110 protein-coding genes and 1 other RNA gene (2 of these 111 running past the window's edge) are annotated in these 115,343 nt (G+C 35.8%); 54 read left to right on the plus strand and 57 right to left on the minus strand.

What is annotated here, in order from left to right; genetic code table 11:
* The 13 genes from NHE85_RS11055 to NHE85_RS11115 all read right to left on the minus strand — a co-directional run.
* On the minus strand, positions 1-712 hold the 5' portion of the coding sequence (locus tag NHE85_RS11055) for an adenylosuccinate synthase (protein ID WP_252812088.1). It extends 560 nt beyond the left edge of the window; only the first 712 of its 1,272 coding nucleotides appear in the window; the start codon lies at positions 710-712; its stop codon lies off the left edge, out of view.
* Positions 713-823: 111 nt separating this feature from the next.
* Positions 824-1,309, minus strand: a complete 486-nt coding sequence (locus NHE85_RS11060; RefSeq protein WP_252812089.1) for a Fur family transcriptional regulator — start codon at positions 1,307-1,309, stop codon at positions 824-826.
* Between the two features lie 58 nt (positions 1,310-1,367).
* On the minus strand, positions 1,368-3,590 hold the full coding sequence (locus NHE85_RS11065; protein WP_252812090.1) for a bifunctional (p)ppGpp synthetase/guanosine-3',5'-bis(diphosphate) 3'-pyrophosphohydrolase: 2,223 nt from the start codon (positions 3,588-3,590) through the stop codon (positions 1,368-1,370).
* Between the two features lie 98 nt (positions 3,591-3,688).
* On the minus strand, positions 3,689-4,237 hold the full coding sequence (locus NHE85_RS11070) for a cupin domain-containing protein (protein WP_252812091.1): 549 nt from the start codon (positions 4,235-4,237) through the stop codon (positions 3,689-3,691).
* Positions 4,238-4,747, minus strand: coding sequence for a hypothetical protein (locus NHE85_RS11075; RefSeq protein WP_252812092.1), 510 nt, complete (start codon positions 4,745-4,747; stop codon positions 4,238-4,240).
* A gap of 29 nt (positions 4,748-4,776) precedes the next feature.
* The gene (locus tag NHE85_RS11080; protein ID WP_252812093.1) at positions 4,777-6,870 is read right to left on the minus strand and encodes a M48 family metalloprotease; all 2,094 of its coding nucleotides are present in this window, start codon (positions 6,868-6,870) and stop codon (positions 4,777-4,779) included.
* A 12-nt stretch (positions 6,871-6,882) separates the two neighbouring features.
* Positions 6,883-7,671: an RNA methyltransferase gene (locus NHE85_RS11085; protein ID WP_252812094.1), complete on the minus strand. Its 789-nt coding sequence runs from the start codon at positions 7,669-7,671 to the stop codon at positions 6,883-6,885.
* 49 nt (positions 7,672-7,720) lie between these two features.
* Complete coding sequence (locus NHE85_RS11090; RefSeq protein WP_252812095.1) at positions 7,721-9,052, minus strand: DUF58 domain-containing protein; 1,332 nt, start codon at positions 9,050-9,052, stop codon at positions 7,721-7,723.
* Positions 9,052-10,140, minus strand: coding sequence for a MoxR family ATPase (locus tag NHE85_RS11095; protein WP_252812096.1), 1,089 nt, complete (start codon positions 10,138-10,140; stop codon positions 9,052-9,054). Before NHE85_RS11095 ends, NHE85_RS11090 begins: the two co-directional genes overlap by 1 nt.
* Entirely contained in the window at positions 10,137-11,330 is a 1,194-nt protein-coding gene (locus NHE85_RS11100) for a DUF4350 domain-containing protein (RefSeq protein ID WP_252812097.1), read from the minus strand. The genes NHE85_RS11095 and NHE85_RS11100 overlap by 4 nt, the downstream gene beginning before the upstream one ends.
* 1 nt (position 11,331) lies before the next feature.
* Positions 11,332-12,105, minus strand: coding sequence for a DUF4129 domain-containing protein (locus NHE85_RS11105; protein ID WP_252812098.1), 774 nt, complete (start codon positions 12,103-12,105; stop codon positions 11,332-11,334).
* A complete protein-coding gene (locus tag NHE85_RS11110; RefSeq protein ID WP_252812099.1) occupies positions 12,098-13,033 on the minus strand; it encodes a hypothetical protein in 936 nt (311 codons plus the stop codon). The genes NHE85_RS11105 and NHE85_RS11110 overlap by 8 nt, the downstream gene beginning before the upstream one ends.
* A complete protein-coding gene (locus tag NHE85_RS11115) occupies positions 13,017-13,994 on the minus strand; it encodes a stage II sporulation protein M (protein ID WP_252812100.1) in 978 nt (325 codons plus the stop codon). Before NHE85_RS11115 ends, NHE85_RS11110 begins: the two co-directional genes overlap by 17 nt.
* Positions 13,995-14,015: 21 nt before the next feature.
* Between NHE85_RS11115 and NHE85_RS11120 the strand changes: the two genes are divergently transcribed.
* Together NHE85_RS11120 and NHE85_RS11125 are read left to right on the plus strand one after the other, a co-directional pair.
* Positions 14,016-14,759 carry an RDD family protein gene (locus NHE85_RS11120; protein WP_252812101.1) on the plus strand — a complete coding sequence of 248 codons (744 nt, stop codon included), beginning with the start codon at positions 14,016-14,018 and terminating at the stop codon, positions 14,757-14,759.
* Positions 14,759-15,361, plus strand: a complete 603-nt coding sequence (locus NHE85_RS11125; protein ID WP_252812102.1) for a trimeric intracellular cation channel family protein — start codon at positions 14,759-14,761, stop codon at positions 15,359-15,361. The genes NHE85_RS11120 and NHE85_RS11125 overlap by 1 nt, the downstream gene beginning before the upstream one ends.
* Positions 15,362-15,459: 98 nt before the next feature.
* Here NHE85_RS11125 and NHE85_RS11130 read toward each other — a convergent pair whose 3' ends face one another.
* A complete protein-coding gene (locus tag NHE85_RS11130) occupies positions 15,460-16,647 on the minus strand; it encodes a hypothetical protein (protein ID WP_252812103.1) in 1,188 nt (395 codons plus the stop codon).
* Positions 16,648-16,662: 15 nt separating this feature from the next.
* On the minus strand, positions 16,663-19,731 hold the full coding sequence (locus NHE85_RS16805) for a gliding motility-associated C-terminal domain-containing protein (RefSeq protein WP_252812104.1): 3,069 nt from the start codon (positions 19,729-19,731) through the stop codon (positions 16,663-16,665).
* A gap of 151 nt (positions 19,732-19,882) precedes the next feature.
* On the opposite strand from NHE85_RS16805, the gene NHE85_RS11140 reads away from it, so the two are divergent.
* From NHE85_RS11140 to NHE85_RS11160, 5 genes are read left to right on the plus strand one after another with little or no spacing between them, the layout of a single operon-like run.
* Positions 19,883-20,083: a hypothetical protein gene (locus tag NHE85_RS11140; RefSeq protein WP_252812105.1), complete on the plus strand. Its 201-nt coding sequence runs from the start codon at positions 19,883-19,885 to the stop codon at positions 20,081-20,083.
* Positions 20,064-21,452: a methyltransferase domain-containing protein gene (locus NHE85_RS11145; protein WP_252812106.1), complete on the plus strand. Its 1,389-nt coding sequence runs from the start codon at positions 20,064-20,066 to the stop codon at positions 21,450-21,452. Before NHE85_RS11140 ends, NHE85_RS11145 begins: the two co-directional genes overlap by 20 nt.
* Positions 21,453-21,511: 59 nt before the next feature.
* Positions 21,512-22,990, plus strand: coding sequence for a sulfatase-like hydrolase/transferase (locus tag NHE85_RS11150; RefSeq protein ID WP_252812107.1), 1,479 nt, complete (start codon positions 21,512-21,514; stop codon positions 22,988-22,990).
* A complete protein-coding gene (locus NHE85_RS11155) occupies positions 22,977-23,960 on the plus strand; it encodes a GNAT family N-acetyltransferase (protein WP_252812108.1) in 984 nt (327 codons plus the stop codon). The genes NHE85_RS11150 and NHE85_RS11155 overlap by 14 nt, the downstream gene beginning before the upstream one ends.
* Before the next feature lie 4 nt (positions 23,961-23,964).
* Positions 23,965-25,239 (plus strand): O-antigen translocase, encoded by a 1,275-nt coding sequence (locus NHE85_RS11160; RefSeq protein WP_252812109.1) that lies wholly within the window; start codon positions 23,965-23,967, stop codon positions 25,237-25,239.
* On the opposite strand, the gene NHE85_RS11165 is transcribed toward NHE85_RS11160, so the two are convergent.
* Complete coding sequence (locus NHE85_RS11165) at positions 25,220-26,386, minus strand: glycosyltransferase (RefSeq protein WP_252812110.1); 1,167 nt, start codon at positions 26,384-26,386, stop codon at positions 25,220-25,222. The genes NHE85_RS11160 and NHE85_RS11165 overlap by 20 nt on opposite strands.
* 41 nt (positions 26,387-26,427) lie before the next feature.
* Between NHE85_RS11165 and NHE85_RS11170 the strand changes: the two genes are divergently transcribed.
* Both NHE85_RS11170 and NHE85_RS11175 read left to right on the plus strand, forming a co-directional pair.
* Positions 26,428-27,534 (plus strand): glycosyltransferase, encoded by a 1,107-nt coding sequence (locus tag NHE85_RS11170; protein WP_252812111.1) that lies wholly within the window; start codon positions 26,428-26,430, stop codon positions 27,532-27,534.
* A 6-nt stretch (positions 27,535-27,540) separates the two neighbouring features.
* Positions 27,541-27,942 carry an FdtA/QdtA family cupin domain-containing protein gene (locus NHE85_RS11175; RefSeq protein WP_252812112.1) on the plus strand — a complete coding sequence of 134 codons (402 nt, stop codon included), beginning with the start codon at positions 27,541-27,543 and terminating at the stop codon, positions 27,940-27,942.
* Here the strand turns inward: NHE85_RS11175 and NHE85_RS11180 are convergent.
* From NHE85_RS11180 to NHE85_RS11215, 8 genes are all read right to left on the minus strand, one after another.
* Positions 27,932-28,855, minus strand: coding sequence for a glycosyltransferase family 2 protein (locus NHE85_RS11180; protein ID WP_252812113.1), 924 nt, complete (start codon positions 28,853-28,855; stop codon positions 27,932-27,934). The genes NHE85_RS11175 and NHE85_RS11180 overlap by 11 nt on opposite strands.
* Before the next feature lie 5 nt (positions 28,856-28,860).
* Positions 28,861-29,739: a glycosyltransferase family 2 protein gene (locus NHE85_RS11185; protein ID WP_252812114.1), complete on the minus strand. Its 879-nt coding sequence runs from the start codon at positions 29,737-29,739 to the stop codon at positions 28,861-28,863.
* Positions 29,740-29,899: 160 nt separating this feature from the next.
* Entirely contained in the window at positions 29,900-31,270 is a 1,371-nt protein-coding gene (locus tag NHE85_RS11190) for an alginate export family protein (protein ID WP_252812115.1), read from the minus strand.
* 5 nt (positions 31,271-31,275) lie between these two features.
* Entirely contained in the window at positions 31,276-31,707 is a 432-nt protein-coding gene (locus NHE85_RS11195) for a DoxX family protein (protein ID WP_252812116.1), read from the minus strand.
* Between the two features lie 3 nt (positions 31,708-31,710).
* Complete coding sequence (locus tag NHE85_RS11200; RefSeq protein WP_252812117.1) at positions 31,711-33,513, minus strand: amidohydrolase; 1,803 nt, start codon at positions 33,511-33,513, stop codon at positions 31,711-31,713.
* Between the two features lie 95 nt (positions 33,514-33,608).
* Positions 33,609-34,298, minus strand: coding sequence for a hydrolase (locus tag NHE85_RS11205; protein WP_252812118.1), 690 nt, complete (start codon positions 34,296-34,298; stop codon positions 33,609-33,611).
* 527 nt (positions 34,299-34,825) lie between these two features.
* Positions 34,826-35,728 carry an alpha/beta hydrolase gene (locus tag NHE85_RS11210; protein ID WP_252812119.1) on the minus strand — a complete coding sequence of 301 codons (903 nt, stop codon included), beginning with the start codon at positions 35,726-35,728 and terminating at the stop codon, positions 34,826-34,828.
* A 140-nt stretch (positions 35,729-35,868) separates the two neighbouring features.
* Positions 35,869-37,332, minus strand: a complete 1,464-nt coding sequence (locus NHE85_RS11215) for a carboxypeptidase-like regulatory domain-containing protein (RefSeq protein ID WP_252812120.1) — start codon at positions 37,330-37,332, stop codon at positions 35,869-35,871.
* A gap of 318 nt (positions 37,333-37,650) precedes the next feature.
* Between NHE85_RS11215 and NHE85_RS11220 the strand changes: the two genes are divergently transcribed.
* A complete protein-coding gene (locus NHE85_RS11220) occupies positions 37,651-39,096 on the plus strand; it encodes a glycosyltransferase family 2 protein (RefSeq protein ID WP_252812121.1) in 1,446 nt (481 codons plus the stop codon).
* A gap of 240 nt (positions 39,097-39,336) precedes the next feature.
* On the opposite strand, the gene NHE85_RS11225 is transcribed toward NHE85_RS11220, so the two are convergent.
* Complete coding sequence (locus tag NHE85_RS11225) at positions 39,337-40,077, minus strand: SDR family NAD(P)-dependent oxidoreductase (protein ID WP_252812122.1); 741 nt, start codon at positions 40,075-40,077, stop codon at positions 39,337-39,339.
* A gap of 87 nt (positions 40,078-40,164) precedes the next feature.
* On the opposite strand from NHE85_RS11225, the gene NHE85_RS11230 reads away from it, so the two are divergent.
* The 4 genes from NHE85_RS11230 (at position 40,165) to NHE85_RS11245 (ending at position 44,367) form a co-directional block, all read left to right on the plus strand.
* Positions 40,165-40,407: a helix-turn-helix domain-containing protein gene (locus NHE85_RS11230; protein ID WP_252812123.1), complete on the plus strand. Its 243-nt coding sequence runs from the start codon at positions 40,165-40,167 to the stop codon at positions 40,405-40,407.
* Between the two features lie 274 nt (positions 40,408-40,681).
* Positions 40,682-42,268, plus strand: a complete 1,587-nt coding sequence (gene abc-f, locus NHE85_RS11235) for a ribosomal protection-like ABC-F family protein (protein WP_252812124.1) — start codon at positions 40,682-40,684, stop codon at positions 42,266-42,268.
* 607 nt (positions 42,269-42,875) lie between these two features.
* Positions 42,876-43,487, plus strand: coding sequence for a TetR/AcrR family transcriptional regulator (locus tag NHE85_RS11240; protein ID WP_252812125.1), 612 nt, complete (start codon positions 42,876-42,878; stop codon positions 43,485-43,487).
* 22 nt (positions 43,488-43,509) lie between these two features.
* A complete protein-coding gene (locus NHE85_RS11245; RefSeq protein WP_252812126.1) occupies positions 43,510-44,367 on the plus strand; it encodes a sialate O-acetylesterase in 858 nt (285 codons plus the stop codon).
* 97 nt (positions 44,368-44,464) lie between these two features.
* Here NHE85_RS11245 and NHE85_RS11250 read toward each other — a convergent pair whose 3' ends face one another.
* From NHE85_RS11250 to NHE85_RS11260, 3 genes are all read right to left on the minus strand, one after another.
* Positions 44,465-45,109 (minus strand): hypothetical protein, encoded by a 645-nt coding sequence (locus tag NHE85_RS11250; protein ID WP_252812127.1) that lies wholly within the window; start codon positions 45,107-45,109, stop codon positions 44,465-44,467.
* A gap of 435 nt (positions 45,110-45,544) precedes the next feature.
* On the minus strand, positions 45,545-45,886 hold the full coding sequence (locus NHE85_RS11255) for a nuclear transport factor 2 family protein (RefSeq protein WP_252812128.1): 342 nt from the start codon (positions 45,884-45,886) through the stop codon (positions 45,545-45,547).
* A 55-nt stretch (positions 45,887-45,941) separates the two neighbouring features.
* The gene (locus NHE85_RS11260) at positions 45,942-46,583 is read right to left on the minus strand and encodes a (4Fe-4S)-binding protein (RefSeq protein WP_308219352.1); all 642 of its coding nucleotides are present in this window, start codon (positions 46,581-46,583) and stop codon (positions 45,942-45,944) included.
* Positions 46,584-46,887: 304 nt separating this feature from the next.
* Here NHE85_RS11260 and NHE85_RS11265 point away from each other — a divergent pair, with 304 nt between their 5' ends.
* The 10 genes from NHE85_RS11265 to NHE85_RS11310 all read left to right on the plus strand — a co-directional run bounded on the left by NHE85_RS11265 (position 46,888) and on the right by NHE85_RS11310 (position 55,765).
* Positions 46,888-47,475, plus strand: a complete 588-nt coding sequence (locus tag NHE85_RS11265) for a Crp/Fnr family transcriptional regulator (RefSeq protein ID WP_308219353.1) — start codon at positions 46,888-46,890, stop codon at positions 47,473-47,475.
* Between the two features lie 172 nt (positions 47,476-47,647).
* Positions 47,648-49,471: an amidohydrolase gene (locus tag NHE85_RS11270; protein ID WP_252812130.1), complete on the plus strand. Its 1,824-nt coding sequence runs from the start codon at positions 47,648-47,650 to the stop codon at positions 49,469-49,471.
* A 5-nt stretch (positions 49,472-49,476) separates the two neighbouring features.
* A complete protein-coding gene (locus tag NHE85_RS11275; protein ID WP_252812131.1) occupies positions 49,477-51,021 on the plus strand; it encodes a GMC family oxidoreductase in 1,545 nt (514 codons plus the stop codon).
* Positions 51,022-51,415: 394 nt separating this feature from the next.
* Complete coding sequence (locus NHE85_RS11280; RefSeq protein WP_252812132.1) at positions 51,416-51,568, plus strand: hypothetical protein; 153 nt, start codon at positions 51,416-51,418, stop codon at positions 51,566-51,568.
* A 237-nt stretch (positions 51,569-51,805) separates the two neighbouring features.
* On the plus strand, positions 51,806-52,720 hold the full coding sequence (locus NHE85_RS11285; RefSeq protein ID WP_252812133.1) for a pirin family protein: 915 nt from the start codon (positions 51,806-51,808) through the stop codon (positions 52,718-52,720).
* 26 nt (positions 52,721-52,746) lie between these two features.
* A complete protein-coding gene (locus NHE85_RS11290; RefSeq protein WP_252812134.1) occupies positions 52,747-53,769 on the plus strand; it encodes an LLM class flavin-dependent oxidoreductase in 1,023 nt (340 codons plus the stop codon).
* A 10-nt stretch (positions 53,770-53,779) separates the two neighbouring features.
* Entirely contained in the window at positions 53,780-54,007 is a 228-nt protein-coding gene (locus NHE85_RS11295; RefSeq protein ID WP_252812135.1) for a hypothetical protein, read from the plus strand.
* Complete coding sequence (locus NHE85_RS11300; protein ID WP_252812136.1) at positions 53,976-54,260, plus strand: GNAT family N-acetyltransferase; 285 nt, start codon at positions 53,976-53,978, stop codon at positions 54,258-54,260. The genes NHE85_RS11295 and NHE85_RS11300 overlap by 32 nt, the downstream gene beginning before the upstream one ends.
* 377 nt (positions 54,261-54,637) lie before the next feature.
* Positions 54,638-55,207: a Crp/Fnr family transcriptional regulator gene (locus tag NHE85_RS11305; protein ID WP_308219354.1), complete on the plus strand. Its 570-nt coding sequence runs from the start codon at positions 54,638-54,640 to the stop codon at positions 55,205-55,207.
* A gap of 168 nt (positions 55,208-55,375) precedes the next feature.
* Positions 55,376-55,765, plus strand: a complete 390-nt coding sequence (locus tag NHE85_RS11310; protein WP_252813301.1) for a RidA family protein — start codon at positions 55,376-55,378, stop codon at positions 55,763-55,765.
* A gap of 134 nt (positions 55,766-55,899) precedes the next feature.
* Here NHE85_RS11310 and NHE85_RS11315 read toward each other — a convergent pair whose 3' ends face one another.
* Complete coding sequence (locus NHE85_RS11315) at positions 55,900-56,490, minus strand: Crp/Fnr family transcriptional regulator (RefSeq protein WP_308219355.1); 591 nt, start codon at positions 56,488-56,490, stop codon at positions 55,900-55,902.
* 482 nt (positions 56,491-56,972) lie between these two features.
* Here NHE85_RS11315 and NHE85_RS11320 point away from each other — a divergent pair, with 482 nt between their 5' ends.
* The 7 genes from NHE85_RS11320 (at position 56,973) to NHE85_RS11350 (ending at position 62,658) form a co-directional block, all read left to right on the plus strand.
* Entirely contained in the window at positions 56,973-57,341 is a 369-nt protein-coding gene (locus NHE85_RS11320) for a nuclear transport factor 2 family protein (protein WP_252812137.1), read from the plus strand.
* Between the two features lie 12 nt (positions 57,342-57,353).
* Positions 57,354-57,674 (plus strand): hypothetical protein, encoded by a 321-nt coding sequence (locus NHE85_RS11325; RefSeq protein WP_252812138.1) that lies wholly within the window; start codon positions 57,354-57,356, stop codon positions 57,672-57,674.
* A gap of 103 nt (positions 57,675-57,777) precedes the next feature.
* Positions 57,778-59,418 (plus strand): cyclic nucleotide-binding domain-containing thioredoxin-disulfide reductase, encoded by a 1,641-nt coding sequence (locus NHE85_RS11330; RefSeq protein ID WP_252812139.1) that lies wholly within the window; start codon positions 57,778-57,780, stop codon positions 59,416-59,418.
* Positions 59,419-59,635: 217 nt separating this feature from the next.
* On the plus strand, positions 59,636-59,953 hold the full coding sequence (locus NHE85_RS11335; RefSeq protein ID WP_252812140.1) for a GNAT family N-acetyltransferase: 318 nt from the start codon (positions 59,636-59,638) through the stop codon (positions 59,951-59,953).
* Positions 59,954-60,159: 206 nt separating this feature from the next.
* Entirely contained in the window at positions 60,160-61,065 is a 906-nt protein-coding gene (locus NHE85_RS11340; protein WP_252812141.1) for an alpha/beta hydrolase, read from the plus strand.
* An 81-nt stretch (positions 61,066-61,146) separates the two neighbouring features.
* Positions 61,147-61,716 (plus strand): Crp/Fnr family transcriptional regulator, encoded by a 570-nt coding sequence (locus NHE85_RS11345; protein WP_252812142.1) that lies wholly within the window; start codon positions 61,147-61,149, stop codon positions 61,714-61,716.
* 78 nt (positions 61,717-61,794) lie between these two features.
* The gene (locus tag NHE85_RS11350) at positions 61,795-62,658 is read left to right on the plus strand and encodes an SDR family oxidoreductase (protein WP_252812143.1); all 864 of its coding nucleotides are present in this window, start codon (positions 61,795-61,797) and stop codon (positions 62,656-62,658) included.
* A gap of 620 nt (positions 62,659-63,278) precedes the next feature.
* Here NHE85_RS11350 and ssrA read toward each other — a convergent pair.
* Positions 63,279-63,677, minus strand: a transfer-messenger RNA (tmRNA) gene (ssrA, locus tag NHE85_RS11355).
* Between the two features lie 193 nt (positions 63,678-63,870).
* Here ssrA and NHE85_RS11360 point away from each other — a divergent pair.
* The 3 genes from NHE85_RS11360 (at position 63,871) to NHE85_RS11370 (ending at position 67,382) form a co-directional block, all read left to right on the plus strand.
* Positions 63,871-65,091: an NAD(P)-dependent oxidoreductase gene (locus tag NHE85_RS11360; RefSeq protein ID WP_252812144.1), complete on the plus strand. Its 1,221-nt coding sequence runs from the start codon at positions 63,871-63,873 to the stop codon at positions 65,089-65,091.
* Between the two features lie 328 nt (positions 65,092-65,419).
* On the plus strand, positions 65,420-66,856 hold the full coding sequence (locus NHE85_RS11365) for an MFS transporter (protein WP_252812145.1): 1,437 nt from the start codon (positions 65,420-65,422) through the stop codon (positions 66,854-66,856).
* A gap of 109 nt (positions 66,857-66,965) precedes the next feature.
* Complete coding sequence (locus NHE85_RS11370) at positions 66,966-67,382, plus strand: hypothetical protein (RefSeq protein ID WP_252812146.1); 417 nt, start codon at positions 66,966-66,968, stop codon at positions 67,380-67,382.
* A 72-nt stretch (positions 67,383-67,454) separates the two neighbouring features.
* Here NHE85_RS11370 and creD read toward each other — a convergent pair whose 3' ends face one another.
* The 8 genes from creD to NHE85_RS11410 form a co-directional block, all read right to left on the minus strand.
* Positions 67,455-68,834, minus strand: a complete 1,380-nt coding sequence (gene creD / locus NHE85_RS11375; RefSeq protein ID WP_256474569.1) for a cell envelope integrity protein CreD — start codon at positions 68,832-68,834, stop codon at positions 67,455-67,457.
* A gap of 339 nt (positions 68,835-69,173) precedes the next feature.
* Entirely contained in the window at positions 69,174-69,500 is a 327-nt protein-coding gene (locus NHE85_RS11380; RefSeq protein WP_252812147.1) for a hypothetical protein, read from the minus strand.
* Positions 69,501-69,502: 2 nt separating this feature from the next.
* Entirely contained in the window at positions 69,503-69,928 is a 426-nt protein-coding gene (locus tag NHE85_RS11385) for a hypothetical protein (protein ID WP_252812148.1), read from the minus strand.
* Entirely contained in the window at positions 69,925-70,629 is a 705-nt protein-coding gene (locus tag NHE85_RS11390; RefSeq protein WP_252812149.1) for a DUF1361 domain-containing protein, read from the minus strand. Before NHE85_RS11390 ends, NHE85_RS11385 begins: the two co-directional genes overlap by 4 nt.
* A gap of 56 nt (positions 70,630-70,685) precedes the next feature.
* Entirely contained in the window at positions 70,686-70,982 is a 297-nt protein-coding gene (locus tag NHE85_RS11395) for a transcriptional regulator (protein ID WP_252812150.1), read from the minus strand.
* Positions 70,983-70,984: 2 nt separating this feature from the next.
* Positions 70,985-71,578 (minus strand): hypothetical protein, encoded by a 594-nt coding sequence (locus NHE85_RS11400; protein ID WP_252812151.1) that lies wholly within the window; start codon positions 71,576-71,578, stop codon positions 70,985-70,987.
* A gap of 190 nt (positions 71,579-71,768) precedes the next feature.
* A complete protein-coding gene (gene kdsA, locus NHE85_RS11405) occupies positions 71,769-72,587 on the minus strand; it encodes a 3-deoxy-8-phosphooctulonate synthase (protein WP_252812152.1) in 819 nt (272 codons plus the stop codon).
* Between the two features lie 71 nt (positions 72,588-72,658).
* Complete coding sequence (locus tag NHE85_RS11410; RefSeq protein WP_252812153.1) at positions 72,659-73,120, minus strand: 2-dehydro-3-deoxyphosphooctonate aldolase; 462 nt, start codon at positions 73,118-73,120, stop codon at positions 72,659-72,661.
* 131 nt (positions 73,121-73,251) lie between these two features.
* Here NHE85_RS11410 and NHE85_RS11415 point away from each other — a divergent pair, with 131 nt between their 5' ends.
* On the plus strand, positions 73,252-73,818 hold the full coding sequence (locus NHE85_RS11415; protein WP_252812154.1) for a YeeE/YedE family protein: 567 nt from the start codon (positions 73,252-73,254) through the stop codon (positions 73,816-73,818).
* A 10-nt stretch (positions 73,819-73,828) separates the two neighbouring features.
* Positions 73,829-74,242, plus strand: a complete 414-nt coding sequence (locus tag NHE85_RS11420; RefSeq protein ID WP_252812155.1) for a DUF6691 family protein — start codon at positions 73,829-73,831, stop codon at positions 74,240-74,242.
* Positions 74,243-74,479: 237 nt separating this feature from the next.
* Here NHE85_RS11420 and NHE85_RS11425 read toward each other — a convergent pair whose 3' ends face one another.
* The 4 genes from NHE85_RS11425 to NHE85_RS11440 are packed head-to-tail and all read right to left on the minus strand — an operon-like array spanning position 74,480 to position 78,641.
* Entirely contained in the window at positions 74,480-75,124 is a 645-nt protein-coding gene (locus NHE85_RS11425) for an alpha/beta hydrolase (RefSeq protein WP_252812156.1), read from the minus strand.
* A 4-nt stretch (positions 75,125-75,128) separates the two neighbouring features.
* Positions 75,129-75,470, minus strand: coding sequence for a hypothetical protein (locus NHE85_RS11430; RefSeq protein ID WP_308219356.1), 342 nt, complete (start codon positions 75,468-75,470; stop codon positions 75,129-75,131).
* Positions 75,463-76,716 carry a dihydroorotase family protein gene (locus NHE85_RS11435; protein ID WP_252812157.1) on the minus strand — a complete coding sequence of 418 codons (1,254 nt, stop codon included), beginning with the start codon at positions 76,714-76,716 and terminating at the stop codon, positions 75,463-75,465. The genes NHE85_RS11430 and NHE85_RS11435 overlap by 8 nt, the downstream gene beginning before the upstream one ends.
* Complete coding sequence (locus NHE85_RS11440) at positions 76,713-78,641, minus strand: BatA and WFA domain-containing protein (protein ID WP_252812158.1); 1,929 nt, start codon at positions 78,639-78,641, stop codon at positions 76,713-76,715. The genes NHE85_RS11435 and NHE85_RS11440 overlap by 4 nt, the downstream gene beginning before the upstream one ends.
* Before the next feature lie 118 nt (positions 78,642-78,759).
* Between NHE85_RS11440 and NHE85_RS11445 the strand changes: the two genes are divergently transcribed.
* Positions 78,760-79,866, plus strand: coding sequence for a lactonase family protein (locus NHE85_RS11445; RefSeq protein WP_252812159.1), 1,107 nt, complete (start codon positions 78,760-78,762; stop codon positions 79,864-79,866).
* Positions 79,867-80,079: 213 nt separating this feature from the next.
* Positions 80,080-81,504 carry a sugar MFS transporter gene (locus NHE85_RS11450; RefSeq protein ID WP_252812160.1) on the plus strand — a complete coding sequence of 475 codons (1,425 nt, stop codon included), beginning with the start codon at positions 80,080-80,082 and terminating at the stop codon, positions 81,502-81,504.
* 64 nt (positions 81,505-81,568) lie between these two features.
* Here NHE85_RS11450 and NHE85_RS11455 read toward each other — a convergent pair whose 3' ends face one another.
* Positions 81,569-82,915 carry a DEAD/DEAH box helicase gene (locus tag NHE85_RS11455; protein WP_252812161.1) on the minus strand — a complete coding sequence of 449 codons (1,347 nt, stop codon included), beginning with the start codon at positions 82,913-82,915 and terminating at the stop codon, positions 81,569-81,571.
* A 142-nt stretch (positions 82,916-83,057) separates the two neighbouring features.
* Between NHE85_RS11455 and NHE85_RS11460 the strand changes: the two genes are divergently transcribed.
* The 4 genes from NHE85_RS11460 (at position 83,058) to NHE85_RS11475 (ending at position 84,634) form a co-directional block, all read left to right on the plus strand.
* Complete coding sequence (locus tag NHE85_RS11460) at positions 83,058-83,312, plus strand: hypothetical protein (protein WP_252812162.1); 255 nt, start codon at positions 83,058-83,060, stop codon at positions 83,310-83,312.
* Positions 83,313-83,416: 104 nt separating this feature from the next.
* A complete protein-coding gene (locus NHE85_RS11465) occupies positions 83,417-83,689 on the plus strand; it encodes a hypothetical protein (protein WP_252812163.1) in 273 nt (90 codons plus the stop codon).
* Between the two features lie 14 nt (positions 83,690-83,703).
* Positions 83,704-84,198, plus strand: coding sequence for a hypothetical protein (locus NHE85_RS11470; protein ID WP_252812164.1), 495 nt, complete (start codon positions 83,704-83,706; stop codon positions 84,196-84,198).
* A gap of 193 nt (positions 84,199-84,391) precedes the next feature.
* Positions 84,392-84,634, plus strand: coding sequence for a hypothetical protein (locus NHE85_RS11475; RefSeq protein ID WP_252812165.1), 243 nt, complete (start codon positions 84,392-84,394; stop codon positions 84,632-84,634).
* A 31-nt stretch (positions 84,635-84,665) separates the two neighbouring features.
* Here NHE85_RS11475 and NHE85_RS11480 read toward each other — a convergent pair whose 3' ends face one another.
* The 5 genes from NHE85_RS11480 to NHE85_RS11500 all read right to left on the minus strand — a co-directional run bounded on the left by NHE85_RS11480 (position 84,666) and on the right by NHE85_RS11500 (position 88,330).
* On the minus strand, positions 84,666-85,688 hold the full coding sequence (locus NHE85_RS11480; protein ID WP_252812166.1) for a M28 family metallopeptidase: 1,023 nt from the start codon (positions 85,686-85,688) through the stop codon (positions 84,666-84,668).
* Between the two features lie 113 nt (positions 85,689-85,801).
* On the minus strand, positions 85,802-86,284 hold the full coding sequence (locus tag NHE85_RS11485; protein WP_252812167.1) for a hypothetical protein: 483 nt from the start codon (positions 86,282-86,284) through the stop codon (positions 85,802-85,804).
* A gap of 321 nt (positions 86,285-86,605) precedes the next feature.
* Entirely contained in the window at positions 86,606-86,875 is a 270-nt protein-coding gene (locus NHE85_RS11490) for a hypothetical protein (RefSeq protein WP_252812168.1), read from the minus strand.
* Between the two features lie 45 nt (positions 86,876-86,920).
* The gene (locus NHE85_RS11495) at positions 86,921-87,691 is read right to left on the minus strand and encodes a dienelactone hydrolase family protein (protein WP_252812169.1); all 771 of its coding nucleotides are present in this window, start codon (positions 87,689-87,691) and stop codon (positions 86,921-86,923) included.
* Between the two features lie 90 nt (positions 87,692-87,781).
* On the minus strand, positions 87,782-88,330 hold the full coding sequence (locus NHE85_RS11500) for a type 1 glutamine amidotransferase domain-containing protein (protein WP_252812170.1): 549 nt from the start codon (positions 88,328-88,330) through the stop codon (positions 87,782-87,784).
* Between the two features lie 150 nt (positions 88,331-88,480).
* On the opposite strand from NHE85_RS11500, the gene NHE85_RS11505 reads away from it, so the two are divergent.
* The gene (locus NHE85_RS11505; RefSeq protein ID WP_252812171.1) at positions 88,481-89,173 is read left to right on the plus strand and encodes a DUF421 domain-containing protein; all 693 of its coding nucleotides are present in this window, start codon (positions 88,481-88,483) and stop codon (positions 89,171-89,173) included.
* Between the two features lie 70 nt (positions 89,174-89,243).
* Here the strand turns inward: NHE85_RS11505 and NHE85_RS11510 are convergent, their stop codons facing one another.
* Complete coding sequence (locus NHE85_RS11510; protein WP_252812172.1) at positions 89,244-90,446, minus strand: hypothetical protein; 1,203 nt, start codon at positions 90,444-90,446, stop codon at positions 89,244-89,246.
* A 139-nt stretch (positions 90,447-90,585) separates the two neighbouring features.
* Between NHE85_RS11510 and NHE85_RS11515 the strand changes: the two genes are divergently transcribed.
* The 3 genes from NHE85_RS11515 (at position 90,586) to NHE85_RS11525 (ending at position 92,103) form a co-directional block, all read left to right on the plus strand.
* Positions 90,586-91,080: a GNAT family N-acetyltransferase gene (locus tag NHE85_RS11515; RefSeq protein ID WP_252812173.1), complete on the plus strand. Its 495-nt coding sequence runs from the start codon at positions 90,586-90,588 to the stop codon at positions 91,078-91,080.
* A gap of 96 nt (positions 91,081-91,176) precedes the next feature.
* Positions 91,177-91,548: an STAS/SEC14 domain-containing protein gene (locus NHE85_RS11520; protein WP_252812174.1), complete on the plus strand. Its 372-nt coding sequence runs from the start codon at positions 91,177-91,179 to the stop codon at positions 91,546-91,548.
* 27 nt (positions 91,549-91,575) lie between these two features.
* Positions 91,576-92,103 carry a pyridoxamine 5'-phosphate oxidase family protein gene (locus tag NHE85_RS11525; protein WP_252812175.1) on the plus strand — a complete coding sequence of 176 codons (528 nt, stop codon included), beginning with the start codon at positions 91,576-91,578 and terminating at the stop codon, positions 92,101-92,103.
* Between the two features lie 61 nt (positions 92,104-92,164).
* On the opposite strand, the gene NHE85_RS11530 is transcribed toward NHE85_RS11525, so the two are convergent.
* Positions 92,165-93,115 carry a YihY/virulence factor BrkB family protein gene (locus NHE85_RS11530; protein WP_252812176.1) on the minus strand — a complete coding sequence of 317 codons (951 nt, stop codon included), beginning with the start codon at positions 93,113-93,115 and terminating at the stop codon, positions 92,165-92,167.
* A 229-nt stretch (positions 93,116-93,344) separates the two neighbouring features.
* Here NHE85_RS11530 and NHE85_RS11535 point away from each other — a divergent pair, with 229 nt between their 5' ends.
* Positions 93,345-94,637, plus strand: coding sequence for an NAD(P)/FAD-dependent oxidoreductase (locus NHE85_RS11535; protein ID WP_252812177.1), 1,293 nt, complete (start codon positions 93,345-93,347; stop codon positions 94,635-94,637).
* On the opposite strand, the gene NHE85_RS11540 is transcribed toward NHE85_RS11535, so the two are convergent.
* From NHE85_RS11540 to NHE85_RS11555, 4 genes are read right to left on the minus strand one after another with little or no spacing between them, the layout of a single operon-like run.
* Positions 94,632-94,778 (minus strand): hypothetical protein, encoded by a 147-nt coding sequence (locus tag NHE85_RS11540; RefSeq protein WP_252812178.1) that lies wholly within the window; start codon positions 94,776-94,778, stop codon positions 94,632-94,634. The two genes, NHE85_RS11535 and NHE85_RS11540, sit on opposite strands and share 6 nt — an antisense overlap.
* A 41-nt stretch (positions 94,779-94,819) precedes the next feature.
* Positions 94,820-95,104, minus strand: a complete 285-nt coding sequence (locus NHE85_RS11545) for a hypothetical protein (RefSeq protein ID WP_252812179.1) — start codon at positions 95,102-95,104, stop codon at positions 94,820-94,822.
* A 42-nt stretch (positions 95,105-95,146) separates the two neighbouring features.
* The gene (locus tag NHE85_RS11550; RefSeq protein ID WP_252812180.1) at positions 95,147-97,465 is read right to left on the minus strand and encodes a BamA/TamA family outer membrane protein; all 2,319 of its coding nucleotides are present in this window, start codon (positions 97,463-97,465) and stop codon (positions 95,147-95,149) included.
* Between the two features lie 29 nt (positions 97,466-97,494).
* Positions 97,495-102,591 carry a translocation/assembly module TamB domain-containing protein gene (locus NHE85_RS11555; protein WP_252812181.1) on the minus strand — a complete coding sequence of 1,699 codons (5,097 nt, stop codon included), beginning with the start codon at positions 102,589-102,591 and terminating at the stop codon, positions 97,495-97,497.
* A gap of 184 nt (positions 102,592-102,775) precedes the next feature.
* Between NHE85_RS11555 and ppk1 the strand changes: the two genes are divergently transcribed.
* Positions 102,776-104,788 (plus strand): polyphosphate kinase 1, encoded by a 2,013-nt coding sequence (gene ppk1, locus NHE85_RS11560; protein WP_252812182.1) that lies wholly within the window; start codon positions 102,776-102,778, stop codon positions 104,786-104,788.
* On the opposite strand, the gene NHE85_RS11565 is transcribed toward ppk1, so the two are convergent.
* Positions 104,785-105,366 (minus strand): pseudouridine synthase, encoded by a 582-nt coding sequence (locus NHE85_RS11565; RefSeq protein WP_252812183.1) that lies wholly within the window; start codon positions 105,364-105,366, stop codon positions 104,785-104,787. The genes ppk1 and NHE85_RS11565 overlap by 4 nt on opposite strands.
* Positions 105,367-105,432: 66 nt before the next feature.
* On the opposite strand from NHE85_RS11565, the gene NHE85_RS11570 reads away from it, so the two are divergent.
* Positions 105,433-105,897, plus strand: a complete 465-nt coding sequence (locus NHE85_RS11570) for an SRPBCC domain-containing protein (RefSeq protein ID WP_252812184.1) — start codon at positions 105,433-105,435, stop codon at positions 105,895-105,897.
* 139 nt (positions 105,898-106,036) lie between these two features.
* Here NHE85_RS11570 and NHE85_RS11575 read toward each other — a convergent pair whose 3' ends face one another.
* On the minus strand, positions 106,037-107,314 hold the full coding sequence (locus tag NHE85_RS11575; RefSeq protein ID WP_252812185.1) for an acetyl-CoA C-acetyltransferase: 1,278 nt from the start codon (positions 107,312-107,314) through the stop codon (positions 106,037-106,039).
* A 143-nt stretch (positions 107,315-107,457) separates the two neighbouring features.
* On the opposite strand from NHE85_RS11575, the gene NHE85_RS11580 reads away from it, so the two are divergent.
* On the plus strand, positions 107,458-107,694 hold the full coding sequence (locus NHE85_RS11580; RefSeq protein ID WP_252812186.1) for a hypothetical protein: 237 nt from the start codon (positions 107,458-107,460) through the stop codon (positions 107,692-107,694).
* 156 nt (positions 107,695-107,850) lie between these two features.
* On the opposite strand, the gene NHE85_RS11585 is transcribed toward NHE85_RS11580, so the two are convergent.
* On the minus strand, positions 107,851-108,534 hold the full coding sequence (locus tag NHE85_RS11585; RefSeq protein WP_252812187.1) for a cell division ATP-binding protein FtsE: 684 nt from the start codon (positions 108,532-108,534) through the stop codon (positions 107,851-107,853).
* A 221-nt stretch (positions 108,535-108,755) separates the two neighbouring features.
* Between NHE85_RS11585 and NHE85_RS11590 the strand changes: the two genes are divergently transcribed.
* The 4 genes from NHE85_RS11590 to asnB all read left to right on the plus strand — a co-directional run.
* Positions 108,756-111,776 (plus strand): tetratricopeptide repeat protein, encoded by a 3,021-nt coding sequence (locus NHE85_RS11590; protein ID WP_252812188.1) that lies wholly within the window; start codon positions 108,756-108,758, stop codon positions 111,774-111,776.
* A gap of 12 nt (positions 111,777-111,788) precedes the next feature.
* Positions 111,789-113,549, plus strand: coding sequence for a TonB-dependent receptor (locus NHE85_RS11595; RefSeq protein WP_252812189.1), 1,761 nt, complete (start codon positions 111,789-111,791; stop codon positions 113,547-113,549).
* A 91-nt stretch (positions 113,550-113,640) separates the two neighbouring features.
* Entirely contained in the window at positions 113,641-114,093 is a 453-nt protein-coding gene (locus NHE85_RS11600) for a hypothetical protein (RefSeq protein ID WP_252812190.1), read from the plus strand.
* 239 nt (positions 114,094-114,332) lie between these two features.
* Positions 114,333-115,343, plus strand: partial view of an asparagine synthase B gene (asnB, locus tag NHE85_RS11605; protein ID WP_252812191.1) — the 5' portion only. 606 nt of this gene lie beyond the right edge of the window; only the first 1,011 of its 1,617 coding nucleotides appear in the window; it begins with the start codon at positions 114,333-114,335; the stop codon falls past the right edge of the window.

Consider the following 115,343-nt stretch of genomic DNA (forward strand, 5'->3'; position numbering starts at 1 on the left):
CAAATGGATATGTACCAAAATCAATATCAAGTAAAGAACCCTGAGCACCTTCTGCAAGAATGGTTTTTCCTACTTTCATTGCTTTGTTAAGGTATTCTTCGCTATCAATAAAGGTAAGTTTTTTAAGCTCTTTAACTGCAGCAAAAAATTCTGCCTCAAGTTCTGCAAGGTCATATTCAAGCTCTACATTGTAGAAGTCTATCATTGCCTGGTGCTTATCGGCAAGGTGGCGGTAAAGCTCTTCAAAATTTTCAAGCTCAATATCTCCTACTCGAAGGCCGTTTCTTCCGGTTTTGTCCATATAGGTTGGGCCAATACCTTTCAGTGTTGATCCTATTTTTGCTTTACCTTTAGAAGCTTCAGATGCAGCATCTAAAAGGCGGTGTGTAGGTAATATAAGGTGTGCTTTTCTTGAAATAAGCAAGCGGGACTGAATATCGATATTGAATTTCTCAAGCCCTTCTATTTCTTTCTGAAAAACCACAGGATCCATTACAACACCATTACCAATGATATTTATTGAATTTTTATGGAATATACCTGATGGAATAGTCCTTAAAACGTGTTTAATCCCATCAAATTCCAGTGTGTGGCCTGCATTTGGTCCACCCTGAAAACGGGCAATAATATCATATTTAGAGGTGAGTACGTCAACGATCTTTCCTTTGCCTTCGTCGCCCCACTGTAATCCAAGCAGCAAATCTACGGTCATTCCTTTTATTTGTTTGTTATATTGAAATAATTGTTTTTCCGGGTAATCATAAAAATAAAAACCAATCCTTTTCAGGGTTGGTTTGTCGTTTCTTTTAAACGCGCCCTTTTATTAACTTTCTGCAACAGGCTGTTCAGCTATAGGCTCTTGTTCTGCCACAGGTTGTTTTTTATGGCCGTAAAGGTATAAAGAATGGTTATGAATTTCAATACCAAAAATTTCTTCTATCGTTTTTTTAATAGATTGTATTCTGGGGTCACAAAACTCTATAACCTCACCTGTATCTGTCATTATTATATGATCATGCTGCTTGTCAAAATATGATTTCTCATAATGGCTCTGGTTTTGTCCAAACTGGTGCCTTCTCACAAGTCCGCATTCTAAAAGCAATTCTATCGTGTTATAAAGTGTAGCACGGCTAACGCGATAGTTTTTGTTTTTCATTTTTATATATAACGACTCAATATCAAAATGTTCAGTGCTGTTATATATTTCCAGCAGAATAGCGTAGCGCTCAGGGGTTTTCCTGTGCCCTTTATCCTCAAGGAACTTCGTGAAAACATTTTTTACAATGTCCTGGTTTTTATTATTTTCCATGGTTTTTGTATCGATGGTGCAAAGATAATCTAAATTTCGTTAAGTGAAAGCATTAACCTTAATTGTTATATATCCTCGTCACTTTATCTATGCCCTCAATTTTTTTAATATTATCTATAAGTTTTTTAAGAATGGTGTTGTTCTGCACCACTACAGTAACCTGCCCGTTAAATATACCTGCATTACCGCTTAGCGATATACTTTGAATATTAACATGCATATTGTTGGATATAACTTTTGTCAGCTCGTTTGTCAGTCCAAGTATATCCATGCCTGTTATTTTAAGTGTCGCCTTAAATTCTTCCTGCGAAGAATCTATCCATTTTGCAGGCATAATGCGGTAAGCATAATTACTTTGCAGCCTTATAGCATTAGGGCAGTCTTTTTTATGCACTTTTATCCCTTCATTTATGGTAATAAAACCAAACACTTCATCTCCCGGTATGGGGTTACAGCAGTTGGCAAGTTTATAATCAAGCTTGTCTTCATTTTTACCAAAAACAAGCAGGTCATAATTACGGCTTATTTCTTCTTTCTGAATCTGCTCCTGCGGCACGTTAGGCGAACGTTTTATTTTATTCTTAAAGAAATTCATAAACGTATTGCTCTTCAGTGCAGCGTAGTCTTTAAGTTGCTGGTTGTCTATAGTACCAACACCTACACGGTAAAACAAATCCAGACTTGTTTTTAATTTAAAGTAGTTTACCAGTTCGTTTACAATGCTTTCGCTAAGCGTAATTTTTAAATGTCGGAGTTTACGGGTAAGTAGTTCTTTTCCGTCTTCGGCAATTTTCTTAGTACTCTCGTTTAGTACATTTTTTATCTTGTTTTTAGCTCTTGCCGTAGTAACATAATCCAGCCAGTGCGGGTTAGGTTTCTGGTTAGGGGAGGTAATAACTTCTACCTGATCACCGCTGTTAAGTACATGGTTAAGTGGCACCAGTTTTCCATTCACTCGTGTTCCTCTTGTTCTGATACCTATTTCAGAGTGTATACTAAAAGCAAAATCCAGTGATGTAGCGCCCTTTGGTAACGATTTTATTTCACCTTTAGGGGTAAAAACATATATCTCTTTAGCATATAGATTCAGTTTAAAGTCCTCAACAAAATCTACAGCATTGCCCGATGTATTTTCCAGGGCTTCTTTTAACAGGTTAAGCCAGGTTTCAAGGCCATGTTCTTCAGTTGCGCCGCCTTGTTTGTACTTATAATGCGCAGCATATCCCTTTTCAGCAACCTCGTCCATACGTTCGCTTCGTACCTGAATTTCTACCCAACGCCCTTTTGGTCCCATTACTGTAATATGCAGTGCCTCATATCCGGTAGATTTTGGAGATGATATCCAGTCCCTTAACCTACTTGGGCTAGGTCGGTAATGGTCGGTTACTATAGAATATATTTTCCAGGCAATAAATTTTTCATCATGCTGGTCTGATTTATAAATAATACGCAGTGCAAACTTGTCATATACTTCGTCAAAGCTCACACCCTGAGCCAGCATTTTTCTGCGGATAGAATAAATGGACTTAGGCCTGCCTTTTATAGTATACTGAATATTCTCAGCATCCAGTGATGATTTTAATACATCAGAAATAGACTTAATGTAAGCATCCTGTTCTTCTTTGGTCTCCTTCATTTTGCTTACAATGTCGTTATACACAGCAGGCTCTGTATACTTAAGACCAAGATCTTCAAGCTGATTTTTAATATTATACAACCCAAGGCGGTGTGCTAACGGAGCATAAATGTATAATGTTTCCGATGCAATTTTTGCCTGTTTGTAATCTACCATAGATTCCATAGTCTGCATATTATGCAGCCTGTCGGCAATTTTTATGAGTATAACCCTAACATCATCATTTAGGGTAAGCAGCATTTTACGGAAATTTTCAGCCTGCATAGATATTTCCTGATCGGTTTTAACCTGTGCAATTTTTGTCAGGCCATCTACGATCTGTGCTATCTTCGGATTGAACATACGCTCAATATCGGCTACCGTAATATCTGTATCTTCTACTACGTCATGCAGTAGGGCAGAGGCAATAGAAGTTGCCCCCAATCCAATTTCTGAGGCCACAATTTTAGCCACGGCAATAGGGTGGAAGATGTAAGCTTCACCAGATTTCCTTCGTTGATCTTTATGTGCATCTACAGCAACATCAAAAGCTTTTCTGATCAGCTTTTTATCGTCTTCTGTAAGTGTCTGGTAGCTTATTCGGAGTAACTCCTTGTATTCTTTGGCAATAGCCTTGTTTTCCTGTTCGGTATCAATCTCAATCATAGTCATATAGCAATAGCCTTAAAATTAGTGATATTTTTTATCAAAAACAATATAGCATATAGAATTATTCTATTCTAACATAGAGTTGCTTACAAAGGCTATTTACAGTATTTACGAAGCAGGATATTTTCCAGATTTATCTTTTTAGCAATCCAATAGGTGAGTGAAGCAAAAGGAGTAAAAAGATTGAAAAAAGTAGTATTGAGATGGGTATCTCCCCATTTGAGCAGTATCGCTCCATAGAAAGGATTTTTAGGGATCATCCTTTTAGTAGTGCATTTATCATTAACCAGACCGAAAAGTGCTTTTATGAAATTTTCAAAACCGGGCTGCCCATTACGTAGTACTATCCTAAAAACTATAGGTTCACTCCCATTATTAAAAAATCGATGCTCTATGCCTATCGGAACCAGTTTGCTTTGCCCGGGTTCAAGATAAACAATCTCCCTATTGTATAGTAAGCCTAATTGTCCTTTAACGGCTATAAATTCTTCCGTAAAGCGTTTATGATAGTGAGGTGGGTTTCCGCCGTGGGGCATAAGAGAAACTTCAAGCAAAGAGTATTTCCCATTAGTGTCTTCAGAAGATTCAATTATTTTGGTGTACTCCCCATTTAAAGGATTGTAATAGGTTTTAGGCTCATTCATTTAACATGGGAAAAAGCATTCTATAGATTGGAGATAGCCGTTTTTAAAAGTAAAATGCCATTCGCTATCATCAATAACATCTGCTGATTTTAATGTTATATATATTATTCCATTATTATTTTCAGCATTTTTTATCGCTTCAGGAAACAGAGTGTTCAGGTCGTCTATCTTTGTAGTAAGGTCTATTTTTTTGTCTTTGTAGAGTATGAAAAATGAATACTTTTTTGAGAAGGTAATCTTTCTGAAATTCATAATTCCATTGTCAAGCTCATACTGCAAACCTTTGTAATAGTAGTACTGAAAATTACTGTCTTCATCTGCTCCGCAAATTTCGGTATAATCAGGTGTTACAATACTGTCTGCTTTTTTATAAATTGTTTCAAAATCACGTTTTGATATTGTGAGTTCTAATATACCGTTTATACGAACCTCATCCCAATCAATCGTTTCAATTTGTTGAGCATTAATAGAAAAGGTAATAAATAGAAGAATAAGATAAATTAATTTCATTATCCGTATGCATTTTATTTAATGCAGTTTTAGTTTAAAGGTTCTTTTTGAATATTATTAGTTAATGATAATGTACCTTCAGTTAGTGAAGCCTGAAAATCAAGAAAATCTTTTTTATACATAAATTGTATATCGTTCATAACAACATTATAATAATTTATACTGCTAAATAAGAGATTAAGGGATACCTCATCATAACGGTCATTACTAAAATAGTTTAAATCTGTACTGGTGTATTTTGTAAATACTTCTTTGTGTTCCTCAGCTAATATTTTGGATTCCTCACTATTTTCAAGTAATTCTTTAATAATAGTTTTAAATTGTACTTCTTCAAGATAAACTTTTTTCATTTTAGAGTTTATTTTTTCAAAAGAACAATTTTGCTGCGTAAATGAAAGCGTATTATACATAACTTTCAGAACTTCAGATTTTGTTTCAAAGCTATTTATGTAGTTTAGGTACTTCTTGTATTTATCTGTATATAAATGTTCTTTATTGTTATTTTTAGCGATATTATAATAATAAGCAAATATTTTTTTATTATTTTCCTCAACCTGTATATTAGCTTTTTTTAGTTCTTCCTCTATCTTGCTTAGTAAAGTAGATGCATCTGATGATTTATAACGATTTCCGTCATAATCAAAAGATTTAACCTCAAAATCTCCTGATGCAATTTTATTGAGGGTTTCAATATCATTTCTTAAACCAATTGATTGATATATAAGATCTACTGCTTCCTGACTAAATATTTCTTTTTCTTCTTCTTCCGAAGTGTATAGAGAAACTAGTGTATCAAAGTCTAAAGCGTTTATAGTCAGGTCGTCAAAATAATTATTATACTTTTTTGCGAAAGTAGATTTGCTGATTGTTTCGGAAAATTCAGATTTGAATTCTGTAAGATTATGAGGTGTTGTGTGGTTACTGTATTCTATTTTAGAAAATAGCATTGCAGTAATAGTTTCCTGCTTTTTTACAGGATTTTCAAATAATGAAACTGCAATTTCGGTATTTTGATTTTTTGCAGGAATATTTAAATTCTCAAGTTTATTTACACGGTCTTTATCACTTGGATGAGAAGACCATTGATCCTCAAACCCTAATTTAGATTTGTTGAATCGTGTTTTTGAATCGAGTGTTGCTGCCGGTAAATTGTTTATTGTTGCCAGTTTGAGTTCATTACCCCAGAAAGCTAAAACATAACTCATCTGAGGAAATATATTATCAGGTTTTTTGTTGTCTTTTATTTTATTACCATAAAATTCCAAAGTACTATTATAAGCAAACGAAGCGAGGTCTAATCTTACTAATGATGTTGCCAATGCTTTAGAACCAGCTACATTGGCAGCTACCTCATCGGCGTGAAATTCCATTTCCCTGCAAAGAGCCAGATAGTTAAGGTTTACTATTTCATATACTTTTTTAAGTATCCATTGTATAGCATCAATAATTCTTACTCCAATTATGGCTGCAATTGAAAAATATCCACTTGCATTAGCCCACTTATTTATTATGGCATCATAAGAGTCATTGTCATATAGCATATTATGTATTATATAATTTACATTGTATACATAACTGCCTACTTTCATACTACGTTGAGAAAAGTGCCCGAATTCATGGGCAACAATACCTTTAAATTCATCTACAGTTACACTATTCATAAGACCAAGTCCTAAATGCAGATTCTTTTTTACGGGAAGAAACATGCTCCAAAAACTGGAGTCGTAAAATACAGATGCATTAACTTCAGATGAAAGGTATATTTTATTCGGAAACTCGGTTCCTGTTTCGTTTACTATTGCTTCAATAAAAGCAAATAGTCGGGGTTCTTCATGCTGTGTTATTTCTATAAAATGAGAGCGGTCTGTCTTGTTTTTTGAAAAGACAAATTTTATCATGAAAAACAATATTAATAAACCAATGCTTATACAGCCAATTCCAAGCATTAAAGTAGCGAAAGATGGTCTGAGTGCTATCAGCATTATACCACCATAACCACACGCAACAGTTAGGCCTACGGCTAAAGCTACTAAAAGAATGTAGGTAAAAACAAATAATACTATAGATAATATAGCTTTTCTTACACTGCGTTTAAAGTTTTGCGATACGTTTACGCTTATCATAAAATAAAGTATTTAAAATCCTCTTTGTCTTTTAGCTTCAAAAATTAATATGGCAGCAGCTACAGATACATTCATAGAATCTATCTCGCCCTGCATAGGTATTATTATGTTTTTTGTAGATGCATCACGCCATTCCTGTGTAAGTCCTGTAGCTTCGGTTCCTACTACCAGAGCAGATGGTGTAGTATAGTCTTGTGTATGGTATTGTGTAGAATCCTGAAGTGTGGCACAGTAAATATTTATATTTTTTGACTTTAAAAAAGCAATAACATCATCTGTATTTCCCGTAGCTATCTGCGTTGTAAACAAGCATCCCACACTGGAACGTACAATATTAGGATTGTACATATCGCTTTTAGGATTTGCAACAATTACGGCATCTAAATTTGCAGCATCTGCTGTGCGTAAAAGCGCACCAAGGTTGCCCGGTTTTTCGGGAGCTTCGGCAACAAGTATAAGCGGGTTATCGCCCAGTTGTAAATCTGCTAGTTCAAGGCTTTTGCTTTTTGCAATAGCAATAATGCCTTCGGTAGTGTCTCTGTATGCCAGTTTCTGATATACTTCCCTGCTAATTTCTATAATATCTGCTTTTCTTCCTGCCAGTATAGCTACCTGTGTTTCCGGTAGCATATCGGGTAAAAACAAAATAGTTTCTATTTCATAACCGCCTTTTCGGGCAAGTTGTATTTCACGCTGACCTTCAATTAAAAAAGTGCCGCTTTGTCGGCGCGCTTTTGCTTTTTCCTGAAGCTGAACCAGCGATTTTATGAATGGGTTTTGCGGACTTGTTATTTGTTTCATGATAGAAGAGTTGCTGTATGCAAAGTTAAAATGTTTGCGGCCGCAATTATTAAAGTATTCCTCTCGCTTTTATTTCCAGATATTTATTAATGCTTTCTATAGTGAGATTTTCAGGCTTTGTAAGGACAGAATATATTCCGTATTTTTTTAATTCATTAACTATGAGCCTTTTTTCAAAAGCGAGCTTTTCTGCAATCACCTGGTCATATATTTCCTGAATATTTCCGGGTTTAGCATGTGTAAGCTCTTCCAGTTCACTGTTTTCAAAAAACACCACTACCAAAAGATGGCTGTGTGCTATACCTTTAAGATAAGGTAACTGGCGTTTAAGTCCGTCCAGCGTTTCAAAATTAGTGTATAAGAGTATAAGGCTTCTTTGTGTAATGTTCTTTTTAATATCGGCATATAAACGACCAAAGTCACTTTCAAAAAAATTTGTTTTTACGTTATACAGCGTTTCAAGTATTCGCTGCATTTGCGAAGATCGTCTTTCTGCTGATACGCGGTTTTCTACTTTTTTTGAGAATGTAAACATACCGGCCTTATCCTGCTTTTTAAGTATAATGTTTGCCAGTACCAGTGTTGAATTTATAGCATAATCCAAAAGGCTTAAGCCTTCAAAAGGCATTTTCATTACACGGCCTTTATCTATAACCATATATACGTTCTGGGAGCGTTCATCCTGAAACTGGTTTACCATCAGCTGATTTTTTTTCGCTGTTGCTTTCCAGTTTATTGTGCGTATATCATCTCCTGAAACGTACTCCTTGATCTGCTCAAATTCCATGGTATGCCCTATACGGCGTATTTTTTTCAATCCGTATTGAAATAATCGGTTTGAAAAAGCCATAAGGTCATATTTGCGAAGCTGTATAAAAGACGGGTAGGTAGGTACCATATGATCCTTGTCAAATATAAACCTTCGGCAAGCTAAGTGTAACGGAGAAGAAACATAAATATTTAAACTCCCAAAATAGTATTCACCACGTTCCAAAGGGCGTAAAAAATATTCAAATCCGTCTGTTCCGCCGGCAGGTATTTTTCTTCTAACCTCAAAATTACGCATCTGAAACTGGAAAGGTATTTCATCTATAGCTTTAATGCTAACGGGAAATGAATAGCCACTTTCTAACTTAATTAATATGCCGTTTTCATCGCCATTACTTAGTTTTTCCGGAACTGTACGCGATGCAGTGAATCGTTGGTTAGAAGCAAATAGCAATAAAAAATCCATAGCTGTAAAACCAATAAAAACATATAATAAGAGCCAGGTAGCGCGATAAAATGAAGGGAAAAAATAAGATACGATGAAACATACTATAATGCCTATAAGCACATAGAAAAATAAATTATTGAGGTATATGCGTTTAAACCACTTCATTAACGCGGAATTTCTACAGTGTCTATTATCTGCTTAATTATTTCTTCGCTGGTAAGGCCTTCCATTTCACGTTCAGGTGCCACCATAACACGGTGCTGTAATACCGGTATCGCAGATTCTTTAATGTCTTCCGGAGTAACAAAATCTCTTCCTCTAAGCGCAGCGTAACCTTTAGCGGCATTCAGTATAGCTATAGAGGCGCGTGGAGATGCTCCAAGATAAAGGAATGCATTATCACGTGTATTGGTAACAATTTTAGCTATATACTCCAATAGTTGTGGCTCTATAACAATTTGCTTTACCAATGCCTGATATTTAATTATCTCAGCCTGAGAAAGCACCTTATTTATATTATCCAGCTTTTCTTTATTCTGTAAGGCATTCTCTCTTTGTAGTATAGCAATCTCTTCTGTCAGGTTAGGATAATCTATATTGATTTTGAAAAGGAAACGGTCAAGCTGTGCTTCCGGTAGTCGGTATGTACCTTCCTGTTCAATAGGATTTTGCGTTGCTATAACAAGAAAAGGAGCTTCCATAGTATAGGTAGCGCCTTCTACAGTTATCTGGCGCTCTTCCATTACTTCAAATAAAGCTGCCTGGGTTTTTGCCGGAGCCCTGTTGATCTCGTCAATCAATACGAAGTTGGAAAAGACAGGACCCTTTTTGAAATTAAATTCAGATTTAGATAAATCGAATACAGATGTTCCTAAAATATCAGAAGGCATAAGGTCCGGAGTAAACTGTATCCTGCTAAAGTGCAGCGACAATGTTTTAGATAGTAGCTTTGCTGTAATGGTTTTGGCAACACCCGGTACACCTTCAAGAAGTACATGCCCATTAGAAAGTATAGCCACCAACAGCTGATCTATCATTTTACTTTGCCCTACAATAACAGAGCTTATTTCCTGTTTTACAGCAGCAATACTCTTTTGCAGTTCTTTTAGATCCAGTCTCGACTCAAAATTTATATTTTCACTTTCTGTTGTGCTTGTAAATCCTGTATTAACTGAGTTATCAGCTTCAGTCTGAGGCGTTACATTTTCGGCATTGGTATTGTCCATATTTTCGTTTTCAAAAGATTCTGTCATGACCTTAAATTTTCTATTGCTTTATTAATCGCTATTACATCGGCTTCAGTACTTGCAAACTGATGCCTGTGTTGTTTTATCAAACTTACCGTTTTTTCAATATCAGCTACCGGCTTTCCTGTTTTTAAGTGCATTTTTTCTATAAATGCATCGTCAAGAGTGTAGGTGTCTATACTGTATTCATTTCTTATATGCTCAAGGAAATAAATAATCTTCTTCTCTATAATTGTATGATGATTACTTTCCTGATAATAAAGATTACCTATTGTTTTTGCAAAATCTACTGTTGTATTTCTTAAAGGTGCTATTTCGGGTATAATGCGTTGCTTTCTTTTAGCATTAAATAAGGCAAATACTATAAATGCCAGTATGCCCAGCCACATAGCCCATTTAAGGGCGGGCTGACTTAAAATGTATCGCAATGAGTTATCGGATATATTATTTCTCTTAACAAAATAAGTTGAATACCAGTATATATTGCCTTTAGGAATGTATGACAGTATTGCCTGGGTATATTCAGAATGATCGTCTTTAAGCAAATGATAATTACTAAAAACTGCGGGTTGTGTATGCAATAGAAAACTACCATTACCAAAAGGAACTTCAATAAAATTAGGTTCTTTTTCTTTATCTAATTCCTGGTAACCCAATACTTTGATGTTTTTTGTATCAAGCGAATCAAAATAAGTAAATCCGACACCCTGAGCAAATTTATATTCTTTTGCATGATTTTTTTCAGGTAGCGAAAGTTTAAGCGTGTCTTTAAGCGAAAATCCTCCTTTAAGATTAATGTTTAAGGTGTCAAGTAAAAATCCGGGTAGATTTTTCATGCTTAAAAATATGGTATTACCATGCTCGGCAAAATATAAAAGCTCCATAGCCGATTCGCGATCTAAATAATTTTGTTCAGAAATATTCAGAAAACTTCCATTAGCAGTATATAACTTAGTTTTATAGTCATATATACTGTCAAAATATTCATAAGGAGTTACATTAAGTTTTTTTACTTCACTGTCTTTAAAGATGTTTCTAGCTTCTTTATCAAAAACATATAAACCTAACGGAATTTTATCTTTAGTTGCATAGGTAGGATCCCAGTTAATAGGTTTTGGCCTTGATGCATCAATGTAAACCAGTAATCCTATTACAAGGCCTATAAGAACTATATATAGTATTAGCTTCCTGTTCATCTTATAAAGTGTTTAAGGTTTTCAGGAAAGCCTTTTCCGCTTTTGTAAATGCTTCATTATCTATCGGAAAATCGCCATACCAACTATAATCATACACATAAGAGAGGTATTCAAAATCTTTTTTCAGCATATCATTCTTTATCTCATACAGATAGTCGCTGTTGGTTTTATCCCAATGCCAGTCTATTATTTCGTTATCAGCAAGTTTTTTAAGCAGCCATAAATAATAATAGCGTATAGCCAGTTTATAATCTCCTCCTTTTTTTGTTGTCTGGGTTAATTCACTAAAATCCATTTGGTGAATATCTTCCACATCGGCATCCTGTACATTTATTTTCTTGCGGGAACGCCCAAAAATCCACATACCCTCTTTATTAAGAATGATGCGTACTATCATATAAACTACAAAGCCAATTACCAGAAAGGCAATGATCCTTAAAAATATAGTAAATGCACTTGAGCCTGTAGTTTTATTTCCTGTAGAAAATATTCTGTCAAAAAAGTTGCCGATTGCTTCCCAAAAACGATCCCAAAGCGATTTAGCCCTTGCTTTAGTCTCATAAGTAAATTCGGGAGTTTTGTATTTATCCTTAAAGTTTGGGTCAAAACTACGCTCGGTATAAACATGCTCAATAACAGGCAAAGGCACAATAGCAGTATCTTCTACTGCTTCTGCCTCAAAATAATCATTTACAGCGGTGCTGTCTATGGCATTTTGAGCAGATAAGCTATGTAAACTGCCAATTAACAGCAGGTATGTTAGTAATTTATTCAACGTCACTTCCTATTAGGTCAATTTCATTTTCTAATGATCTGTTTTCATCCTGTTCAATGCAGCTATAATATATCATGCCCTGGTTTACCATTATAAAATTACCAATTACAAATCCTATAACGGTTTGTATAATAAAGCTTATAATCATGGTGATGCTCATTGTTGCCATAACATCTGTAGCAGTATTAGGATCTACATTTACCAGTCCGGATAAACTTTGTACTATAAAACCAAGAAATACAAATACAAGCTGAAGTACATAAAGTATTGCATAAAAAATTGCTGTACTTCCCATATGTGCCCAAAAGTTTTTAAAAAGCATCTGCCAGGCAACGCCCATAGATGTAAAATAACTGTTATCAGACGTTAAATAATCATAGAAAGTAAGATATATCCAGCATGTGTAGGCGGCAAATATAATAATTGCAACAGGTATACCTACTATTATAACTATCATTAACAAAGCAAATAAGCCCACTAAAATAGCCAATGGAAAAAACGATATTAAAGACATCAGGCCAAAAATAATTGCTTTCCCTATTTTTGATTTAATTACTGCCCATAACTGTTTTGAGTCGGGTGTTTTATGGGTATCTGAAACTTTTAGGTAAACTACAGGGTAAGCATAATTAATTATTGATACAAGCAGAAGCAGTAAAAAAGCTGCTGAACCAAGACCTAACATAAGTCCAAAGTTTTCAGAAAAATATTTCCCCATCATTTCAGGTGAATTACTTCCTGCCGTGCCGGACATGATGTTTTCTATAAATACTTTTCCAATTATAAAGCCTATTACTACCAGTATAAGCAGCAGACCGCCGTTTATGATAAAATAGTTTTTAAAATAATTTTTGCCGTATATTTTAAAAAAAGTAAAAGTGTCGTTTATTATAGAATTAAAATTACGTGCTTTATAAAGTTGGAACATTTTTATTGAATTTTTTATTTACAACGAAAGGATATATAAGGTAATAGTAAGATATTATTGCAAGTGTAACTATTATGATAGATATATTAAGCAGTTTTGGCATAACAGGAGAGTAGCGGGTTACAAAACCTTCCAGCATGCCTGCAGCAATTGTAAAAGGTATAGTGCTAAACCATATTTTAAGGCCATTTTTAAAACCTGTTTTTAGTGATGCCATTCTGGAAAATGTTTTTGGAAAGAGTAATGCTGCGCCAAACATCATACCTGCAGCGGCCTCTATTACAATACCGAAAATTTCCATACATCCATGTATCCATATTCCACGAACACTTTGCCAGAATACACCGCGTTCATAAAAGAAATACTGAAATGAGCCCAGCATTACCATATTTTTAAAAAGTATATATACTGTGCCTATACCTCCAAAAACACCTGCCACAAACGATAGTGCGCCTACTTTTAGGTTGTTTAGCGTAATGCCTATGGCGCTTCCCCAATTGCTCCCGCTTTTATAAACTGCAACCGGATTACCTTTTTCAATATTTTCCAGTGTCATATTCACATATTCATCGCCCATTATAAGGCGGGTGAAAGAATCATCTTTAGCAGCTGATATTGCACCTATTCCGGCAAAGATAAAGAACAGAAGAAAGGCATAGAGCACATATCGCCTGTTTTGATATACTATAAGGGGTACTTCAGTTTTAAAGAAATGCACAATCCTGTTGGTATCTTCACGCTTGGTTTTATAAATCTTCTGGTAAGTTATAGATGCGAGGTGGTTTAGATATATAACTGTTTTACTTTTAGGATAATAGGTTTGAGCGTAAGAAAGATCGTTAACTAAATGAATGTATAGGCTTGCCAATTCGTCAGGATTTTTTTTAGCTTTACCAAAAATAGCCTGCTCAAATTCAAGCCATTTTTCTTTATTTTGTTTTATAAATGCAACTTCTCTCATACACAAGCTAAAATATAAAATATGTCAGAACTTTCTATAACAACTACACAAAATGTTAATATAAATTTTAATACGGCCTCAGCCGGCGAGCGTATGCTTGCCTACTTACTGGATCTTGTTGTTATAATAGCTTATTACATAGTTGTTTATTATGTGGTGTTTTCGCTTTTCGGTGTAAGAGATCTTGTTAATGAATTAGACAGATGGTCTCAAAATGCTATTCAGGGACTAATATCTGTGCCTGTATTGTTTTATGCTTTATGGCAGGAAAGCCTTATGGAAGGGCAAACCATAGGTAAGCGAGTCATGAAAATTAAAGTTATTAAAATTGATGGTTATCAGGCGGGCTTTGGCGATTACCTTATCCGTTGGTTATTAAGGATTGTTGAGGTAACGCCTCCATTAAGTTTTATAGGTGTTATTAGCATGATAGCAAATTCAAAAAACCAGCGTTTGGGAGACATGGCAGCGGGTACGGCTGTAATTACGCTTAAAAATAACATTAATATAAATCATACTATACTTAAAGAGGTTAATGATGCTTATGTACCTGTTTATCCGTTAGTAATAAAACTTAGTGATAATGATGTCCGCATTATCAAAGAAACCTTTGAAGCCAGCCTTAAAATTACAGATTTTGAAATGATAGCAAAGCTGCAAACTAAAATTGAAACTGTAACGGGTATCAAGTCGGTATCGGCAAATGCTATGGCTTTTGTAGATACTGTGCTGCATGACTATAACTATTATACGCAAAGAATGTAATGTTTGAATTACTGGATATTTTAGGTACTATGGCGTTTGCTATATCCGGCGCGCTTACCGCAATGAACAAAAAAATGGATCCGTTTGGGGTATTTGTCATTGCTTTTGTAACGGCTGTTGGCGGCGGTACATTGCGTGATGTACTTATAGGGCGAACCCCTGTTGGCTGGATGAAGGAGCTTAATTATGTTTATATGATCATTTTTGGGTTTTTTATAGCCCTCATATTCCGAAAAAAACTTGACAAGTTAAGGGTGTCCTTGTTTCTATTTGATACCGTGGGGTTGGGAGTTTTTACACTAATAGGTCTTGAAAAAGGTATTGCAACAGGCCTGCATCCGGTTATATGCATAGCACTTGGAACCATGACGGCTTGTTTTGGAGGTGTTTTGCGCGATATTTTATGTAATGAAATTCCTGTAATTTTTAGAAAAGAGATTTATGCAACCATTTGTATTATAGGTGGGTGTTTTTTCTTTTTGCTACGAAAATGGAAAGTTCCCCAGGATGTGCTTTATCTTACCACTTCGGGGCTTATTATTGCTATACGACTGCTTGCGGTAAACTACAAATGGTCTATGCCCGCTATTGAGAGAAAGTAATCAGGCTAAAAAAATCAATTCAATTTTAAGTAAGTATTCATGTTTTCTTTTTCAAAAAGAATACGTCCTATTTTTAAATCGCTAGAGCCTTCTTTAAGCTAATAAGTGAAAGCAGGAGTATTGTTTTGCAGATTGCAATCAAGGTAATAACAATCTATCTTACCAGACTTTATTTCTTCTGAATTAATCAATTGATGTAAGTGGCTTGATACAAAAAATAAAGATTCGGAAAAATTAAGCATGCCTTTAAGCGTAGTCTCACTTATTTCAAGGGCATCGTCTATATTGGTTCCTCTAAAAAGCTCATCAAATACAGCAAAACAGGGCTGGTTTTCGCCTGCCTCCTTTACCACTTTTTTCAAATTTATAATTTCAGTCATAAAATGGCTGTAGCCACTTTGCAAGTCATCGTTTAGATTTATAAAAATATCTATATTATTATAAAAGGGTATTTTAGCGTCTGTTACAGGAATGGCAAAACCAATGTTTGCTAAATAAACACAAATACCAATAGCCTTTAGCAAAGTTGATTTACCTGACATGTTTGGTCCTGTAAGTAATATAACATTGCTATTGGTTTGCAAACTGTTTTTAACCGGATTTTTTAATAATGGATGATAGAAATCGCTAAGTGATAATGAGCTGGCACCCATTTCAGGAAACTTAAATTTATTGTTATAGATGCCTATTGCCACAGAAATATAAGTTTCAAACTGAGTGTAGGTGTTTTTAAATTTTTTATCAAGCTTTTTATTTTTCCTTTCAGATATTAATACAAAGAATTCAATAATATGTTTAATTCTTAATTGGTTTTCACGAATTAGCTTTTCGTAATAATTAAGTCTGTAGCTGCTTAGATATTCATCCATAAAAAGTAATTCCTTTTTATAGTTTTCAGGGAATACTGATGTAGATACGTTTTTAACGTAATTGTGCAAACGATTATGGAGTAATACAAACTGAATGAATTTACTACGGTATTCATAATATTTTGCTTTAAACATTCTAAGCTTAAGCTTAATTCTTTTAGGTAAATACAATTTATCTGTAAATTTATCTATAAACAAATTTGCTTCCCGAAAATCAATTCGCGAGTAAGAGTAGTTACTAAAAACCGAGAGGTTATCAATAAACCCTTTAAGTATATTTTGCCTTTCTATTATTTCATTATGAGAGGATAAGGGTGTGCGCAGCATTTTTTTTAGACATGCTTTTGCATCATCATTTTGGGTATAATCAAATAGATTAATGATATCATTATGTATGCTAAGATCTTTTATCTCCATAGAACGACTAAAATATTATCTCGTTACATATACCCATCCTACAATAGGCTCGGGAAAATCGCTGTCATTAAGTTCCAGCACAAAATAGTAAGTGCCTGTAGGTACAATAGTACCTTCGCTGCCTACTTTAGATACATCTGCAATACCGTTCCAGTCGGCTGTACTGTGATTCCCTGTCCATATAAGTGTACCCCAACGGTTATATATGGTCATTTTAAAGTCAAGAAATACATTACGCAAACCTTCAACAAAAAATTCATCGTTTATGCCATCTCCGTTTGGTGTAATATAATTATGGGTTATGGGAGCGCATTTTTTTGAACTCAATAGGAATGAAGCTGTAGTATGGCATGTGCCGTTAAATAAACGAACATAAATTCGTGTAGGGTTTTCGTTTATTGTATATTGGGTAGTATTATAAATGCGGTCTATATCCTGATCTGCGTTAGATTGTGATCTATAAAAAGTAACTTCTTCATTAGGATAGTTTTTCAGGTCTTCAGCGTAATGCGAAAAATCAAAAGAAGCACTTCCAAATCCCTGATCACATTCTTCGATGTCTTCAGGTTGAATAAGTACCGGAGATAAGGGCAGGTTTTCGGCTTGAGCAAACTCATTATTTGTCTCGTCAAGCTCTGTAACTATACCAATGCCGTTTCCTGTATCATCAACTACCGGTTTAAGTTCAAAATCAAGAGGAATACCTATAGGGACAGTAATTTCTATAAAACCGGGTTCACTTTCATTAATAGCCAGTTCGTTTATAGTATATACTACAGTAAGTAATTGCCCGTCTGCATAAATAGCCACAGGGGTATTGGCAGGCAGAACATCTGTACTGTTACTATTGCTAACAGTGTAATGTATGTGAAGTATGCGCGAGTTACATTGCTTATATACATCATCAATAACAACTGTTGCGTCAGGAAAATAACAATCTATTAGTATAAGGGTAAAAGAAGCTGTATCATAACAGCCATTACTATTGGTAAGCCTTATAAAGATTTGTGTGTTGGCTGGAGCATTATATCCGTTTGGATTTATAGCGCCTTCTCCTGTATTGGCATCTGCCTGCGAGGTATGAAATGTAATTACATCGTCAGGTTTCACTTTTAGAGATTCTGCATATGCTGAAAAGTCAAATTCACCAATACCGGAACCATTAAATGTTTCACACCCTTCTATGTCTTCCGGCTGGGTTAAAACAGGAGATACCCAAAGTGCAAAGTGCATAGAAAAACTATTATTGGTTTCATCTGTCTCTATAACTATTCCTGTGCCGTTACCTGTATCATCTATAACACAAGTTAAATTGAAATTTTGCGGAATAAAGTCAGGAACTGTAATTGTTACCGAACCGTTTAAGCTTCCATTAATAGGTATTTCGGCAGATGTTTGTGTATTAGCAATAAGTAAACCGTCGGCATAAATTGCGATAGGTGTGCTAACAGGCAATACATCTGAACTATTAAAATTATTTACGGTATAGCTTACCTGTATTGTTTTAGAGTCGCATGAAGAAGTAATGGTGTTTATAATAATAGTGCCATCGGGGAAAGTACAGTCTATTGCAATCAGGTCAAAAGAAGCTATTGTAGAACAGCCGTTTGCATCGTCTAATCTTACATAGATAGTTTCAGGATTGCTTGTAGAAAGATAATTTGATGTTTGGGTAATAGTATCTGCCGCATCTTGTGTCTGTGCACCGGCTTCAGTATGATAAAAAGTTATTGTTTGAGCAGGGTCTGTTTTTAGTGATTCTTCATATCCTGAAAAGTCAAAAATACCTACATTAGTATTGCTGGCGGTTTCACATTCAGTAATATCTTCAGGACTAATAGGATCCAATGCCCAAAAAATAGTGTTATAAACAAAAGAGTTATTGCTTTCGTTCGTTTCTTTAACTACACCGACACCCGTACCATTATCGTCAACTACAAAAAGCAGCTGCATTTCGCCAATAAGTCCCGGATCAAGTGGAAGGGGTAATACACCGCTTTCGCTGCCATCGATAGGTATTTCGGTTTGAGTAGTAAAAGTTGTTATAAGAGTGCCTTCAAGATACACTGCAACCACAGTGCCAACAGGTAGGGGAGCGGTAGAGTTATCATTATGTATAGTATAATTTACCTGTAGTGTATGAGCAGCACAATCTTTAAATTCATCATCTATGGTAATGGTGCCATCCGGTAATTCGCTGTTAAGTTTTGTTACAATAGCATTTATCATAACAAAGTCCTGTCCTGACGATAATTGTATTTCTGCTGTTTCATCGCCTGGCTGAATATAGTTTTCGATGTTATATACATCAAGATCCATATTGTAAAGATTTGTAGCTCCTGTAATACTATTGGTACCATTAAATGCATTGTTAGGAGGGTTTACATCGTTACTAAGTACAGAGCCGTTTATAGTAAGGCTTTCAGAAACGGCAAGGGTTGAATCTCCTTCCCAGGCCAGGAAACCAATTTTTGCACCATCGTTATCAATTACATTAAGACTTGGCAAGGTTATAGATACAGCATTGGGTACATATTGCATACCATCATATACATTAAGCTGATTTAAAGGCAATGAGTTGTTCTCGTAAACAATTACAATTGCCCACCCTCCAAAATTTGTTTTTATACCACAATATAAATTAAGTCCTACTATAGCAGTAAGGTCAAGATCTGATACGGTATAAGTAGCGTTCCCTGTAGTTTGTACTAATGTCGTAATATCTGCAAAAGCACTAAAATAATCACGGGCAGTGCCATCTGTGTTCATTGCCGATAAAGGGAATGTACGTTCGGCTGTAATATTAGTGTCGTTTAACTTTATATCAAAATCTCCCGTTCCTGAACCTGCCCAATAAAGGTAGGCAGCAACAATAGTATTATCTGCAGCAAGATTTAGATCTGCTGATGAAGATGTGTTTATAGTACAGGTGGTTGTGGTATTATTTTCGGAAGGGTTGAGGGTATTGCCTATAAAAGTAAAATCGTACCTTCCGTTAAATTGTTCATATAAAGCAATATCTACCTGGCTATAAGCATTAAGTATAAAAGAAAACGCAAATAACAACAGTAGATTTTTTTTCACGACAATTATTTTTTTTTAAAATTAACAATTATTTATTAACTCCCAATTTTTTGCATAAAAACAACATTATTAATATTTCACGTTATTACTATTAGGTTTTAACTGACATTGCTAAATAATTTTCTATTTTTACAGCTTTAAGAATTATGTTATGGTTAATCATTTTTTATATTTTGACCCCGGAACGGGTGCATTGGTAGTACAGCTTTTGGTGGCTATCGGTGCAGGAGTTACTTTGTTTTACAGAAAAATTACTAATGGTATCAGATCTATTTTTGGTAAAAAACAAGACCAGGATCTTATGGGTGATATAGATATTGATGATAAAACGGATGCAGCAAACGACAAATAGGCACGATTCTTCATTCAGGGATCCTTCAGGCAATATTTTTACAGAAAATGGGATTTTATTACGATCGATAAACCCTGTGTATTTCGATCAATATAAATCATTAACCGCAAGTGGTTTTTATAAAAAACTATTTGATAATGGACTTTTAATACCTCATGAAGAGGTAGCTAAAGAAGAAACTTATATTACCATTAAGCCAGAAAAAATTTCTTTTTTTTCTTATCCTTATGAGTGGAGTTTTGGTCAATACAAGCATGCTGCATTACTTACATTAAAACTTCAGAAGTATTGCCTGCAAAACGGCTATACACTTAAAGATGCTACAGCATTTAATGTCACTTTTCATAAAGGATCTCCGGTATTTATAGACAGTCTTTCCTTTGATATTTATAATGAAGGTGAGCCATGGAGAGCATACAAACAGTTTATAATGCACTTTTTGGCACCATTAGCATTAGCTAAATATTATGGTAATGATATGCTTAAAATGCTTGTACAGTATATTGACGGTGTACCATTACAAAAGGCTGCAAAATTACTTCCGTTTAGTGCACGTTTTAGCCCTGTTTTATATACAAATATCTTTTTAGCAGCCAAATATGATGCTAAGTACAGTAGTGATACTAAAAAAACAGGAAAACAGGTTTCAATTTCCAAGCAATCACAAATAAAAATACTCGATTCACTTTATAATTATATTAAAGATCTTACCCTTAACGAAAAAACAGAGTGGAAAGATTATTATAGTATAACTAATTACGATGCGTCAGCTTTTGATTGTAAAAAACAACTGGTAAGCAACTGGCAAAAAAAAATTGATGCTAAAAGAATTGTTGACTTAGGAGGTAATGATGGTACTTTTTCGCGTGTTTTCAAAGAAAATGCTGTTGAAATACTCGTTACTGATATTGATCCTAATGCAGTTAATCAGAATTACAATCAGGTATTGCAGAATAAAGAAAAGAATATTCTTCCGTTGGTTAGCGACCTGCTTAACCCTTCTCCGGGTATAGGTTTTAATAACAAAGAAAGATTGCCTTTACAACAACGTATTAAAGATAATAATTTTGACGTTGCTTTAGCACTGGCGCTTATTCATCATATATCATTATCTGGTAATGTTCCTTTTGAAATGTCTGCAAAAATGTTTGCATCGCTTACTCCATATCTTATTATAGAGTTTCCGGACAGGGAAGATTCATGGGTAGATTTCCTGTTACAAAGTAAGCGTGAATTTGCAGGGCATTTTGATTATTACAATAAAGATAATTTTGAAAAAGCTTATACTGACGTGTATGAGATTGTTGAGAAACAAGATATACCTAATACACACAGGACTATGTATTTACTGAAGAGAAGAAATATTTAGTGCATATGAAGGGATTAAGAAATTAGTTCTTCTCAATTTTTTTAATAATTAGTATAAACATGTTCAGAGGAATAAGAGATAAGATTGAAAATTTCCTTAATAATGATAAGGATTATCCTGTAATTACTGCTATAGTTATAGGTATTTATCCTTTATTATTTTATTATTCCAATAATTATCCACGAATAAATTCCTGGCAACATTTTTCCGCTTTTTTCCTGCTTATTGTTAGTGTACCTGTAATTGTTATACCTTTATCTTATTATATTTTTAATCGTATTACAATATTAAAGCCCTACAAAAAACATCTTCTTTTTATATTACTTATATTTTTAACTAGTACACTTATGTCAGAGGTAATTTATCTTACTCTGAAAAAAAAGGTACTTTTAATTATACTTATAGCTGCATGCGTTCTTTCTTTAAAATTTTATAAAGAGTATAAAAGACTATTATTGATAGTGGTTATTATAACCTTATTGCCATTTTTTAAAGTAATAGTAAATGTGTATGAAGATTTAAGACCTATGGCTTGGATCGAATTAAATGATAATATTACAGAAGCAAAATTTAAGTACAAGCCAAATATTTATATGATACAGCCTGATGGTTACGTAAGCAGGCAGGTATTGGAGGTAGAACCTTATAATTATAGAACTGATTTTTATGACTGGCTGACTAAAAATGATTTTACAGTTTACAACAATTTTTACAGCAATTATCCGGCTAGCCTTACGTCAAATGCTTCTATGTTTGCAATGAAACACCATTATTTTAATGATGTTCTTTTTCCGGCAATAGAAATGCCTCAAGCCCGTAAAGCTATAATGAATAATAATGCAGTTAATATTTTAAAAAAAAATGGTTATGAAACTTTTTATATAGGGCAGGATGAGTATTTTCAACAAAATAAAATCAAAGGTAATTATGATCATTACAATATCAAGACTTCAGAAATACCTTTATTTACTAATGGTGGAAAAATTGTAAAAGATGTTTTTAAAGATTTAGAAAATGATATAGATCTTAAGTCTGCAAAGCCAAAATTCTTTTTTATAGAAAAAGTATTGCCTCACCATGTACATTTTGATGCTGCTGAAAATATGGTAGAAATAGAAAGGCAGTTGTATATGACTAAACTTGAAGAAGCGAATTTATGGCTAAAAAAAGCAATAGCAATGATAAATGCTAAAGATGACAATGCACTTATTATTATACTTGCAGATCATGGCGGATGGGTCGGAATTAATGGCTTACAGGAATTTTTTACAACGAAGGATAAGACTCTAATTCGTTCTACTTTTGGTAATCTTGCTGCTATACAATGGAAAGGTATAAACCATGCCCCCTATGATGCTAAATTAAAGTCTAATGTGAATTTATTTAGGATATTATTTTCATGTCTTAGTGAAAATAAGTTATATCTTGATAATATGGAAGAAGATGCAAGTTATAATATACGTCCTGGTAACTTTCTTACAGAATCAGTGCATAAACTTATAGACTCTAAAGGACAAGTAGTAAATGAAAAATATTAAGTATTCAGTTAAAGCCTATTCTTCTGTATATTTTAATGAATGGAACAAATTTATTGTTTCATCTAAAAATGGCACTTTTTTATTTCATCGTAATTTTATGGAATATCATAACGATAGATTTAAGGATTTTTCATTGATGGTATTTGATCGTAATAAACTTGTAGCTGTTTTACCAGCAAATATTTTAGGAAATGAAATGTATTCTCATCAGGGACTTACTTATGGAGGGCTTGTTTATTCCGAAAAAATAAAGTTGAGTACAGTTTTAGAAATAATTAAAACAATTCTTCTTTTTTTAAAAGATATTGGTATTGTAAAAATTCATTATAAACAATTACCTTATATTTATCATAAAATACCTTCTCAGGAAACAGAATATATATTGTTTCTGCTCAATTCGACTCTTGTAAGGCGCGATTCTCTTTCAGTTATTGAAAATGCTTCAAAAATTAAAATAGGAGCAAATCGCATGGAAGGCGTTAAAAAAGGTATTGCTAATAACTTTATCGTAAAAAAATCTGATAATTTTAAAGGTTTTTGGAGTGAATTACTGATTCCTACTCTGAAAGTTCGACATAATACAAGACCAGTTCATAATGTTGAAGAGATGATAAAGCTTGAGTCATTTTTTCCTAATTCTATTAAGCTATATATTATAGAACATAACGGAAGAATTTTAGCAGGTACTGTTTTGTTTGAAACAGACACAGTAGTACATGTGCAGTACATAGCCTCAGGAGAGGATAAAAATGAACTTGGAAGTTTAGATTATTTATTTTATTATCTTATTACTGTAGAATTTGCTCATAAAAAATATTTTGATTTTGGTATATCTAATGAGCAAGGAGGTAGAAAGATTAATAATGGACTTTCTTTTTGGAAGGAAAGTTATGGTGCACGAACTGTAATACAGGATTTTTATGAAATTGATACAGCAAATCATTATCTTTTAGATAATGTAATTATATAATCAATTGAGAATATTATCTAAAATAATAAAAAAACCTATAGTTAAAATATTTTCACTGAATGGTATAAGTGTAATTGTACGTATACTTGGTGGACTTATGACATCGAAAGCTATAGCTTCTTATATTGGAGCATCTGGATTGGCTGTTTTGGGTAACTTTCGAAATTTTATTACTACTCTTGATGCATATTCTACTTTGGGAATGCAAAATGGTATTATTAAATATACTGCGGAAAATCAAAAAAAAGAAGAACAACTTTATACTATACTTTCTACCGTTTTTTTTACTGTTTTAAGTGTATTGCTTGTAATTAGCACTTTGTTATTTATATTATCAGGCTATTTAAGTCAGTTAGTTTTTAATAGTTATAAAGACTACTCTTGGCTTTTTAAAGTAGTAGCATTTTCTCTACCATGGTATACGGGCAGCCTCATCTGTATGTGGGTACTTAATGGGCTGGGAGAATATAAAAAAGTTATATGGTTAAATATAAGTGGCAATGTGGTTGGAGTATTGTTATCAATATTATTAATGTGGAAATTCCGGACAAATGGAGCCTTAATAGGATTAATACTTTTTCAGGCTTTATTTTTTATATTCTCATTTTATAACTTATGGCAACACTTCCCTTTTTTCCCCTTTTTAAAACTAAAGTATTTTAATTTTAAAGTTCTTAGTAGATTATTGTCTTTTAGTCTTATGACACTTACAACTGCCTTTATAAGTCCTTTTATCTATCATAGCATTCGTAATAACCTTATGATTAATTATAGTCCTGATACTGCCGGTCATTGGGAGGCTATAAATAGATTGGCTTCTTTTTACCTTATGTTTGCATCTACAATGCTATCTATTTATTTCTTGCCAAAACTATCTTTGGCTCAAACCACAGAAGAAACAAAAAGAATTTTCGGGAATTATTATAAGTCTATGTTGCCATTATTTGGACTTGGATTAACAATTCTGTATTTTATAAGAGAATTTGTAGTACTCTTTATATTTAAAAGATCATTTTTACCTATGACAGAATTATTTCTTTGGCAATTGCTGGGAGATTTTTTTAAAGTAGGATCACTCATATTAGGATATCAGTTTTTTGCAAAAAAGCTAACGAAAGCTTTTGTTGTGACCGAAGTTATATCTTCAATTTTTTTGTATTTATCCTGTACTTTTTTTATTGAAGATTTTGGTGCTAAAGGTGCTGTTATGGGTTATGCACTAACTTATTTTGTTTACTGGATTATGTTAGCTATATATTTTAGGAAACAGCTTTTTTGATTTCAATTTGCTTTCTTTTCCAAATTTCTAAATATTGGGACGCCGATTTAATATACTCATGTTCCTTGTCTATAAAGGCTCTTGCATTTTTGCTTATAGCAGTAATCTTTTCAGGATTTTCTATAAGACAGGATAATTCTTTTACAAGGCTATTAACATCAGGAAGGGCATTAACAGCAACTTTTTCAGTAAGGTTATAATATTCCATAAATTCTGTTTCGGCTCCTGTAAAAACTACCTTGCCTTTGGCCATAGCTTCAAGTGCATTATATCCTTGATCGTAAGCATATACTTGATCCATAAGTATATGTGCCCTGTCATAGGTCTTTATATATTCACTATATGGCAATGTTTCAGTTACAATAATCTCTGTTTTGTCCGGATATTTTCGTTTTATAATCTCTAAAGCTTTCTCAAAATAAAAAATACCTTTTTGGTTATATGTCCATCGGTTAAAGCCAAGAAAAATAATTATTTTGCTATAAATAAAAGGCTCAGTATAATTCAGTTTCGCTGTATTGACGGGATTAGGTACAAGCCCTATGAATTTAGGGTTATCTTTTAACGGCAGTGCATAGTCCATATCGCTGGCAATAACCCCCTGAATTTTACTATATAAAAAATCGTGCAGCTTTTTGCGAGACGGACTTAAATAATCAAGGATATAACGATATTCGGTTACAAGGCTTTTATCCTCAAAATAAGGATTCATTAATGAATAACGTGGTTTCTTATCCATCATATATTTTGCTATAGTAAAATCTATTCCACAGCATAATAAAAATGTCTTGGTGTTTCGGTTAATTATTTGGTTAAGTAAATATTTTTCAAAAAATGGAATGGTTTTAATTGGAGCTTCATTAATAAACTGAACTATATCATAATTTTTAAGGTGCGGAAGCAGCTTGTAAAAACGCAGGCCTCTTTCCCAATAGGCAAGATCATGTTTAAATACTCTAAACAGAACCTGTCTGACAATATTGAATATACCTTTTGTAGTATTTTTGGGAGTAATATAATAATCTGAAGGATACTTTTTAAAGGAATCACCGTCACTTACTAGTGTAACCTCATGGCCAAGGATCTGCAAACCTTCTTTTATAGAATTATGTAGTCTGCTGTATTCGCCAATCAATAAAATCCTCATGAATGTTCTATATTTGCTGTGAAAATAACTAATAAATTTTAATGCTACAACCTGACAAAACTAAAATATGTCTTGTAGGGGACTGCCTATCGGGTGGAGGTTCCGAGCGTGCGCATGCTTTTCTGTCAACTTATTTTGTTTCACAGGGTATAGAGATTCATAATGTAATTGTTCTGGATCTAGTTAGTTATCATTTTGCTGGAGAACTTTTAAATCTTGGATTATTAAAAGATGAAAAAAACGGGTTTAATAACAAGCTAAAGCGTTTTAAGGTACTACGAAATTATATTAAGCAGCATAAATTTGATTATGTAATAGATTTCAGAATGCGAACAAAAACACTTCAGGACTTTCTTATATCCAGACTGGTTTTCACGGTTCCAACGGTATATACAGTTCATTCCTACTGTTTAGACTGGTATATGCCTAAACAGCCGTGGCTTACAAGAACTATTTATAATTCGGCGTATGGTGTTGTAAGTATTACCTTCAAAATAAAAGAGCTTATTGAAAAGAAGCATGGTTTAAAAAATATAGTTAATATATATAATCCCGTTAATATAAATTATATCAGTAGCCGTCTTAAAGAAGGCATTTTATCTTTAGATTTTCAGTATATTATTGCTGCCGGAAGAATGGCAGATAATAATATTAAACAGTTTGATAAGCTTTTAACAGCTTATGCCAATTCTGTGTTACCTTCAAATAATGTAAAATTTATTATATTGGGTGAAGGAAATCAAAAAAATAATCTGGAGAAATTATCTTTACAAATGGGACTTGGGGATAAAATTATTTTTAAAGGTTTTGAAGAGAACCCCTATTTATATATGCAGAAAGCTTTGTTTTATGTACTTTCAAGCAAAAATGAAGGTTTGCCAATGGTATTGCTTGAGTCTTTGGCGTGCGGAACACCAGTAGTTTCGTTTAATTGCTTTTCGGGACCTTCAGAGATTATTGAAGACAGGGTAAACGGACTTCTAATTGAAAATCAAAATGTAACTAAACTAACCGAGGGTATAAATCTTATGTTTGAAGATAAAGATTTATATGCAAATTGTAAGACTAATGCAGTTAAAAGCATTACTAAATTTTCATTGGAAAATATTGGCAGCCAATGGATGGAATTCCTTAAAATAAAAAACTAAACCTGAATGGAAATACAAATAATTAATATTCCAAAAATTATAAATTCAAAAGGCAATATTGGTGTTATAGAACACGATACCATTCCGTTTGATATTAAGAGAGTATATTATTTGTATGATGTACCTAGTTCAGCAAAAAGGGGAGGCCATGCCCATAAAAATCTTCAACAGTTGCTTATTCCTCTTTCAGGAAGCTTTGATGTAGTTTTAAAAGATGGAAATGAAGAAGTAACAATAACGCTTAATAAACCTGATAAAGGACTGCTTATAAATAACAATACATGGCGTGAGTTGGAAAACTTCTCATCAGGAGCGGTATGCATGGTATTAGCCTCACATATATATACTGAAAGTGACTACATAAGAAATTATGATGATTTCCTGGAATATATAAAAACTAATAAGTAGTTGGATTAAGACCTTTTTTTATTAGTATTCTTTTCATTCTTTTAATACCATTCAATACAAATACAGGAGCATATAACAATGTTATTTGCTTATAATTAAGATTTTTAAGGTTAATAGCTTTAGCTAATTTTTTGTATTGTGGTTTATTGCCATCAAGCTTATAGCGTTTTGCCATAGTGTATCTATGGAAATCAAGATATTTTTTTAAATCGGCGTTGTCCGGATTTTCTTTTTCGTAATGATCGTGATCTATTATTGTTTTATCCGAAAGTTTAGAATGTGTAATTTGATTTTCTGAATGCATAGTTATTGTAGCTAATGCTTCATTGCAGTAAGCAAGTGAGCAAACCAGATTAGCCCGTAGATTAAAATCCACATCTTCACCCATAGATATTTTTTCATCGAAAAATCCTGTTTTTGAAAACGTTTCTTTTTTTGCTGAAAAACTTGAGTAACAATAGATATGTTGTTTGAGTTCTTCTTTAAAGAAATTATCTACAATACCTGTTTTTATATTAATCGGATGTTCAATTATAGTATTACCCGGATAAATTTCTTCATACTTTGTACCAAATAATTCCGCTTCTGGATAATTTAATGTCAACTCATATATTTTTTCCAGAAACTGCGGTTTCCATAAATCGTCTGCATCTAAAAAAGCAATATAGAGCGCTGTAGCATTTTTTATTCCTGTATTTCTTGAAGCCGATAATCCGCTGTTTTTCTTATGAGTAATTATCCTTATTCTTTCGTCAGAAAAAGTAAGCGCAACATCAAGGCTTCTATCGGTAGATACATCATTTACAATTATAACTTCGAAATCATCAAATGTCTGGTTCAATACACTTTGTATTGTGTCAGCCACGAAATTCTCTTTGTTATATAGCGGTATTACTACTGAAAAGTAAGGCATAAAACTTATTTAAGTGTACAAATATAGCCAAGCCGGTAAATATCAAGACAAAAAAGATTAGGCTGTTTTTTTAATATCATCTTTTTAAGAAAAGGTTCTGCTATTTTGAAAACAAAACCTGTCAATTCTGTAAGATTATATTTTTTGAGCATTTTATAATGCTTAAGCAGGTTATTTACATTCTCTATTCCGTCAGCCTCACTAAGCAGATCTTTCCTGCTTTTTACTGCTTCCAGGCTTTTTTTAAAAAAAACAGTGTCGTTTTCAAGCCCAATATGATAAACAGCATTGTCGATATGAAGAACTTTTACATTATTTAGAAATAATTTATAGCTAAAATAAATATCCATACCGTAGAGATTTCTGTTTTCAGAATAATTATTCTGCAAAAAAATATCTTTTGGAATTAATAGATTAGCTGAAAGAACAGAAGCATAAGGTTTTTTGTTTCTGATTTCAGCCGATTTTTCTTCCCTTTCCTTACCATAGGCAAGGCGTAATATTTTATTGGGTCCGGCAGTTTCATTTTTATAAGCAATGCCTCCTAAAACTACTAATTTTTTATTTAAATAGGGCAGGTAGCCGGCTATAAAATGTTTAGTTACCGGTAACACATCGGCATCAAGAAAAAGCAGCATCTCATACTTTGCTTCATCAGCCAGTTTTTTACGGGTTAAGGTGCGTCCTAAATTTGTTTCATTCTGAATGAACTTACAATTATCAAATGCAACAATTTTTTTATTTTCTTGACTTTTTTCTCCTTCTATACTATCGTCTACTACTATAATTTCAAAAGTGATACTGCAATTTTTACATTGCTCATATAGTTCCTTTACAAGCGGCAGTACATTATAGTTGTAAGCAGGGATGAGTATAGAAAGCATTTTTTTGAATTTGAAGCAAATGTAATGAAGATTAAATGATTACCTATATGATATTTTACAGCAATTTAAACGTAGTACATATATAATAAGAACGACTGCTTATTTAAGGCAGCCGTTTATTGTGAAAATTGCTGGATATGGAATTATAGAGCAGTAATTTTTAAAATTTAAATTGTGCTGTTAAAGCTGCATACAAATAGTCTTTTCCCGATCCTGCCTTTTTTAAAAATGCTCCGGTATCAAACCAGGCTCCTTCCAGTGTAAATGACAGAAAGCGATTTGCTGTATATTCAAAATCCACAGCCAGCTGTGTGCCTATAAAACTTTCTTTACTATCCTTACCTGAATATAGTAATTGCATGTTTGGTGCATATATTCCATCGTTATTGCTCAATCGCCAAAAAATATCATAGTCGGTTCCGAAAGCAAGTTTTTCAGTAATATTCAGATCAACTGAAGGATGAATATCGTAAAGATTTGCCGGACCTATAAGTGCAACTAATCCAAAGTAGGCACCTCTGGGATATAGAGGGTTAAATGTTTCAATTTGAGAGTCATTACTATTATGGTCTCCTGATATAATTTCTGTTTTAAGCCCCAAAACAGGTTTCAGTTTTACTTCGGTTAAAGTGTAATTAATATTTGAGCTTACTGTCCAGGCACGAATTTTATTTTGAGCCAGATCTCCGAACTGATAAGCTGCCTCCATATCATATTTCCAGTCACCTTTGTTTTTCCATATTCTTGTACCTAATGTGTGTCTTAATTCTTTGCCATCAGCATTATCCAGCTTCGCCATACTTTTCCAGATTCCCAAGTAATAAAAATCAATATTGTTTATTAACTTCACATTGTTTACTACTGTATAACTTCCCCATAATCTGGCGTTTTTATTAAATTTATCATTAAATGATCCGGGTATATTAGCTATAGGATGAACATAAAATAATTCCGTTTTTAAATCTTTTTTATCCCAAATTAGTTTAACACCGTCCATTGACAGGCGGCTGTTAGGGCCTTCACGAACGCTAATGAGTCGTTGTGATCCATACATAATTTCCTGCCTTCCAATACGGGCTGTAGCATTTCCGGCATCCGTTCTTATTAGATTAACATCAAGAAATACCTGATGAAGATCAATAGTATTATCATCAACAGGACTGGGGTCGGGCAGGCCATTGGCTAAACTACTCTGTAATTGAGTGAAAAATCTAAAAATCTTAAAATGTAAATCAGTATGAAGCAGGTATCGCGATAGTAAATATCCGTCTTTCGCATCAGATTCATCGCCCCATTTATTATTTACCGTGTTTATATACTGTATTCTTGCTTCTCCGCCAAATGAAATATAATCATCATTATTCTTATTAAACGCAATGTATTTAGCTTTTTTATACAGGTTTTTTACAGTATCCTGCTTCAGATAGGTAAAATCATCATTGTATCGTAACGATTTAAAATCCGGCTGTTGTTGAGCCCATACTAAAAAACCGCAAAAAATGCTAAAATATAGTATGAGTAGTTTTTTCATGGCATTTAGTTTAATCTTTTATTCAGATAACCGTCTAAAGAATATTTACCTCCTCCCAGCATTATTATCATTAACAGGGATATGCTGAACATAAATGGAATATCCCGCTCAGCAAGCGAATCATGTCCGTGCATTACAAAATAACCTGTTGCTGTTACAGCAAGTGCAGGCAAAGCTGCCAATCTTGTTAAAAAACCTAATATTACCAATATAGGCAGATAAACATTGGCAGCAATTGCCACAAAATTGTTGAATGCTTCCGGAAAGCCTAATGGATTAGGTATTACTTCAGGCATTGCTACGCCAATACCAATTTTTTTAAGGCCATGTACTATAAGTAGTTCTGTAGCTACTGCAACTCTGAAAAAAAGAATTGCAAAATTGTAGGTTTTAGATTTAAGGTCAGAGCTGATTATTACTCTTATTAGCTTTTTCATGATTTAATTTTTTTGATAGCCGCCAAAATAATTTACAGGACTCCATTCAGGTATAGCTTTTGGCTGAGGTACCGCAAATTGGCGGAAATCATCATCGGCATAAACCACTTTTCCATTTACAACTGTTAGCTTAGCTTCCATATTGAGAATGTTATTTTCTGCGGTAGTAAAATAATCATCTGAAAGTATAGCAAAATCTGCCAAAAAATCTGTTGCGAGTATTCCTCTGTCTTTTTCAAGATTTATAAGTCCGGCACTCCCCTGAGTAAATAGTTTTAAGGCAGTTGTACGGTCTACAATATTTTCTTCATCCATATATTTTAGTCCGCCCAGAGTTTTACCTGTTGTTAGCCAGTATAGGCCTACCCATGGGTTATAGCTTGCTACACGTGTACCGTCTGTGCCCATACCAACCCTAATGCCCATTTCCATTATTTTTTTAAGAGGAACAGTTTTGGCTGCTGCAGCTTTTCCGTAACGTTTTATAAAAGCTTCTCCCTGATACGCCATTCTGTGTTGTATAGCAATACCACCGTTAAGTGCTTTTATCCTTTTTAAATTTTCTTCAGATACAGTTTCAGCATGGTCAAAGAACCATAATAGCCCATTAAGCGGAGTTTCCTGATTTATTTCTTCAATTACATTTAAAAATCGGGTTATACTTTCATTATAGGTGGCATGAATCCTGAATGGCCATCTGTTTTTTACCAATAAAGAAACTACAGATTTTAACTGACTTTCCATAGCAGGACTTAGTTCAGGTCTTGGCTTATCAAAATTTTCAAAATCAGCGGCACTCATAACAAGGTTTTCGCCTCCGCCCTGCACATAATATTCCATTTTAGGCATCTTCCCAAACCTTTTTACGCCATCATTTTGTGACTCACAGCCATCTCCAATTTCAACAGTGTTTACCCACTTGGTGTAATCATTCAGCTCACTGCCTGCTTTTTGAGCGAACAGGTAGTAAGGCATACGTATGGTTAATCCGTTATTTTCGCATAGTCTGGTAGTAACACCATAATCTTCAGGATAGTTCTGAAATCCGCCACCTGCATCCATAATTGCAGTAACGCCAAGCCTGTTCATTTCTGCCATAAAGAGCTTTGTCGAATTTACTTTTTCTTCTGCGGTTAATTCCGGCAGCTTAGAAAGGGTAGAATAAAGGATAAAAGCATTTGGTTCGGCTATTAGCATTCCGGTTGGATTACCATACATATCTTTTTCAATAAGCCCTCCGTTAGGATTGGGAGTATTAGCATCAATTTTTAATTCGGCAATACCGGCTTTGTTCAAATATGCATGGCCGTATAAGTGTAATATAAATGTTGGTACATTGCCTGTAGCATCATTAATTTCGTCAAGAGTGGGCAGTCTTTTTTCTTCAAACTGGTAAGCATTCCAGCCTCCTACAACACGAACCCATTGTCCTTTTGGGGTTCTTTGTGCTTGCTCTTTTAACATAGCTAATGCTCTTTTAAGTGATAGTACACCATCCCATCGTAGTTCGGCATTAAAAAAACGTCCTCCACGAATAATGTGCATATGCGAATCAAACAGTCCTGGAATAATAACTTTTCCCTTTGCATCTATTACTGTAGTGTTTTTAGATTTTAATTTTAAGATGTCACTGTTTTTCCCTGTCTTAATTATTTTCCCTTCTGCAACAGCTATAGCTTCGGCAATAGTATTTTTTTCGTCCAGTGTATGCACTTTGGCGTTATGAACAATAAGGTCTGCTTTTATTTGTGCTGCTACTGATGTAATAAGCAACATGCAGCATATTAGATGTAGATATTTTTTCATGATTAGTAGTTTTGATAGAGTTGTGATGTTTAAAAAAAGGCTGTACGCTGTGGGAGGAGTAGCATACAGCTTTTTTTTGGAAAGAAAGCTTATTATTAATGTTTAAGCATTTCATGTGCATATTGAATACCTACACCATAAGCACCAGCATATTTTTTTGCAAGGTCGGTAACAGCTTTATACGTTTCCTGGCGTGCCCAGTCGCGTTGTAATTCAAGTAAATATTGTAAAGATGTCATTGGATGTGCACCAGCCTGTACCATACGTGCAATAGCCATTTCATGAGCTTCTTTAGAAACATCTGCACTTGCGTCGGTAATTACATATACATCATAACCTTCTTCAATAGCCGATAGTGCAGGCCCAACAATACAAACACTTGTCCATAATCCGGCTAATACAATTTTCTTTTTGTTTTTCCCTGTAATAGCTTTATGAGCGTTAGTATCTTCCCATGTATTCATTGTGGTGCGATCAATATAGTTTGACGTTTTTTGTGGATAAAATTCCTCAACTTCACGGAAAACAGGGCCGCTAAATGATTTTTCGGCTACTGTAGTTACAACTGTTGAAACATTAAAAATCTTTGAAGCTCCTGCTACAAGCCCAACATTATTACGCAATTGGTCGATAGGTGTGCTGCCTACAGCAAATGCCATCTGGCTTTCATGATCTATAAGTACAAGCGCATGGTTTGTAGGATTTAATAATGTAGCTCCCGGTTTTTGTGCGAAACTGAAAAATGATGTTAGAATCAATACTGAGGTTAAAAATAAATTTTTCATAATGGTTTAAATTTGTGATTAATAATGTGAATTGTTTTTCGATTTTTTATAATTACTTTTTTATTGCTTCAATTTTTACATTACAAAATTGCAGCATCTTAAAAGCGCATGCATTGAACTGGAACAAGAAAGATTTAATGCTTTTCTATGTAAATTTGAATTATAAAAAAATAAACAAATTAGAAACCAAATTGTTCAAGTGTCTGTTTATTAGCATTTTATTGAATTATGTCAAAAAATAAATTTACGATATGCAGTAAATTTTTTTAGAATTACAGAAGTTGAGGTATAGAAGGGTAGATTACTGAATAAACACAATCAGAAAAATTTTAAATAAAAAATTATTGAATTTTTCTTTTTGAGTTCAGTTTAGTTTAAATGTGAAATTTGCCGGCTTTTGAAGCCAGGATTAAATACAAAGAAATTGAGGGGATTTATTTAACGAGAAAGGAGTTTTTAAATCAAAAGATGATTAAATAATGCGTTGACTTGTAGTAATTAATAGTATAATTATAATCTGTTATTTATCACAATAAATCATTAGACTTCAACCAGTTTTTCAGATTGTCCATCCATTTATCGCCTGTTGTTTTATTATTCATACCAAAACCATGTTCGCCATGAGGGTATAATAACATTTCACTATATACTCCATTTTTCAACAATGCTTCATAATACGCAATACTGTTGCCTATTGGCACTGCACCATCATCGGCAGCATGCACTAAAAAAGCTTTAGGTGTATTTTTAGTAACCTGCAGTTCATTAGAGTACAGTTCTATTAAAGAGTCAGTAGGATTTTTACCAATAAGGTTTTCCCTGCTGCCCATATGTGTAAGTTTATCTGTAAAACTTATAACAGGGTAAAGTAAAATTGAAAAATCAGGACGCAGCGATATACTATTTGGGTTATCAATAACCGGCCTGTTGAACTGTGTAGATGCTGTTGCTGCAAGATGCCCGCCTGCAGAAAAGCCCATAATACCTACTTTTGTGCGATCCAGATTCCACTCTGCCGCATGTTCGCGTACTATTTGTATGGCACGTTGTGCATCCTGAAGCGGACCAATAGTTTTATTAAGCATTATTGAATCATTGGGCAAACGGTATTTTAATACAAAAGCAGTAATCCCCATATCATTTAATGCTTTTGCAACATCCGATCCTTCGTGGCCTGCAGCGAGCACACCATATCCGCCACCGGGACAAATTATAACTGCACTTTTGCTCTTTGCCTGCTTTTTAGGCTTATAAATTGCAAGGGTGGGTACAGATACATTACTTATTATTAAAATACCATCATTAGTAGTTTTTTCTTTGTCTGCAGAAGGCTTGCTATTAGGAATTACATCTTTATATAACGGAATGGTTTTCTGCCCTGTGCAAGCAATTGTTATTAGTAAAAAGATTGATAGTAATACACTTTTCATAAAGTAACGCTTTAGTTTGCTCTTTTAATCTATGATATAGTCGTTAAGACCATAATAACGAAGGTAATTATAATTTCGTAAAAAAATTAAATAAAAAGAAGAGCCGATTATTTTGATAATCGGCTCTTCTTTTTATTTAATCAGTCATAATTTTTAATGGCCTCTACCGGTGCAAGAATGTTATAATTTTTCCAGACTGAAGCATCATACTTTTCCAGATAATTTATATCATATTTTTCTTTTTCTGTAAATTTTTTATACTCGTCATTATTAATAGGCTTCCTGTCAATTATAAATAATTCATGCATACTATTAGAATTGATCTCTGCTAATAAGTTAATCTTAAGCATTTTTGTCTCTTCATCTTTATCTGTCTTATTTTTAGTAAACTTCAATGGCCTATTCATATACATATATGTTCTTTGTTCTTTTTTTACAAAGTTTAAGGCATAAATTCCTCTTTCATCTTTAGTAAAAGTAGCTGTTATCTTTACCTGATCTTCCACCATCTTAACACCTAGCAAAAATTTCAGGTTTACACTTTCCTGAACCTCGCCATCAGCTAAATTGTATTGCAATTTTACTATAGCATAATCAGAAGCGTTAACATATATTTTTCCATAATATTTCGCAGAGCTTTTTTCGGGCTTAAAATCTATAACATATACTGTTTCATCATTAAAAGATGTATATCCTTCTAACGTATAAGTGTATCTTTTAAATTCAGTTAAAAAATCAAGTGTTTTATTAGTATAGAATTTATTTAAGTAAGTACTCAAAGAAGTTATCTGATTTCTTAAAGAGGCTGTCTTTACACCTGTTCGTACTTCTTTTGAGGAGTTCTTTATCTTTAATGAATCATCTATCGGAAATAAACCTGATTTTACTTTATATGTTGCATCCGGTTCAAGATGCCTTTTCATAACTTCAATAAGTTTCTTATTCATTTGATCGCCGGAAACATCCTTTTCTTTATTTTTAAGTTCAACAGCTTTTTCAATAAATAATTTTGCTTCATTATTTTGTTGATATAAAAAGCCATATGATTCGGCATAGTCTTTTGAACTTCTATTTATAAATTTTTTGGAATTACTATCAAGATCCTTATTAATATCTTTTAATGTAGATTTTTTATCCAGCGAAGATTTTACAAGCTCAAATTTGCTGTCAATAACTTTATTATTAAATGAAGATCTTAAAAAGAATGTTTCCTTTACAGTTTCATTATTATAATTTGTAGGAGCATTTTTTTTGACTTCAGTTAAAATTTCTATTGGCGTTAATTTTTTATTCGTAATAAATACTTCATCTAAAACATTAACTTTTTCTTTAAGCGTATACGTACCGCTTTTAAAGTCATAAAGCGGAACCTCCAGATTTTCAAAACCTATACATGAAAATATTACTTTATCAGAATCGTTTTCTTTCGGAATATTGATAACAAAATCACCTTCTTCATTACTCACAACACCATAAGTTGGACCTATTTGGATACTTACGTAAGCCACAGGCTGTTGCTTATTATCAATAATTTTCCCGGTAACAGATTGTGCTACTATGTTATTAGTATATAGTAATAATGCCAAATAGATTAATATTCTCATTGGTAATGGTTTAAGGTGTTGTTAGTTATTGCAATACTAAGAAAAAAATAATAATAATAAATGTAAGCATCAATAGATTGAAAAAATCAAATCAAATTTTAAGCTTAAATCTTTTTAAAATAAGATTTAGTGTAAAATAATTATCTTCTGAATATGGGGAAATTCTACACAATTATGGGGAAATTCCTCATGTAAAATTCCATAAATTCCTTGTTATATCTGTCTGTAGCCTTTGTAGGGCATATGGCACATGACTTGCTAAAGTGTTATATCTATTTCTAAATGTAAATTTTAAATAGCACCAATAACACTAAAAATATGAAAAGCGAAACTATAACTACAAGCCGGCTGTACACTCAAAAAAACCCTGCAGGTATTGCAGGATACGATTTAACAGGTTCTCTTTTTAATGACAAAAGCAAAGCATTAAAAAAAGATGCAAATAGGGCTGATAAGCGCGTATTTGGATTTATAGTGCATATAGGTACTTTCCTGTTAATGATAGGGTCTGCCTTTTTGGTATATTTATTACAGGACGAATTTCAGCAGTTTAATATTGACAGAATGGATTCTACATGGGGCTTTTGCTTCCTAATATTAGCTACTTCTTTGTTTATATTTAAGGGAGTATTTTTTCTGTATAATTTATTCCTTTATTTTAAGTATAAACCCATTAAGTCGGTTTCAGATGATTTGTTGCCTACCTGTACAGTAATAGTACCGGCATATAATGAAGGCAAGCAGGTTTGGGATACTTTAATGAGTTTAGCTGACAGCCACTATCCTGAAGAAAAATTACAAATAATTTCTATTGATGATGGAAGCCAGGATGATACATGGTACTGGATGCAGGAGGCAAAAAAGAAATTAGGTGATCGGCTTTCTATTTATCAGCAGCCGGAAAATAAAGGTAAACGCCATGCGCTTTACCGTGGATTTAAACTTGGTACAGGAGAGGTTTTTGTAACTGTAGACAGCGACTCAATTGTAAAAAAAGATACGTTAAGGAATTTGGTTAGTCCGTTTGTAGTTAATGAAAAATGTGGGGCAGTTGCAGGAAACGTTCATGTTTTAAATAATAAGAAGGCTATATTGCCTAAAATGCTAAATGTAAGTTTTGTATTAAGTTTTGAATTCATGCGCTCAGCAGAAAGCGTATTAGGGTCTGTACTCTGTACACCGGGAGCATTGGCTGCTTACAGAAGCACGGCAGTATTTGCATGTCTTCCGCAATGGATTAGTCAAACTTTCAGGGGGCAGCCTTCAGATATCGGTGAAGACCGTGCAATGACTAACATGATATTAAAACAGGGATACCACGTATTGTTTCAGAGAAATGCTTATGTACTTACAAATGTTCCTGAAAAATATAAGGGATTATATAAAATGTTCATCAGGTGGGGCAGAAGTAATGTTCGCGAAAATTTAATGATGGCAAAATATGTTTTCAGCAACTTTAGAAAAGAATCTAAATTGGGAGCGAGACTTTTATTTTTAAATCAGTCTTTAAAAATAGTGATGGCTTATCCTTTTATTCTTTTTATGCTGTTTTTTATAATAACACATCCTATTTTATTTCTAAGCTCTACGTTTGCAAGTATATTGGTTTTATCCAGCTTTTCGGTTTTATTTTACGGTAAAAGATATAACTTCTCCCAATCTTTCTGGGCATATTCCTATAGTATATTGTATACGTTTGGTTTATTCTGGATCACTCCGTATGCCATTGCTACAGCCAGTAAAAGAGGGTGGCTTACACGTTAAGACTTATAAATATAACTTATAAAAACGCCTTATCATGATTATGATTAGGCGTCTTCGTGGACTTGACCTGACAACTTTCGAACACCTTTACAGAAGATTTGTCAGTATTGGCGAAGCTTTCGGTGTAAAGACTTTTGAAGTTTAAGATATGGTGTGTTAATGTTCTGGATTGTCGTCATTAATTCCGAACTAGAAATTTCACTGTAATAAAATAAACAGCTAATATTGGTTTTAAATAGTTTAAAGGAGAATACCTCCGTCTATGACAAAGTCGGAGCCTGTTATGAAGGATGCAGTTTCACCTGAAAGGTATAGCACCATTTGTGCTACGTCCTCGGGAGTACCGATCTTTTTAAGCGGTATCCTGTCCGCAAGACTGTTCCAGATTCCCTGGGCTGTTATAGTATCATAGGATTTATCTAATACATTAGTTCGGGTTGGCCCCGGGCTGACACTATTTACTCTTATCCGGCGAGGCGCCAGCTCGGCGGCAGCTGTCTTAGCGATAGAATTGACCGCCGCTTTACTGGCTTGGTATACTGAACTTTTTGGATGATTGGTTGAAGCTACGTTAGAAGATAGCAATATTACTGAGGCTCCTTCTTTTAATAAAGGAATAAATCTACTTAAAGTAAAATAGGTGCCTTTCAGATTTATGTTCATCACATCATCAAAGTTTTGTTCCGTTGCTTCTTCAATAAGTGTATTGTCACCCGTGATACCGGCATTAATAAATAGAATATCTACCTGTCCGAAATGACTTTGTACTTCATTTGTCAGATTTTCAATATCCTGTACTTTTGATTGGTCTGCCAGATAAGGAAATGCACCGATCTCTTTTGCTGCTTCTTCTAGCGCTTCCTTTCTTCGGCCTGTTATTATTACTTTAGCCCCTTCAGCAGTAAGAAGTTTGGCTGTAGCATAGCCAATTCCACTATTGCCGCCTGTTACTACGGCAACTTTATCTTTAAATGTTTTCATTTACTTTTTTTTTTATTAATACAGCAAAGGTATAATTGATTTGATATACATTTGTAACCAGTATCACAGAGTATACCAGATAAAGTAATGGAAAGAGATCAAAAAGAAGAACTGCTGGCCTTACAGGATACCCTCTATTTCATAGGGGGCAAGTGGCGGATACCGCTTATTAATTCCCTGTGCAACGGCCATCGCCGTTTTAGGGAAATTGAACGCAGCATAGCCGGAATTACAACCCGTATGCTATCTCGGGAACTGAAGGAGATGGAAATGAATAAGCTTGTGGGTGCTAAAGGTTTATCCCGACACGCCGGTGCTTATAGAATATAACCTACCAAATATTGCCGCACTTTCGGGAAAATCATTATGGAGATGATCAATTGGGGACGCCAGCATAGGGCGAAAATTAAGGAAGAATAAGTGGTAGGGAGTACAATCCTAGATGTAGCAAAAGTGTAATGGCCGAATCTTTTTATTAAAAGATTGTATATTTGCATCAATAATTCATAGAAAAAACGAAATGTAAAAAATAATTTCTTTTAGGAAGATAATGTAACCGCACCCTGCGGTTAGGTGTATTTTATATTTACTTAAGAAAGGAATTATGGTTATTCTTCAAAACATTTCGTATTCGCATTCGAATAAGGATGCACTATTTTCAGATATTAATCTTACGGTCAATGCCCATGAAAAAATTGCCCTGATAGGTGATAACGGGGCAGGAAAATCTACATTATTAAAAATCATAGCCGGTTACTTGCAGCCTTCCGGTGGCCAGCTCATTACCGATGCCAAGCCGTATGTGGTTCCTCAGGTATTTGGCCAGTACAATCACCTTACTGTAGGTCAAGCGCTTGATGTAGCGGCAAAACTGGATGCCCTGCATGAAATTTTGAAGGGAAATACAACTGAAGGTAATTTTGAAGTTCTGGATGATGACTGGACTATAGAAGACCGCTGTAGGGAGGCCCTGGCATACTGGAAAGCCGATGGACTGGATATGCTTCAGAAAATGGAGACACTTAGCGGTGGAGAAAAAACAAAAGTCTTCCTTGCCGGTATTATGATTCACCAGCCTGAAGTGGTATTATTGGACGAACCTAGCAATCATTTGGATATAGAAGGCAGGCAACTTTTATATGACTTTATTCTTTCGTCAAAATCAACTCTTATCACCGTAAGCCATGACAGAAAATTATTAAATCTATTAAACAGGATTTGTGAACTTGACTTTAAAGGGATAAAAACCTACGGTGATAATTACGACTTTTACCTTCAGCAAAAAGCTATTGAGACCGACGCGTTGAGCCAGGATATCCAGTCGAAGGAAAAAGCATTGCGGAAGGCTAAGGAGAAAGAACGGGAAACTATTGTGCGTCAGCAAAAACTGGATGCCAGGGGCAAGAGCAAACAGGAAAAAGCAGGGGTGGCCCGTATTATGATGAATACCCTTAAAAACAATGCCGAGAATAGTACTTCTAAGTTGAAAAATGCTCATGCCGGAAAAATTGAGGCCATAAACAGGGATCTGCAGGATTTACGTACATCAGTGAGCGACGTCTCCAAAATGCGATTTGGCTTTCAGGATTCACAGCTTCACAAGAGTAAAATACTGGTGAAAGCGGATAATATCAATTTCAGGTATGATGAACACTATATTTGGAAACAGCCTTTAAGCTTTCAGGTCAGCAGCAATGAACGGATAGCCATTAAAGGAGCTAACGGGAGTGGCAAGACTACACTCATTCACCTTATTTTAGGCGGACTACAGCCTAATATGGGGACTATGACTAATGTCGCAGGGAAATGTCTTTATATTGACCAGGATTATTCTTTAATAAATAATGAGTATACAGTTTATCAACAGGCACAGGAATTCAATACTACCGGGCTCGAAGAACATGATATAAAGATAAGATTAAACCGTTTTTTGTTTGGAAGGGACAGCTGGGATAAGCCCTGCAGTGTGCTTAGCGGCGGAGAAAGGATGAGGCTTCTTTTATGCTGTATGACTATCAATGATATAGCACCTGATATCATAATTCTGGATGAACCTACCAATAATCTCGATATCCAGAATATTGAAATTCTTACTTTGGCCATCAATGAATATCAGGGAGCACTGATTGTAGTCTCCCATGACGAAACATTTCTGGAACAGATAAATATAAATAAAGTCATTACTATTTGATACTATAAATTGCGGAACATTTATGTGAACTTAATATAGCTGCGTTTGTCACGGCAAAAAACTAAGATTTACACAATTTATATGTTATACTTATATTGAGGGTTTACTTTCTTAGCTATAAATACTCACAATATTTTATTAATATAGTACGTTCAAGTTTTACTTTTTATTAATTTCTTTTTCAGATTTTTATAGGTCTGGCTCTGTTTTAGTTAAAATATCTCCTTACTCTGCTTTTGCATTCAACTTTTTACGCCCCAAAGTTTTTTATCCCTAGTGTGTCCTATAATTTTAAATTTTAATCGTATGAAAAACATTGAGCTAAAACGTAGAGCACATTATCTAAAATTTTTCATTCTCCTGATGGCTTTTTCGCTGTCAGGATGTGCGGGATTTTTTACCAGCTGATAAAAAGAAAAGACCTTATAACTTGATGATGAACAATATCTTTATCATTTTTTCGCAAAGTACAGTTTTTAACGTAGTATAATTCATTTATAATTAAAGGGTTTGTTGTAAATATACTTAAATACAGAAAATAAATTTTAAATAGTACGTAATAATTTTTTATTAAATGATTATTCATTTAGTTTTGCATAACTATACTATGCGAACAAGAAATATTATTAAAGAAGAATTGGTCAAGCAAAAGGCCATTGAAATCATCGTGAAATATGGTTTGGAGGGCTTTACCATTAATAAATTAGCAAAAGCCTGCGGTATATCTGTAGGTACGCCCTATGTCTATTATAAAGATAAAGATGAATTGATTTTAAAAATAGTGCTGGAAGAAGGTGCCAAAATGGAAGAAGCAATGAATAAAAATTTTGATCCACAAACCGGCTTTGAAGATGGTTTAAGGATGCAATGGCGTAACCGGATTGATTATATGATACAATATCCTTTGTTGGGGCAGTTTTTTGACCAAATAAGTTCTTCGTCCTACCATCAGCAATTTCTTGAAATGTTTACTAATGGCTCAGCAGGATTTTTGGCAAACTTTAAAGAAAATATGGGACGGTTTATAGATATTAATGTGAAACGTGGCGAGATGGATGATCTGCCTATTGAGGTATATTGGTCTCTCGCATTTGGTCCACTATATACATTAATGCGCTTTCACCAGCAACGCCGGAGTATAACGGGTACACCTTTTGAAATCAGTGAAGAATTAATATGGTTGGCGTTTGATCGTGTTGTAAAATCATTAAAAAATTAGCTGTATAAATTATAAAAAATAGATGATAAATTCCTTTTTGATGGTTGGCCAGTCTAACATGGCAGGCCGTGGGTATGTTGAGGATGTTAAACAAATTTATGATGAGCAGATAAAAATGCTGATAAACTGCCGTTGGCAAACGATGACAGAACCCATAAATTTTGATCGTCCAACTGCAGGTATCGGGCTGGCGGCGTCTTTTGCCGGTGCTTGGAGGTTACAAAACAGGCAGGGGCAAATAGGCCTCATACCCTGTGCTGATGGCGGTTCCTCTATTGACGACTGGAATGTTGATGGTGAACTTTTTGAAAATGCTGTATTCAGGGCAAATGCAGCTCTTAAGCTTAGCAAGTTAAGGGGAATCTTATGGCACCAGGGCGAAAATGATAGTTTTGGCGGTCGCTCCGCTGCATATTACAATAAACTGGATGTTATAGTTGACGCATTCCGCCGAGAACTCGATGTCCCTGATATTCCTTTTATAGCAGGTGGTTTAGGTGACTTTTTAAGCAGTGGACGATATGGTAACTATTTTACAGAATATAAAAATGTTAATCAGGCAATTGAAAAATTTGCTGAAACCAGGCCAAACTGTTATTTTGTAACGGCAAAAGGACTAACCGCTAATGACGATGGCCTTCACTTTGATGCCATATCGCAACGAAAATTCGGAATCAGATATTTTGAAGCATTCTTTAAAAAGGAAAGTGTTTTGGCACCACCAAAAAACGAAAATGAGTTGATACATTTAATTCAGGACAGGCCACTTACACCAACCGAAAAGATAGCTTTGTTAGAGATAAGCTTTGCAAAGGGTAAAATTGCATTAAATGATCTTGAGCAACAAATATCTTTAATCAATTTAAATATAAAACCTTAAACTATTCTGACAACTCCATAAGTCTTATTTGAAAAAAATCATTAATTATGTAGTAATAATTGAAGAGGAAATTATTAGAACAGTATACTTGAAGCAATTACCATAAGTTCCAATTGCTTTTAAATTCATAAGGATACTCTATCTCGTTTAGATCCTTTTCTAATTGTTTCCAATCATTAAGGTTATTGTTAATTGCTAATACTATATCTTTCGTGATTTTCTCGCCATTATATATTTTGGTGATTATTTCCAACGGAATAGTTGTATCAAAATATTCTTTGATATGATCGTAGTATGTTTTCGGATCTGCATTAAGTATAGTTAGCATTTTATCTGAATTATCATCAAAATTGTTTAAAATTCCTGTTTTCCATTGTTCTTTGTCATAGTAAGTTGTCCAAATACAAAATGTGGTTCCAATTGAATTTACTGGTTCACCAAACATAAATTCATTGAATATAGAATTTAAATTAGTTGTAATCTTAATTTTATCCTTTAATTCAAATTCATGTGCAAACCCGTTAATAACACATCCGTTTTCGAGAAATAGAATCTGCATTTCATCACCTAACCCATTTCTCATTTGAAAACAATGCTCTCCAACATCCCATTTTGCATTGTACGAATAATACCTAAATTCCCATTTTTGAGATAAAATTGCATCGAGGACAGATATTGCCTTGCAAATATTTTGTAGGTTGTAAATGTCAGGAAGTAAATTGGGGTTTTTAGTAGATGCCATGTTTAATCAGTTTCTCAGCAATCATATAACAAACTTTGGTTACTGTATATTTTCTATTTAATCAAGCACAAGTTTTACAATAGTACAACAAAAAATAGAATGCTGCGATGTGCTTTAAAAAATGATGTCTGTCGAGATATTAGGTACCAGTAAAGATTGCCGTAATCAAATATCAGGCATGGCAAGTAATCCGGAGAATGCTCTACAAGAAAGCCCAAGCGTAGTAGCTAAGGGCTTTTTTAATAGATTTTATGCTGAATATGACAGTTTATTATATTCTCATTCAGCACATTTAGAGAATTATATGAGGCTATCTACAATATCTCCCAGTATATAAATGTGTGTGTTTTGATTGTTAATGCAATATTTTATTCGCCTGTAAAGGTTTGCGCGGGAAGCACTTAAAAGGCTGCTATGGGCAGCCTTTTCATTTTTTCATTCAGGACTCATAAACGCATAATAATGTTTGGCTTTACCATTTTCAAGGATAAAGAAATCCATGCTCTTCAGTGTCCCTTCGCTTGTAATGATCTGGCCAAATAACCTGGCACTGTCCTGAAGGTCTTCAATATCATCGGTAGATGAAAAGAAAAATTTGGGGTCGGCCTGCAGCTTCTGTATGAAATCGGAAATTTCCGTTGTACCGTTAAGTATAAAGTTTTTATCATACATTTTGATGTCGTCTGCATAAATGCTCTTTAAAAGTTCGTCGCGTTTTACACGGTCTTTTTCGTTCCATGCTGCTAAATGCGCCTGTTGTAGTTTTTTGAGTTCCATAATATTATTTATTAAATTGGTTTTAAGTAGCGTATGACCCGATTGTTGCGGCTCATCATCTTTGCTTCACAACAGTAAGTGCGCCGGTCGGACAGCGGAGCACCTGTTCCGATATCCGATCGGCCGATGCGCCGTCAACATTTATCCATGGGTTTTCGCCAAGTCTGAAAACTCCAGGCAGCTGGCTTACGCAACGGCCTGAATGCTTGCAAAGAGACGGTTTCCATGTAATGGCTATATTCTGGTTGGCGTAGTGTCTGCCTTCAGTTTCCGGTTCATCCTGATAAATAAAAGTACGTACTAAGGTATTGCCTTTCAGGATCTTTGATACCGGACAATTTTCAGCCACCTCCAGCAGCTGGTTGTGCTGTTCCTGCTCCAGGCTGGCATCAGGAAAGGACAGGTCGCAGTCTATTGTAGTGGTAATTGTATCCTCTTTACGTACCTGAAAGAGATTGGCCTTCGCCCGGATAGTGGGCACGTCCCAGCCTTGTTTATCGATGAACTGGCGAAGTGTCACTATCTTACAGGAAGCCAGCGACGAAAGTAACAGGCTATAAGGGTCCGGCCCGGTGTCCCTGCCACCGATCGAAGCCGGCTCGTCTGTGACGAAAGATCCATTGCGCCATTCGACATGGCATTGGTATTTTTCACGCCCGATTGTACTGACTACGGGCTGTTGCATTATATATCGCATACGTTGGATTTAGTTTAACCGGATAGCTCCCCGGAAAAATGTTCGCCAGTCCTAATGGAAGAAGCCGGCGAAATCATTTAGGAGGCACTACCCCACAGCAAAAATCACTATTACAGGCATATTTCGACGATGATATTTAATAAAAAATCATGTCGATATATATCAATGATTTACGGTAGCGTAGCGTGTACGAGAAAGTGTTTCAGGCTATTGGTAGTTTTTTTCTGTTTAATTCAAAATTATCATAACAATGCGTCGGTATCGCAACTAATAAAAATTGTCTTAATTTTACCTACGCAAATTAATGATTATGTACAATAACCTTTTTAATTACATATCGCGTTACACGAATACCGAACTTACTGCCCAGGAAGAGGATCTTATAAAAAAAGCCTTCGCCCCTAAAAGACTAAGAAAAAAGCAATTTTTTTTACAGGAGGGCGATGTGTGCCGTTATACGGGCTTTATCATTAAAGGTGCGATGCGCCAGTGTTGTTTTGACACCAAGGGAGTAGAGCAGACTGTTAATTTTTTCGTAGAGGATTATTGGGCCGATGAACGTGAAAGTTTTACATTTATGACACCATCAAAATACAGTATTCAGGCCTGGGAAGACACTCACCTTCTCATTATTACCAGGGAGGGTATGTTGGAGCTGGCAACAAAGGTTCCGAGCCTTTTGGAGATGCTGCGCACTATGGATGACCGGCATGCCATCGCAAACCAGAAAAGGGTAAGTATGTCTATTGGCTGCACGGCAGAGAAACGTTATGAAGATTTTGCTGCCAGCTACCCGCAATTTATCAACAGGTTTCCACTGCATCAGATCGCTTCTTTTTTGGGGATCACGAAAGAAACACTGAGCAGGGTCAGAAAACAATCATTGCGGTAGTCCAAAGGTTTTTACTGTCTATACTTTAAAACCGTTGATAAAAATCAACGGTTTTTTTTATTAATTGTCATCGTCGCATTTGTTGCACAGGTTGCAATTTTGCATACCACGGTACCGTGGGCTACCATGCACTGGGGTGTATTGATAGTTATTAACCTTTAAGCAAACCTTTATGAAAAAAAGAATTACATTACTTGGCCTGATGCTGTTTTCTATAGGCCTCCATGCCCAGTCGGGCGGCACGTATGCCGGAGCAGACATGATCGTATTCCATGCCAAAATAACCACGCAGGCGGCGGCGCAGCCCCATGCTACTGCACTGGCGGTAAAGGGAGGCAGGATATATGCAGTAGGCAACGATGCCGAAATCCTCACCATGAAAGATTCTCACACCAGGGTAATCGACGCGAAGGGAAGCAGGATGATCCCCGGTATTGAGGATTCCCATATCCATCCCCTGAACGAAAGGAATTTTACCCATAAGGTGCGATGGGACGGCGTGCCTACGCTTAAGTGTGCACTCGAAATGCTCAAAGAACAGGCAGAAAGGACTCCTGAAGGGCAATGGGTAAGAGTAACCGGAGGTTGGTCACCATATCAGTTTGCCGAAAACAGGATGCCTACCCCTGAGGAATTAAGCAAAGCGGTACCCAACAGGCCGCTCTTAATCCATTATGCCTATAATTGGGGTTTTCTCAATAAAATCGCAATGAAAGAACTGGGTGTCGGAACAGCCAAGTTCCAAATGCCTGAAGGAACAAAACTCCACAAAGACAAAAAAGGGAATTATACAGGGGTAATTACAGGGAACACCTTTATGTTTATTGCCCTGGAAGGTATGACACCCGGTCCTAAACCCGAAGAGGAAGTGAGCTCGCTGCAATCTGTCATCTATTACCTTAACAGATTTGGTATAACTTCGACGATTGAGTGTGCTGCCATTATCGGTTATCCGGAGGGACATGCGCCATTACGCACCCTTATTGAGGAAAATAGGCTCAATGTTCGTTTCCCGTTTGTTGACCTTGGCCTGGATATGAATCCGAACAGCAACTGGGTCGATAATGAAATTACACGTGTCACTAAAACCGCACCGATAAGCCCGGGGCAGAACCTGCACCCCACAATGGAACACGGTCATGAATATGAGGGTACGGGCGAACTGTTAAGGGCTGAGCTTCACGACCATGAAAATTTTGATGAACCGGCTATTATCATTCCAAAGGAAGTGATGATGAAATATGCACAGGAAGATCTTCGCAAACTCATTGAGAAAAGAATTCCTTTCCGAATGCACGTTACCTATAATGAAAATATAACGACTTTTCTTGACGCACTTGAACAAGTTAATCTTACAACCCCTCTTGACGGGATGCGTTGGAGCTTGGAACATGCCGAAACAATCTCTCCGGAAAACATTGAGAGAGTAAAAAGGCTTGGCGGCGGCATTGCCCTGGATACCAAGATGGCTTTTCACGGAGATGCATTTGCTAAGACACACGGCAGAGAAAAGGCGCTTTACACACCAATGCTCCGTACCCTTGTAAATAGTGGTGTACCCTTGTCTATGAGTTCAGACGGATTCCGTGTTTCACCTGCCAATCCGTGGATAGGACTTAGCTGGATGATAACAGGGAAATCGGTATCGGGTTCTGTTATCTTAGCGGAAGATAACCGTCTGACCCGGGAAGAAGCTTTAAAATTATATACCACTGGCGCAGCATGGTTTGAAAGCCAGGAGCACGATAAGGGAAGGATAGCGCCCGGAAACCTGGCTGATTTCACCCTGTTAAGCGCTGACTATTTTGAGATACCTTCCGATGAGATAAAAAATATCACTTCCGTACTGACTGTAGTAGGCGGAAGGGTAGTATACGGTTCTGGTAATTACAGCAGTCTGTCTCCACAATTGCCTGAAATATTACCGTATTGGTCGCCGATTAAGTATTTCGGAGGTTATTTCGGAGAAAATCCGAGTACTGTTAACGCACGCTAAACAACATGACAGATACCAATAAAACAAGCGGAAATTTTGATTTTATAGTTGTAGGCGGCGGCTCGGCAGGAGCGGTAATGGCTGCCAGATTAAGCGAAAGCGGAACAAAGAATGTTTTGCTAATTGAGGCCGGCAAGCGTTATGAGGCCTGGGATTATCCCCTTCATATAGCAAGTGCCGATAAGCCGGGCGGCGATACGGCCCATAACTGGGGGTACTGTTCCCAGCCAAATGCGGGATATAAAATGATGGAGCTTCCACGAGGCAAAGTGCTGGGCGGAAGTTCAGCAATTAATGGTGCTGTAGCTTTAAGAGCAAGGTCGGAAGACTTAAAAAAATGGGATCTTCCGGGTTGGTCCTATTCAGATATGCTTCCCTATTATAAAAAATTAGAAACGAGTGATTCGGGGAACGAGGAGCATAGGGGATTTAAAGGCCCGATCCCTACACGACAGCTTCTTAGAAGCGACCTGACAGCCATGCAAAATGCTTTTGTTGATTCTGCACTTTCGATAGGTTATAAAGCAGTAGATGATTTTGATGGACCGGAGGCGAATGGCGTTGGCCCATACAGGATGAATGTTGTTAACGGGGTTCGCGTAAATACAGGCATGGCGTATCTTACCAATGAAGTGCGCAGGCGCGAAAACCTAACAATATTGCCATATGTTATTGTGGACCGCGTTCTTTTTGACGGCGCCAATGCGGAAGGTGTCGTCTTAGGGAATGGAAAAAAATTCAACGCGAAAGAAATTATACTCTCAGCGGGAACTTACGGAACCGCCGCAATTTTACTCCGCTCGGGTATCGGAGCTAAAAGCGAACTGGAAAATCTTGCGATACCGGTAGTGGCTGATTTACCTGTTGGACAGCATATAAAGGATCATCCATTTTATAATGTCCCTTTTGCAGCGTACAGTGAAAATGTAACTGAAAAATCTCCCATAATAGGGACAAAGCTGTGGACATCGGCAACAGGTACTAAAGATGAGCTGGATCTGCATATTATTGCTGCCCATACTTTTCCTGACGACCAGAGCCCTACCGGATCGGGATTCGTACTGTCAGCTTCAGTTACAAAACCAATATCCAGGGGAAAGGTCTGGATCGATACAAAAGATCCGAATGCGGCTCCAAAAATTGACCTCAATTTCCTCGGCAATACAGAGGATGTAAATCGAATGGTAGAAGCGGTGAAGATAATCCGCAGGATTGCCTCTGCTGCACCCCTGTCGAATTTTATCCATTCTGAAATTGCACCTGGTGGCACTGTTCAAAGCGATGAAATGCTTGCCGAGACCATTAAAGCAAATGTTGAAAGCTATGCGCATCCGGTAGGTAGTGCCCCTATGGGAGCTACAGATGGCGGCCATGCTGTGGTTGACCTTCAAGGGAAGGTATACCGGGTGAATGGCCTTCGCGTTGCGGATGCTTCCATTTTTCCGGATATCATCTCGGTGGCAACCAACATAACTGTAATCGCCACAGCTGAAAAGATTGCCGATCAAATAATAACTTCTGACTTTACAAATGCCCCCACTTTTGAATAACCATTAAAAAGCTGTTGATAAATGTCAACAGCTTTTTTTATCATTTATCGTCGTTTCCCACCTTTCCATTGCAGTAGTTTTGATTGGGTTTGTTTTCTCCTGGTTCGGCCATCAGCCAAGATAATATGGATCTGGTCCAACCCGAACGGTATTATTTGAATGAACGGACTTGTAACTTTCTGCGAATTACAGAGCAGTGTGAACTATGCCCCGGTTATTGATAAGACAATTACCAAACGCTATTATACTAACATATATCTTGTCAGGATCGGTAGGGAATATTCCTTATAATAAAATCTATGCGCAGGTGTGCCCTGACCGGAAGTTAAATCAGCTATTGAGAATACTATGATTTTCACTATCTTTTAGGTGTCAATTATTTAATGGAAACATTATGGATAACAAGGCAATATTTTTAGCGGCAAACGATAAGATAACTAAAGGGGACAACGAAGGCTTTCCTGGCTTTTTGCTTAGAGGATGTGATATGGGAATTCATCGGCGATCGTGTGCCGGAAGGCAAAACAGCCGTGTGGGAATATCTTAAAGAAAATTATACAGAGCCTCCGGTTTTTGATGTGCAGCACTTCATAGGGAGGTAATTACGTGAGCGCAATCGGGAAATCACGATGAAGAATGCCGTCGATATCCCCCGCACTTATTCGTACTGCGATGTCTGGCGCTTTAGTGACGGAAAGAGGGCTGCACTGCAGGCTTTTGTAATCGAACTATAGGAATAATTAACCTTCTTTACACAATATATACACTATAAATAGTTACCAATATGCTTGATTTAGTAATACCTACGCGACATGCAGAAATAACCCCGGGCTTTGCAGTTAAGAGGATACTCCCTTACCAGCTACGGAGGATGATAGGCCCCTTTATCTTTATGGACCACGGCGGACCCGTAGACATTCCGACAGAACGCGGATCGAACCTCGATGTACTTCCGCATCCTCATATCGGGCTATCAACCGTAAGCTACCTCTTTAGCGGCAATGTTACCCACAGAGACAGCCTTGGGGTAGAAATGGTTATAAAACCTGGTGAAGTAAACTGGATGACCGCGGGAAAGGGTATCGCCCACAGCGAACGCTTTGAGGATCCCGCGATCCTGGCGGGCGGGCAACTGGAGATGATCCAGACCTGGGTAGCTTTGCCTGAAAAGGACGAGGAAGGCGACCCCTCATTTATGAACTATACCGCAGAGCAATTACCGGTTTTTACCGACAAGGGCATCTGGATGCGCCTTATTGCCGGAGATGCCTACGGGCTGGCCAGCAGCGTGAAGACCGCCTCGCCCTTGTTTTATGTACATGTGGTTTTGCAGCAGAGTGCGCATTTTGGCTTGCCAAAAGGGCATAGCGAAAGGGGGTTGTATATCGTAAGAGGCAGTCTGGAGGTAAATGGAGTGGTTTACCCTGCCGGAAACCTATTAGTTTTTACAAAGGGCGTCGACCCCCTGATCATCGCAAAAGAAGCGGCAACACTGATGCTGCTGGGTGGTGAACACCTGGGCGAGCGGCACATCTGGTGGAATTTTGTATCGAGTCGTAAAGAGCGTATCGAACAGGCAAAAGAGGACTGGAAACAGGGCCGCATAATATTGCCGCCCAGTGACGACAGTGAGTTTATACCCTTGCCGGAAGACAAGTACAGGCCGGCAGGAGGGCCACCACCGGGAGCACTTTCATAAATAATACATAACAAAAAAAAACAATAATGGAAATAGGAATAGACAGTTTTGCCTCGGCCATGTATGGCGAAAATAGCCTGAGCAGCGTTGATGCCATGGAACAGCTGCTTGAACGTATCGTGAGAGCTGACGAGGCAGGCCTCGATGTGTTCGGGATCGGCGAGCACCATAAAAAAGAATTTTTGGACTCCGCTCCCGATGTTATCCTTGCTGCTGCGGCAGCCAGGACAAAACGCATCCTTTTGGGCAGCGCCGTGAAAGTATTGAGTACCGATGACCCTGTAAGGGTGTACCAAAGCTTTGCCACGCTGGACCTGATCTCCAGAGGGCGGGCCGAGATCGTAGTGGGCCGAGGCTCGGCGATAGAAGCGTACCCGCTTTTTGGCTATAGCCTGAAGGACTATGATGCACTGTTTAAGGAAAAGCTGGAGCTGCTGCTGAAGGTACGTGACAATGAATATGTCACTTGGTCTGGCCAATTCAGGGCGGCATTGGACAACCAGCCGGTCTATCCAAGGGCCTTACAGGAAAAGCTACCCGTATGGCTGGGTGTAGGGGGAACACCGGAATCTTTTATCCGTGCCGGTTCTTTGGGGCTTCCTCTCATGGTCGCGGTTATCGGTGGGGAAACAGAACGTTTCCGGTCGCTGATAGATCTGTACCGTGAGGCGGGCCGCAGCGCGGGCTTTGCTCCCGGGCAGCTTAAGGTCGGGCTACATTCCCCGGGCTATGTGGCCGAAAGTGATGAAAAGGCTATTGCTGACTATTATCCGGGCTATCAGGAATTGTGGACAAAATTAGGAAAGGAGCGGGGCTGGCCGCCGGTGACCCGCGGGCAATTTGACGCGCTGATCGCACCAAGGGGGGTGCTGGCCGTTGGCGGGCCCGAAGAAGTAGCTAAAAAACTGGTAAGGCACAGTAAAGCCCTTGGTGGAATTGACAGGTTTACCTTCCAGATGGATAATGCGGGGCTGACACACCAGCAATTGCTGCAATCCATTGAGCTGATTGGCACAAAAGTCATTCCGCTTGTAAAGAAAATTCTATAGTCATGTCACATTGTCAACATTATGTCGTTTCCCGGAAGTAAAATTCAGCCTTTGGGTCTGGCTTAAGGCTGACCTGATAAGCGGCTACAAAGACCGTTTTGAAGAGGCCCATCAGACCGTTACTTTCCTTTTGTGCCCGGTGCCTATTCCGGCCTGGCAAAATCATACCGGCTCAATTAGAAAAGCAATAATAATTATAAAAAGCAATGGAAATAATATTAAAAGAAAATGGCAGTAAAGGTTTTGCCATGGCAAGTGAGAATAACAAACGTGCAGGGATGATGACCTATTCGATAGCAGGCCCTGAGCTGATTATCATAGACCACACCGATGTTGAACCTGATTTCAATGGCAAGGGTGTCGGCAGACAATTGCTGTATGCTATCGTAGAAATGGCAAGGGAAAAAAATATAAAGATTATCCCTTTATGTCCGTTTGCGGCATCTGTTTTCAAGAAGATGGATGACATTAAAGATGTGCTTAAAGCCTGAACAATTTGTTGTGTCCATCCCCGGAGGGATGGATACCTTTTTGAGAATGCCAGAACATTTCCAGGGATGTATGCTTTCACATAGTTGATTATTCCTTAAAGGGGATGATACTGGTAAACTTATAAGTAATGATGAAAGGTCTTACTCTGAACGTGTAAACCTTGGATTTCATGCAAAATGACTGATAGGAAAATAAGGAATTGGCAATAAATTATTGAACGTAAAACCTTGCCTGACTTGTGGCTGGTTACGATTACCAGCTAAATTTGGAGATGCACAGCTTTAATTTACGAATTTTATCTATTTTTATTTAAGGAAACAGGTTAGAATTCCTTTAAAGCGGAGGCTTAACCGAAAGGTATAGTTTTAACAAATAAATGATGGAGCAATTATTCAGGGCACATATAGAAAGGGTTATCAGGCTGACCGATGAAGAGTTCGGGCTATTGATGTCGCATTTTTCGTTGAAGAATTTTAAAAGGCGTGATTTTCTGATCCGAAAAGGCGAAAGCGTCAAATATACGTTTTGGGTAGTATCAGGACTTTTAAAGCTTGAACATGAGGATGCCTCAGGAAAACAGCATGTAGTGGCCTTTGCTATGGAAGACTGGTGGGAAGGTGATTATTATGCGTTCTATAACCAAAGCCCTGCCACAATGTCCCTGCAGGCCCTTGAAGATACCCAGGTGCTTTGCATGACCCTTCAGGATTATAATGCCTTATGCACAACCCTTCCCAAAATCACCTATTTCTTTTTAGAGAAAGCAAACAGGGGACACATTGGTTCTCAACAACGCATTGTGGAATTGATCAGCGCAAATGCAAAAGAGCGTTACGATAAGCTCTTGAGTAGGTATCCCGCGCTATTCCAGCGTGTTCCCCATACCCTTATCGCTTCTTATCTTGGTGTCACAAGGGAAACCCTGAGCAGGTTATTGACGGCTTAATCCACCTGCCTGTAATTGTGAGATTTGTCACGGAAAATAAGCCGTGTATCCGGCGAACTTTGCAAAATCGATTTAATACAGAAGATCATGAAAAGTTTCGTTACGATTTTAGCACTCACATTAGTAACAGCAGCACCGATTACGGCGCAGGATAAAAAAGTAAAACATATGGAAAAACGTGAAATTAACCCCTGGAAATGGCAGGACGACCGTAATTATGTCCAGGCAGTAGAAGTAAAAAATCCCGAAGCTACATTATACATTTCAGGGCAGACGGCTATTAACGCAAACGGTATATCGAGCAATGAAGATATGCGTACCCAGCTGACAAAGGCCATTGAAAACCTTGAGACTGTAATTAGAGAGGCAGGGTATGAGCCTAAGAACATAGTGCGCTTAAATGTGTACACGACCTCCCACGAAGAATTCTTTAAAGAATGGGACGTATTGCAGGGCTGGACAGTAAAAAATGGTATAAAGCAGGCAGGTACCTACCTTGAGGTAAAATACCTTTTTGAGACCTTAAAGGTTGAGTTAGAAGCTACGGTCGTAAGGTAAGTATGTGGCATGCAATATTCCTACAGGTCCGACCGATCTGAAAGGGTGTCGTAGCACATAACGCGATAGAGGTTGGTGATTTCCGGAAAGGGAACACCGACCTTTTTTTTATGAATGAAAGTTGCTTATTGTCCTTAACCCTGTCGTTTGATACGGCTAAGGGTATCTTTTGTAATACCGAGGTACGATGCGATGAGGTGCTGTGGGAAGCGTTCCAGAAAATCAGGATGGGAGGCGACGAAATCGGCATAGCGTTTTTCAGCCCCCCCACTTATTGATGACGTGAGCCTTTTTAAGTTGGCGACACTGTTTCTGTCGTCCATTATCCTCACCATTTCAGCAAATGCAGGGCAGCGGTTCAGCAGCTCTATAACGTCAGTTCTGGTGATCAGTAATAATTCGGTATCCTCCCAGGCATCAATATTGTATCGGGAAGGTGTAAATGTTGTATAACTTTCGCGGTCGCCTACCCACCAGTTCTCAATGAACAGTTGTACGATGCATACCGTACCCTTGTCGTCAACGGTATATTGGCGCATTGCGCCATTTACGATAAACCCGTAGTATTTGCAGATATCCCCTTCCTGTAAAAAGTATTGTCTTCTACGCAGCCGCTTAGGCGTAAAATAAGATTTTATAATCTCAAAATCGCTTTCTGATGCCCCATTGGGCAGATACCGGTTTATATAATCAAATAGTTGTTTCATCATTCCTCCTAAAAGCAAAAATAAGCTTTTTTTCTTAGTATCGGAAGTGCCGGGAATTACTGGGACTACAGTTCTGGGTAGAGGAGCTATAACACCGCTGCTAAAGATGAGCCTAAAAAGAATGAATAGACATTTGTATACTTTTTTTTTTGACAAATGTCATCGTTATTTTTTTGTATAAAAAGGAACTTTGTGTTGATATGCTTATGATTTTAACTATTGCAGTTAAATGTATGATGTAGCTACCTGTAGAATGTGGGAGATTGGTAACAGCAGCTACACCTTCCCAGATTTTGTGTTTACAAAACTTAAACCGGTTATTATTAACAATAGATAGGCAGGTTTATATGGTGCAGGCCCAAAAACGGCAAGCATCTGTTGGTACGGGGATGGATATAGCCCATTTTTAGAACGGCAGGATCAAATCTCTACACGTATTCCTGATTAAATAACAAAAGGTGACAAGGCGAAAATATCATTAAAAACTTAATTGTATTAAAATGACAAATAAAGAGATCATACTAAGAGCAATGAATGAATTGTTTCATGAAAAGGATAGCGAAGCAATAGAGCGTTATTGGCATAAGGAATATAAACAACACAATCCGTCTATGACAGACGGCCATCAGGGACTTAAAAATTTGCTTCCTGTTCTAGATGCAGGCTTTAAATGGAAACCTGGGATAATTGTTGAGCAGGGCGATATTGTTATTACCCACAGCCAGGTTCAAGGCTGGGGGCCGGCTCCTGTAATTGTTGTCGATATCTTCAGGTTAGAAGACGGAAAAATAGCAGAACACTGGGATGTGGTACAGGAAGAAGTTCCTGCTTCAAAATCAGCCAGCGGCAATGCAATGACATCATTTTAATCTTATCTAAAAATGAAAAACTATCTGACAGGCAATACATACATGATGGAAACGGACTTTTTAAAAGTCAGGCTATTTTTTGAATCAGACAATTCATTGGTATTTACAATATTGGACGGAGAACTAACAGCGGTAGGACATACCGAAAAAGTTGAAACGACCATCGCCGAAATCCGTCCGAAGGTTTACATGGTTGCTTGGAAAGAAATTTCCGGTGCTACGGTAACTCACGTGGAGGATCATGAAAATGGAATAGTGTATAGTAACGCAACTTTGCCGGATGGAAACTTTTACACTATGAGGGGCACTATACAACCTATTAAGCAAGCCTAACTGTCTGATTAAACGTTAAAAAATAATAATAGCCAGAAATTAAAATCATTCTGTGTGGACTCAAATAAATAAAAAATAAGCTAATAGTAAAATAGTACGTACAATGACCGATCCAAGATTTCCTGTTTTGACCCAAAAACAAATTAGCATACTTAAAGAATCAGGTACTGTAATAAACTTTGAAAATGAAACGGCAGTTTTTAAAGCCGGGGATAGCGCGTATGATTTTTATGTTGTTTTAGACGGAGCAATATTTATAAAAGATCCGATTAATCAAAATCAGATTTTGGCATCCCATGGTATAAATGAATTTACCGGAGATAACAGTATGTTATCTGACAGGAGTATTCCTTTTAGCGCCTATGCATCAAAAGGCAGTACAGTCCTGCGTATTACTCCCGCTGAACTTAAAGAAGTTATTTCCAAGCATAGTGATATATCTGATATCCTTTTGAGCGCCTTCATTCAGCGACAGGAAACCATGCTGAAAGAATTTAGTGGGGGTATCAAAGTGATAGGTTCTGAAAAATCTAAGGATACTTATGTTTTACGCGATTTTATGGAGAAAAACCATATCTGGCATACTTTTCTGGACACAGATGTATCTCAAGAGGCACAACAACTTTTAGAAAATTTTGGACTGAAGGAGGGAGATTTACCCATTCTTATAAGCATTACCGGAGAGATCTCGAAAAAACCTACACTTGCAGAACTTGCCAAACAAACAGGTGTCCTCATTGAGTATGGAGATGAACTATTTGATGTATTAGTTGTGGGTGCAGGACCGTCAGGACTGGCTGCAAGTGTTTATGCAGCTTCGGAAGGATTAACTGTCATAACAATTGATGGTAATGCTCCCGGAGGGCAGGCAGGAAAAAGTTCAAAAATTGAAAATTACTTAGGATTCCCTACCGGCATCTCAGGTAACGACCTTGCAAATAGAGCATATATTCAGGCACAGAAATTTGGCTGTACCATTTCAATCCCACACAAGGCCGAAAAAGTGGAGTATAACGGGAACTATTTTACATTGTGCGCGTCCAATGGGAAAAATATAAAAGCTAAAACCATAATTGCAGCCACAGGTGCTAATTATAGACGCCTGCCAGTAGAAAATGTTGAAAAATTTGAAGGCAGCGGTGTTTTTTACTCTGCTACAGGGATGAACGCCTCAGCGTGTAAAAACGAATTAGTTGGAGTTGTTGGCGGCGGAAATTCGGCAGGTCAGGCGGCATTGTTTTTAGCAGACCATGCCCACCAGGTCCACGTAATTATTCGTGGCAATGATTTAGGAGACAAAATGAGCGATTACCTGGTGCAGAGGATTTATACTACCCCTAATATTATTGTACATAAGAATAGTAATATTACACAGCTTAATGGAGCACATTACTTAGAATCTTTAGTACTTGATACACAAGGCAGCAAACAAACCATAGGAATTTCCAATTTATTCACATTTATAGGTGCAAAGCCGTGTACGGAATGGTTAAACGGGATTGTATCTATGGATGAAAGGGGATTTATATACACCGGTGCAGACGTTACGGAGGGTGCATTAACCCGATGTTCTATCTATAGTCAAAGGAAGCCGCAATCCCTCGAAACCAGCATTCCAGGATTTTACGCCGTTGGAGACGTCAGGAAAGGATCTGTAAAAAGGGTTGCTTCTGCGGTTGGTGAGGGTTCGATGGCAATAAGCCAGATCCACCAGTACTTAGCAGAATTAGTTATGACTGTTTAGAACGTGGTGTAAATTTATAAGGCTTTTATTTCGACGACCCCCCGACAGCAACTCTGTTGAGCTATATGCAATAGGCTCATAGTATATTGGACAAGAGAAGATTAGAAAGCAGTAGAGTTGTGCAGTAAACATTTGTACATAATAGATTTATTAATAAATACAAATAATAAAAGTGTAGTGCAGTATAACAACAACGCTATTGTAATAAATTACGACGATGAAAACAATTTTTGAAGATATTCCTTTGCTCAAAAATGAGAAAAAGAGACGTTTCGAAATAGAAATAGAGGGGAAATATGCATTTATAAATTACGGGGAATTTGGTAACCAGATAGCACTGGTTCATACTGAAACAGATCCTGAACTGGCAGGGAAAGGTGCCGCAAGCGCGGTAATAGAGAAAACACTGCAGTACCTTGACAACAACCAGATAAAATTACTTCCATTTTGCCCGTTTGTATTTGCCTTTATACAAAGAAATCCTGACTGGAAACGTATAGTCAGCAAAAAGTTTAGAGGGTACGATAAACTATAAAAAAAACTAAACATGATTGTAGTTAATGCAGGAATGGAAAATATAGAATAGTGTATAATGAATTGAAATCTACAAGGAAAGCTTTAATTTTTTTTAAGGGGCATAATATGAAAATAGATTACACGAAGTGAACTTACTTTCTATAAATAGAAAGAGGATGTTGAAAATTGTAAGGACAATTGAATATAATATCTAATTATAACGAAATGGAAAAAGTAAAATTCAAGAACAGGGATTGGGATGTTGCCGCAAATATCCATCTACCAAAGGATTTCGATCCTTCTAAAAAATATGCAGCCATTGTATGTGTGCATCCCGGTAGCAGCGTTAAAGAACAAACGGCAGGGCTTTATGCGGCAAAATTAGCGGGAGCGGGATTTATAGCCCTTGCTTATGACGCCTCTTTTCAGGGTGAGAGCGGTGGCGAACCACGTTACCTGGAAGACCCTGCGACCAGGGTTGAAGATATACGTTGTGCAGTAGATTACCTTACCACCCTGGGATATGTAGATGAAAACCGCATCGGAGTTTTAGGCATTTGTGCAGGTGGCGGTTATGCTGCAAATGCTTCATTAACAGAACGCCGTATAAAGGCGGTAGGTACTGTTTCGGCTACTAATGCAAGCCGGGCATATTCTGAATCAGATGTATTGGGAACATTGGAAGCTGTAGGGGCGCAGCGGACTGCCCAGGCCAGGGGAGAAGCAGCAAAGATTGTACCCTGGACACCGGAAAGTGCAGAAGATGCAAGGCAAAAGGGAATGGATGAATTTGATATGCTGGGAGCGATTGATTACTATCGTACCCCACGAGGCGAATATCCTACCGCCAATAATAAGCTGCTCTTTACAAGCATGTCTGAACTTATAACCTTTGACGCATTTCATCTTGCCGAGCGTCTTTTGACCCAGCCATTACTCATCATTGTGGGGGATAGAGTTGGTGCCTTCGGTTCATATAGGGATGGGTTTACGCTTTTCAATAAAGCAGCTTCAGCGAATAAGAAAATCCACGTTGTTAAGGGGGCAGGCCATTATGACCTGTACGACCAGCCTGAGGCAACAGGGGAAGCTCTGGAGAAACTAATTCCATTCTACAACGAAAATCTGTAAAGAAACATATTGCAACAAACGGGGTGTTCTTTTTTACCAAATGGTAAATACATTTTTTGCACAATATTATATCTTTCCAGCATGAAAGCATTTATTGATTACATATTACAGTTTGGGAATCTGAACCAACAGCAGACAGACCTGATAATAAGCAAGGCAAAAATACTGGAGCTTCATAAGGAGCAATATTTCTCAGAAGCCGGAAAGATTCCAAGACAGATAGGATTTCTTCTTGAAGGCGTTGTTCGTTTCTGCTATTATAATAACAGAGGTCAGGAGATTACCCATCATTTCATTGAAGAGAACAATTTTGTTTCAGATCAGCAAAAGTTTGAATCACAGGTAGTAGCGTCAGAATACATACAGGCAGTTACTGACTGCAGGTTGCTTGTTTTTTCAAAGAAAGATTGGGATGATATCGGAAATACCATTGTTGGCTGGGACAGTATCACAGGACTAATCTTAAAAAATTGTTTATTAAAGACAATTGAAAGGAGGAGCCCGCTGGTTTCAGAAGATGCAACGACACGTTATTTATCGTTTATTGAAAATTTTCCTAACCTTTTGAATCGAGTACCTCTTTCTTATATCGCCTCTTATTTAGGAATTACGCAACAATCATTGAGCAGGATACGAAAAAATATTCGTTGAGGTTACTTTTTATCATATGTTAAATGATATGTTTTTTCAGGTAACGACCTTTGTACTATTATTTTAAAGCATAGAAAAATGAACAGGAAAATTGTATTAATAACCGGAACAAATAGCGGTTTTGGATGGTTTACAGCACATAGTGTTGCGGCTTTAGGACATAAAGTTTATGCTACCATCAGAGATATCGACGGAAAGAATGCTGATAAAGCAAAAGCTTTGGAGCAGGTAGAAAATGTAACAGTTTTAGATGTCTCGTTAACGGATGAAATAAGTGTAAAAAGTGCCATAGACACTATTATTGCCAAAGAGGGGAGAATAGATGTACTGGTTAACAATGCGGGCGCAGCAATGTTCGGAGTGGCTGAAAGCGCTACTACTGACGATGTACAGCGATTGTTTGATGTTAATGTTATTGCCCCCTGGAGATTGATGAAACTGGTTTTGCCTTATATGCGCAAGCAATCTGACGGGCTCATCATCAATGTTTCAAGCGGGTGGGGCAGGTTTGCTGCTCCTTTCACAGTTGTTTATAGTGCTTCGAAGTTTGCTTTGGAGGGTTTAAGCGAAGGCCTGCATTATGAAGTACGACCTTTGGGTGTTGATGTAGCTATTGTTCAACCGGGCGCTTTTCCTACTGAGATGTCCCAAAAGATACAGACAGGTTATGATGAATCAGTTGTCGATGATTACAAAGCAATAAATAATGTTTCCAATAAATTATTTGCTGCCATTGGTCAAATGTTTGAAACTGTAAATCCAAACCCACAGGAAGTTGCAGATGCGATTGTGAACCTTATCAGCTTACCAAAGGGGCAAAGACCATTAAGAACTGTTGTGGACCGTCCTACCGGAGAAATTACTAAAAGAGCCAATGAGGCTGTACAAGCTGAATTCGAAAATGTATTGAAAGCATTTGGTATGGAAGATTTATTGGCTTAAACAATCAAAATTCCTATTTACTGAACTCCTGAATAGAGGGAAATAGGATGTGAAATTTCATCAGCCTTCTTAGCTATGTATACTTGGATAGAATAACGTGAAGGATAAAAAAATAAAAGATTGTGGAGTTTTGGATACTTCCACTACGGAGTTTAGACGTTATATAGCCTGCCATAATGTGAGCAGGCTATATTATCTAATAGGCTCATGGGATTCTCCATGAGCCGAATATTTCAATGTCAAGACAGACCAATTCGGAGTATAGGAATGATTTTTCACGTGAAGACCTGAAGCTAGGAAAGTATTATATATAACCCTCAGAGGAGTTTCAAATTAATTCTACGACTATATGGATATGATTCTAGATGCTACTGATCCTTAGGTTTTCTAAAGTCCACCGGCCAATATCAGGGGAAACATAGTAAAGCTTACCAATTTGATTCAATATGACTGAAAATCTTCACGATTCGGTATTTGGGGGTTTTTTACCAGGAATGCTGCGACTGATGTATTTTAATAAATTGGGATTTATTTTTTATACTATTGCAGAAGCTAAGTAGCTTATGAAGTATTAAACAAAAAAATAACACCACCGTCTTCCAGTGGCGTTATTTGTCTTTCTGTGGAATCGCCGGGAATCGAACCCGGGTCCAAACAGGGAAGCAAAGAGCTTTCTACACGTTTAGTTTCCGCTTAATTTTTCGTTATTGTGCAAGGCCGGAAACTACCACACAATACTTAGCTTCTGTTTTCTCAAAACCCCCGCGAAGCAAAAGGATTTCCAGGTTTACTTTTACGGTTCCCCTATACAAAACGCCATAAACCAAGGCTTTTTAGGAGAATCTCGCTTTCCTGCCTTGCAGGAACGAGGCTAATTCTTACTATAATTCAGATTAAGCAGCAAGAGCGTAGTTATTTTCGCCGTTTAATGTTCGGAGCTAAGGTATTTACGAGAACTAACTCCTGTTCTCGACGTGCTTACTGTTCAATTCGGCCTGCTGTCAAAACCAGTCGACCCCATTAAAATAATATTATCAAAAATAATACCATTTCTTATGCAAAGATAGTGATATATTTTTTAAATAATAATTGGTGATAGACCGAATTACTGTTATATTTGAGAACATTTTTTAAGTTAGTGTTATATTATTTAAAAGGTAACGTTTGAAATGATATTATACTAACAAATCTGGATTAAAAAAATTGATTGCAATGAAATTTGGGATAATAAAGGAAAGGAAATCACCGCCGGATAAAAGAGTAGTTTTTTCTCCTGATGAATTGGTAGTGCTGAGTGAAAAATATCCGGAAGCTGAGATTAAAATTGAAGCGTCAGATGTTCGCATTTTTAATGATGCAGAGTATGCTTCAAAAGGATTTCAGATAACTAATGATGTATCTGACTGCGATGTTTTGATTGGCGTAAAGGAAGTTCCGGTAGATTATCTTATACCTCATAAAAAATATATATTCTTTTCACATACTATCAAAAAACAGCCATATAATCAAAAATTGTTACAGGCTATAATTGATAAAGAAATTGATTTATATGATCATGAAACTTTTGTAGATGGTAATGGTAAACGCCTGATAGGTTTCGGTAAATATGCAGGAAATGTTGGAGCTTATAATTGCTTTAGGGCATTTGGTATTAAATATGAACTGTTTAATTTGCCTAAAGCCGAGACATTTCCGGATAAAGCTGCTATAATTTCCAAGCTTAAAAAGCTTGTTTTGCCTCCGGTAAAAATTGTATTAACAGGTAAAGGTAAAGTAGGTTCAGGAGCGAAGGAGATACTCGATGCTATGAAAATCAAAGAAGTATCTGTAGAAAATTACTTTTCTAAAAATTATAACGAGCCGGTATATGTTAATATAGACGTAGAACACTATAATAAAAGAAAAGACGGCAAACCTTTTGAAAAGACGGATTTTTATGCAAATCCATCTGAATATGTTTCAGACTTTGAACGCTTTACAGAAGCATCTGATATTTTTATAGCTGGACATTTTTATGGAAATGGTGCCCCTGTAATACTGTCTAAAGAAATGCTTGCTGCTGCAGATAACAGAATCAAAGTTGTAGCCGATATTTCATGCGATGTGGCAGGACCTATAGCTAGTACTTTAAGAGCTTCAACTATTGCAGAACCTTTTTATGGTTATCATCCTTATGAGGGTAGGGAAGTCGATGTGCATCATCCTGCTGCAATAGTAGTAATGGCTGTAGATAATTTACCTTGTGAATTACCTAAGGATGCGAGCGAAGGCTTTGGTCAAATGTTTTTAGAGCACATAATGCCGGCATTTTTTAATGGTGACAAAGATGGTGTGTTAAAGCGAGCCCAGTTAACTGAAGGAGGGAAGCTTACAAAGAGGTTCAGTTATCTTAGTGATTATATAAATGAAAAAGAAAATGTGCCCCATATATAGGGGCTTTTTTTTGGTATTATTTTAAAAATTTACAGGATGTATATTTAAAATTAAGTAATACCTATAATTACTTAAATGTAATATTTAAAAAAGTTTATTTTTTGTAATATTTACATCATTAGCTACACAAATATATATGTATATTTAGCAAATTTATTTTTATAACCCTGTTACTAAAACGTTTTATTAGATAGTATTGAAATTTATACATTAGTTAATAAATATATTTTTCAAAACTCATATATACTTTAATGAGTAGTATTTTAGCAGGCGAAATAATTAATTAAATCTATAATTATATACATTCACATTAATCCAAACAAACACTATGAGTTCTGAAAATTCGCAAACTAAATGGGGCCAGTTTATACCGCTGGTTACTGTTTTCTTTTTTTGGGGATTCGTTGCGGCAAGTAACGACATTCTTATTCCTGTTTTTAAAACCGCTTTCGATCTTACTCAAACACAAAGTCAATTGGTTTCCGTAGCATTTTATATTGCTTATACGGTAGGTTCTCTGCTTTATATAGGAGCATCATTATTAACCAAAAGTGATATTGTTAGTCGTTTGGGTTACAAAAATTCATTAGCATTAGGTCTGGTTATCTCTGCATTAGGTACATTATTGTTTTATCCTGCTGCAAATACAGGATCATTTCCTTTAATGCTTTCAGGTCTTTTTATAGTTGGTCTTGGTTTTTCGTTGCAGCAAACGGTTGCAAATCCGCTGGCTATTGCATTAGGGCCAATTAAAACGGGTTCGCAACGTTTAACACTTGCAGGAGGTATTAATAATTTCGGAACCACTATTGGTCCGCTTATTGTAAGTTTTGCCATTTTCGGATCGGTATCTGATGCTAATACAAATGTTAGTGTAGAAAGTGTAAAAGTGCCTTATCTTATATTAGGTGCTGCATTTATAGCGGTAGCTGTATTACTTAAGTTTTCTTCTTTACCTAACCATCCTCCATTAGAAGAAGGAGTAGTTGAAGAAGTTGCCGGAGCAAAAACATCAGCATTACAATACCCTCAGCTTATCATGGGTATGCTTGCCATATTTCTTTATGTAGGTGTTGAAGTTTCTACTGCCAGTAATTTACCTGCCTATCTTGAAAAAGATCTTGGATTTTTAACGCATAATATTGCACCTTATGTTTCGCTATACTGGGCGAGTTTAATGATAGGCCGCTGGAGTGGTGCTGTGGAAGCGTTTACAGATGATAAAACAAAACAAACTATTTTTAAATTCATAGCTCCATATCTGGCATTCGCGGTTTTTTTAGGTGTGAATGCCTTTATGGGGCACGATCTCGCTCCGTTTTATGTATATGGTTTAATAATAATTGTATTAATTGTGGCTGATCTTGCCAGTAAAGGCAATCCTGCAACTATGCTATTGCTGTTTGCTATGTTAGGAATTATAGCACTTCTTACAGGCATGGCTACTACAGGTATGGTTAGCGTTTATGCATTTACAAGTGTTGGCCTGTTTTGCAGCACACTTTGGCCATGTATTTTTACTCTTGCCGTAAGTGGTCTTGGAAAAAGAACAACACAAGGCAGTAATCTGTTAATAATGATGATTATGGGCGGCGGTATTGTGAGCCTTATACAAGGTGTTGTTGCAGATGCTACAAATATTAAAATAAGTTATATTGTTGGCGTTATTTGCTTTGCTTATCTTGCTTTTTACGCCTGGAAAGTTAAAGGAATACTCAGAAATCAGGGTATTGACTTTGATAAAAAAATAAGCGGAGGACATTAAAAATAATTTTTTATGATTTAAAACGACTGCAAAATGTAGTCGTTTTTTTTATGTTTTCTTAGCATGAAAAAATAAGAAAAGTTTTATCTTTGGGTAAAAGAAATAAGCTATGAAAATTAAAGTATTATCAGTTGCCGTGCTTTTGGCAGCTATGTTATTTACCGCTTGCAATAATAAAAAGGAAACCAATGAGCAGGAAGCTGTTACTGAAATAGTTGATACTACTGCAACAACACCCGAAAATGAAGTTGCTACAGATACAATATCTTTTGGAAAGCCAGAGCATAAAGATGGTGAGGTTATTGAAGTAACCGGAGAGGTAACTGAAATTAACCAAGGGAAAGACGGTTATACTGCAAAGCTAAAAACAGCCGAAGGAAAAGCTTTCGCAGCAACAATTAGCATACCTAATTTAGATAATCCAAAACAGTACAGAGCTGTAAAAGCAGGAGATAAAATTACTGTTAAAGGCGAAGTTACCAATTTAGAATCTGATGTGCTTATCATAGTAAGAGAACTTAAATAGTTATAATCGTTATATATAAGTGCGAAACCCTGTCCAATTTTGGGCAGGGTTTCTTTTTTGAATTGGTTTAGGTTAGGTTATTTCCCATTCTATTTTACGGGAAAAATACATTACTGCACCCAATATGGTAAACAATCCTATACTGCCTACAAGCAATGCATAATTTTCAAGCTGTATTATTACATATATAAAGCTATAAAGGGCCATAAGTGAAATAGCTATAAATACGGGGAATTTTATGTTTTTTAGTATTGATAATGAATATAGTCCTATCATTACCACTACCGATGTACCGGCTATAATATAAGCAAGGCTAAAATTGCTGTGTTCGGAAATTGATATTAATAATGTGTAGAACATTATAAGAGCCAGTCCTATCATAGAATATTGGAATACATGAATTGTAATTTTACTAACCGACTGAATTAGGAAAAAAACAAGGAAGGTTAATCCGATAACTAAAAAACCATACTTAGCTGCCCGTTCGTTTTGCTGATACTGATTTACAGGTATAAGGAATTTTGTATCAAAAGTATAAGCTGCAAGATTTGGAAGATGTCCAAAATGCTGTTGTCCAAATGATCTGTTAAGATGTGATATTTTCCAGTCGGCTGTAAACCCTTTATCATTAATAGTGTTGCTTTCCGGTAAAAAATTGCCATCAAAACTTGGCGTAGGCCAGTTAGATTTTATTTTTGCTGTAGTCATTTTGCCTATAGGTACTATTTTTATTTGTTCACTGCCTTTGTAATTAATTTTAAAATCAAAATCTACAGTGCCTTTTGCAAAAGCTTCATTTGCATTAAAAAATGGTGTTTCAAGTGTAGCTATAGAATCGTTTTCAATGTCATTCTGCGAAGGCTCAAAAGCAAAGCTTTTGCCATTTATATTTATAACTGCATTTCCGGTAATACTTTTAATATTATTAGTTTTTATAATTATACTGGCTTTATTCCATAGTATATTTTCGTTAGGTATATCACGTGAACCAAAGTTTGGTAACGGGTAATTACCATTAAAATTCATTAAAGATGTATAGACTACCGATTCATAATTACTTCTGTTTTTCTGTTGGGTGTTTACATTGATACCTACATTTAGCTGATCTGGGAAGAAATAAGCATAACGTGTTTCCGGAGATAATTCTACAGTTGTTTTTTTAGTTGCTTCGTCATAAATTTTGGTCTTTAAAATATAATTATAGGGCACTTTTAATACAGGGCCATACATGTAAACATCTTTGCCCCATTTTCCGTTTATTTCGTTTATTACTTCTTTTTGGCGGTCAGATCTTTCGGAAATAAGGCTTTTTACAAATTGTAATGGTATTAGGAGTATAAGTGTAAGCAATCCTACCATGATTATTTTGGCTGTGCTGGATTGGAAGAACCCCGGACTGTTACTATCTGGCTGATTGATTGGACTTGATGGATAATCTTCGTTAGTTTTCATAATGTAAATTAGTTTAATGATTATAAAAGTGTAAAATAGTATGCTGCAATTGGCAGATTAAGCAGTAGGAGCAATGAGCTTAGAAATAATTTTATCCTGTATTCTTTGTGTTTGCTTAGGTATATGATATTATTTATTAGTACCATAGCATTTAAGAAAAATGCTATAATCACAAAAAAGAATCCTGCAATAATTAAAGTAGATCTATATTCAAAATAGGTTGTTCGATATAATATTATAAATACAGATCCGGTAAAAAAGGAAACTATAAAAAAGATGACAGAAGTTTTTATTAGGCGTGTCGCCTCTGTAGCATATTCATTATTCATTGCTTATAGATTAAATAAAGGAATACAATTGAAAATAATATATTAAGTACAGTATTAATACAGGTATATTTATTAATAGTATTGCAGCATTTTGTAGAAAATTTCTCTGGTATTCTTTAAAAATAAAAGAACAAATTACCAGTGTTCCAAACATAGAGGCGTTAATAAATCCTGCGATAATTACATACAAAAAGCCAATTGCAAACAGTATATCTATAGAAGTATAAATATCTAGTGCTGCCATAATTGTACCCAGAGTAAATGATATTCCGAAGAACCATACAGGAAGCCGTAATAATTGCGAAATCCTGTATTGTAAAAAGAGTGGATATTCCATAATTATCTTATTAAAAAAGTGTCCTTAATTCTTTCTAATGGTAAATGCAGCATTCTGAAATGATCAAGATCATAAAATCGTAATGCTTGTTTCCCATCTATATATCTGCTATAGAAGTACTTTATACAAAATGGGTACAGAATTGCACCTGTTACAATTACAAATAGATTTTTAAAAGTCAGGTCGCCATTGCCAAATAAGTAGTAATACATAGCGATCTCTTCTTTGTCAGATACTTCTTTGTTTATAAGTACTCTGTGGACATCTGTTATTTCGGCTTGTGGCTCGGCATCATAACTGTTATAAAAAAGAAAGCTGCCTAAATGAAATCCTAAACTGTCTTTAGGGTAATTAATAAGCTCATCCATAGTTATGATCGATTTTCTGCCGTGAATCGCGCTGCTAATAAAGTTGTTTATTTTTTTCATTTTGATTGATTTTTTACTTTGAATTTCAAAGTTGATTTATAAATTTTTTTAGGTTTATGAGAATCATAAAGATTAAAAAGGAGGAATAGAAGGGTACCAAATCCCAATGTTATTCCCCAGGCAGGTTTACAGGTTTCAGCATCAGTAAGGCTGCAAAGTATATCTACTGTAAGCTCATATGGCTTTTGGAGTATATCCCAACTGTTATAGCGTAAAAACCTGCATACATACATTCCGAATCCACATGAAAGACAAACCATTGCCATAATAGCAAAGGCAGCTTTGTTTCCGTACTTATACACAAATATCCAGAACATATCTTTCATTGAGCTAAGTCCGAAAAGCATTCCGGTTACAGAAAAGGAACCTATAAGTAATATGTCAAACCAGGTAGGTACTCCTGTTTCTCTTTTTAGATGCACAAAATCGGTAATTATATAAGGGGCGTTAGGTAATAACAGCAACCATAAGCATAACATTGGTATAAACCAGTACCATTTGTTTATAAGCTTTATTTTTTCATATAAAAGAGAGGTAATGGCAAGTGGGGTATAGGCAAGAAAAAGATTCCATATCAGGAAAAAGTAAAATGCCGACTGTGTTATTTTTGCTCTAACAAGCAAAATGGCAATACAAAATGCTGCAAGGGAAAACAATATAAAGTGCCTGCTGAATGTTTTTGTTATTAAAGTTGGTTTCATGGCTGTTTGTGTTAAAAGTACTTTGAATTTCAAAGTTTAAGTGTAAAAAAATAGATCTAACTTTTTTGTATTAATTTTTCAAGAGCATCAATATGATCTTTAAAGGCTTTACGTCCGTCTTTAGTGGCTATATAACGGGTATTTGGTTTTTTGCCTATAAATTGTTTTTCAATCATAATATATTGTTCTGCCTCAAGTGCTTTAGCATGGCTGGCAAGGTTACCATCTGTTACACCTAAGAGTTCTTTCAGGGTATTGAAATCGGCATACTCGTTTACCATTAGTATAGACATTATCCCAAGGCGTATGCGATGGTCAAAAGCTTTATTTATATGTTGTAATATATTTTTCAAACTTAGTTGTTACGGTCGTATTTAAAATGCATTACTGTGCCGTATATAATATGGCATACTCCAAAACCCAGCGCCCAGAACTCCAGTCCATAACCCATATAGGCAGTTGCAAAAAGTCCTATAATAATAATTGTAAGTCCTAAGTAGCGAACATCTCTTACAGTGTATTTACTGGCATTAATAAGACTTAAACCGTAAAATATAAGCGTTATTGGAGCTATAAGTCCGTAGTAATGATTTTTCATCAAAAGTAAGGCAAAAATACCTCCGGTACCTAATGGGACGAGAAAATTTACAGCCAGTCTTTTTGAAGTTGAGTTCCATATACTTTCTCCCTGTTTTTTTGCTTTCTGCATTGTCAGTAAAAAGGCGGTAACCACAGATAGAACAAGTACTGCACCGGCAACGGCAAGAATAAATTTAAAGTCATAGCTTTCCAGTGTGTAGCTTTCTCCTGCCACTGTATTTACAATATAAGCACCAATTAATGCATATATACCAGCCATAACGCCTGCAAGACCGCTTAAAGAAAGAAATTGCGACGATCTGTCCATCATCTTCTTTATATCCTGTATGTCCTTTAAATAATTTTCCATATAAAAGTGCTTTGAGATACAAAGTAAATTATAAATTTTGAATTGGCAATGCAGTTTGTTAAATTTTTTCTCAATAAAAAAGGACAGCTTTTGCTGTCCTTTTTTTAATATATAGTGAGAGATTATTTATTTGTATTGCATTCATAATGAGAACAAATAACCAAATCCCTAAACTTTCAAATCAATTTAATTAAAACTGATTTATTGTTTTTCTAATCGCTACCAGTTTTTCCATTAAACCTCCAAAGTAGTCAAGGTGCAGCATATTAGCACCATCACTTTTAGCATCTGCAGGGTCAAAGTGTGTTTCTATAAAAATACCATCCACACCTACTGCAATACCCGCTTTGGCAACAGTTTCAATCATATCCGGTCTTCCTCCTGTTACACCAATAGTCTGATTAGGCTGTTGTAGCGAATGGGTAACATCCAGCACAGTTGTTGCAAATTGCTGCATTGTAGGTATGCCTCTGTAATCAACAATCATATCCTGGTAGCCAAACATAGTACCACGATCGGTAACCATTACATTTTCATTTTTAGAGTCCAGTACTTTTTGTACAGCATGTTTCATACTCTCTGGGCTCATAAACTGACCTTTTTTAAGGTTAACAGTTCTTCCTGTTTCTGCGGCAGCCACAACAAGGTCTGTCTGGCGCACAAGGAAAGCAGGAATCTGAAGTATATCTACATATTGTGCAGCCATAGCAGCATCCTGTTCAGTATGGATATCTGTAATAGTTGGTACGCCAAAAGTTTCAGATACTTTACGAAGTATTTTAAGTGCTTTTTCATCACCAATGCCTGTAAAGCTATCTACTCTTGAACGGTTTGCTTTTTTAAATGAGCCTTTAAAAACGTAAGGTATCTGTAATCTGCTGGTTACTTCAACTGTTTTCTCGGCTATGCGTAATGCCATTTCTTCTCCTTCAATAGCACAAGGCCCTGCAAGAAGAAAAAAGTTTCCGCTATCTGTATTTTTAATTTGAGGTATATTCTGTAAGTTCATTGTTGTGTTATAATTTGGTGCAAAGATAAAAATAAAAAGCCATCCCTTTACAGTAAGACTATAGACTGTGCTTATGGTACTATTTGACGTATGCCAAAGCCATGAGGCGCAATTACTTTTCCTTTTTCATAAAGGTTTATGTATATGCGCTTAGGAGTAGCAAGACCTTCCCAGGTTACCTCATAAATATCTAATATACCGGCACCCATATCATTTTTCTTAGAAGGGAAAGGGCAGCAGCTGTCAACCTTAGTATAAGTAATCTGCTGTCCTTCAGGGCCTGATAAAGCACCAAAGAAGCGTTTTACATTCATCTCTGCAATAGTTATAGGTAAAAATCCAAGGTTTACAGGATAGTCCTGGTCATAACCATATTTTTTATCGCTGCTTATTTCGGTAACAATAAACGTTTTCTCTTTACTAAGAGGCGGCATTATCGCTGTATCATCTATATTTCTGATAGTGTTACGGGTACTTACACACGATGTAACCAATGCCATTAATAAGAAAGCTATAATAAGGTACTTTTTCATAGTTGATCAATTGTAATTCAAAAGTAATGATTTTGACAGAATTTTAATGTCTGATGGCGAATGTATATTATCTTACATCTTATATATAATAGTGAACCTGAATTGTTACTTTTGTAAAAAATTAAACAATCATGGAGAGTTTATACGGTACCTGGCCGTGGTATGTGTCAGGATTCCTTATTGGGTCAATTATGCTGGCTTTAATCTATTTCGGTAAAACTTTTGGAATGTCTTCTAACCTGCGCACTATGTGTACTATTTTAGGAGCGGGAAAATCTACAGAGTTTTTCAGGTTCGACTGGAAATCACAACGATGGAACCTTGTCGTTGTGCTTGGTGCGGTGCTTGGCGGCTATATAGCTGTACACTTTTTAAGTGATCCTTCTGTGCATACAGTACAGATTAATCCTCAAACTGTTACTGAATTACAACGTATGCATATAGATGCACCGGAAGGTAAGCTATTGCCTGATGCGCTAACCAGTGCAGAAGCGTTGCAGTCGCCTAAAATTCTAATGATATTATTATTCGGTGGAATATTGGTAGGTTTTGGTACGCGTTATGCCGGCGGATGTACTTCCGGGCATGCTATTACCGGATTAAGTAACCTACAGCTACCATCGCTTATTGCAGTTATCGGATTTTTTATTGGCGGACTTATTATGTCATGGCTGCTTTTACCTTTATTATTTAATTAAGCTTCTTCTTATGAAATTTATAAAATTCTTACTTGTTGGTGTGGTGTTTGGTATTGTATTAACCAAATCGGAAGCGGTATCATGGTATCGCATTTACGAGATGTTCCATTTTCAGTCGTTTCATATGTTTGGTATCATCATGACTGCTGTACTAGTTGGTACTGTAGGTTTACAGATTATTAAACGAAACAATATAAAAGACGTTACAGGGCAGCCAATAGTTATACCCGATAAGGAAAAAGGTTTTACCAACTATTTAATAGGTGGTATATTATTTGGTCTAGGCTGGGGCCTTGTAGGTACCTGTCCGGGACCAATGTATATACTTATTGGTGCCGGCTTCTACGGAATTGGTATAGTGCTGCTAGGTGCTTTAGTAGGTACTTACTTTTATGGAGTACTGAAAAGTAAATTGCCTCATTAGGATGAATAAATATAAAGGTATGGCAGTTAATGAAAGATTGTATGTAAGTGTGGTCTTATAGATAAATTTGATTTAGCGGTTAAATACAAAGAAATTGAGAAAGTAGAAGCTATTTTATCCGAAGTCGAGCTCGATAAAAAGTTGATTGAACAAATTTTAAAGAGTATTGGTCTAATATAAAAATTGCCCTTTTAGTTATTCTAAAAGGGCAATTTATTTATATATATGAAAAAGAGTCTATTTATTCAGCCAGTTTACTAAATCATAAAAATTTTGAGGCGCAACACCGTGTCCGGCATTATATTCATGGTACTCTACATCAAGACCTAAATTTTTAAGGAATTCCGGTGCTTTGCGTGCCCATTCCACAGGGATAACCTGATCTACAACACCATGAGAGATAAAGAACCTTACTTTTGCTGCATCTTCTGCATGCAGGTTTGTTCCAACAATATCCATATTCAGGTAACCGCTTAAAGCCAGAACTCTTTTTATCTTCTCAGGATAGGTTAGGGCTACAGCGTAACTTAAAATAGCACCCTGACTAAAGCCAACCAGTGTAACATTGTCTTTATCTATAGGATAGGTGTCAATAAGCTCATCAATAAATTTCACGATAAGGTCGCGAGATTCTATTGCCTGTTTGTCGTCTGAAAATTTATTCATGTCATTATCAAACGTAATGGCATACCATGCATTCCCATAAGGGGGAAGCTGATATGGCGCCCTTGCTGACACAATGAAGTACTCATCCGGCAATTGTGCAGCAAATGAAAAAAGATCTTCCTCGTTACTGCCGTAACCATGTAGCAACAGTAATAAAGGATTTTTTTCCTTTTTTATTTTTGGTTCTCTGATGAGGTGGTATAATGATAAATCCATTTAATTATAAGCCTTTAAAAAGTTTTTGAAAAAATGGGCCTAACAAAGGAATCAAATTCATTTGTCCCTGAATTGCTCCTATAAAACCATACGTCCAAAGAACAAAGAAAAATAAGTAAAAAGGACCTGTTACTAACCAGCTGTCAAAGTTCGAAATTGTTGATCCTAATAACATAGATAACAGGGTAAGCCCTAAAGATTGTCTTATATGGAAAGATGCAAATGCACTTTTCTTTTCAGCATCACTGTTCATTACCATAGCAATAATACAGCCAATAATATGCAGGTATGCAATTATAGCGTTTGTTTTCCCTTTTTCTAAATCGTTATTCATTGTGTTATTCATTCAATAGTAATTTTCCCTGATTGTAAATACCGTATGCTTTTCCTTTAAGTGCTAAACCAAGAAATGCTGAGTTCTTTGATTTTGATTTGATATCAGCTTTGCTAAAAGTCCAGTGTGTATCAGGATTAAATAATGTAAACGATGCTACAGAATCTTCAGCAATATCATGATTGGCAAAACCAAAAACAATTTTACCTGCTGTAAATTTCTCTACAATTACCTCTAGCGGAAGTATGGTCTGTAATGCACCAAATGCACTTTCAAAACCTATAGTACCGTCTTTAGCCAAGTCAAATTCCAGTTTTTTATTCTCTATGTCAATAGGGTTGTGGTCAGAGGTTATAATATCAATTGTGCCATCCAGTACCGCGTCTATAAGTATTTTTCTTTCTGCATCCGGGCGTAGTGGAGGCATTACTTTATAGCGTGTATCAAAATCGGTAAGTACTTCATCAGTAAGTATTAAATTATGTATTGCAACGCTACAGGTAACATTAAGTCCTTTAGCTTTGGCTTCACGTATAAGTTGAACCGATTTAGCTGTAGAAACCGTAGGAATATGCATTTTACCCCCCGTATATTCTAATAGGTACAGGTTACGTGCAATTTGAAGTTCTTCAGCAAGTGCAGGGATACCTTTTAAGCCTAATCTCGTGCTTACAATACCTTCGTGAACAACACCTTTACCTTTTATGTTGCTGTCCTGTGCAAAAGCAATTACCAGTCCGTTAAAGTCCTGAACATATTGCAGTGCAATTTTTAAAATACCTGCATCGGTAATAGATTTGTTATAGTCTCCAAAAGCAATCGCTCCGGCATTTTTCATATCAAAAAGCTCGGCAATATCTTTACCTTCACTATTTTTTGTTAATGCCCCTATAGGGTGAAGCTTTGTAGCAGCATGTGCCGATTTGCTCAGTAAAAAATTAATATCCGCCTGTCTTTCGGCTATAGGATTACCGGTTGGCTGTAATGCAATATCTGTAAAACCGCTTTGTGCTGCAACATCAAGTCCGTTTGCAATGGTTTCCCTGTCTTCATAACCCGGTTCGCCAAGGCTTACAGAGCTGTCAAACCATCCTTTAGAAATATGTAGGTTATCAAGTTCTATTGTTTCAAAATCATCTGCCTTGATGTTTTTGCCTATCTTTTTAATAATGCCGCCTTCAACCTGTATGTCAACAGCCTGTTTATGAAACGGACTGTTTTTATCTATAATAATGGCGTTTTTAAATATCAGGTTCATTTTATAAATTTTTGAATAAAAAGTTCAACTAACAGGAAAATCAATGTGCCTATAATGAACCATTTCCATAGTTCGTTGGCTGTTCTCTCCGATTTAATATCGTTATATACCGTAGCTACCGAATCGGCTTTGGTAAAATTATCTGCAAGAGCTTTGTTTTGCAGGGCAAGATTACTTTCCGTCCTTGCATGGTTAAAGCTTATGTTTTTAAGTATCTGATTGCTTTTATACACTGCATAATTACCTGCTTCGTCAGGATAATCGCCAAAAGACAGCTTTACTTTATTATTTAATAATTGCTGCATCGGTATAAAGTCTGAAGTCTCATTTTTTACGGTCAGCACTTCATCTTTAGATAGTAAGGCATCCAATAACAAACTTTTATTTTCGCCAATGGTTAAGGCACTAATTCCTGTTTTTCCGTTGTTTTGTGCCATATTGTTAAAGGTAGGCACTATAAGCGGCGAATTTTGGAAATTACTGTTTGTTTTATTTATAGGTGCTGTAAAAATATATACATTACCAAGTTTGTTGCTTATTGAAGCAAGGAAAGGAGTTTGGTCATCATAGCTAAGCACAGATAATGCATTTCCGTTTAATGTAAACCCTGTATTTACTTTTGGATACTGAAAATTAACTACTTTCTTTTCAAAAACTGTAGCATATAAAGGATGACTAAAAGCAATTTTGGTAATTTGCCTTTCATTGCTGTTAAGGCTTTTAAACTGGCTTCCGCCAAATATAGCCATAAGGCTGTTCAGGTTTTGCAGACTGCTGTCAGATGCTGGTATTATTACAACATTACCGCCTTTTGCATAAAATGTTTTAAGCGTTGTTATAAGTGCCTGAGGTATATCTTTAATCTCGTTCAGAATTATGGCATCCTGCTTCTCAAGAATATTATAATCAAGTGTTCTCAGTTCCGCAGAAGTAAAATTAAAATCATCTTCTGTATAGATCCTTGAAAGGAAATTATTTTTAGCGGCATCGCCAATAGCAATTACATTAGATTTTTCAGGTTTGGAAATACTGAAATAATAGTTGTTGTCATAATCTAGGCTATTATCATTTATTGAAACATAACCATGAAAATCTTTTTTAGGAATAGTAAACGTACCTGATTTTTTTGGAGTGTCAAATTTTATAATAGTCTTAGCTGTAAGGTCTTTTCCGTTGTATAAGGCAATAGGTACGTCATTTTTAATATCACCGTAGGCTTCCATGTTTACTTTAATCTCATAAAAGTTGTCCATTACCTGAGAGATATAAACGCTGTCTATAGCTATGTTTGCTGTGTTTTCTGCTTCCGGAATAATAAAATAGGCGGGGGTAGTGGTATTGAGTTTACTTAAATCTTTGCTATCAAGGTTAACGGCATCGGTAATAATTACAACATCTTTACCGGTATCAGGATTTTTAGAATAGGCTTTGGTTAAAAGAAAATCCGGTCGAAAAGGAATATCACTGTATTTTATATTCTGCAGGTCTTTTTGTATCGATTTTACATCGGTGTCCCACCAGGCGTTTGTATTTGTTATAAGCGAAAACTGCTGGTCTTCTGGAGTGTTTTCAAGAATGTCCTGTACTGCACGTTTGAGTAATTCACCTTTACTGCCTTTGGCCTGCATAGAGAATGAATTATCAAGTAAAATAACCATTTCATTACCTTTATTATCATCGTCTTTTGCTTTAAAAAAGGGCTGTGCAAATGAAATAATAAGGCAGGTTAATAGCAGGAGGCGAACCGCAAGTAAAAGCCATTTTTTTATGGTTGAGCTTTTACGGGTCTGCATGCTCAGTTCCTTCAGGAAACGTACATTGGTAAAATATTCTTTTTGGAAACGGCGCAATTGAAACAAATGAACCAATATGGGAATTGCAAGCAGGAAAAGAAAGTATAGAATTTCCGGGTGTTTGAACTGCATTCGTTTGAAAGTTTGTCAAAAATACAAATTTTTATTCTAAACCGCATAGCAAATACGCCCGATAAATTTTACATACATAGTTAAATGGTTTACTTTTGTTCAGATCAAAATGCAAATAATGAAAATAATAAAATTTCTACTATTGGCTGTATGTATGAATGCCAGCGCACAGGACAATTATAACCTTGTTATTGGTACTTATACCAATGCATGTGAGAGTAAGGGTATTTATGTGTATGATTTTAATGTAAATACACTCAGTTTTAAAGAGAAAAACAGTACAGATGGAGTAATAAACCCGAGCTATTTAACCGTAAATAAAGAGAATAATGTAATTTACAGTGTAAATGAAAATGGTGACAAAAGCAATGTGAGCGCCTTTAAATATACTCCCAGTAGTGGAAAGCTGCAGCAGCTTAATAAAAGAGATTCTGAAGGTGCAGATCCATGCTATATTATTAATGACGATAAAAATGTAATTGTAGCAAATTATACGGGCGGAAGTATAACCGTTTTTGGTAAAAAGAATGATGGCAGCCTTACCGATTCCAAACAAGTTATAAAACATAAAGGGAATAGTGTAAATAAAGACCGTCAGGAGAAAGCCCATGTTCACATGGTTTATTTTTCACCCGATAAAAAGTATGTATTTTCGAATGACCTGGGTACTGATAAAATTTATATTTATAAGTATAATCCTGACGGAGATGATAAAACCCTTGTTTTAAAAGAAACTATTGACGTTAAGGCCGGAAGCGGACCACGGCATCTTGCTTTTAACCCTAATGGTATTTTTATTTATCTATTAAATGAGCTTACAGCTTCCTTAAATGTTTACAGTTATATAAACGATAAAGTTGAATTGATACAGGAAACCAGCCTTACAACAAAAGATTGTACAGATGCTAATGGTGCTGCTCATATATCTTTTTCTAATGACGGAAAGTATTTATATGCTACCAACAGAGGAGAGGCAAATACTATTACTGTTTTTAAAGTACATTCAAACGGAATGCTAAACCAGGTACAGCAAATTGGAACAATGGGTGAAGGTCCGCGAAATTTTGTAATTGGCCCTGCAGATAATTATTTGTTACTGGCTAATCAGAACTCTAACAACATCATTATTTTTAAAAGAGACAAAACTACAGGTTTGCTAACAGATACGGGTAAGAAGATTGATATATGCTCACCAGTGTGTCTTGTATTTACGCCTAATAAATAAATTTTAATGCTTTATATAGCATTTACCACGTTTTCGTATTTCATTTTTATTACTATAATGGCTTTTTTTATATAAAAATGCCATTATTTATATATTAGGGTATTGAATTATTTTCAATGCCCTTATTTTTTTTAGAATAATTTAAAAGTTATTTAACAGTAAGGCTAATACCTATTAAATTTATAATTTGTGCGTCCAAAATAACATCTATTAATGAATACTACAACACAAAAGAATCAGGGCACAAATTATACTGTTCCCCTGATTACCATTACACTTTTATTTTTCATGTGGGGTTTTATTACCTGTATGAATGACATATTGATACCTTATCTTAAAAAACTGTTCCAGCTTACCTTCTTTGAATCTATGCTTGTGCAGTTTTGTTTTTTTGGAGCTTACTTTTTAGGCTCACTGGCTTATTTTCTTGTTTCCTATTTTTACGGAGATCCTGTTAATAAAATAGGTTACAAAAAGGGTATTATAAGCGGTATTATTGTTTCAGCATTAGGTTGCGTATTGTTTTATCCGGCTGCTACATTTTCAGCTTACGGATTATTTTTAGGTGCGCTTTTCGTTTTAGGGCTTGGCTTTACCATTCTTCAAATTACAGCGAATGCCTATGTTTCACTTTTAGGCACAGAAGACAGTGCATCGAGCCGGTTAAATATGACACAGGCATTCAATGCTTTTGGTACTACAATAGCACCAATATTAGGAGGTTTCCTTATATTTGGATCAAGTGCAGACCATGAGATTACTGCCGAAGCTACTCGTATTCCATATGTGGTATTTGCAGGTATCCTTTTATTAGTAGCACTGCTTATTTATAACGTAAAGCTTCCATCATTTCAGGCGGAAGAAGAAGTAGAAACTAAAGGTCTTGGAGCTTTAAAATTCCCACAGCTTAAACTGGGTGTTCTTGGTATTTTCTGCTATGTGGGTGGAGAGGTAGCTGTAGGAAGCTTTATTATTAGTTTCCTTGAAAAGGATTATATAATGGGCCTGAGTGAGGCAGTAAGTAAAAACTACCTGGCAATGTATTGGGGTGGCGCTATGATAGGACGATTTTTGGGAGCTATATCGTTAAGCCACAGCATGAGTCAGGCTAAAAAATCATTATTAATGATTGTTACTGCTGCACTTGTCTTCCTTTTAATTTACAGTATTGTAGATCTTACATTTGCTCAAATGAGTTTCTTCCTAGTATTCCTTGCGCTAAATTTTGTAGCATTTATGATAGGTAAATCAGCACCTGCAAGAACGCTTGCTGTATTTGCAGCTATAAATGTTACACTATTGTTATCTGCTATGTTCAATCAGGGCGAAATGGCTATGTATAGTATATTAGGTATTGGTATCTTTAATTCAATCATGTTCTCCAATATTTATACATTAGGTATATCAGGACTTGGGAAATATACCAGTCAGGGTTCATCATTACTTGTAATGGCAATTTTAGGCGGGGCGCTTGTTCCGGTTATTCAGGGAGCCATTGCCGATTCTGATCCTGTATATGGAGTTCAGCATTCGTTTGTAGTGCCTGTACTGTGTTACTGTTATGTGCTTTTCTTTGGGATATATTGTTCACGCAAATTAAAAGATGTTGAGCATGCCACGAACACTGCCGGACATTAAACAAAAAATCTCTTTATAAAAGAAGTGCTGTATCACATGATACAGCACTTCTTTTATAAATATTCTATTTTCCCTTTTTCTTTTTTGCAGCTCTTTTAGCTTCAACAGCACGATTTCGGGGTGCAGTTTTTCTTGGTTTGGTTTTTCCGGGCCCGCCAAGGTTAACCTTTTTATTTTTTTCTTTTTTGTCATGAAAAGCCGCTCCGCCTTCCTGTTTTGGCTTTTTAAGCAGAACCTTCATTTTCTTTTTATCTTTCTCAAAATCAAGCCTGCGTTCTGCAATTTCTACATTTTCAGGAATATCAAGGAATTTAATTTCCTTTTCCATTAGTACCTCTGCTTCTATTTCAATATCTTCTTCAGATGGTGCAATAAAACTTATGGCAATACCTTCCTTGTCAGCACGTCCGGTACGTCCAATACGGTGAATATACTGTTCAGGTACTTCCGGAAATTCCATATTAATAACATGGGTAATATCTGAAATGTCAAGGCCACGCGCCATAACATCTGTAGTAACAATACCTCTTATTTCTCCCTGTTGGAAAGAAGCCATAGTATTAAGCCTGTAGTTTTGCGATTTGTTCGAGTGAATAACACCAAACTGATCTGCATATTCTTCTTCAAGGGCTTCCATAACCAGGTCGGCAGTTTTTTTATTATTTACAAAAACAAGTATGCGGCTTAGCTCTTCGTTTGTAAGCAGCTCTTTAAGCAGGTTTATTTTGGTAAGGAAATTAGGTACTTTATAACCTAATTGTGTAATTTTTTCAAGAGGGGTACCGCTTGCTGCAAGAGATACTTCTTCTGGGAAATCGAAAAAGTCGTTAAGCATTTCATCTACGTCATCGGTCATGGTGGCAGAGAATAGTATATTTTGCCTTTTAGACTTCATCATTGATAAAATAGATGTGATCTGAAATCTGAAACCAAGATTAAGAATTTCGTCAAACTCATCAATAACAAGTTTTTTTACCTCGTCAAAGCGCACAACATTATCAAGTGCCAGATCCATCATCCTGCCGGGTGTACCAACAAGAATATCTACGCCCTCATAAACTCTTGTTTTTTGCGTATTTATATTTACACCGCCATAAACGCCTAATACACGCACAGACATGTAAGCCGTAAGTTTTTCCACTTCTTCAGCTACCTGAACAACCAGTTCGCGGGTAGGTACAATAATTACTACGCGTGGTACGTGCACATTAGCAAATTTCCATTGTTTTAAAATTGGCAGCAGATAAGCAAAGGTTTTACCGGTACCTGTTTGCGCAATTCCCATCATATCGCGGCCTGAAAGTATAACCGGCATAGCCCTTTCCTGTATAGGGGTAGGGGTAGTAAAGCCAAGTTCATCTAAGGCTTTTTGCAATGCTTTTGGTAAATCTAAATCGTGGAATGTCGCCATGTAAATGCTATATTTTGCGCAAAGATAGGCATTTTAAAACGAAGCATACAGATATTAGGTTCAAGGGAGTTTGCACAAATTAACAAAACCTTTTCAATTTTTAATTTTACTGATAGTAAATTAGCACTACAAACTAAAAGCTATGTCAGAATTTGTAGTAATAGGGAATAATATTTCAATAGCGGCAATAAGGAATTACCTTTTCGCAAAAAAAATAGATAAAGGAGATTCTTTGGTGCTTAATCCAATGGATTATGAACATCTGCTTGATGAAATAAGACATTCAGGCGAGCCGGTAGATATACCTCTTAATGTACTTGGGGTTTTGCTGGTAAAAGATAGTACAGGCAATGTGCCACAAGGTAAAGTTCAAATAGTTGAAGACGATAAATTATAGTTAGAAATCTTACTTACTTTTTATAAATGTTGATAAAAAAGCTTCGTAGTAGTGCCCGGAGCTTTTTTTGTGCCCTTATTTGTAAATGATTAAATTAAAAAGTTATGCAGCATAATTTCGATGTAATAAAAGATGCTTTTAAAAAAGCAGGTATAGATGTAAAAAAAGCCGGCTTTAGCATTACTGAATATTCACTTAATACTAAGCTTAGTTTTAAATTCAATAATCTGGATGAGTTTTTATTTTTTCTGAATTTAACCCACCAGGAAGATACAAAAAGGATAGAAGAGATTAACACTATGCTAATTGAAGCAGGTATAAAACCTGAGTCTTTTTTCTATGTGAATTTTTTTAAACAGAAAATTGCTGAACTATAATACATATAAAAATTATGGACATAGGATATTTAAAGGTCAAAATTGATATTAAAACCGAATATGATGAATATAAGAAGAAGTATAACTACACCAAAAAGGAAATTAAAAAGGAAGAAGTAAAAAAAGTTTTTGAAGGATTTAAAGAATTTTTCAAAAATGACGGAGGTTTTAAATTTAAAGAAAATGAGCATAGCGTAGCTGCTGAATATAAAGACCATGCAATTAAACTTGATATGGACATTTATAAAAATATTGAAAGCGATGATTATAATTTACATGGTACTATTGAAACATATGACCGTGAAATTTTTGATATTTCAGTTATAGGAATATGTAATAGTGATCATACTTTACAACCGGCTTTTGCAAGCGAAGAAGAACGTATGGTACACGATACGCGCTATTATAAAGATTTTTTAGAAGATAAAATATCGTACACTTTTCAATATAAAATAGAAGGGAGAGAGGAATTATATACTACCATGCAACAACTCATGCTGGCACTTTAAGAAATATTTTTCTGTCAAAAAATAACTTAATTTGTCTTATAATGACTAATTTTGCAGTAATTGAACAATATGAAGGAGTATTTGCAAGTTATTAGATTTGCAATAATGAAGGCGGCACTAACCAATTATTAATTTATTTTTCCGTCCCCTTTTGCTATAAACTCTTTACAATTTATTAAAAGTAAAAAAGGACATGAAATTATTTTCTCTTATATTATCTATACTGGTATTTTTTACCTCATTATATTTTTTTATACTCAAGATAACAGATATTGATAGTCTTAATGATGTTATTTATGTATCGTTATTATTAGTACTTATGGCTATTTGTATAGTTGGAGTAATAATCAATTGGGAATTTTTTGAGCGACGAAAAAAAAGCAGGATTATTCTTTTTGTAACTAATAATTATTCAAAAAAGAAAAGTAAAGCATAAAAAATCCCGCTTAAGCGGGATTTTTTATGCTTTACTTTTTATCAACTACAGGGCGGTTTTCTCTGTTTGCCAGTTCCCACGCAGTAACAAAAGCGAGCTGTGCTCTTTTTGCCAGTAAATCGTATTCAATTTTTTCGGGCTTATCACCCGGCTGATGATAGTCTTCATGTACCCCATTAAAGTAAAATATAATAGGAATGCCTTTTTTTGCAAAGTTGTAATGATCTGACCTTTCGTAAAAATGATTTGGATCATTCTTATCATTAAAGGTATAATCCAAAGTTAGTTTAGTATATTTTTTATTAGCATCTTCATTGATGTTGTGAAGATCAGTACTTAATCTGTCAGATCCAATTACGTAAACATAGTTACCATTATCTTTATGAGCTTCATCACGGCGCCCTATCATATCGATATTTAAATCGGCAATAGTGTTTTTTATTGGGAATAAAGGATTATCAGAATAATAGCGTGACCCGTGTAATCCGTGCTCTTCACCTGTTACATGCAGAAATAATATAGAACGTTTAGGTCCGTATCCGTCTTTTTTTGCCTGCATAAAAGCCTGGGCAATTTCAAGAAGTGCCACAGTACCAGATCCGTCATCATCTGCACCATTGTAAACCTCGCCATTTTTCATCCCCACATGGTCATAATGTGCAGAAATCACCAAAACCTCATCCGGTTTTTCCGTTCCTTCTATATAAGCCCAAATATTTTCAGAATCATTTAATTTAGGACTAAACGGCCTGGTCATGAACTCGGAAGGCACAGTCTGGTAAAAACCATCAGCCCCTTTAGGATATGACATACCATTGTCTTTATATTGCTCAATCAGGTAACGTCCTGCTTTTTTCTGGCCTTCTTCTCCTGTGTTTCTGCCCTGCATCTCATCGGATGCCACAATGTATAAGTGTTTTTTTAAGTCGGCAGGTGTTATGCTTTTCATGTATTTGGCAACATCGGCCTTAACATAATCTTTGTGTTCTGAAACCTGCGAAGAGCCACATGCTAAAAAAAGGCATGAAGTTGCAAGCAATACTATGTTTCTCATTCAGTTAAAATATTATAATATAAAGTATAAATATAATAATATTAATGAGATATTTAATAAGGGAGAAATGATATGCATTTAAATAAACAGCCCCCGCATTGCGGGGGCTTATATTAAGCATGGAATCTATCTCCAAAATAGTCCATAAGCTGTATGTAGAGCTTATTTATCATTTCTTCGCACACTTCCATAATTTCATCCACATAATCATAAAGTTCTTTATTCTGTAATAAAACAATTTCATAAGCTTCACTATTGCTTTTTCTCATATCTTCGGCTTCTTTATATGATTTAAACTTAGTTTTGTCTAAATTTTCAGCAATCCATTGTTTAGAAAAACCGCTTTTAAAGCCTGAGTCTTTAAAGGCTTTAAAATATTCCGGGCTATAAAATTTAGCCATAAAAGCATTAAGTTTTTTTACATAATCAATAGATTCCTGCGAAGTAAGCATTTTCACGTAAAGATCATTAAGCTTTTCAAAACGAGCTTTATATTCTTTGCTTTCAGGGTCGCAATTATCACTATTAATGGAGGTTTGAGAATGTACAGGCAGGAATGATATAAAAAACAAAAAAAAGAAAAAATTAAACTTCATAGATGATAATATAAATAGTTGGTGTAGTTAAGATGTTATAAATATAATAATATTGGGATTGAATAATCTATATGCTTTAAAAGTAGAAAGCCTTTGCATTTGCAAAGGCTTTCTGTTTTAATTAGTCAAGTTAGGGCAACTGAGTTGCCTAAACTTTTCCGGATGCTCCATACGCACATCCTGCTCTGAATTAATATGAATATCAACAGATGTTTTCATCATTGACTCGAAAAGATAATCATAATATTCTGCATTCTCTTTTCTTTCAACTTCCTTCGCTGCTTCTATCGCATCCCACTCTTTTTGCGCTTCCTCAAAACTTTAAAATTCTGTTACATATAAATTCAATTTTACCCAAACAAGCATAGGCATATCTGTCATTTTTCTCATATGTTTTTTTTTTACAAATGGATATAGAAGACTATCCGCTATTTTATAGCTTTCGGAATCTAATTGTTTTATATATAATTCTTTTAGTTTATTGTATCGAATAGTGTACTCATTAGTAATGCTGTCCTTTTTTAAAGGACTTGTTTGTCCAGCAACAGACTTGCAGATTATCACTAAGATAATTAAGAGTGATTTTTTCATTAAAAATAGTTGTGGGTACTAAAGTAGGGAAAACATTTAAGAGAATCATTTTCTTACAAATAATTCGTCTAAAAACAACATAAAGTGTTCCCATGAACGTTTGTCTGCTTTTTCATTGTAGGCTGCGCCTTTACTGTTATCATTTCCCGCTTCTTTCTCTGTAAATGCATGTACAGCATTACTGTAATATATCATTTGCCAGTCGGCATTACCTTCATTCATTTCTTTCTGAAACGCTTCTATATCTTTTTGTGGTACATGAGGGTCGTCTGCACCATGTAGTACAAGTACCTTGGGCTTTATAGCATCATTTTTTCGTGAAGCATCTTTACCTAAATCTCCGTGAAAGGTTACTATTCCTTTTACATTCATACCTGCACGTGCAGCTTCAAGAGCACCTGTACCACCAAAACAATATCCAATGACAACTATATTATCAGCGTCGGCTCCGCTTTGTATTAATTGTTCTAAAGCCAGGGCAATGCGCCTTTGATAGGCTTTGTAATCATTTTTATAAAAGCCTGCAATTTTTCCTGCTTCCTGTGGTGTGTTAGGATAGTTGCCTTCGCCATATATATCAGCTATGAAAGCATGATAACCCAATTTAGAAAGTTTTTCAGCCACTTCTTTACAATGGTTATTTATACCAAGCCATGTCGGTAATATAAGAATACCTGGTTTTTGTTTAAGTGCTTTTATCGGTTTGGCTGCAAAGCCATTAAGCTTTTGGTTTCCGTCGTTATAAGTAACAGGTTTTAATTGCGCATTTGCATTTAGTACCATAAGGGTAAGCAGTATTGTTATTTTGGTTCTCATTATTTTATTTTTAAGTAAATATAAAAAAAGAAAGCTTTTATACTATAATAGTATAAAAGCCTTCCGGTGAATCAAAGTATCAACCTTGAATTAACTTCTTTGAAGTTCATGTTTTCCTTCTTTTATTTCTTCTACCATCTTTTTGTTAAAGGCAGGCAGATCATCAGGGGTACGGCTTGTAACAAGTCCGTTATCTACAACAACTTCTTTATCTACCCACTTCGCACCTGCATTCTGCAGATCCTTTTTAACTGAATGGAAAGATGTAAGTTCCCTGCCATCTACTACCTCGGCATTAATTAATAGTTGAGGCCCGTGGCAAATAGCAGCTACAGGTTTCTTTTCATCAAAAAAAGCTTTTACAAATTTGATAGCGCTTTCTTCTCTTCTTAACAAGTCAGGATTTATAACTCCTCCAGGTAAAACAAGCGCATTATAATCGGAACATGAAACTTCGTCAAGTGTATAATTTACATCATATTCGTTACTCCAGTTACCATTTGCCCAAGCTTTAATTTTACCGCTTTTAAGGCTTACAATATCGGCTGTCCATCCTTGCTCTTCTAAATATTCTTTTGGCGATTTAAGTTCGCTTTCTTCAAAACCGTTGGTTGCCAGTATGGCTACTCTTTTGTTCATAGTTGTAATTTTTTTGTTGTTAGTAATTAAGTGTTATAAAAGTACTACAGCTATTTTGGCTTTACTTCTAATGCAGTATTAAAGTTGTGCTAATGTTTGTTAATGAGAGAGATAGTCTTACTAATTTTAGCATGACAATTCTGATACTATATGGAAAATATATTTGAGTGGAAACGATTGCTGTTTAATGATCTGCCTGTAAAATTTCTTTTTGAGGTAATATTCAGAACAGTGATTATGTTTATTATAGTGCTGTTGACACTTAGATTTGCCGGAAAAAGAGGGGTAAAGCAGTTATCTGTTTTTGAAGTGGTAATTATTATTTCTCTGGGTTCTGCCGCCGGCGACCCCATGTTTTATGAAGATGTAGGATTGATACCTGCAGCAACAGTTTTTGTAATAATTTTATTTATGTACAGAACTATTACATGGCTTTTGGCAAAAAGCAAAAGATTTGAAAATTTTATGGAAGGTAAAATACAGTGTATAATAGAAGATGGTCAGTTTTCAATTCAGAATTTTGAAAAAGAAGATCTTGCGCTTGATGAATTTTTTGCCGAGATGAGGCTTAAATCAGTTGAACATCTTGGACAGCTGAGAAATGCTTATATGGAAACCAATGGAGATATAAGTGTGTTTTTCTACGAAGATAAAGATGTGAGATATGGTTTGCCAATCAGGCCGCAGTTATTTAATTTAAAAAGTACTGTTATACCTAAAGCAGGTATTTATGCCTGTACTTTTTGTGCGAATACACAGCGGTTGGAACCTACTACAGGAAAATGTACAGTATGCGGAAGAAACGAATGGGTTGAGGCAATAAATATAAGGAGAATAGTCTAAATTGTTAATTAAAAAAGAGCATCGCTTTTACAACGATGCTCTTCACTCAAATATATTAAATAGAATTAACTTAACCTCTTCTTGAATTACCACCGGAAGAACGGGCAGGTGCACTGTTTTGCCTTGCCGGTGCAGGTATACTTCTCATACTCGGAGCACTGCTTCTGGAAGGAGTACTTATAGTACTGCTTCTTAGAGGTGTACTTTGTTGCTGCATACTGCGTGATGGTGCGCTGCGCTCTATTTTTGCTGGTTGTGGCGTTTGGGTTCTTACAGGTTCGCTGGTTCTCATTGTATTGCTGCTTCTATTGCTTCTTGAAGGCGTAGCAGTCCCGGTATTTCTTACAGTTTGCGAACTTCTTGTGCGTGGTGCTGCATTATCATTATTTGCAGATCTTACTGAAGTACCGCTTTTTTTCACTGTATTTATATTTGACCTGCTAACATTATTAGAACGGGAAGCATTTGTAAATGAACTTCTTGTTGCCGATCCTGCACCTCTGTTTGCTCTTGTGCTATTTCTGGAATTTCCTCTGCTTTGTTCAAGCGCATATCGGTTATTTACATTATCATTTCTGCTGCTAAAGGATGTGTTTGGATGCAGTCTTTCATAATCGTTCTGCCTTCTTGAACTATATAATGCAGCTGCGCGGGAACTTCTCCTCGTATTTGCATATACATAAGTATTTCTTGGATTTATATAAGTATGCACATGATGTCTGTACCTGTAAACAGGATAAGGGGCCCAGTAGCTGTAATAAGTTGGATAATAACCCCAATACCACGGTGAGTAGTAAGGGCGGTAGCTGCTTACCCAAAAAATATCAAATATTGCCGGACGGTACACATATACAGGCTCGTATATATAATTAGAACCATACATATATACATCTCCCACCACCTGTACCTGAACATTATTATTTCTGTCGCGTTCAACCTCTATAGTTGCAACGTCCTGGAAAGTATCTGCACCAAGCACAGCCTGTATAATAATAAGGTGGGTATTGTCCTGATTTGCTTCTATTACTCTAAGATAATCTACTCTGTTGTCACCATTAAGGTCAAGATTAGAAATTTGCGTCTCAGGATTATTAAGCCTTCTCTCAAAGTCTTCAAGATCACTTGAGTCACCAAATATAGATGCCACGGCCTTCAGGTCAAGATTGTCACTTATATCGCTGTTATTTGCCCTTACTGTAGTTATATCCTGTGCAAATGCATCTGCAGAAAGAAACATCGTAAAAAGGGCTATATGTTGTAATATCGTTTTCATGATTTATAAGTTTAGGTATGCCCGGTCAAATTGTTTTTTATTGTTTGATTAGCATTATCCAATTACTATGCCAATAATTTTTTTATACCTTTATACCCTTCCAAAAGACCAATATATACAGGTTTTTTAATTTATACAAATGATGCAGATAAGAAGAGCTACTCCTGAAGACTTTGAAATTATATATAACCTTGCAGTGAATACATGGAATGTTACTTATGAGAAAATACTCTCAAAAGAACAACTGGATTATATGCTTGATATGATGTATAGCCTTAATGCTATAACCGATCAGATTTTGGTTAAGGGGCATCATTTTATTCTTCTTTCAGAGAATAATAATTATTTGGGTTTTGCTTCTTATGAGCTAAATTATCTTTCGGGAATTGCCAAACTGCATAAACTTTACGTATTACCTGAAACTCAGGGAAGGGGAGCAGGAAAGCTTTTAATTGATAAAGTAGAAGAAGCTGCAAAGAGAAATGGCAATAATATTGTTAGCCTTAATGTTAACCGTTATAATAATGCTGTAAACTTTTACATTAAAAACGGTTATAAAAAAATAAAAGAAGAAGATATTGACATAGGCAGTGGTTACCTTATGGAAGATTTTATAATGGAAAAAAGCCTTTAAAGTTTATCATAATTTTCGGTTTATATTATGATGCCAATAACACATGTTTAATGGTATTAAGAGTAACTTTATAATTATAATATAAAGCTGAAAATCATGATAGTACAAATTCCCGACCTACCGGATACTATGGTAGGATTCCGTGCGGACGGAGAAGTTACCAAAGAAGATTTTGAAATTGTAAAATTGCAGGTTGCCAATCTTGTTGAAAAAACAGGGCAGCTTAATTATTTATTATTTCTTGACAATTCTCCTGCCGATTTTACTCTTGGAGCGTGGATGCAGGACGCATTGCTTGGTATTAATCACATAACTAAATGGAAACGTGCCGCAATTATTACAGATTCTGAAACTGTAATTAATTTCACATCGGCATTTAGTAAAGTAATGCCGGGAGAATTCAGAGGCTATCATAAAACAGATTATCAAAAAGCGGTTGACTGGGTTTCAGGACGCGATGATAAATAATTTTATAACCAACTAAATTTAATATATATGTCAGATTCAAATTCTAAAGATAATTTTAAAGATTTATCAAGTACAGAGGCTATTAAGAAAATTAAAGAAATGGCCGAAGATATAGGTATTTGTATGTTTTGTACAGAACTTTCGTTAAGGCCTTTCCCAACAAGGCCAATGAGCCTTCGTGAAGTGGATGATCAGGGTAATCTTTGGTTTTTAAGCTCAAAAAAAAGCAATAAAAATTTTGAGATAGGCCATGATGATGAAGTTCAGCTTATATTTTCCAAAAATGCTGATGCACATTTTTTATCGGTTTTCGGAAAAGCTATAATTTATAAAGATAAAGCACATATTGATGAGTTATGGACTCCTATTGCTAAAGCCTGGTTTGAAGAAGGAAAAGAAGATCCGGATGTAACTGTTATTAAGGTAGAGCCTAAAGATGCTTATTATTGGGATACCAAATATGGTAAAATGATTTCAATGATAAAATGGGCTGCCGGAGCTATTACCGGGAATATGGACGATGATGCCGGTGTAGAAGGAAGGCTTAAAATTTAAAACAATAATTCTTGTATATAAATTGCCCCGGATATCATTGATGTCCGGGGCAATTTAATTTTTATTCCTCATGCCTTGACGGAATATAATCTACTTGTTTTTCTGTTTCTTTCTGTTCAATATACACTGCATAATCTGCCGGTTTTATCCTTGCTCCTTTAAAGCAGGCATATTCACGTGTAAATTCGGCACCAAAATACAATATTGCTGCAGTATAATATACCCACAAAAGTATAACTATTATAGAACCCGCAGCTCCATAAGGTGATCCTGCAGCAGTTGTTTCAATATATATTCCAATTATATATCGTCCAAGCATAAAAAGCAATGAAGTAAAAAACGCTCCGGCTTTTACATCTTTCCAGGCAATTTTGGCATCGGGCAAAACTTTAAAAATAACTCCGAATAATATAGTTATTACCATAAAACTTACAGCCAGATTCACTCCGTTAATTACTATAAGAGTCAGGTCAGGAAAATAAGATTTAAGTACATCTTTAAGTGTCATAAGTACACCATTAATTATTAAGGATACAATTAATAAAAAACTTAAGCCTATTATTATTGAACCGGATAGCAAACGGTCTTTTATAAGTTTTAGCCATCCTCTTTTAGGTTTAGCTTTTACCCTCCATATCATATTTATAGAATCCTGTATTTCACCAAAAACAGTGGTTGCACCTATTACAAGTGTTATACCTCCTATTATTACAGATAGTGTTGTTTTGCCCGATAATTCAAGGTTGCTTATTATTTGCTGTACCTGTGCTGCAGCTTCATTACCTATAAGCCCGTTAATTTCGGCAAATATTCTTCCTTCGCTGGCTTCTTTACCAAAAAATGCTCCTGCAAGCGATATTATTAATAATAACATAGGAGCAAGCGAAAACATTGTGTAATAGGATAACGAAGCACTTAATTTCAGTCCTTTATCCGCCATGAATCCTTTTAATGTGTCTTTTAATAGCTTCCCTGTGTTCTTCAATGATTTTTTGCTAAAATAGTTCTTCATAATAATAGTGGCTTTTCATTATAAAAATACATATAGTGTAAGGCATACACTACCAAATTAACATAACTATAAATAAACTTTTCGTATTTGCTATACAAACTGAAACTCTTAATAAAACTGTCCTCAAAAGCCTAATTATTTCACAAAAACCATTATATGAACCCATTAATCATTGTTAGTTAGCGGTAATATACTTAACTTTATAAAGGCATTTTTAATATTAAAGTAAATGAAAATAATAGTAGTTGGGGGTGGCTTTGCGGGTATAAACCTTGCTAAAGGACTTGCAGGAGATAAAAACTTTGATGTAACTTTTGTAGATAAAAATAATTATAATTTTTTTCCACCTCTTATTTATCAGGTGGCTACAGCTTATCTTGAACCTTCCAGTATAAGTTATCCTTTCAGAAAATTATTTGTTCATAATGGAAATATTCATTTCCGATTAGGCGAAGTGCTTTCTGTAAAGCCTGAAGAGAATAAGGTTGTATTAAATAACGGTGAACTTGAGTATGACCGTTTAGTGTTTGCTACGGGAGCTGAAACTAATTATTTTGGAATGGAAAATGTGCGCAAGAATGCCATACCCATGAAAACGCTTAATGATGCTATTGAAATGCGTAATAAATTATTACAGCGCATGGAGAAGGCTGCAGTATGTAAAAATAGTCGTGAGCGCCGTAAATACCTTAATATTGTAGTTGCTGGTGGCGGGCCTACCGGGGTTGAAGTTTCGGGGATGTTTGCCGAAATGCGTAATGGTGTTTTAAGAAGGGAATATCCGGAGCTTTCTACAAGTATCAGTAACATATACCTTGTAGATGGTGGAGATGCAGTACTTGCACCAATGAGCAAAAAATCTCAAAAAGATACCTATGACGCGCTAACTAAACTTGGAGTTATAGTCAAGCTAAATACCAGGGTGGTGGATTTTAAAGATGATATTGTGTATTTTCATAATGGCGAAACCATAACTGCTAAAAACCTTATTTGGGCAGCCGGAGTATCGGCAAGAACTTTTGATGGCATACCTGCTGAAAGTTACGGACGCGGAAGAAGATTTAGTGTAGACGGATACAATAAAGTAGTAAATACTAATAATATTTATGCAATAGGGGATACCTGTATTATGACAGGAATTGATGCTGCTTTTCCTGACGGCCACCCGCAATTGGCACAGGTTGCCATACAGCAGGGAACACTGCTTGCCAAAAATTTTAAGAACGAAATAAAAAATAAGCCTTTGAAGACTTTTAAGTATAACGATAAAGGTTCAATGGCAATTATTGGTAAAAATAAGGCTGTAGCAGATATACCTAAACCTGAAATGCATTTTAAGGGCTTTATAGCCTGGGCAATGTGGTTGTTCATCCACCTCATGTCTCTTATAAGCTATAGAAACAGAATAACTACTTTTTATAACTGGATGGTTGCTTATTTCTCTAAAGACCAGTCTTTAAGAATGATTATAAGGCCGGATAAAAGCAGAAAAAAAGATGAGGTGACTTCAGGTGTTTCATAACCATATTTTTTCTTCTCCTGTTGCATCAAGTATATCTATTTTAAGGGCAAGCTTAAAATGTTCTGCAACTTTAAAAGCATCAGCTTTATCGTTGGTCTTATAAAAAGTAATATGCTTGTTGCCATAAAAAAGATTTAGCAATATAACATCTGTAGATGTTGTGGCTGATGCAGATATAACATTTACCGTCTGGCTTTCTTTGTCTTAAATACTGAAACGTATTCAAATTCAGGGCAGTTTTTCCATTTACCAAATTTAATTCCGAAAACAGACCATATAGACCTGTAGGTTTTACTGGTAATATCTATTTCAGAACCTTCAGTAGCAACAAAGTTTATTCCCAGTGCCAGAAATATAAAACCAAAGATTATATTTTCGGTCATGGTTATTACTCCAAGAGCGATTAATGCACATCCTAAAATGGTTTTGCCTATAAGATTTTTTTTGGTATAAGTAATTATGTGCATTTTATACAGGGTTATAATCCAAATATAAGTAAAAGCAACATATTAAAAAGGATATCCGATAGCAAGGTTAAAAACTAAATTCTCTTTACGCCAGTTTTTACTTCCAAAATCAATATCATCTATAACCCAGCGCTCTCCCTCAGGCAGATACGGTTTTCTTAAAGGCCAGGCCATGTCAAGCCTTAAAACAAGAATGGACAGATCCACACGTAACCCGGCTCCGGTACCAACTGCTAATTCACTCATAAATTTACTACTGAATTGAGAGCCGGGCTTATTTTCATTTTTATTCCAGAGCCATATATTTCCGGCATCCACAAACAGTGCACCATGTATTACACTAAAAAGTTTTGCCCTGTATTCCGTATTCATTTCCAGCTTTAGATCTCCTGACTCATCTGGTAAAAAATTGTCTGTATCTATATTTTTAGACCTGTATGTACCTGGACCTATAGATCTTGCCCTAAATGCTCTTATACTATTTGTACCGCCTATAAAAAACTGTCTTATAAAAGGAAGTTCAGAAGAGTTGCCGTAAGGCAAACCTACACCTGCAATTATTCTGCTGGCAAGCTGAGAATTTTTCCCAAGCCTTAAATAATGCCTGAAATCATGTTCCATTTTAGCAAACTGGCTAAAAGCAATGCCGAATACTTTACTGGGGTCATCTTTACTGGCTCCGCTTAAAAGCCCTGCCATAGTACCTGCAAGATCAAAAGATCCTTTATAGTAAAAAGTATGTTTCTTTCGTTTCTGCATTGTATTTGTATAGGTGAATGAGTAGGTAGGGCCAAATATAAGCTGCTTTTCAATTACTTTTTCTAAAGGCGAAACACCTTCCTTATCTCTTGATTCATCTATTTGTTGCCTGTAAAGATCTGTTACGCTTGCAGGGCTTACAAAGTTTATATTTGTAACTAACAATTCCTGCTCTGTATATCTGTTATTTTTCCATAAATAACCAAAATTTGCTTTAAATGAATTTAATGAATACAGTTTCGCCCTGTTTTGGTATTCATAATTTATTAAAGCCCGTGTTTTAGGCACATAAGCGCTGGAATCTGCAATATGTATAGGAGATATAAATCGGGGCCAGGTAATACTTGCCTCGCCACCTACGCGATATACATTAAAGCCTTTATTCTGACCCGATACCTGTACTTCAAGCCCGCCAAATACACTCAGGTTAACAAGTTCTGCTGCTCTGAATGAGTTACGGTTACTCCAGTTAACATTAACTTCAGAACCATTGTAATTGGCCGAATTGGTTTTTCCCAGTACTTCAATCCTGATCGATTTTCGGGGCAGGGGAGTAAGATAATAATATACATCAAGGGCATTCGGAACAGAGTCTGAAAGACGGAATTGATTTTTTACAAACTTAAAAGTACCAAGGTTAACAAGCCTGTTTAAAGATAAATTATGGTCGCGCCGGCTATATTTATCTCCCTTATGAAAAAACAATGTACGATCGAATATAAGAGGCCTGAAGGTATGTTCAGGATCAGTTATAATAAAATCTTTATATCTGGTAACCGAATCCTGCGAGGTAATTAGTGTATCTTTTGCAGTAGATAAAGAATAATTAGGATATACATAAATGTCATCTATAGTATATACTTTTTTTGCCCTTTCAGGGGTTTCATCTTTTATTTTTACTATAAGGTCTACCTGATGGTCTCCTACTGTACTATCCACCTGTACAAGAATATAATCAGGGTTAAAATAATAATACCCTTTGTTTTTAAGGCGGTTATCTATTCTTTCTCTCTCATTTTTAATTACTTCCAGATTATATGGACGGCCTTTTTTCAGCCTGCTTCTGCGCTTTAGGTGTGCCACAGTACTATCTATTTCTGAAGCTGTAGAATCGCCGGCGTAAATTACTTTTCTTATTGTGTACTGCTGGCGTGGCGTAACAGTATAAAGTGCTTTTGCCCTTTTGTGTGATGAGGTAGAATCTGCAGAGGTACGGGTTTTAAAATAACCTTTATTTTCTGAATAGTTCAGAAGTATATCTGCATTATAGTCCAGATCTACCTGGCTAAAAAGCACAGGAGGTTCACCTACTTTTGTACGGAGCCAATGGCGGAAACCTTTTTCTTTTTTAGGTTCACCTGCAATATTATAAAACCATAATTTAGGGCGCAGGCCTAAAAAAGTACGGTTAGGTTTTGGGCGCAGGAGGTCTTCAAGCTCGTCTTCCATAGCTTTACGGTCTTTGCGCTTCATAACAGTATCTTTAACCGTAACTTCACCGCCTACATATAGCATTTCGCCTTCAGGCAGGTATTTTGTATTACTGCATCCGTAAGCAAAAAGCAACGCTATTATAAAATAATATTTAAACTTATTATTCATTTTTTATTTGTGCATTTATCAGAATCTTTCTAATTATCATCTGCATTAGTTTCAGTATCATCAGGTTTTTCAGATGCTTCCTGTTCTATTTTTTCGCGTTCTTTTCTTCTGCGCTCCATTTTTTCCCGCTGCTTGCGTTCGCGTTCTCTTCTTATAGCTTCTTTTTCTTCAGCAGTTCTGTGGAAAAGTTCCCTGAATTTGTCATAATCCATTGTAATTACAAAGGCTACACCTGTTTCTATAACCTGACCTTGTAATGCTACCTGATATTCGTTTTTTCTATAGGCCCTTATAATATAGCGGCCGTCTTTAGTTAGCTGATAATCTGCTGAAAGATCACCTGCAATATTGCTTGTATCTTCATTTGCCTGCTGGCCTTCAAGTCCAAAACTGCTTCCTACAGTAACTTTAAGCCTGTCGTTTAAAAGGCGTTTAGATACTGCAACATTCAAATCTGTGCGGTTTTGCTGTTCCCCTGTAGAATAATTATCTGAAGATTCCAAATCAAAATTAAGTTCAACACCCTGAACTATATCTGCCGCCAGGTTATTAAGCTGTTGTGATAGTATTTTGCTTACGCTTTGTCTTGCAAGAGTTTCACCGCTGGTTCCGCCTGCCTCGCTCGAAAAAGGGTTTTCTCCAATAAAACGGTTAAGTAATAGTACAGCAAATACCTGTTTATTTAATTCGGATGGTTCCTGACGAAGCTGATCAAGTTTGCTTTTAGTCAGGTTTACTACATTCGTTGGTACATTATAATTGCCATCAGGTACTACAATATCAAAAGACAGTTCAGGTTTAAGCAATTCGCCATTAATCTTTAAAAGTGTATTAATAGGTATTTTTTGCTTAAAAGTATTTCTGTCAGTAGTTATTTGCTGATCTACCAGGTCTATAGGAGCAATTTCTGTTTTATAGACTGCCGTAATGTTTACAGTAGCATCTGTAGGCTCACCTGTCCATAAAATATAACTGCCTTCCTGAATATCAAATTTACGTTTAATAAAATTAAAAGTCATTTGATAAGACCCGTCGTTAAATTCATATCTGCCAGTTAAAGTTGTTTTTCCCGATTCGTCTATACCACCGGTAAGCTGTGCTTCTCCTTTAAGCTGCAGGTAGTCGCCGTTACCTTTGTCGATAATAAGGTTCAGTTCGGCTTCTTTAACAATCTCTATATCTACCGATGCAATGATTCCTTTAACATTTGTACTGTTCAGCGTTTCTTCCATTTTAAGACGCTGTTTAATTTCCATGTTATCCTGATCAATAAATTCTACAACACCTTCCCTGTCTGCAATAGAAGGATCCTGCTGCGGCAGTACAACAGTGAATTTTGTGTCTTTATTTATTCTTAAATTGCCATCTACAACAGGTTTATCAAGTGTGCCCTTTATATTGAGATTGGTATCTAAAAACAGATCACCATAATAAAAATCATTATCTTTTGCAGCAGAGTTTACAGCCCTGAAGTTTTCTGCTTTTACTTTTAGGTCAAATCCAAATTCCCTGTAATTAGTTGTTGCTATATTTCCATTAATAACAAGCTCATTATTTTTTTCATCTTCAATAGCAAAATTATTTAAGCTGATACCACTTTCCGTAAACTGTATATTGTCATTTATACCTTTAAAGTAAGAGTTTAGCTGTGTAACTCTCAAGGCAACATCATTAAATCTTAAATTTCCATTAACATCAGGTTCGGTTGCTGTACCTTTTATTTTAAAATTACCCGAAAGGTACCCTTTACCATCTTTTATAGCACCCATACTAAAAGCCTGCAGGCTGGCAATATTAAGTTTATTTATATCAGCATTTAAATCAAAACTTTTTGTGGTAGTTGTATAGTCACCCTTAATAGTAGTCTGGTTACCCTGCCCATCTATAATTATTTCTGCATTATAAGTGTTGGTAACTTCATTATTAACCCTGATTTTTATATTGCCTACAGTATCTTTACTTATAGCAAGGTCTGTAATGTCAATATCAGAAGTAAAAACAGGAGAACTTGTTAAATCGCGCAGTTCAGCATTTCCATTCATACTGCCCGTAATTTTTAATTCCTGTTTGTTTATTATATTAGTAAGGGTTTCAATTTTAAAACTTTTAAGTTCAACATTTAATGGAGCATTTGGTGTTTCTGAAGCAGATTGCAACTTTAACGATCCATTATCACTACTAATTTCGAAATTGCTGGCATATATACCGTCTCCTCCAAAACGCAGCTCATTACCCTGAGCAATATTCCACTCCTCATAGTTAAGTTTCAGGCCTTCCGGGTCTAATGATAGTATAGTATTTTTATCTGTAGCCTTTAATTGTCCGGTTATTAAATATTGTTCTTCTTTCTTTCTATCCTGAATCTGTAATTTATAAGTAATGATATTATCTTTTACATTACCGCTTAAATCTGTATGTGATAAAAGAAACTGGTCATTTTGTACCTGATCTATCACAAAATTATAAGCAAGGGCATCTTCTTCATTATGAACATTCATATTAACACCTGATATTGTATTTGTACCATACACAACTCGGGGAATAGTTCCTTTTATGTTAATACTGTCATTTGCACTATTGTAATTGCCTTCTATTTTTATGGGTTCAAGGCGTTTTATCTGAGGAATTAATTTGTATATAACAGGATCATTATCCACTACAAGTCCGAAATCAAATTGCTGCGGCAGATTAGATTTTTTTGCAGTTGCCGGCGCAGTACTATAGTATTTTGAAATAGTATTGGTTAATGCAGTTCCTATTTCCGTAAGTTTATATTTTCCCTTGATGTAAGCATTTGCAAAAGGAGCTTTTACCACAATAGCGGTAGTATCTGGTTTTGTTATTGCTGATATCGTTATGGAGTCTATGGCAAATTCTTCTTTATCGTTAACAAACATAAAGCTGTGCAGCTTAACAATACCATTAAGATTATCAGGATTGGCATCGGTGATATCTGCATCCACATTTCCACGCAATTTTAGAGGACCGGCATGAAGGTTAAGTTTATCCAGGTCCGCTATATCTACATTTAGCCTTATTTTTCCATTGGGATATTTTCCGTTAAAGCCTCCGTTGGCTGTTAATTGAAATTCCAAATTTGGATCTGCCATATCGGCTACAGCATCAAATTTTCCATTGTTTATTTTTCCGTCAACATTCAGATTTTTGTACACATAGCTGTTGTAATCTGCTTTAATAACTTTTGCTTTAACTCTGCCATTGGCAGTTTGAGGATCCAGGCCGGTACCTTTAACTTTTGCTTTAAGGGTAATTCTGCCAATAGAGTCATTAGATATTAATGTACCCACATCAAAATTATCAATATCTATATCTGCATCATATAATTCATTATTTTTTCTTCGCTTATCAAAAACAGCCTTAACTTTTGCATTACCAAAACTGCTTGTAATAGAAGCATCGGCATTAAAATTATCCAGTTTGCCTTTAAATTTTGCTTTTGCAGACAGTTTGCCGGGTAATTGTATATTGGCAGGCAAAGTACCTTTTGGAATATAGGTATTAATATCTTTTGATGTTGAACTAAAAGCCCTTACATCCATATCAAACCATGCAGTTTTTACATCAGGTAAACCCGTTATTCGTCCGCGGGCAGCTATTGTTGTAGCGCCAATACCGCTTACTTCAAGATTTTCTATAGTAATATCGCTAACTTTACCATTAACCCGGCTGTCAATTTTAAGTATTCCGTTTGGATTGCCTTTAAACGGAGCTGTATCAGCAAGGGTAGGTACAAAAAGCAAAACATCTTTAAAACCTACCTGGCTGCCATCCAGATTTGCATCTACAGAAAGATTTCCAATATCCTTAGTAACAAATTCCAGCGAAGGATAAGCAACTACAATTTCATCTTTAACCAGCGTTTGAGGAGTTTTTAAATAAAGTTTTTTTAGTTGAGCACCTTTCGAATTGTATAAGAAATTAGTATGGAATTCATTTATTACGAGTCCGCTTTTATCTTTTACAGTTAATGTTTTAATTTTTCCTGATATTTCATCAGTTGAATAAGAGAAATCATCACCTTCAATATTTAAATTGGAAATATCAAGATGTTTATAGTCTATTCCTTTGGTTACAGGAGCACTATTCTGGTCATCAAATTTAAAGGCAACATTTTTAATATCGGTATTATCCAGCTTAAACTTCCATTGCGCTTCCTGTACTGCTTTAGTTTTTTCAGGTAATTTTTCTTTTACCTGCTGTTCAAATTTACCAATAGCCAATTGCCCTTTAAGATTTTCAATTTCAAGTGTTTTAAGATCTATAAGCTGTGCTGTAAGGTCAATTTCATTAACTTCAGTAAAAAGCTTTTTAAGTGCAAGCCCGGTGTCCAGGTGGCTTCCTTCATTATCATAGCCAACATTTATATTAGCCAGGTCTATTTTACCAAGTTTGAGTTTAAGGTTTGGTTTTTCAGATGCCTGCTCCGCTGCTTTCTGTGTACTTTGAGCAATTTGTTCAAGCATTCCCTGTTGAAGGGTTAACTTAAGGCCGTCCAGATTTATTTTAGGAACTTCAAATTCCATTTTATCGAGATCGAAAGTCTTTATTTTGGTGTCAAAATGGCCAATAGTAGCACTTAGGTTGTTTTTTGATATTTTATCATCAAATTTTGCTCTTATATTATCAAGATTTACTCTTTTTATAGAGAATTTCATTGGAGCAGAAGTGGTATCCTTAGGTTTGTCTGAAGCAAATGCGTCAATAATGTAATCAAAGTTGAAAACAGAATCTTTATCACGTGATACATTGGCAACAATACCTTCAAGATCTATTGAGTTTATTTCTACCTCATTGCTTAAAAGTTTAAAAAGGCTTATGTCAATAGCCAGTTTTTTTCCGGAAAATAAAGTGTCTCCCTGTTGGCTTTCAAGATATACGCCTTCTACTATAACTTTCTTTGGCAGACCAATTTCAATCCGGTCAATATTTACATCGGTGCCAATTTTCTTTTCCAGATAACTAACAGCTTTGTTTTTAACAATATTCTGTATATAAGGTACTTGAATTAATAGTACGATCAGCAGGAACAATCCTATGATTGAGCCTGTTATCCAAAGGAATATTTTTAAGCCTTTGCGTAAGTATTTTTTGAGCTTTGCATTCATTTTCAACCCTAAAAATAGGTATTATAAACACAGTACTTATTTAAAATTTTGCTAAAAAATTACTTACAAAAATTTCAAAAGTATATTCTTACAGTTTTTTATGTTTATAGTTTATTGGCAAGGCATAACAAAAACTTAACTAATGATATAGTATAAGTTTGTAATTTTATGCTTATTTATAGCTATGTCTCAAACAGATACCTTTATACAACCTATTCCTGTGCGTTACCTCGACAGGGATCTTAGCTGGCTTATTTTTAATGAAAGAGTGCTTGCAGAAGCTGCTAAAGAAAATGTGCCACTCCTTGAAAAAATAAAGTTTTTATCTATATATTCTTCAAATCTTGATGAATTTTACCGCGTACGGATACCTGCTTTAATGGCATTAAAAAAGCTTACATCTAAAAAAACAGAATCTTCAGGTAAGTCGTATAAAAAATTACTTAAGCAAATTAATACTGTTGTTTACAGGCAGCAGCAAATGTTTGGTGAATTATTTACAGATCATATTCTTTCTGAGCTTGAATTTGAAAATATAGAACTTGTTTATGACAGGCCAATTCCCGAGGTAATAAGTGTTCAGGCCGAGAATTATTTCTTCACGCGCGCTCTTGCTTATATTAAATGCATGGAGCTTAACACAGATACCGACTTTTTTACAGAAAATAATAAGCTTTATTTTTTGGTATCTATTACAGATAATAATGGAAATAATTGCTTACATATTGTAAATATTCCATCAGAGGAGATACCACGCTTTTTTAGTGTGGTAAAAGGAGACAAGCAATATATACTTTTTATTGATGATATTATAAAAGAGCATCTTGATGCAGTTTTTCCCGGATATACGATCAATGGCGCATACAGTTTTAAAATAACCCGAGATGCGGCTCTTGAATTTGATGATGATTATGAAGAAGGCCTGGCTGCCCAAATGGAAAAAAAAATTGCAAAACGTGATTTTGGTATTGCAACCCGTTTTTTGCATGACAATAAAATGCCATCAGAATATCTGGAGGTCCTTATAGCCTTACTAAACCTTAAAGGCGCTAATGTAATGAAGGGTAGCAGTTATCATAATCTTAAAGATCTTTCAGAATTACCGATTCACAGAAAGGCACTCGAATATCCTGAATGGCCTTCTGTTCCTTATATTTTTTCGGGTAAATTATTATTAAATGATATAGAAAAACAGGATGTGATAATACACACGCCTTATAATTCTTATGATACAGTACTGCGTTTTTTTAACGAAGCATCTGTACATCCGGAAGCAGAGGAGATTTATGTAACCGTATATCGTATGGCATATGATTCACGTATCGCCAATGCTTTAATAAGCGCTGCACGTAATGGAAAAAAGGTTACTGTTATTGTAGAGCTAAAAGCCCGTTTTGACGAATCTAATAATATTAAATGGTCTAAAAAACTAAGTGATGCGGGAGTAAATATTATTCATAGTGTGCCTTCACTCAAGATACACGCTAAAATTGCCCTTATAAAGTTTAATAAATCTCATAATGTAAAAGCTTTAGGGCTGTTGGCAACGGGTAATCTTAATGAAAGCACGGCTCGTTTTTACACAGATCATATATTGCTTACAGCACATGCAGGAATTACTTCAGAACTTAAACAGGTATTTAAATTTCTTAGCCTGATGAAGAAACCTGAGAAAGAAGATCATTTTAATTATAAACATTTACTGGTAGCTCAATTTAATCTTAGGGATAAATTTATAACACTTATAGATAGGGAAATTGAAAATGCAACAAAGGGGCTGCTTTCAGGTATTACAATTAAGCTTAATAATCTTGAAGAGAAAGTATTGATAGATAAACTTTATGAAGCATCATCGGCCGGAGTGAAAATACATTTAATTGTGAGGGGTATTTGCTGCCTATTGCCGGGTGTTGCCGGTTTAAGCGAAAATATTACTGTAAAACGAATCGTGGACCGATACCTTGAACATGGTCGTATTTTTATTTTTTGCAATAATGGCAATCAGGAAGTATTTCTTGGTTCTGCTGACTGGATGAACCGGAATATATACAGGCGAATAGAAGTCTGTTTTCCCTTATATGATGATAAACTTAAGGAGGAAATGATTAGGCTTATGGATATCCAGCTTGAAGAAGCTGATACAGATGAAAAGCGCTCACAACAGAAAATATATGAGTTTTTAGCGGCTAAGAGCTAAAGATCAAATTTCTGTATTTCCTTAACTTCGCCGGGCTGTAAGTTGCCCAGCAGCACATTGCCAACACGTACTCTTACTAAACGCAGGGTAGGAAAGCCTACAGCGGCTGTCATTTTGCGTATCTGCCTGAATTTACCTTCGGTAACAGTAATAGATACCCAAGAGGTAGGACCGTGGCGTTCATCTCTTATTTTTCTTCCCCTTTCAGGGAAATCGGGCTTAGTTTCTATACTATGTGCTTCGCAAGGGCGTGTAATATACCGCGTGCCTTTAAAGCCTATTTCTACGCCTTTTTTAAGCTGTTCTATGGCTTCAGGGGTTATAACCCCATCTACCTGGGCATAATACTCCTTTTCTACTTTTTTACTTCGCACAATTTCACTCATCATGCCATCGGTAGTAAGCAGTAATAAACCCTCAGAATCTTCGTCAAGCCTTCCTATAGCCATAGTTCCTTCCGGGAAACCATAAAGTTCTCCCAGTAATTTTTTATTGCGCTTAAGATTGTAGATAAACTGGCTCAGATAACCAAAAGGTTTATATACTATGAAGTGATGGAACTCATTAGGTGTAATCATTTTGCAAAGATAATTTTTTATCAGATTTCCTATATTTGTTAGTAACAAACAATAAATCAACAAAAAATGAAACCTCAAACCCTTGAAATTAAGACTGGTATTCAAATACAGAAACCGGTAAATGAAGTTTTTGAAGCTATTGTGGATCCCTCCAAAATGTCTAATTATTTTATTTCAAGCGGTTCTGGTCGTATGGAAGCGGGGGCTGAACTTATATGGCGTTTCCCTGAAATTGATGTGGATGTACCTGTTCGAGTAGGTAATGTAAGAGAAAATGAATATATATCTTATTATTGGGATAATGACAAAAATGAAATGTTTGTAGAAATGACACTTACATCACGTGGAAGCGACACTATAGTTATTGTTACAGAAAAAAGTGCTGCGAACGATGAAGCGGGTATAAAGTGGTTTGGTAGTAATACTGAAGGCTGGGCAAACTTTTTGGCTTGTTTAAAAGCATGGCTGGATCATGGTGTACACTTAAGAAAAGGTGCCTTTGATTATAGGTTTGATAAGAATAGTAAATAAAGCAAGGGAGTGTATCAAAAATGTCATTCTGAACGCAATGCAATGAAGTGAAGAATCTCAACCATCTAATGTATAATAGATTCTTCCTTCGTCAGAATGACAAAAAGCGCTTAAATAAATACTTTTAAGACAACACCTTTTATTTTTCTAATATAACGGTCATTCCCTGTCCGCCTGCAGCACAAACAGATACAAACCCGCGTCCGTTGCCTTTTTCGTGAAGCAGTTTAGCCATAGTAGCAAGTACCCGCCCACCGGTTGCAGCAAACGGATGCCCTGTTGCAAGGCTGCTGCCGTTTACATTTAGTTTAGCCGGGTCTATAGCACCTAATGCCTCAACTCCAAATTCTTTAGAAAGCTCAGGGCTCTCCCATATTTTTAATATTGCCAGTACCTGTGCTGCAAAAGCTTCGTGTATTTCATAAAAATCAAAATCCTGAAGCGTGAGTCCGGCTTTTTTAAGCATGCGCGATGCAGAATATACGGGGGCTAAAAGTAAATTATGCTTGTTTTGCACATACTCTATTGCTCCCATTTCAGCATAGGTTATGTAGGCAAGTATAGGTAAGTTATGTTCTTTAGCCCATCCTTCACTGGCTAATAAAAGACAAGATGCCCCATCGGTGAGCGGTGATGAATTACCTGCCGTTAATGTACCATGCTCTTTGTCAAAAGCAGGCCTTAACCTTGCAAGCTTTTCCATAGATGTATCACGTCTCATATTATTGTCCTGTTCAAGGCCAAGAAAAGGAGACAGCATATCGTTAAAAAAGCCCCTGTCTGTAGCGGCAGCCATTTTTGAATGGCTTTGCAATGCATAAGCATCCTGTTCTTCCCGTGATATTTTATAATATTTAGCTGTAAATTCAGTATGCCCGCCCATAGAAAGGCCTGTACTGGGCTCAAGATTTTCCGGAGCTACGGGTATAAAATCTTTCAGCTTTATTTTGGCAAGCTGTTTTAATTTATCAAAAGTGCTTTTTGTACGTCGGACTGATAAAAGTATCTTTCTGATATGTTCATTGAACTCTAAAGGAACATTACTTGTAGAATCTACACCTCCGGCAATACCGCATTCTATTTCCCCTAATGCAATTTTATTTGCAATATACACAGCCGATTCAATACCGGTATTACATGCCTGTTGAATATCGCATGCTGGGGTTTTAGGATCTAAGGACGTATGAAGCACGCATTCCCGCATTAGGTTTATTTCCCAGCTGTGTTTAATAACAGCGCCTCCTGCCACTTCGCCAAGCTCTTTCCCCTTAAGGTTGTAACGGTCTATAAGCCCGTTAAGTGCTGCTGTCATCATGTCCCTGTTGTTGGCGCTGGTATATGCGGTATTATTGCGGGCAAAAGGAATACGGTTGTACCCTACAATAGCGGCCCTGCGTAGTGGTTTGTCTGTTGGCATGAGGAATGGTTTTAGACTGACTAAGTTACAAAAATATGCTGTAGGTACTACATTAGTAATGTTGTAATATAATGCAATGATAATATTTGAATAATACCCACTACAATTAATGTTTTAAGATTTGCATTACCAAAAACAACATTATGGGACTATTTGATAAACAGGAAAAAAAACTTAGAAAAGAGTTTAATAAAAAGAATAAAGCCTACTGTGAAGAGGGTTATAAAGAGCTGGAAGAATTATATGAAGAATTAAGAACAGCGTATAAAACACTGGATGATGTAACTGAACAATTTACTGCTTTCAGGCAAACAATTGCAGAAAAATTAAATGATGGAGAAAATGCCAAAATGGATTCTTTTTTAAAGCGGTTTAAGTAGATAGATAAAATAGCTCGGGATGCTGTAAGAGATGTTCATGATTTGCTAAGAAGCCAGAAGAAACGTTTAAGAGAAGTAATGAATGATGAATAATTATTCAAAAAGAAACAGGCTCCCAATCGGAAGCCTGTTTTTATATTTAAAAAGGAATTGTTTTTAAACAGTTCTTTGTACAACTTCAAATATTGTACCGCCTTCGCATTTTAATGTTTTGCTAGGAAATTTCATTAATAAAGCATAGTCATGCGTTGCCATGATAATAGTTTTACCATTTTGATTTATCTGGCGTAATAATTGCATCACCTCAACACTGGTTTGGGGATCTAAATTACCAGTTGGTTCATCGGCAAGAATTACTTCAGGGTCATTAAGCAGGGCACGGGCTACAGCTATTCTCTGCTGTTCTCCTCCAGATACCTGGTGTGGCATTTTATGAACGGCATTTTTAAGTCCTACTTTATCCAGTACCTCATTAATTTTTACATCCATTTCCTGTTTTTCACTCCAGCCGGTAGCTCTAAGCACAAATAGGAGGTTGTCATAAACATTTCTGTCAGGCAAAAGTTTAAAGTCTTGAAATACAATGCCTATTTTTCTTCTTAGGTAAGGTATGTCGCGTTCTCTTAGTTTTCTAAGGTTATAATCTACAAAATTTCCTGCACCTTCTTTTAATTTAAGATCGGCATAAAGCGTTTTCATAAAACTACTTTTACCTGATCCTGTTTTACCAATTATATAAATAAACTCACCGTGGTTAACATTAAGGTTAATGTTAGACAATACGGCATTGTTATCCTGGTAAATGGTAACATCTTGTAATGATAATACAGGCTGCGACATAAATTTTAGGGTGTTTGTTTTGGTAAAAGTAATAAGTTAAAGGCGGTATTCAAAATTTTATTTTAAAGGCACTGAGCTTTAAGTTATAAAGCTTTACAAAGCACGGCATATTGTTTTTTATAACGTGTTATCATTTTCTTAAAACCATACTAAAGGAAAATAACATCCGTTAAAATAGAATAAGAATTGATATATTTGGCTTACCATAAAACACAATACACATGCGCAGACTAAACAGGCTACTCCTATTTTCTGTACCCCTTTGGGGCTTAAGCCTTTCGGCACAACAATCTACAATTTATACACACGAGCTTAAAGATTTTGACAAGGCAGTTACGCTTTATAACGATAAACAATATCAGGCAGCCCAGATTCTTTTTGAGAAAACAAAAGAAGAAAACAAAGAAATGGATGTGCAGGCAGATTGTGCTTATTATATTGCTAATTGTGCTATACGACTGGATCAGATGAATGCTGATATGCTTATGGAGAATTTTGTTGAAGATTATCCTACGAGTACGAAGCAAAACCAGGCTTATATTGAAGTTGCGGGCTATTATTTTGGACAGGGTAAATATCCTCAGGCATTGCAATGGTATGATAAAGTGGATGAAAATAATATGAGCATTGCCGAAAGGGAGCGTTATAATTTTCAGAAAGGTTACAGCTATTTTAGCGCCGGCGATAAAAAACAAGCCGACAAATATCTTAATAAGGTTATAAATTCAAAAGAATATGGCTCGCAGGCAAAATATTACCTTGGATTCATGTCTTATGAAAGTGATGATTATAAAAAAGCAAATCAGTATTTTGAACAGGTAGAAGATCAGGATAAGTATAAAGAAAAGATGTCCTACTTTCAGGCTGATATGAATTTTAAACTGGGTAACTTTCAAAAAGCTATTGATCTTGGCGTTGCCCAATTGCCAAAATCTGATGCCAATGAAAAATCTGAACTTAATAAAATAATAGGGGAAAGCTACTTTAATCTTGGTAAGTATGATAAGGCACTTCCGTACCTTAAAGAATACCGTGGTAAAAAAGGAAGATGGAATAATACTGATTTTTATCAGTTAGGATATACTTATTATAAGCAGGGAGATTATGAAAATGCTATTGCTCAATTCAATAAAATAATTGAAGGTAACGATTTTGTTGCTCAGAACGCTTATTACCATTTAGGAGAAAGCTATCTTAAAACCGGTAAAAAACAACAGGCACTAAATGCATTTAAAAATGCATCGGAAATGGAGTATGACCTGAAAATTCAGGAAGATGCTTATTTAAACTACGCTAAGTTAAGTTATGAGATCGGTAACCCGTACCAAAGTGTACCTGAAGTTTTAGGATCATTTCTTCAAAAATATCCTGACACCCCTTTTAAACAGGAGGTACAAACATTACTTATCAATTCTTACATAACCTCTAAAAATTATAAAGAGGCTTTAGTTTTATTAGAAAAAGATAAATCGGCGGCAAACAGACCTGCTTATCAAAAAGTAACTTTTTACAGAGGTTTAGAGCTTTATACAGATGGAAACTATCAGGAAGCTATGGCAATGTTTAAAAAATCTATTGCTGAACCCCGCGATGCAAAGATTACTGCACGTGCCACTTACTGGAAGGCTGAAACAGAATACGTACTCGATGCATTTAGCGAAGCTCTTTTAAGCTATAAGCAATTTGGTGGATCTGCCGAGGCTAAAAATACACCGGAGTATAAAAATTACAATTACAATCTTGGCTATACTTATTTTAAGCTTAAAGAGTATGATAATGCTTCAAAGTATTTTCAGGAGTATGTGTCATCTGCCGCAGCTAAAGGAGATGCTGTAAGGCTTAACGATGCTTATTTGCGTTTAGGTGACAGTAACTTTGTTAATGGCAAATACTGGCCGGCAATGGAAGCCTATAATAAGGCTATAGAAATGAAGGGTATAGATGCTGATTATGCTTTCTTTCAGAAAGGTATAAGTTATGGGTTTGTATCAAGAAACGAGAAAAAGATAGACGATCTTACAAAATTTGTGGCTACTTATCCTAAATCGAAGTATGCAGATGATGCTCTTTATGAGATAGGTAATACCTATGTAGCCGAAAAGCAGGACAATAAAGCAATAGCTGCTTATGACAGGCTTATAAATGAGTATAAAGGCAGTTCATATACTTCAAAAGCTATAATGCGTCAGGCGCTTATTTATTATAACGCACAAAAAGATGACCAGGCATTAGCTAAGTTTAAAAAAGTTGTAGCAGAATTTCCTAATACACCGGAGGCTATGGAGGCTGTATCTACTTCACGCCTTATATATGTAGATAGTGGACGCACAGATGAATATGCTTCATGGGTAAAAACATTAGATTTTGTAGATGTATCTGATGCTGACCTGGATAACACTGCCTTTGAAGCTGCCGAGAAGCAATACCTGCAAAATAATACTAAGCAGGCTATATCATCACTAAGCAGCTATGTAGCAAAATTTCCTAATGGAATATCGTCATTGAAAGCTAATTTTTATCTGGCGCAGTCGTATTATGCAGAAGGACTTGAAAATAATGCAATACCACATTACGAATTTGTTATAGCTAAGCCAAGAAGTGAATATAGTGAACAGGCATTAGCAAGGCTATCACAGATATTTTTAAAGAAAAATGATTACGATAAAGCAATATCGGTACTTAAACGCCTTGAATCAGAAGCTGATTTCCCTCAAAATGTAACTTTTGCGCAATCAAACCTTATGAAGTGTTTCTATGATAAGGAAGATTATGCCAATGCAGTAGCATATGCTGATAAAGTACTTGCCAATAGTAAAACTGAAGACAGGGTTAAGAGTGATGCACAGATAATCGTTGCAAGATCTGCAATTAAATCAAACAATGAGGCTAAAGCCAAAGAGGCATATGCTAAATTGCAGACCATTGCAAAAGGAGAACTTGCTGCCGAGGCTTTATATTATGATGCTTATTTTAAAAACAAAGATGGTAAATATGAAGCTTCTAATACCACCATACAGAAGCTTTCTAAGGACTATTCGGGATATAAATATTTTGGAGCCAAAGGCTTAGTAGTTATGGCTAAAAACTTTTACGGATTAAAAGACAGCTTTCAGGCTACTTATATACTGGAAAGTGTAGTTAAGAATTTTACAGATTATCCGGATGTTGTTGAAGAAGCACAAAAAGAGCTGGATATTATTAAGTCTGAAGAAGTGAAACGTAATTCATCCATCCAAAATTAATTTAAAAAAGCCATGAAGATTAAATTTCAATATATAGCCTTAATTTCAGTATTGGCGTTGGTAAATGGAGCCTTTGCACAAAAGAAAGATGAGAATCTGGGTACAGAAGTGGTAAATGTGGTAAAGCCATATACACCTACGGTATCTGATGCTTTTAAAGTAAAAGAAACTCCTGTTATGGAGGATGAGGACAATACACAAAAAGAAACGATAGAATATAATATATTTTCGTTTCCGGTAGCCTCTACTTTTACCCCGTCTAAAGGTAGGGCAGCGGGAGTAGACAGACCTAAACGCGAAACATTATATAATAATTATGCTACCTTGGGTGTAGGTAATTATGGTACTATTAACGCTGAACTTTTTGTAACCGAAAACCTGAACCGAAATGAATATGTTGGCGGAATGTTACGTCATCTTTCGTCTCAGGGTAATATAGATAATGTTAGGCTTGACAGTAAATATTACAATACATCTATTGATCTTACATACGGCAACCGCCAGAAGGATTACAGCTGGAATACCGATCTTGGATACCAGAACCAGATATATAACTGGTATGGACTGCCATTGGAATATCAGGATTTTGACAATGAAACAATAGCAGGTATAGATCCTCAACAAACTTATCATTCATTTTATATTGGTGGTAAGATTGCCGCAGAAGACAGTTTTTTCAGGGATGCATCGGCACAATATAAGCGTTTTTGGGATGCTTTCGGTTCTGCAGAAAACCGCTTTTTTGTAAAGCCATCACTGGATATAGATGTTATGGATGAAAAAATTAAAGTAGATTTCATTGCTGATTATGTTGGTGGTACTCTTGCAGATGATACTGAATTTCCTAATGAATACAGTAATTTTAATTTAGGAATACAACCAAGCATTCTTTACCAGAAAGATGATCTGTCTGTACAGTTAGGTGCAGGACTTTTTTACACTATGGGCAAACAGGGAGATGAAAAAGATAATAAATTCCATGTTTATCCTCATGTAAAGGCTTCTTATAAAGTAGTAGGCGATCTTATGATTGCTTACGCAGGTGCTGAAGGTACTTTACGTCAGAATTCATATGCCGATTTTGTTTCTCAAAATCCATTTATATCGCCTTCTCAAATTGTTACACCTACAGATCAGAAATATGATATTTATGTCGGACTAAAAGGGAAACTGGCTAATACTGTAGCCTATAACATCCGTGGGTCATATATGAATGAAGATAATAAATCATTATTCTTAAACTTTAACCCGTCAGTACTTCCGGGGCCCGGGGCAGACCTGAATGGTTTTCAGTATGGGAATTCATTTAGTGTAATTTATGACCAGGTACAAACAGTAAGTTTCTTTGGGGAGTTAAAAGCTGATTTTTCTAAAAGTGTAACTTTTGGTATTAATGGTACTTTCAACAGCTATTCTATGGAGAATCAGGCAGAAGCCTGGAATCTTCCACAAATAAAAGTAGGTGCTACACTTGATGTAGATATTAACGAGAAATGGTATGCAGGTACTAATGTGTTTTTTGTAGGTGATCGAAAAGACCTTGTGCTGCCTGATAATACTTTTGTAGATTCAGGTGCACCTTTTAATACAGAAGTAGTTACTTTAAAAAGTTATTTTGACTTAAATGCTCATGTAGGCTATAAATACAGCGAACGCCTTACAGGTTTTCTTAAACTGAATAATATTGCCAATCAGGATTATCAGCGTTGGGTAAACTATAACGTGCAGGGCTTCCAGTTTATAGTAGGAGCTTCATATAAGTTTAATTTTTAATAGAAATTCTAATAACATTTTAAATTGAAAGATTTAAAGATTGGGCCGGTTCCGATTTTTAAATCTTTCAGTCGTTTAAACCTTCAATACATTGCAAACACTAAAACACAAAATACTTAATTACTACAAACAACAAGTTGAAGATCGTATTGACGCTTTTAGAGATATGATTGCTGCACTGACAGAAGATGCAGCTAATGATGCAAAAGGGTCGGCAGGGGATAAGCATGAAACAGCCTTGTCTATGATGCATTTAGAGCAGGAAAAACTCAACCATAAATTGGGCGAATTTATCGCGCAGAAAGGAATATTAGAAAAGATAAATCCAGATGTTAAAACCGTTAAGGTCGCTATTGGGAGCCTTGTAAAGGCTAATGATATGTTATTGTTTGTAAGTGCTGCATTACCTAAGATTATTATTGATGGTACCACGGTAATTGCATTATCTCCCCAATCGCCATTGGGCACAAAGCTGATGGGGATGGAAGAAAAAAGTGAATTTGAGATAAGCGGTACAAAATATAAAATTGAAGAAATCGCTTAATTAAAAAAATATGAATTAAAATAATAGCCATCCTTGCGGATGGTTTTTTTATGATTTGTAATCACTTACTAAAGAAACGCCTTACTAATATTATAAATTTATACTATCTGATATTTTTGGGTTTAAATATATAAGTTAAAGCACTATATGTGTTTTATAATTGAAACTAAAAGCGAAAATTTGTCTTATCAAAAATAGCTGAAAGGACTTTTTGGTGATAAATTTTAAGTATCAGGTATATGTGTGGAATATTAGCAATTATAGGTAAGGGTAAAGATGAAGGATTAGTAAAGCAGCTTTCTAAAAGGATGTCCCATAGAGGCCCGGATGAAAGTGATATATGTATAACAGAAAGAGGGCATATCTTAAGCCATGAGCGTTTATCTATAATAGATCTTACCACAGGAAGACAGCCCATTCAGGGAACGTCTAAAGCCTGGATGGTACACAATGGAGAGATTTATAATCATCAGCAGCTTCGCGATACGGTGTTAAGTCATCATTCATTCAGAACAAGATCTGATTCGGAGGTTATAGTGCATTTATATGAAGAATTTGGATATGATTTCTGCAATATTCTTGATGGTATTTTTGCTTTTGTTGTTATAAACGGTGATGATTTTATTGCCGGTCGTGATCCCCTTGGCGTAAAGCCACTTTACTATGGTCTTGATGAAAGAGGCAGAATATATTTTTCATCCGAAATGAAGTCTATAAACGACCAATGCCAAACATTCTCTACATTCCCACCGGGACATTATTATACTCCACAAACCGGTTTTGTTAAATACTACAGACCTGAATGGGAAGTTGCCGCTAAAGCGATAGAGGGAAGCGATTTTACTGCCATAAGGCAAACGCTTACGAAGGCAGTTGAAAAAAGACTTATGAGTGACGTGCCTGTTGGTGTATTGCTTTCAGGAGGGCTGGATTCATCCATTATATCTTCTATTGCTGCCAGATTATTAAAAGAATCAGGGCAAAAGCTGCGTTCTTTCTCTATTGGTCTTAATTCTGATGCGCCTGATGTTGTGGCTGCACGCAAAGTAGCTGAATTTTTGGGAACTGAACATCATGAATTATACTTTACAATAGAAGAGGGAATTGAAATTCTGGATAAGCTTATCTGGCACCTTGAAACGTATGATGTTACATCTGTAAGAGCAAGTACACCAATGTACTTTTTGAGTAAGGCAATAACAGAGATGGGTATAAAAGTGGTACTTTCCGGTGAGGGAGCGGATGAGATA

It is taken from the genome of Flavobacterium sp. NRK1 (assembly GCF_024054175.1).
GTDB lineage: Bacteria > Bacteroidota > Bacteroidia > Flavobacteriales > Flavobacteriaceae > Flavobacterium.

Coding starts and splice junctions, on each gene's coding strand:
- NHE85_RS11265 (WP_308219353.1), top strand. CDS start 46,888: ATGATTATGTACAATAACCTTTTTAATTACATATCGCGTTACACGAAT.
- NHE85_RS11270 (WP_252812130.1), top strand. CDS start 47,648: ATGAAAAAAAGAATTACATTACTTGGCCTGATGCTGTTTTCTATAGGC.
- NHE85_RS11545 (WP_252812179.1), bottom strand. CDS start 95,104: ATGCACATAATTACTTATACCAAAAAAAATCTTATAGGCAAAACCATT.
- NHE85_RS11450 (WP_252812160.1), top strand. CDS start 80,080: ATGAATACTACAACACAAAAGAATCAGGGCACAAATTATACTGTTCCC.
- NHE85_RS11205 (WP_252812118.1), bottom strand. CDS start 34,298: ATGAAAAATTTATTTTTAACCTCAGTATTGATTCTAACATCATTTTTC.
- NHE85_RS11490 (WP_252812168.1), bottom strand. CDS start 86,875: ATGAAAAAATCACTCTTAATTATCTTAGTGATAATCTGCAAGTCTGTT.
- NHE85_RS11200 (WP_252812117.1), bottom strand. CDS start 33,513: ATGAAAAAATATCTACATCTAATATGCTGCATGTTGCTTATTACATCA.
- NHE85_RS11065 (WP_252812090.1), bottom strand. CDS start 3,590: ATGATTGAGATTGATACCGAACAGGAAAACAAGGCTATTGCCAAAGAA.
- NHE85_RS11210 (WP_252812119.1), bottom strand. CDS start 35,728: ATGAAAAGTGTATTACTATCAATCTTTTTACTAATAACAATTGCTTGC.
- NHE85_RS11575 (WP_252812185.1), bottom strand. CDS start 107,314: ATGCCAACAGACAAACCACTACGCAGGGCCGCTATTGTAGGGTACAAC.
- NHE85_RS11285 (WP_252812133.1), top strand. CDS start 51,806: ATGCTTGATTTAGTAATACCTACGCGACATGCAGAAATAACCCCGGGC.
- NHE85_RS11220 (WP_252812121.1), top strand. CDS start 37,651: ATGAAAAGCGAAACTATAACTACAAGCCGGCTGTACACTCAAAAAAAC.
- NHE85_RS11195 (WP_252812116.1), bottom strand. CDS start 31,707: ATGAAAAAGCTAATAAGAGTAATAATCAGCTCTGACCTTAAATCTAAA.
- NHE85_RS11440 (WP_252812158.1), bottom strand. CDS start 78,641: ATGCAGTTCAAACACCCGGAAATTCTATACTTTCTTTTCCTGCTTGCA.
- NHE85_RS11180 (WP_252812113.1), bottom strand. CDS start 28,855: ATGCCTTACTTTTCAGTAGTAATACCGCTATATAACAAAGAGAATTTC.
- NHE85_RS11130 (WP_252812103.1), bottom strand. CDS start 16,647: ATGGAGATAAAAGATCTTAGCATACATAATGATATCATTAATCTATTT.
- NHE85_RS11505 (WP_252812171.1), top strand. CDS start 88,481: ATGGAAAATATATTTGAGTGGAAACGATTGCTGTTTAATGATCTGCCT.
- NHE85_RS11590 (WP_252812188.1), top strand. CDS start 108,756: ATGCGCAGACTAAACAGGCTACTCCTATTTTCTGTACCCCTTTGGGGC.
- NHE85_RS11165 (WP_252812110.1), bottom strand. CDS start 26,386: ATGAGGATTTTATTGATTGGCGAATACAGCAGACTACATAATTCTATA.
- NHE85_RS11465 (WP_252812163.1), top strand. CDS start 83,417: ATGCAGCATAATTTCGATGTAATAAAAGATGCTTTTAAAAAAGCAGGT.
- NHE85_RS11250 (WP_252812127.1), bottom strand. CDS start 45,109: ATGGCATCTACTAAAAACCCCAATTTACTTCCTGACATTTACAACCTA.
- NHE85_RS11585 (WP_252812187.1), bottom strand. CDS start 108,534: ATGTCGCAGCCTGTATTATCATTACAAGATGTTACCATTTACCAGGAT.
- NHE85_RS11140 (WP_252812105.1), top strand. CDS start 19,883: ATGGTTAATCATTTTTTATATTTTGACCCCGGAACGGGTGCATTGGTA.
- NHE85_RS11495 (WP_252812169.1), bottom strand. CDS start 87,691: ATGAGAACCAAAATAACAATACTGCTTACCCTTATGGTACTAAATGCA.
- NHE85_RS11075 (WP_252812092.1), bottom strand. CDS start 4,747: ATGAAATTAATTTATCTTATTCTTCTATTTATTACCTTTTCTATTAAT.
- NHE85_RS11225 (WP_252812122.1), bottom strand. CDS start 40,077: ATGAAAACATTTAAAGATAAAGTTGCCGTAGTAACAGGCGGCAATAGT.
- NHE85_RS11515 (WP_252812173.1), top strand. CDS start 90,586: ATGATGCAGATAAGAAGAGCTACTCCTGAAGACTTTGAAATTATATAT.
- creD (WP_256474569.1), bottom strand. CDS start 68,834: ATGAAAACTAACGAAGATTATCCATCAAGTCCAATCAATCAGCCAGAT.
- NHE85_RS11190 (WP_252812115.1), bottom strand. CDS start 31,270: ATGAAAAAACTACTCATACTATATTTTAGCATTTTTTGCGGTTTTTTA.
- NHE85_RS11510 (WP_252812172.1), bottom strand. CDS start 90,446: ATGAAAACGATATTACAACATATAGCCCTTTTTACGATGTTTCTTTCT.
- NHE85_RS11120 (WP_252812101.1), top strand. CDS start 14,016: ATGTCAGAACTTTCTATAACAACTACACAAAATGTTAATATAAATTTT.
- NHE85_RS11525 (WP_252812175.1), top strand. CDS start 91,576: ATGTCAGATTCAAATTCTAAAGATAATTTTAAAGATTTATCAAGTACA.
- NHE85_RS11530 (WP_252812176.1), bottom strand. CDS start 93,115: ATGAAGAACTATTTTAGCAAAAAATCATTGAAGAACACAGGGAAGCTA.
- NHE85_RS11245 (WP_252812126.1), top strand. CDS start 43,510: ATGATAAATTCCTTTTTGATGGTTGGCCAGTCTAACATGGCAGGCCGT.
- NHE85_RS11230 (WP_252812123.1), top strand. CDS start 40,165: ATGGAAAGAGATCAAAAAGAAGAACTGCTGGCCTTACAGGATACCCTC.
- kdsA (WP_252812152.1), bottom strand. CDS start 72,587: ATGAACTTACAGAATATACCTCAAATTAAAAATACAGATAGCGGAAAC.
- NHE85_RS11110 (WP_252812099.1), bottom strand. CDS start 13,033: ATGTTCCAACTTTATAAAGCACGTAATTTTAATTCTATAATAAACGAC.
- NHE85_RS11170 (WP_252812111.1), top strand. CDS start 26,428: ATGCTACAACCTGACAAAACTAAAATATGTCTTGTAGGGGACTGCCTA.
- NHE85_RS11565 (WP_252812183.1), bottom strand. CDS start 105,366: ATGATTACACCTAATGAGTTCCATCACTTCATAGTATATAAACCTTTT.
- NHE85_RS11070 (WP_252812091.1), bottom strand. CDS start 4,237: ATGAATGAGCCTAAAACCTATTACAATCCTTTAAATGGGGAGTACACC.
- NHE85_RS11485 (WP_252812167.1), bottom strand. CDS start 86,284: ATGAAGTTTAATTTTTTCTTTTTTTTGTTTTTTATATCATTCCTGCCT.
- NHE85_RS11320 (WP_252812137.1), top strand. CDS start 56,973: ATGACAAATAAAGAGATCATACTAAGAGCAATGAATGAATTGTTTCAT.
- NHE85_RS11580 (WP_252812186.1), top strand. CDS start 107,458: ATGGGACTATTTGATAAACAGGAAAAAAAACTTAGAAAAGAGTTTAAT.
- NHE85_RS11410 (WP_252812153.1), bottom strand. CDS start 73,120: ATGAAAAAGTACCTTATTATAGCTTTCTTATTAATGGCATTGGTTACA.
- NHE85_RS11380 (WP_252812147.1), bottom strand. CDS start 69,500: ATGGAATATCCACTCTTTTTACAATACAGGATTTCGCAATTATTACGG.
- NHE85_RS11570 (WP_252812184.1), top strand. CDS start 105,433: ATGAAACCTCAAACCCTTGAAATTAAGACTGGTATTCAAATACAGAAA.
- NHE85_RS11385 (WP_252812148.1), bottom strand. CDS start 69,928: ATGAAAAAAATAAACAACTTTATTAGCAGCGCGATTCACGGCAGAAAA.
- NHE85_RS11150 (WP_252812107.1), top strand. CDS start 21,512: ATGTTCAGAGGAATAAGAGATAAGATTGAAAATTTCCTTAATAATGAT.
- NHE85_RS11550 (WP_252812180.1), bottom strand. CDS start 97,465: ATGAATAATAAGTTTAAATATTATTTTATAATAGCGTTGCTTTTTGCT.
- NHE85_RS11390 (WP_252812149.1), bottom strand. CDS start 70,629: ATGAAACCAACTTTAATAACAAAAACATTCAGCAGGCACTTTATATTG.
- NHE85_RS11280 (WP_252812132.1), top strand. CDS start 51,416: ATGGATAACAAGGCAATATTTTTAGCGGCAAACGATAAGATAACTAAA.
- NHE85_RS11365 (WP_252812145.1), top strand. CDS start 65,420: ATGAGTTCTGAAAATTCGCAAACTAAATGGGGCCAGTTTATACCGCTG.
- NHE85_RS11420 (WP_252812155.1), top strand. CDS start 73,829: ATGAAATTTATAAAATTCTTACTTGTTGGTGTGGTGTTTGGTATTGTA.
- NHE85_RS11255 (WP_252812128.1), bottom strand. CDS start 45,886: ATGGAACTCAAAAAACTACAACAGGCGCATTTAGCAGCATGGAACGAA.
- NHE85_RS11085 (WP_252812094.1), bottom strand. CDS start 7,671: ATGAAACAAATAACAAGTCCGCAAAACCCATTCATAAAATCGCTGGTT.
- NHE85_RS11435 (WP_252812157.1), bottom strand. CDS start 76,716: ATGAACCTGATATTTAAAAACGCCATTATTATAGATAAAAACAGTCCG.
- NHE85_RS11260 (WP_308219352.1), bottom strand. CDS start 46,583: ATGCGATATATAATGCAACAGCCCGTAGTCAGTACAATCGGGCGTGAA.
- NHE85_RS11480 (WP_252812166.1), bottom strand. CDS start 85,688: ATGAGAAACATAGTATTGCTTGCAACTTCATGCCTTTTTTTAGCATGT.
- NHE85_RS11335 (WP_252812140.1), top strand. CDS start 59,636: ATGAAAACAATTTTTGAAGATATTCCTTTGCTCAAAAATGAGAAAAAG.
- NHE85_RS11240 (WP_252812125.1), top strand. CDS start 42,876: ATGCGAACAAGAAATATTATTAAAGAAGAATTGGTCAAGCAAAAGGCC.
- NHE85_RS11370 (WP_252812146.1), top strand. CDS start 66,966: ATGAAAATTAAAGTATTATCAGTTGCCGTGCTTTTGGCAGCTATGTTA.
- NHE85_RS11360 (WP_252812144.1), top strand. CDS start 63,871: ATGAAATTTGGGATAATAAAGGAAAGGAAATCACCGCCGGATAAAAGA.
- NHE85_RS11430 (WP_308219356.1), bottom strand. CDS start 75,470: ATGAATAACACAATGAATAACGATTTAGAAAAAGGGAAAACAAACGCT.
- NHE85_RS11275 (WP_252812131.1), top strand. CDS start 49,477: ATGACAGATACCAATAAAACAAGCGGAAATTTTGATTTTATAGTTGTA.
- NHE85_RS11325 (WP_252812138.1), top strand. CDS start 57,354: ATGAAAAACTATCTGACAGGCAATACATACATGATGGAAACGGACTTT.
- NHE85_RS11145 (WP_252812106.1), top strand. CDS start 20,064: ATGCAGCAAACGACAAATAGGCACGATTCTTCATTCAGGGATCCTTCA.
- NHE85_RS11415 (WP_252812154.1), top strand. CDS start 73,252: ATGGAGAGTTTATACGGTACCTGGCCGTGGTATGTGTCAGGATTCCTT.
- NHE85_RS11425 (WP_252812156.1), bottom strand. CDS start 75,124: ATGGATTTATCATTATACCACCTCATCAGAGAACCAAAAATAAAAAAG.
- NHE85_RS11305 (WP_308219354.1), top strand. CDS start 54,638: ATGATGGAGCAATTATTCAGGGCACATATAGAAAGGGTTATCAGGCTG.
- NHE85_RS11290 (WP_252812134.1), top strand. CDS start 52,747: ATGGAAATAGGAATAGACAGTTTTGCCTCGGCCATGTATGGCGAAAAT.
- NHE85_RS11080 (WP_252812093.1), bottom strand. CDS start 6,870: ATGATAAGCGTAAACGTATCGCAAAACTTTAAACGCAGTGTAAGAAAA.
- NHE85_RS11215 (WP_252812120.1), bottom strand. CDS start 37,332: ATGAGAATATTAATCTATTTGGCATTATTACTATATACTAATAACATA.
- NHE85_RS11555 (WP_252812181.1), bottom strand. CDS start 102,591: ATGAATGCAAAGCTCAAAAAATACTTACGCAAAGGCTTAAAAATATTC.
- NHE85_RS11455 (WP_252812161.1), bottom strand. CDS start 82,915: ATGGCGACATTCCACGATTTAGATTTACCAAAAGCATTGCAAAAAGCC.
- NHE85_RS11500 (WP_252812170.1), bottom strand. CDS start 88,330: ATGAACAAAAGAGTAGCCATACTGGCAACCAACGGTTTTGAAGAAAGC.
- NHE85_RS11330 (WP_252812139.1), top strand. CDS start 57,778: ATGACCGATCCAAGATTTCCTGTTTTGACCCAAAAACAAATTAGCATA.
- NHE85_RS11595 (WP_252812189.1), top strand. CDS start 111,789: ATGAAGATTAAATTTCAATATATAGCCTTAATTTCAGTATTGGCGTTG.
- NHE85_RS11125 (WP_252812102.1), top strand. CDS start 14,759: ATGTTTGAATTACTGGATATTTTAGGTACTATGGCGTTTGCTATATCC.
- NHE85_RS11445 (WP_252812159.1), top strand. CDS start 78,760: ATGAAAATAATAAAATTTCTACTATTGGCTGTATGTATGAATGCCAGC.
- NHE85_RS11090 (WP_252812095.1), bottom strand. CDS start 9,052: ATGAAGTGGTTTAAACGCATATACCTCAATAATTTATTTTTCTATGTG.
- abc-f (WP_252812124.1), top strand. CDS start 40,682: ATGGTTATTCTTCAAAACATTTCGTATTCGCATTCGAATAAGGATGCA.
- NHE85_RS11185 (WP_252812114.1), bottom strand. CDS start 29,739: ATGCTTTCTATACTCATCCCTGCTTACAACTATAATGTACTGCCGCTT.
- NHE85_RS11470 (WP_252812164.1), top strand. CDS start 83,704: ATGGACATAGGATATTTAAAGGTCAAAATTGATATTAAAACCGAATAT.
- NHE85_RS11175 (WP_252812112.1), top strand. CDS start 27,541: ATGGAAATACAAATAATTAATATTCCAAAAATTATAAATTCAAAAGGC.
- NHE85_RS11310 (WP_252813301.1), top strand. CDS start 55,376: ATGGAAAAACGTGAAATTAACCCCTGGAAATGGCAGGACGACCGTAAT.
- NHE85_RS11475 (WP_252812165.1), top strand. CDS start 84,392: ATGAAATTATTTTCTCTTATATTATCTATACTGGTATTTTTTACCTCA.
- NHE85_RS11400 (WP_252812151.1), bottom strand. CDS start 71,578: ATGGAAAATTATTTAAAGGACATACAGGATATAAAGAAGATGATGGAC.
- ppk1 (WP_252812182.1), top strand. CDS start 102,776: ATGTCTCAAACAGATACCTTTATACAACCTATTCCTGTGCGTTACCTC.
- NHE85_RS11350 (WP_252812143.1), top strand. CDS start 61,795: ATGAACAGGAAAATTGTATTAATAACCGGAACAAATAGCGGTTTTGGA.
- NHE85_RS11345 (WP_252812142.1), top strand. CDS start 61,147: ATGAAAGCATTTATTGATTACATATTACAGTTTGGGAATCTGAACCAA.
- NHE85_RS11300 (WP_252812136.1), top strand. CDS start 53,976: ATGGAAATAATATTAAAAGAAAATGGCAGTAAAGGTTTTGCCATGGCA.
- NHE85_RS11155 (WP_252812108.1), top strand. CDS start 22,977: ATGAAAAATATTAAGTATTCAGTTAAAGCCTATTCTTCTGTATATTTT.
- NHE85_RS11460 (WP_252812162.1), top strand. CDS start 83,058: ATGTCAGAATTTGTAGTAATAGGGAATAATATTTCAATAGCGGCAATA.
- NHE85_RS11535 (WP_252812177.1), top strand. CDS start 93,345: ATGAAAATAATAGTAGTTGGGGGTGGCTTTGCGGGTATAAACCTTGCT.
- NHE85_RS11060 (WP_252812089.1), bottom strand. CDS start 1,309: ATGGAAAATAATAAAAACCAGGACATTGTAAAAAATGTTTTCACGAAG.
- NHE85_RS11095 (WP_252812096.1), bottom strand. CDS start 10,140: ATGACAGAATCTTTTGAAAACGAAAATATGGACAATACCAATGCCGAA.
- NHE85_RS11340 (WP_252812141.1), top strand. CDS start 60,160: ATGGAAAAAGTAAAATTCAAGAACAGGGATTGGGATGTTGCCGCAAAT.
- NHE85_RS11115 (WP_252812100.1), bottom strand. CDS start 13,994: ATGAGAGAAGTTGCATTTATAAAACAAAATAAAGAAAAATGGCTTGAA.
- NHE85_RS11100 (WP_252812097.1), bottom strand. CDS start 11,330: ATGAACAGGAAGCTAATACTATATATAGTTCTTATAGGCCTTGTAATA.
- NHE85_RS11520 (WP_252812174.1), top strand. CDS start 91,177: ATGATAGTACAAATTCCCGACCTACCGGATACTATGGTAGGATTCCGT.